At 71.3% G+C, this 115,343-nt stretch carries 95 protein-coding genes and 1 tRNA gene (2 of these 96 only partly in view); 45 read left to right on the top strand and 51 right to left on the bottom strand.

Translation table 11 applies throughout. The features are described 5' to 3' along the window. A protein-coding gene (locus AHOG_RS14970) for a restriction system modified-DNA reader domain-containing protein (protein ID WP_093941910.1) crosses the window boundary here: on the top strand, positions 1-308 show its 3' portion. 1,084 nt of this gene lie to the left of the window's left edge; 308 of the gene's 1,392 nt are visible here — the last part of the coding sequence; its start codon lies off the left edge, out of view; it ends in the stop codon at positions 306-308. Between the two features lie 354 nt (positions 309-662). On the opposite strand, the gene AHOG_RS14965 is transcribed toward AHOG_RS14970, so the two are convergent. Both AHOG_RS14965 and AHOG_RS14960 read right to left on the bottom strand, forming a co-directional pair. Continuing rightward, positions 663-2,222, bottom strand: a complete 1,560-nt coding sequence (locus AHOG_RS14965; RefSeq protein ID WP_093941909.1) for an MFS transporter — start codon at positions 2,220-2,222, stop codon at positions 663-665. Then, complete coding sequence (locus tag AHOG_RS14960) at positions 2,219-2,776, bottom strand: TetR/AcrR family transcriptional regulator (RefSeq protein WP_093941908.1); 558 nt, start codon at positions 2,774-2,776, stop codon at positions 2,219-2,221. The genes AHOG_RS14965 and AHOG_RS14960 overlap by 4 nt, the downstream gene beginning before the upstream one ends. 514 nt (positions 2,777-3,290) lie before the next feature. On the opposite strand from AHOG_RS14960, the gene AHOG_RS14950 reads away from it, so the two are divergent. Next, a complete protein-coding gene (locus AHOG_RS14950; RefSeq protein WP_093941906.1) occupies positions 3,291-4,094 on the top strand; it encodes a phosphotransferase enzyme family protein in 804 nt (267 codons plus the stop codon). Between the two features lie 659 nt (positions 4,095-4,753). Here AHOG_RS14950 and AHOG_RS14940 read toward each other — a convergent pair. Beyond that, positions 4,754-5,569: a hypothetical protein gene (locus AHOG_RS14940; protein WP_093941905.1), complete on the bottom strand. Its 816-nt coding sequence runs from the start codon at positions 5,567-5,569 to the stop codon at positions 4,754-4,756. Beyond that, positions 5,566-5,955 (bottom strand): hypothetical protein, encoded by a 390-nt coding sequence (locus tag AHOG_RS14935; protein WP_093941904.1) that lies wholly within the window; start codon positions 5,953-5,955, stop codon positions 5,566-5,568. The genes AHOG_RS14940 and AHOG_RS14935 overlap by 4 nt, the downstream gene beginning before the upstream one ends. A 225-nt stretch (positions 5,956-6,180) precedes the next feature. Here AHOG_RS14935 and AHOG_RS14930 point away from each other — a divergent pair, with 225 nt between their 5' ends. The 4 genes from AHOG_RS14930 to AHOG_RS14910 all read left to right on the top strand — a co-directional run bounded on the left by AHOG_RS14930 (position 6,181) and on the right by AHOG_RS14910 (position 15,851). Further along, positions 6,181-11,739, top strand: a complete 5,559-nt coding sequence (locus tag AHOG_RS14930; RefSeq protein ID WP_157736829.1) for a CHAT domain-containing protein — start codon at positions 6,181-6,183, stop codon at positions 11,737-11,739. A 139-nt stretch (positions 11,740-11,878) separates the two neighbouring features. Continuing rightward, entirely contained in the window at positions 11,879-12,187 is a 309-nt protein-coding gene (locus tag AHOG_RS14925; RefSeq protein ID WP_093941902.1) for a hypothetical protein, read from the top strand. A 1,208-nt stretch (positions 12,188-13,395) separates the two neighbouring features. Next, positions 13,396-14,796: a hemolysin family protein gene (locus AHOG_RS14915; RefSeq protein WP_093941900.1), complete on the top strand. Its 1,401-nt coding sequence runs from the start codon at positions 13,396-13,398 to the stop codon at positions 14,794-14,796. Further along, positions 14,793-15,851, top strand: a complete 1,059-nt coding sequence (locus AHOG_RS14910; RefSeq protein WP_093941899.1) for a CNNM domain-containing protein — start codon at positions 14,793-14,795, stop codon at positions 15,849-15,851. The genes AHOG_RS14915 and AHOG_RS14910 overlap by 4 nt, the downstream gene beginning before the upstream one ends. Positions 15,852-16,450: 599 nt before the next feature. Here the strand turns inward: AHOG_RS14910 and AHOG_RS14905 are convergent. Next, positions 16,451-17,392, bottom strand: a complete 942-nt coding sequence (locus AHOG_RS14905; protein WP_245856246.1) for an SDR family NAD(P)-dependent oxidoreductase — start codon at positions 17,390-17,392, stop codon at positions 16,451-16,453. 818 nt (positions 17,393-18,210) lie between these two features. Between AHOG_RS14905 and AHOG_RS14895 the strand changes: the two genes are divergently transcribed. The 3 genes from AHOG_RS14895 (at position 18,211) to ykgO (ending at position 20,349) form a co-directional block, all read left to right on the top strand. Beyond that, complete coding sequence (locus AHOG_RS14895; RefSeq protein WP_157736828.1) at positions 18,211-18,633, top strand: DUF5980 family protein; 423 nt, start codon at positions 18,211-18,213, stop codon at positions 18,631-18,633. A gap of 391 nt (positions 18,634-19,024) precedes the next feature. Then, on the top strand, positions 19,025-20,230 hold the full coding sequence (locus tag AHOG_RS14890) for a GTP-binding protein (protein WP_157736827.1): 1,206 nt from the start codon (positions 19,025-19,027) through the stop codon (positions 20,228-20,230). Beyond that, on the top strand, positions 20,227-20,349 hold the full coding sequence (ykgO, locus tag AHOG_RS14885; RefSeq protein ID WP_093941894.1) for a type B 50S ribosomal protein L36: 123 nt from the start codon (positions 20,227-20,229) through the stop codon (positions 20,347-20,349). Before AHOG_RS14890 ends, ykgO begins: the two co-directional genes overlap by 4 nt. Before the next feature lie 560 nt (positions 20,350-20,909). On the opposite strand, the gene AHOG_RS14880 is transcribed toward ykgO, so the two are convergent. The 7 genes from AHOG_RS14880 to AHOG_RS14850 form a co-directional block, all read right to left on the bottom strand. Next, a complete protein-coding gene (locus AHOG_RS14880) occupies positions 20,910-21,905 on the bottom strand; it encodes an ABC transporter substrate-binding protein (RefSeq protein WP_093941893.1) in 996 nt (331 codons plus the stop codon). Then, positions 21,902-22,738 (bottom strand): heme ABC transporter ATP-binding protein, encoded by an 837-nt coding sequence (locus AHOG_RS14875; RefSeq protein ID WP_245856245.1) that lies wholly within the window; start codon positions 22,736-22,738, stop codon positions 21,902-21,904. Before AHOG_RS14875 ends, AHOG_RS14880 begins: the two co-directional genes overlap by 4 nt. Continuing rightward, positions 22,735-23,799, bottom strand: coding sequence for a FecCD family ABC transporter permease (locus AHOG_RS14870; RefSeq protein WP_211290655.1), 1,065 nt, complete (start codon positions 23,797-23,799; stop codon positions 22,735-22,737). The genes AHOG_RS14875 and AHOG_RS14870 overlap by 4 nt, the downstream gene beginning before the upstream one ends. Positions 23,800-24,068: 269 nt before the next feature. Further along, positions 24,069-25,484, bottom strand: coding sequence for an ABC transporter ATP-binding protein (locus AHOG_RS14865; protein WP_169725862.1), 1,416 nt, complete (start codon positions 25,482-25,484; stop codon positions 24,069-24,071). A gap of 5 nt (positions 25,485-25,489) precedes the next feature. After that, positions 25,490-26,302: an ABC transporter permease gene (locus AHOG_RS14860; protein ID WP_093941891.1), complete on the bottom strand. Its 813-nt coding sequence runs from the start codon at positions 26,300-26,302 to the stop codon at positions 25,490-25,492. Next, a complete protein-coding gene (locus AHOG_RS14855) occupies positions 26,299-27,270 on the bottom strand; it encodes an ABC transporter permease (RefSeq protein WP_093941890.1) in 972 nt (323 codons plus the stop codon). Before AHOG_RS14855 ends, AHOG_RS14860 begins: the two co-directional genes overlap by 4 nt. Then, a complete protein-coding gene (locus AHOG_RS14850; protein WP_093941889.1) occupies positions 27,267-28,778 on the bottom strand; it encodes an ABC transporter substrate-binding protein in 1,512 nt (503 codons plus the stop codon). Before AHOG_RS14850 ends, AHOG_RS14855 begins: the two co-directional genes overlap by 4 nt. Positions 28,779-28,899: 121 nt before the next feature. On the opposite strand from AHOG_RS14850, the gene AHOG_RS14845 reads away from it, so the two are divergent. The 4 genes from AHOG_RS14845 (at position 28,900) to AHOG_RS14830 (ending at position 35,162) form a co-directional block, all read left to right on the top strand. Continuing rightward, on the top strand, positions 28,900-29,589 hold the full coding sequence (locus AHOG_RS14845) for a TetR/AcrR family transcriptional regulator (protein WP_093941888.1): 690 nt from the start codon (positions 28,900-28,902) through the stop codon (positions 29,587-29,589). Between the two features lie 95 nt (positions 29,590-29,684). After that, positions 29,685-30,704 carry a ferric reductase-like transmembrane domain-containing protein gene (locus AHOG_RS14840; protein WP_093941887.1) on the top strand — a complete coding sequence of 340 codons (1,020 nt, stop codon included), beginning with the start codon at positions 29,685-29,687 and terminating at the stop codon, positions 30,702-30,704. A 964-nt stretch (positions 30,705-31,668) separates the two neighbouring features. Further along, a complete protein-coding gene (locus tag AHOG_RS14835; protein WP_093941886.1) occupies positions 31,669-33,435 on the top strand; it encodes an ABC transporter ATP-binding protein in 1,767 nt (588 codons plus the stop codon). Then, positions 33,432-35,162: an ABC transporter ATP-binding protein gene (locus tag AHOG_RS14830; RefSeq protein ID WP_093941885.1), complete on the top strand. Its 1,731-nt coding sequence runs from the start codon at positions 33,432-33,434 to the stop codon at positions 35,160-35,162. The genes AHOG_RS14835 and AHOG_RS14830 overlap by 4 nt, the downstream gene beginning before the upstream one ends. Before the next feature lie 119 nt (positions 35,163-35,281). On the opposite strand, the gene AHOG_RS14825 is transcribed toward AHOG_RS14830, so the two are convergent. From AHOG_RS14825 to AHOG_RS14800, 6 genes are all read right to left on the bottom strand, one after another. Next, positions 35,282-36,916: an amino acid ABC transporter ATP-binding/permease protein gene (locus tag AHOG_RS14825; RefSeq protein WP_093941884.1), complete on the bottom strand. Its 1,635-nt coding sequence runs from the start codon at positions 36,914-36,916 to the stop codon at positions 35,282-35,284. Then, entirely contained in the window at positions 36,913-38,586 is a 1,674-nt protein-coding gene (locus AHOG_RS14820) for an ABC transporter ATP-binding protein/permease (protein ID WP_169725861.1), read from the bottom strand. The genes AHOG_RS14825 and AHOG_RS14820 overlap by 4 nt, the downstream gene beginning before the upstream one ends. Positions 38,587-38,590: 4 nt before the next feature. Continuing rightward, positions 38,591-39,607 carry an ABC transporter substrate-binding protein gene (locus AHOG_RS14815; RefSeq protein ID WP_093941882.1) on the bottom strand — a complete coding sequence of 339 codons (1,017 nt, stop codon included), beginning with the start codon at positions 39,605-39,607 and terminating at the stop codon, positions 38,591-38,593. Further along, entirely contained in the window at positions 39,604-40,428 is an 825-nt protein-coding gene (locus tag AHOG_RS14810; protein WP_093941881.1) for an ABC transporter ATP-binding protein, read from the bottom strand. The genes AHOG_RS14815 and AHOG_RS14810 overlap by 4 nt, the downstream gene beginning before the upstream one ends. Then, entirely contained in the window at positions 40,425-41,543 is a 1,119-nt protein-coding gene (locus tag AHOG_RS14805) for a FecCD family ABC transporter permease (protein ID WP_245856244.1), read from the bottom strand. Before AHOG_RS14805 ends, AHOG_RS14810 begins: the two co-directional genes overlap by 4 nt. A 403-nt stretch (positions 41,544-41,946) precedes the next feature. Next, positions 41,947-43,104 carry an AraC family transcriptional regulator gene (locus AHOG_RS14800; RefSeq protein ID WP_093941879.1) on the bottom strand — a complete coding sequence of 386 codons (1,158 nt, stop codon included), beginning with the start codon at positions 43,102-43,104 and terminating at the stop codon, positions 41,947-41,949. Positions 43,105-43,215: 111 nt separating this feature from the next. Between AHOG_RS14800 and AHOG_RS14795 the strand changes: the two genes are divergently transcribed. Both AHOG_RS14795 and AHOG_RS14790 read left to right on the top strand, forming a co-directional pair. After that, the gene (locus tag AHOG_RS14795) at positions 43,216-44,562 is read left to right on the top strand and encodes a flavin-containing monooxygenase (protein ID WP_093941878.1); all 1,347 of its coding nucleotides are present in this window, start codon (positions 43,216-43,218) and stop codon (positions 44,560-44,562) included. Next, positions 44,559-45,347, top strand: coding sequence for an SDR family NAD(P)-dependent oxidoreductase (locus AHOG_RS14790; protein ID WP_093941877.1), 789 nt, complete (start codon positions 44,559-44,561; stop codon positions 45,345-45,347). Before AHOG_RS14795 ends, AHOG_RS14790 begins: the two co-directional genes overlap by 4 nt. Here the strand turns inward: AHOG_RS14790 and AHOG_RS14785 are convergent. The 4 genes from AHOG_RS14785 to AHOG_RS14765 form a co-directional block, all read right to left on the bottom strand. Then, positions 45,241-48,312, bottom strand: a complete 3,072-nt coding sequence (locus AHOG_RS14785; protein ID WP_093941876.1) for a M48 family metalloprotease — start codon at positions 48,310-48,312, stop codon at positions 45,241-45,243. The genes AHOG_RS14790 and AHOG_RS14785 overlap by 107 nt on opposite strands. Further along, positions 48,309-48,797: a hypothetical protein gene (locus AHOG_RS14780; protein ID WP_211290400.1), complete on the bottom strand. Its 489-nt coding sequence runs from the start codon at positions 48,795-48,797 to the stop codon at positions 48,309-48,311. Before AHOG_RS14780 ends, AHOG_RS14785 begins: the two co-directional genes overlap by 4 nt. Before the next feature lie 138 nt (positions 48,798-48,935). After that, positions 48,936-49,430: a peptidylprolyl isomerase gene (locus AHOG_RS14775; RefSeq protein ID WP_093941875.1), complete on the bottom strand. Its 495-nt coding sequence runs from the start codon at positions 49,428-49,430 to the stop codon at positions 48,936-48,938. Positions 49,431-51,102: 1,672 nt separating this feature from the next. Next, on the bottom strand, positions 51,103-51,558 hold the full coding sequence (locus AHOG_RS14765; RefSeq protein WP_093941873.1) for a winged helix-turn-helix transcriptional regulator: 456 nt from the start codon (positions 51,556-51,558) through the stop codon (positions 51,103-51,105). A gap of 79 nt (positions 51,559-51,637) precedes the next feature. On the opposite strand from AHOG_RS14765, the gene AHOG_RS14760 reads away from it, so the two are divergent. Then, positions 51,638-52,858 (top strand): MFS transporter, encoded by a 1,221-nt coding sequence (locus AHOG_RS14760; protein WP_211290654.1) that lies wholly within the window; start codon positions 51,638-51,640, stop codon positions 52,856-52,858. A 404-nt stretch (positions 52,859-53,262) separates the two neighbouring features. Here AHOG_RS14760 and AHOG_RS28515 read toward each other — a convergent pair whose 3' ends face one another. Further along, a complete protein-coding gene (locus AHOG_RS28515; RefSeq protein WP_157736826.1) occupies positions 53,263-53,484 on the bottom strand; it encodes a hypothetical protein in 222 nt (73 codons plus the stop codon). 1,713 nt (positions 53,485-55,197) lie between these two features. Between AHOG_RS28515 and AHOG_RS14750 the strand changes: the two genes are divergently transcribed. From AHOG_RS14750 to AHOG_RS14730, 6 genes are all read left to right on the top strand, one after another. Then, complete coding sequence (locus AHOG_RS14750) at positions 55,198-56,388, top strand: sensor histidine kinase (RefSeq protein WP_093941871.1); 1,191 nt, start codon at positions 55,198-55,200, stop codon at positions 56,386-56,388. Further along, positions 56,381-57,046: a response regulator gene (locus AHOG_RS14745; RefSeq protein ID WP_093941870.1), complete on the top strand. Its 666-nt coding sequence runs from the start codon at positions 56,381-56,383 to the stop codon at positions 57,044-57,046. Before AHOG_RS14750 ends, AHOG_RS14745 begins: the two co-directional genes overlap by 8 nt. A 169-nt stretch (positions 57,047-57,215) precedes the next feature. Then, positions 57,216-58,508: a serine hydrolase domain-containing protein gene (locus tag AHOG_RS14740; protein WP_093941869.1), complete on the top strand. Its 1,293-nt coding sequence runs from the start codon at positions 57,216-57,218 to the stop codon at positions 58,506-58,508. Between the two features lie 205 nt (positions 58,509-58,713). Next, positions 58,714-60,306: a recombinase family protein gene (locus AHOG_RS14735; RefSeq protein WP_093941868.1), complete on the top strand. Its 1,593-nt coding sequence runs from the start codon at positions 58,714-58,716 to the stop codon at positions 60,304-60,306. 91 nt (positions 60,307-60,397) lie between these two features. Beyond that, on the top strand, positions 60,398-61,117 hold the full coding sequence (locus AHOG_RS28510; RefSeq protein WP_157736825.1) for a hypothetical protein: 720 nt from the start codon (positions 60,398-60,400) through the stop codon (positions 61,115-61,117). A gap of 562 nt (positions 61,118-61,679) precedes the next feature. Further along, complete coding sequence (locus tag AHOG_RS14730; RefSeq protein WP_245856243.1) at positions 61,680-63,314, top strand: transcriptional regulator; 1,635 nt, start codon at positions 61,680-61,682, stop codon at positions 63,312-63,314. A gap of 3 nt (positions 63,315-63,317) precedes the next feature. Here AHOG_RS14730 and AHOG_RS14725 read toward each other — a convergent pair whose 3' ends face one another. The 3 genes from AHOG_RS14725 to AHOG_RS14715 form a co-directional block, all read right to left on the bottom strand. Continuing rightward, positions 63,318-63,671, bottom strand: coding sequence for a signal peptidase I (locus AHOG_RS14725; protein WP_093941867.1), 354 nt, complete (start codon positions 63,669-63,671; stop codon positions 63,318-63,320). Next, complete coding sequence (locus AHOG_RS14720) at positions 63,668-65,269, bottom strand: transcriptional regulator (protein ID WP_093941866.1); 1,602 nt, start codon at positions 65,267-65,269, stop codon at positions 63,668-63,670. The genes AHOG_RS14725 and AHOG_RS14720 overlap by 4 nt, the downstream gene beginning before the upstream one ends. 146 nt (positions 65,270-65,415) lie before the next feature. Next, a complete protein-coding gene (locus tag AHOG_RS14715) occupies positions 65,416-65,802 on the bottom strand; it encodes a transcriptional regulator (protein ID WP_093941865.1) in 387 nt (128 codons plus the stop codon). A gap of 382 nt (positions 65,803-66,184) precedes the next feature. On the opposite strand from AHOG_RS14715, the gene AHOG_RS14705 reads away from it, so the two are divergent. The 4 genes from AHOG_RS14705 to AHOG_RS14690 all read left to right on the top strand — a co-directional run bounded on the left by AHOG_RS14705 (position 66,185) and on the right by AHOG_RS14690 (position 70,920). Next, positions 66,185-66,544, top strand: a complete 360-nt coding sequence (locus AHOG_RS14705; protein WP_093941863.1) for a WhiB family transcriptional regulator — start codon at positions 66,185-66,187, stop codon at positions 66,542-66,544. Next, a complete protein-coding gene (locus AHOG_RS14700; RefSeq protein WP_093941862.1) occupies positions 66,541-66,873 on the top strand; it encodes a hypothetical protein in 333 nt (110 codons plus the stop codon). Before AHOG_RS14705 ends, AHOG_RS14700 begins: the two co-directional genes overlap by 4 nt. Next, positions 66,870-69,005, top strand: a complete 2,136-nt coding sequence (locus AHOG_RS14695) for an FtsK/SpoIIIE domain-containing protein (protein ID WP_093941861.1) — start codon at positions 66,870-66,872, stop codon at positions 69,003-69,005. The genes AHOG_RS14700 and AHOG_RS14695 overlap by 4 nt, the downstream gene beginning before the upstream one ends. A gap of 160 nt (positions 69,006-69,165) precedes the next feature. After that, entirely contained in the window at positions 69,166-70,920 is a 1,755-nt protein-coding gene (locus tag AHOG_RS14690) for a recombinase family protein (RefSeq protein WP_093941860.1), read from the top strand. On the opposite strand, the gene AHOG_RS14685 is transcribed toward AHOG_RS14690, so the two are convergent. Next, positions 70,902-70,985, bottom strand: a tRNA-Leu gene (locus AHOG_RS14685). The genes AHOG_RS14690 and AHOG_RS14685 overlap by 19 nt on opposite strands. 113 nt (positions 70,986-71,098) lie before the next feature. On the opposite strand from AHOG_RS14685, the gene AHOG_RS14680 reads away from it, so the two are divergent. Next, complete coding sequence (locus AHOG_RS14680) at positions 71,099-72,436, top strand: M20/M25/M40 family metallo-hydrolase (protein WP_245856242.1); 1,338 nt, start codon at positions 71,099-71,101, stop codon at positions 72,434-72,436. A gap of 473 nt (positions 72,437-72,909) precedes the next feature. Further along, entirely contained in the window at positions 72,910-73,179 is a 270-nt protein-coding gene (locus tag AHOG_RS14675; RefSeq protein ID WP_093941859.1) for a hypothetical protein, read from the top strand. Positions 73,180-73,394: 215 nt separating this feature from the next. Here AHOG_RS14675 and AHOG_RS14670 read toward each other — a convergent pair whose 3' ends face one another. From AHOG_RS14670 to AHOG_RS14660, 3 genes are all read right to left on the bottom strand, one after another. After that, positions 73,395-73,610 (bottom strand): DUF5703 family protein, encoded by a 216-nt coding sequence (locus AHOG_RS14670; protein WP_093941858.1) that lies wholly within the window; start codon positions 73,608-73,610, stop codon positions 73,395-73,397. Continuing rightward, positions 73,607-74,665, bottom strand: a complete 1,059-nt coding sequence (locus tag AHOG_RS14665; RefSeq protein ID WP_093941857.1) for a YncE family protein — start codon at positions 74,663-74,665, stop codon at positions 73,607-73,609. Before AHOG_RS14665 ends, AHOG_RS14670 begins: the two co-directional genes overlap by 4 nt. Before the next feature lie 105 nt (positions 74,666-74,770). Further along, positions 74,771-75,496, bottom strand: coding sequence for a carbonic anhydrase (locus AHOG_RS14660; RefSeq protein WP_184451111.1), 726 nt, complete (start codon positions 75,494-75,496; stop codon positions 74,771-74,773). Positions 75,497-75,782: 286 nt separating this feature from the next. Between AHOG_RS14660 and AHOG_RS14655 the strand changes: the two genes are divergently transcribed. The 4 genes from AHOG_RS14655 (at position 75,783) to AHOG_RS14640 (ending at position 80,577) form a co-directional block, all read left to right on the top strand. Further along, entirely contained in the window at positions 75,783-76,829 is a 1,047-nt protein-coding gene (locus tag AHOG_RS14655; RefSeq protein WP_093941855.1) for an LLM class F420-dependent oxidoreductase, read from the top strand. Further along, positions 76,829-77,662 carry an undecaprenyl-diphosphate phosphatase gene (locus AHOG_RS14650; protein ID WP_093941854.1) on the top strand — a complete coding sequence of 278 codons (834 nt, stop codon included), beginning with the start codon at positions 76,829-76,831 and terminating at the stop codon, positions 77,660-77,662. Before AHOG_RS14655 ends, AHOG_RS14650 begins: the two co-directional genes overlap by 1 nt. Positions 77,663-77,983: 321 nt before the next feature. Then, on the top strand, positions 77,984-78,682 hold the full coding sequence (locus tag AHOG_RS14645; RefSeq protein WP_093941853.1) for a histidine phosphatase family protein: 699 nt from the start codon (positions 77,984-77,986) through the stop codon (positions 78,680-78,682). 875 nt (positions 78,683-79,557) lie between these two features. Continuing rightward, positions 79,558-80,577, top strand: a complete 1,020-nt coding sequence (locus AHOG_RS14640) for an aldo/keto reductase (protein ID WP_093941852.1) — start codon at positions 79,558-79,560, stop codon at positions 80,575-80,577. Between the two features lie 577 nt (positions 80,578-81,154). On the opposite strand, the gene AHOG_RS14630 is transcribed toward AHOG_RS14640, so the two are convergent. Continuing rightward, a complete protein-coding gene (locus AHOG_RS14630) occupies positions 81,155-82,102 on the bottom strand; it encodes an HAAS signaling domain-containing protein (RefSeq protein WP_093941850.1) in 948 nt (315 codons plus the stop codon). A 3-nt stretch (positions 82,103-82,105) separates the two neighbouring features. Then, positions 82,106-82,438, bottom strand: coding sequence for a PadR family transcriptional regulator (locus AHOG_RS14625; protein ID WP_093941849.1), 333 nt, complete (start codon positions 82,436-82,438; stop codon positions 82,106-82,108). A gap of 520 nt (positions 82,439-82,958) precedes the next feature. Between AHOG_RS14625 and AHOG_RS14615 the strand changes: the two genes are divergently transcribed. Further along, on the top strand, positions 82,959-83,396 hold the full coding sequence (locus tag AHOG_RS14615; RefSeq protein ID WP_093941847.1) for a VOC family protein: 438 nt from the start codon (positions 82,959-82,961) through the stop codon (positions 83,394-83,396). A gap of 482 nt (positions 83,397-83,878) precedes the next feature. Here the strand turns inward: AHOG_RS14615 and AHOG_RS14610 are convergent, their stop codons facing one another. Further along, positions 83,879-84,649 carry an NAD(P)H-dependent oxidoreductase gene (locus tag AHOG_RS14610; RefSeq protein ID WP_093941846.1) on the bottom strand — a complete coding sequence of 257 codons (771 nt, stop codon included), beginning with the start codon at positions 84,647-84,649 and terminating at the stop codon, positions 83,879-83,881. A gap of 142 nt (positions 84,650-84,791) precedes the next feature. Between AHOG_RS14610 and AHOG_RS14605 the strand changes: the two genes are divergently transcribed. Then, on the top strand, positions 84,792-85,793 hold the full coding sequence (locus AHOG_RS14605; protein ID WP_093941845.1) for a GlxA family transcriptional regulator: 1,002 nt from the start codon (positions 84,792-84,794) through the stop codon (positions 85,791-85,793). 220 nt (positions 85,794-86,013) lie between these two features. Here AHOG_RS14605 and AHOG_RS14600 read toward each other — a convergent pair whose 3' ends face one another. Continuing rightward, the gene (locus tag AHOG_RS14600; protein ID WP_245856241.1) at positions 86,014-87,237 is read right to left on the bottom strand and encodes a site-specific integrase; all 1,224 of its coding nucleotides are present in this window, start codon (positions 87,235-87,237) and stop codon (positions 86,014-86,016) included. A gap of 426 nt (positions 87,238-87,663) precedes the next feature. Here AHOG_RS14600 and AHOG_RS14595 point away from each other — a divergent pair, with 426 nt between their 5' ends. From AHOG_RS14595 to AHOG_RS14580, 4 genes are read left to right on the top strand one after another with little or no spacing between them, the layout of a single operon-like run. Beyond that, positions 87,664-87,861 carry a hypothetical protein gene (locus AHOG_RS14595; protein ID WP_093941844.1) on the top strand — a complete coding sequence of 66 codons (198 nt, stop codon included), beginning with the start codon at positions 87,664-87,666 and terminating at the stop codon, positions 87,859-87,861. Between the two features lie 30 nt (positions 87,862-87,891). Further along, complete coding sequence (locus AHOG_RS29365; protein WP_157736824.1) at positions 87,892-88,608, top strand: hypothetical protein; 717 nt, start codon at positions 87,892-87,894, stop codon at positions 88,606-88,608. Then, a complete protein-coding gene (locus AHOG_RS14585) occupies positions 88,605-89,543 on the top strand; it encodes a DUF6895 family protein (protein ID WP_157736823.1) in 939 nt (312 codons plus the stop codon). Before AHOG_RS29365 ends, AHOG_RS14585 begins: the two co-directional genes overlap by 4 nt. Beyond that, the gene (locus tag AHOG_RS14580) at positions 89,540-90,691 is read left to right on the top strand and encodes a serine hydrolase domain-containing protein (protein WP_093941841.1); all 1,152 of its coding nucleotides are present in this window, start codon (positions 89,540-89,542) and stop codon (positions 90,689-90,691) included. Before AHOG_RS14585 ends, AHOG_RS14580 begins: the two co-directional genes overlap by 4 nt. A gap of 341 nt (positions 90,692-91,032) precedes the next feature. On the opposite strand, the gene AHOG_RS14570 is transcribed toward AHOG_RS14580, so the two are convergent. Then, positions 91,033-91,653, bottom strand: coding sequence for a TetR/AcrR family transcriptional regulator (locus AHOG_RS14570; RefSeq protein WP_093941839.1), 621 nt, complete (start codon positions 91,651-91,653; stop codon positions 91,033-91,035). Between the two features lie 148 nt (positions 91,654-91,801). Between AHOG_RS14570 and AHOG_RS14565 the strand changes: the two genes are divergently transcribed. Further along, positions 91,802-92,593 (top strand): SDR family NAD(P)-dependent oxidoreductase, encoded by a 792-nt coding sequence (locus AHOG_RS14565; RefSeq protein WP_093941838.1) that lies wholly within the window; start codon positions 91,802-91,804, stop codon positions 92,591-92,593. 169 nt (positions 92,594-92,762) lie between these two features. On the opposite strand, the gene AHOG_RS14560 is transcribed toward AHOG_RS14565, so the two are convergent. After that, positions 92,763-93,599, bottom strand: a complete 837-nt coding sequence (locus AHOG_RS14560; RefSeq protein WP_093941837.1) for an NAD(P)-dependent oxidoreductase — start codon at positions 93,597-93,599, stop codon at positions 92,763-92,765. A 52-nt stretch (positions 93,600-93,651) separates the two neighbouring features. Here AHOG_RS14560 and AHOG_RS14555 point away from each other — a divergent pair, with 52 nt between their 5' ends. Continuing rightward, on the top strand, positions 93,652-94,008 hold the full coding sequence (locus tag AHOG_RS14555; protein WP_093944469.1) for a MerR family transcriptional regulator: 357 nt from the start codon (positions 93,652-93,654) through the stop codon (positions 94,006-94,008). A gap of 269 nt (positions 94,009-94,277) precedes the next feature. Here the strand turns inward: AHOG_RS14555 and AHOG_RS14550 are convergent, their stop codons facing one another. Both AHOG_RS14550 and AHOG_RS14545 read right to left on the bottom strand, forming a co-directional pair. Continuing rightward, a complete protein-coding gene (locus AHOG_RS14550) occupies positions 94,278-94,829 on the bottom strand; it encodes a GNAT family N-acetyltransferase (protein WP_093941836.1) in 552 nt (183 codons plus the stop codon). A 20-nt stretch (positions 94,830-94,849) separates the two neighbouring features. Beyond that, positions 94,850-95,737 carry a putative protein N(5)-glutamine methyltransferase gene (locus AHOG_RS14545; RefSeq protein WP_093941835.1) on the bottom strand — a complete coding sequence of 296 codons (888 nt, stop codon included), beginning with the start codon at positions 95,735-95,737 and terminating at the stop codon, positions 94,850-94,852. Positions 95,738-96,108: 371 nt separating this feature from the next. Here AHOG_RS14545 and AHOG_RS14540 point away from each other — a divergent pair, with 371 nt between their 5' ends. Then, positions 96,109-96,681 (top strand): dihydrofolate reductase family protein, encoded by a 573-nt coding sequence (locus tag AHOG_RS14540; protein WP_093941834.1) that lies wholly within the window; start codon positions 96,109-96,111, stop codon positions 96,679-96,681. A gap of 128 nt (positions 96,682-96,809) precedes the next feature. Here AHOG_RS14540 and AHOG_RS14535 read toward each other — a convergent pair whose 3' ends face one another. From AHOG_RS14535 to AHOG_RS14520, 4 genes are all read right to left on the bottom strand, one after another. Further along, the gene (locus tag AHOG_RS14535; RefSeq protein ID WP_157736822.1) at positions 96,810-98,114 is read right to left on the bottom strand and encodes an SWIM zinc finger family protein; all 1,305 of its coding nucleotides are present in this window, start codon (positions 98,112-98,114) and stop codon (positions 96,810-96,812) included. Next, the gene (locus AHOG_RS14530) at positions 98,111-100,993 is read right to left on the bottom strand and encodes a DEAD/DEAH box helicase (protein WP_245856803.1); all 2,883 of its coding nucleotides are present in this window, start codon (positions 100,991-100,993) and stop codon (positions 98,111-98,113) included. The genes AHOG_RS14535 and AHOG_RS14530 overlap by 4 nt, the downstream gene beginning before the upstream one ends. Positions 100,994-101,085: 92 nt before the next feature. Further along, positions 101,086-101,928 carry an ABC transporter permease gene (locus tag AHOG_RS14525; protein ID WP_093941831.1) on the bottom strand — a complete coding sequence of 281 codons (843 nt, stop codon included), beginning with the start codon at positions 101,926-101,928 and terminating at the stop codon, positions 101,086-101,088. Further along, entirely contained in the window at positions 101,925-102,929 is a 1,005-nt protein-coding gene (locus AHOG_RS14520) for an ATP-binding cassette domain-containing protein (protein ID WP_093941830.1), read from the bottom strand. The genes AHOG_RS14525 and AHOG_RS14520 overlap by 4 nt, the downstream gene beginning before the upstream one ends. A 664-nt stretch (positions 102,930-103,593) precedes the next feature. Between AHOG_RS14520 and AHOG_RS14510 the strand changes: the two genes are divergently transcribed. Then, entirely contained in the window at positions 103,594-104,322 is a 729-nt protein-coding gene (locus AHOG_RS14510) for a FadR/GntR family transcriptional regulator (protein ID WP_157736821.1), read from the top strand. 55 nt (positions 104,323-104,377) lie between these two features. Here AHOG_RS14510 and AHOG_RS14505 read toward each other — a convergent pair whose 3' ends face one another. After that, on the bottom strand, positions 104,378-104,653 hold the full coding sequence (locus AHOG_RS14505) for a Rossmann-fold NAD(P)-binding domain-containing protein (RefSeq protein WP_093941827.1): 276 nt from the start codon (positions 104,651-104,653) through the stop codon (positions 104,378-104,380). After that, the gene (locus tag AHOG_RS14500; protein ID WP_093941826.1) at positions 104,650-105,840 is read right to left on the bottom strand and encodes a fumarylacetoacetate hydrolase family protein; all 1,191 of its coding nucleotides are present in this window, start codon (positions 105,838-105,840) and stop codon (positions 104,650-104,652) included. The genes AHOG_RS14505 and AHOG_RS14500 overlap by 4 nt, the downstream gene beginning before the upstream one ends. Before the next feature lie 533 nt (positions 105,841-106,373). Between AHOG_RS14500 and AHOG_RS14495 the strand changes: the two genes are divergently transcribed. Continuing rightward, positions 106,374-107,324: an aminoglycoside phosphotransferase family protein gene (locus AHOG_RS14495; protein ID WP_093941825.1), complete on the top strand. Its 951-nt coding sequence runs from the start codon at positions 106,374-106,376 to the stop codon at positions 107,322-107,324. A gap of 380 nt (positions 107,325-107,704) precedes the next feature. Here AHOG_RS14495 and AHOG_RS14490 read toward each other — a convergent pair whose 3' ends face one another. The 4 genes from AHOG_RS14490 to AHOG_RS14475 form a co-directional block, all read right to left on the bottom strand. Next, positions 107,705-108,466 (bottom strand): tyrosine-protein phosphatase, encoded by a 762-nt coding sequence (locus AHOG_RS14490; RefSeq protein ID WP_093944468.1) that lies wholly within the window; start codon positions 108,464-108,466, stop codon positions 107,705-107,707. Between the two features lie 378 nt (positions 108,467-108,844). Continuing rightward, positions 108,845-109,453 (bottom strand): SRPBCC domain-containing protein, encoded by a 609-nt coding sequence (locus tag AHOG_RS14485; RefSeq protein ID WP_157736820.1) that lies wholly within the window; start codon positions 109,451-109,453, stop codon positions 108,845-108,847. Positions 109,454-109,635: 182 nt separating this feature from the next. Then, on the bottom strand, positions 109,636-110,460 hold the full coding sequence (locus AHOG_RS14480) for an alpha/beta fold hydrolase (RefSeq protein WP_093941823.1): 825 nt from the start codon (positions 110,458-110,460) through the stop codon (positions 109,636-109,638). Further along, complete coding sequence (locus AHOG_RS14475; protein ID WP_093941822.1) at positions 110,457-112,046, bottom strand: MFS transporter; 1,590 nt, start codon at positions 112,044-112,046, stop codon at positions 110,457-110,459. The genes AHOG_RS14480 and AHOG_RS14475 overlap by 4 nt, the downstream gene beginning before the upstream one ends. 140 nt (positions 112,047-112,186) lie before the next feature. Here AHOG_RS14475 and AHOG_RS14470 point away from each other — a divergent pair, with 140 nt between their 5' ends. Beyond that, a complete protein-coding gene (locus AHOG_RS14470; RefSeq protein ID WP_093941821.1) occupies positions 112,187-112,804 on the top strand; it encodes a TetR/AcrR family transcriptional regulator in 618 nt (205 codons plus the stop codon). 27 nt (positions 112,805-112,831) lie between these two features. Here AHOG_RS14470 and AHOG_RS30520 read toward each other — a convergent pair whose 3' ends face one another. From AHOG_RS30520 to AHOG_RS14455, 3 genes are all read right to left on the bottom strand, one after another. Then, the gene (locus tag AHOG_RS30520; RefSeq protein WP_376700101.1) at positions 112,832-113,002 is read right to left on the bottom strand and encodes a hypothetical protein; all 171 of its coding nucleotides are present in this window, start codon (positions 113,000-113,002) and stop codon (positions 112,832-112,834) included. Positions 113,003-113,053: 51 nt separating this feature from the next. Continuing rightward, the gene (locus AHOG_RS30515) at positions 113,054-113,368 is read right to left on the bottom strand and encodes an FAD-dependent monooxygenase (RefSeq protein ID WP_376700100.1); all 315 of its coding nucleotides are present in this window, start codon (positions 113,366-113,368) and stop codon (positions 113,054-113,056) included. 407 nt (positions 113,369-113,775) lie between these two features. Then, positions 113,776-114,744: an alpha/beta hydrolase family protein gene (locus tag AHOG_RS14455; protein ID WP_093941819.1), complete on the bottom strand. Its 969-nt coding sequence runs from the start codon at positions 114,742-114,744 to the stop codon at positions 113,776-113,778. Between the two features lie 187 nt (positions 114,745-114,931). Between AHOG_RS14455 and AHOG_RS14450 the strand changes: the two genes are divergently transcribed. Beyond that, on the top strand, positions 114,932-115,343 hold the 5' portion of the coding sequence (locus tag AHOG_RS14450) for a TetR/AcrR family transcriptional regulator (protein WP_093944467.1). The gene runs 185 nt beyond the window's last position; only the first 412 of its 597 coding nucleotides appear in the window; it begins with the start codon at positions 114,932-114,934; its stop codon lies beyond the right edge, outside the window.

The following is a 115,343-nucleotide window of genomic DNA, read 5'->3' as shown; positions in this document are numbered from 1 at the left end:
ATCAGACGCTGCGCTGGGTCCTGAGTCGCGTCTTCGACATCGAGGAGGTCGGATCGGTGTGCGGCAGGCAGCTCACCGGCTTCGACCGACTCACCATCGGGGACTATCAGCGCATCCTGGAGAACAGGGAGATGTGGCAGCGATTGGGCTGGCCGTTGGACCGCTCCGCGTTCATCGCCCGCCTGGACGAGATCCGGGTCCTGCGCAACAAGATCATGCACTTCCACTCCGACCCGGTGCCCGAGGACGCCGTGGCGAAGCTGCAGAAGTTCAACCTCCTGCTGCGAAACTATCGCGACCGGGCGTGATCTCGTCCCGCCTCGCCGCGATCGGAGTCGGACGTCGTGCGACGTCGGGTCTCGGGGGCGGGCGGCCTTGTCGATCAGGGCCGGAGTGATCCGGCCCTGATCGACCAAGCTTCCGCCGGGCACGCCGCGAACCGGGCGAGTCCTTGCTCGGGGCCGGCTGCCTCGCTCGCGGCCGGGGCGCGCCCCGGCGGAGAGGGACACGGCCCTCTGACCGCCCCCCGGAGACGGGCTCGCGACGCGGTGCGTGGCATGCGGGCGGCTGGTGGCGTCGCCGTGCCTCGGGCACGGCCCGCGCCGTCGGCGGAGACCACCCGCCGACGCTCGAGGACACGGCACGGGCCCGCCGCCAGCGGCTCAGTGGCCCTTGGTCACGTCCAATCCCCGTGGTGTCAGGGCGAACACCACGATCACCGAGACGAGCATGATCGCGGCGCCCATGGCACCCACCAGTGTGAGGCCGTGGGTGAAGGCATCCCTGGCCTGGTCGGCGGCCGACGCCCCTGCCGGTCCCAGCCCAGCCAGGACGTGCAGCGCGCCGCCGAGCGACTCCTGAGCCGTCCCCACCGTCTCCGGTGCCAGCCCGGCGGCGAGAAGGTCCTCGGCAGGCAGCGCGTTTCGGTAGAGCGCGGCGGATGCACTGCCCAACACGGCGACGCCGAGTACCGCGCCCAGTTCGTACGAGGTCTCCTCGATCGCGGCGGCACTGCCCGCGTGCTCGACGGGCGTGCCCGACATGATGATGGCCGAGGCGATCGCCAGGGAGCCCATCCCGGCGCCCGCGAGGATCAACGCGACGGTCACCGGCGCGGAGGTCAACGGGGTGGGAGCCAGCGCCAGAACGGCGAAGCCGAGCCCCGACGCCGCCAGCCCGCCTATCAGGACGGTGCGGGCGCCGATCCGTTGAGCCAGCCACGGAGCCAACGGCGAGACCACCGCCGAGGCGACGGCCATCGGCAGCAGCCCGATGCCCGCCTGGAGCGGAGACGCCCCCTCCACGAGCTGGAACCACTGCGCGATCAGCAGCAGCGCCGATCCCATGGCCAGCATGGTGAACAGGGCCGCCACCGTTCCCGCGGTGAACGAGGGGACGGCGAACAGGCGGACCCGCAGCAGCGGGGAGTCGCTGCGCAGGCAGCGCACCACGAACCAGCCGAGCAGGGCCAGGCCCGCCGCCAGGGCGGCCACGGCCAGGACGTCGGCGGGCCCCTCCTTGGCGACGCGCTTGATGCCCCAGATCAGGGCGACCATGCCCGCGATCGAGAGCACGGTCGCCCCCGCGTCCCAACGTCCCGGAGCCGGATCGCGTGCCTCGGGCAGCAGGAACAGGCTCACGATGATCGCGGCGGCCATCCACGGCACGTTCACCAGGAACGCCGCGCGCCAGGAGAAGTGCTCGAGCAGCAGGCCGCCCACGATCGGCCCGATCGCGGCGCCCAACGAGGCCACGGCCGCCCAGACACCCAGTGCCCTGGCCCGCTCGCCGGGGTCGGTGAACAGACTGCGGATCATCGACAGCGTCGCCGGCATGATCATCGCTCCGCCCACGCCCAGCAGCGCGCGCACGGCGATCACCAGGGGCGCCGTCTCGGCCGCCATGATGAGCAGTGAGCCCGCGCCGAAGACGGCGAACCCGGTCAGGAGCATCCGCTTGCGGCCCCAGCGATCACCCAGCGTGCTCATGGTGACCAGCAGGCCGGCCAGGACCAGCGAATAGACGTCGACGATCCACAGCTGCTGCGCGGCGGTCGGGGACAGCGTGGCGGCGATCTCGGGCAGGGCGACGTTGAGGATGGTCATGTCCATGACCACGGCCAGCAGGCTCGCGGCCAGGACGGCCAGGGCGGCCCAGCGTCGTCCGGTGGAGAGGTGTCCCGCCGTGGAGCCCGGGGCGTCCGGAGTGCGGGGCGTGGTCACGACTGCTCCTTCGGTGCGGCGTTCATCAGGGCGGTGACGGCCAGGCGGAGCGGCGCCGCCTCGACGGGGCGGTCGTCGAGCAGCGCGTGCAGGAAGACGCCGTCCAGGTAGACGGCGACGGCCTTGGCCGCCTCACTCGAGGTATAGGCCGAGAGGATCTCGGTGAGGCCGGCCACCCACTGCCGAGCCATCGGGCGGAAACCCGGGTCGTACACGCCTGCGAAGTAGAGCAGGCTCTCGGCCTGGAGCCGGTCGCGATCGCGCAGATAGTCGGCGAACAGCTCGGCGATGCCCGCCGGACTCCCGCCGCAGCCGTGGACGGCCTCGGCGAGCTCTCGCAGTTCCTCCTCGGCCTGTTCGGCGATGGTCCGCAGCGCGGCGGTGCGCAGATCGTCCAGGGAGTCGAAGTAGTAGGTGGTGGCGCCCAGCGGCACCCCGGCGGCCTCGGCCACCCGGCGGTGTGTCAGGGCGGAGGAGCCGTTGGCGAGCATCTCCTGCACGGCGGCGTCGATGATGGCCTGCCGCCGTGCCTCCGGGTTCCTGCGGGCGGTCATGAGCGTGCTGCTCCCACGGGCTGCTCGGCGGCCGGGCTCTGCATGTCGTCACTCCCAGAACTGGTACTGATGTACTAGTACAAAAGTACAAGAACGGCGGCGATCGGCCCGGTGATCCGCATCACCGAGGCCGGGCGGCGTTCCGCGCGGGTCGATCGGTCAGGCCGCCGGGATTCGGTACCGGGCCGGCGGGCTCCGCGTGAGCCGACGTCCGATCGACAGTCCCGGCGAGGACTTTCCACCGGCCACGTCGCTCGGGCGGTCCGCCCGCCCTGCCCCGTCCCGTTCTGTCTCGCGGACGGTCGTCGTCGGCCACGCGGCGCGAGACGCCGCCGATCGCGCGTCCGGCGGTGCGGGTGTCGAGTCGATGTCCGCGGCCTGACGTCGCCTGCCGCCGCGATCCCATGACATGCGGCGTTCGTGCGCCCTGCGCATCGCCGCCCTTCGGTTCGGGCGCCGTGCGGCGGTCGGCTGCCGGCCGAGGCGGTCGGCTCGACGTCGATAGGGTTCGGGGATGGAGGAGATCGTCCTTCCGGGTGGGAACATGACCGACGTCGTCAGGATCGGCGACACGGTGCATCGCTCCGCGGGCCCGTGGACGCCCGCGGTGCACGCGCTGCTCCGCCACCTCGCGAACCGAGGATTCCCCGGCGCGCCCCGGCCGCTGGGGTTCGACGACCGAGGCCGGGAGGTGATCAGCCTGCTGCCCGGCTCGGCGGCGCACTACCCGCTGCCGGACCACGCCTGGACCGACGAGACGTTGAGCACGGCCGCTCGGATGCTGCGGGCGTATCACGACGCCACCGTGGACTTCGTCCCGCCGGTCGACGCCCGCTGGCAACTGCCCGCGCACGAGCCGGCCGAGGTGCTGTGTCACAACGACTTCGCCCCGTACAACCTCATGTTCGAGGACGGCGTCCCGACCGGAGTCGTCGATTTCGACACCGTCTCTCCCGGTCCGAGGACGTGGGACCTGGCATACACCGCGTACCGCTTCGTGCCGTTGACCGATGCCGCGAACCCGGACGCGCCGTATCCGGGCGCAGCGGAGCAGCGTCGCCGACTGGAGCTGTTCGTCGAGTCCTACGGGGACGACGGGATCACGGCGGCCGATGTCCTCGCGATGGCCGTCCCGAGACTGCGCGAACTCGTGGAGTTCATCGTGGAGCGGGCACGTGCGGGCGATCCGGCTCAGCGGCGGGTGCTCGACCGAGGCGACGTCGCGGTCTATGAACAGGACATCGCATATCTGACCGGGCACCGTCTCCTGGCACCCGCGCGGCGTGCGCACGACGGCCCTCCCGCGCGGAACCGGTGACCCGCGCCCCCGGCCACGTCGCGGGCAGCCGCCACGGCAGGGGACCGGGAGACCGGGATCAACCTTCTCGGCGACCTTCGACTCGCCGCCGTTCACCGGGGTGCTCGGCGCGGGCGACCGGCTCGGCAGCCACAGCAGGGTCGCGACGACGACCACCTGGACTCCCATGATCACGGCCAGGGCGACGGGGGCCTGGACGTGGAGCAGCACCATCGTCAGGTTGACCGCGAAGTGCACCGCCACCGACGCGACGACGCCCGCGCGCTCGTATCGAGCGTGGACAGCTCGGGATCGACCGGCCCGGTCGCCGGAGCCCGGCCCTGGTCACGGCCGCCGCGCGTCGCGCGCACGCCGGCCGGAAGCACGCCGATGTCGACGTCGGCCCGGCGCGTCAGGCCGGCGCCGCGACGCGCCGCCCCACGGTGGTCCCCGCGTTCTGTGTGAAGGGGCTCGCCGAGGCGAGGCCGATGCGCGGACCCGCCCCCGGATCGGCGGCGTGGTGTGGGACTCCTCGGCTGCGGGGCCGCCGTCGGGGCGCGGGTGGCGACGAGCACGGGCGCGAGGTGATGACCCCGCGGCGACGTGAATCGCCGCCGAGACGGCGTCCGTCGGGCTCCGCGTGACTCGTGCCAGCGGCGACGACAGGAGATTCCCGTCCCTCAGTCGCCCTTCGCCAGCCGGTCGTTGATCAGCCCGGCGAGTTCCGCGGTGACACCGGTGGCGGGCACGGAACGGCCGAACGCCTCACCGACCAGGCCGAGGTGGGTGTCCACCGTGGCCTCGATCCACATCGTGAGCGCGACGGCGGCCGACCGGGTCCGTGCCCAGCCGAGCACGACGGCCCCCAGACCCAGGACCGCCGCCGGATACCACCAGACGCCGACACCGAGATAGAGCACGCCCCAGCCGACGAGCGTGCGCGCCGCCACGAGCCGCGCCTCGGCCGCCTGCACCGGCAGCCGCACGGTCTCCGGTATCACCAGCCAGAGACGCGGCCACAGCGGACCGAGTCGCAGACCGTGGTACTGCGCGGCGATGCGCGCGTCGAGCAGCCGGAACCGCTCCCCGATCCACGTGGGATGCCGAGGCCGGTAGGCGGCGACCGGGTCCACCCCGGCCCGTGTCGCCGCCCGGTCGAACCGCCATGCGCGCAAGGCCACCAACGGTCGCGCCAGCAGCCCCGCCGGACCGCGCCACGGCCGGGTCCAGACCGCCTCGACCACCCCGCCGAGCGACCGAGCGGCCGTCGCGGCCGCCGCCGCGCCCAGCAGCACGGCGGCGGCCGCGAGCGCCGCAGGGACCCGGTCCGCCGCCTGGACGAGCCACTCGGCCGCCGACACGACGTCGAGCGCGTCCCGGTGTCCGAGTCGGACGGCGCACGCCACCGCCGCCAGGAACAACGCCCCGGGCAGCACCAGGGTCGTCACCCATCGCTCCGCCAGCTTGCCACCGAGGGAGGAGAGGAACTGGTTCACGGCGTGACGCCTGTCGGCAGCATCGGCTCATCATCGAAGAGGGCGCACACCGGCGGATGTCCCGCGTCGTTCCGGCGATCACGGCGCGCGCACCGCCCCCGTGGGCAGCGGTACTCGCCTCGGCCGGTTCTGGGTGGCAGCGGGGTGCGTGGCGTGGGATAGACGGCGGCACCCAGCCCGTCCGTGCTCCGCGTCGGCTCCGCCCTATCGGCGGCGTCGAGGAGATCGAACTGTCGGCAGGCGTCCAATGCCGTGCCGCCGTCGCGCACCCGCGCCGCCGCGCGTTCCAGCCGATCGGTCCAACGACCCGCCGCCGCCGCGCGACGCAGATCCGGCAGCAGTGCACACCATAAGACGAGTGCGTCGCCCTCGTCGAATTCCGTCATCGCATCGTCTCCCTCGTGCCATGCTGATTCTCCACGCGAAACCGTAGTCCGCGGTGTCCTTCGGAGGAACGAGCGATCCGAGGCGGGAGGAGATTCGTCATCTCACTCTTCGATCGAATCCGTGCGGCGGAGCACGGTGACTTCACGGGAATCCTCGCCGAGGATGCGCTGGTCGAGGCGGCCCGCCTGATGCTGCCCGCCATCGACGGCGCACCGACCCCTCACGTGCTTCGGGAGGTCGCCTGCCTGCACTGGTGGCGCTATCACGCACTCGGCGTAGACGACGGTCCGGATCTCGAGATCTGTCTGGAGTTGTTCGCGCCGCTCGCGGCCGCCTTTCCCGACGCGCTGCCCCCGCCGGTACTGGCATGGTTTCGGGAGAACCCGCCCGTGCAGAGCCCTCCTGCCGGGAGCGGCTCCTTCTACGCGACCGTGGTGTCGAATGTCGCATCGATGACGTCGAATCCGATCCTGCTGGGATTGGCGATCGACTCCTGCCGCGCCGCGATCAGCGTGAACATGCCGGGTGACCGGTTCGCGCACCGGTTCAATCTCCTGATCCTCTCCTGCCGACGATTCGAGATGACGGGCGTGGAGTTCGATCTGGACGCGGGGATCGCCGCGGGCATGGCGGCATTGGACGCCGTGGGGGAGACCGGGACCGCCCCCGAGGCCTCGGCGGCGGTCCGCCTGCACCTCGGGGCCGCTTTGATCACCCGGTTCGGCCTCCGCGGCCGCAGGCGGAACCTGTCCGACGGGACGGCGCTGCTGCGGGAGGCGGTGCGACTGATTCCGCCGGATCATCCGGAGCACGCGGGCTGCCTCGGGCAGCTGGCCGTCGCGCTGCAGATCTGCTGTGAACTCGGCGGTTCCGCCGAGCTCGTCGCGGAGTACGTCAGCGTGACCGGGGATCTCCTCACGATCGACGGACTCGACGAGTCGGCGCGCGCGGAGGCGCTCGCGTTGCGCAGCGACGCGCTGCGTGCCCGCTTCGTCCGAGGAGGCGACCGCGCCGACGTCGAGGAGAGCGTCCGGTGCGCCCGCGCCGCCGTGGAGCGGCTCCCCGACGGCCACGAGTCCGTCGTGTCCGCGCGGCTCACTCTCACTCGCGCGCTCGCCGCCCGGTTCGCCCTCGCCAGGACACACGGTCTGGCAGGCGGCGCGGACCCGGCGGACCACGCGGAGGCACTGGCGCTCGCTCGGCGGCTGGACACGGACGTCCCGAGAGACCATCCGAGGCGGTCGGCGGTCGACGCCTTGTCCGCAGCCGTGCTGTCCATGTCGGACGCCGATCCCGACGGCGCCGTCCAGGCGGCGCGGACGGTGCTCGCGGACCTGCCCCCGGACTCGCCGTATCGGGGCTCGGCATTGTTCTCCCTCGGCAACGCGCTGCGCGCCGCGCACCAGCGCACCGGCGAGGAGGCACTGCTGTGGGAGGCGGTGGAGCTGCTGCGCGCGGCGGCGAACACCGACACGGGCGGGGAGGGGCCCCTCGGCCGAACGCCCACGCTGACCGCCCTGTCGATGACGCTGTACACCGCGCTGCGGCGGCTCGACGTCGGCGACGCCGCCGCACCGCTGCTCGACGAGGCCGTCGAGACGACGCGCGCCGTCGTCGAGGACCTGCCGGTCGAGGCGATCCGCGGCGGGCAGCTCTGGCAGTTGGCGGAACTGCTGGCGATGCGCTTCGCCCGCACGGGGCGGGGCGAGGACCTGGACGAGCGGATCGTGGTCCTGCGTACGGCCGCACCCTTGGCACCGGACGAGGCCACGTCGTACGAGTGCCTGTCCACGCTGGCCGATGCGCTGCGCCTGCGATACAGCCGGGCGTGGGCACCGGCCGATCTCGACGAGTACGTGGCGATCCGCTGTCGCCTCGCGGAGCTGCCTCCCGAGGACCACCCGGCGTTACCCGGATTCCAGGCCGACGCGGCGCTGGCCCTGCTGCACGAGTTCGAGGCCCGGGGCGGCCGGGACTGTCTGGAGCGGGCGACGGCACTGGCCCGGCGCGCGATCACCGCCGGACCCGCGCACGAGCACTGGCACGGGATGCTGAGCATCCTCGCCGTGGTCCTCGCCGCCGTCGCCGTGCCCGCACGCGACGTCGCCGCGTTGGACGAGCTCGTCGACGTATGTCGGGCCGCGACGCCCGAGGGACGCCCCGTCCCTGGCATCGTCGCCGTCACCCTGGGTCGCGCGCTGGCGGTCCGCGCCGAGGTCACGGGGGACACCGCGGATCTCGCGGGGGCGCTGGCCGCGCTGCGCCTCGCCGCCGCCGACCCGGCCGAGCCGAGTCGATTCGGGGCCGCGACCAGCCTCATCCTGGCGCTGCGGAGTCGCTTCGGGCGCGGCGGGGACGTCCGGGATCTGACCGAGGCGATCGAGTCGGGTGTGTCCGTCCTCGCAAGCACGGTGGCGGGTTCGCTGGAGACGGCGATGCTGGCGGCGCACGTCGCGGCGGCTCGCAGCGATCGGTACGAGGCGACCAGGGACCCGGCCGACATCACCGAGGCGATCGACACGTTGCGATCCGTCCTCCGGGCCGCGGCGGACGCGCCTGCCTCCTGGACGTTCCGTCTCTATCTCGGCAGTGCCCTGCTGGCCCGTTTCCGAGGTACGGCGCGGGTCGCCGACCTGGAGGAGTCGATCGAGGTGTTGCGGGCCTGTCTCGTCGAGGCGGAGCGGTTCGGCGAGACCACGCCCGGTCGGCTGATGCTGGCGGACGCGCTGCTGTCGTGGGGACGCTGGTCCGACGATCAGGACGCCCTCGTCGAGGCCCGCGAACTGGCACAGGCCGTGGCCGACGGGTCGCAGGCGGCGGATTCGCTGCGGGCGACGGCCGAGATCATCGCCGCGAACGCCCTGCATCTGCGCTACCTGGACTCCGGCGATCCCGCGCTGCTCACCGAGGCGACTCGGATCGCCCGGGAGGTCCTCGACGTCGTTCCGTCCGGCGACCGCGACCACACCCACGCGCTGATCCTGCTGGGCGGCCTGTTGAAGCAGTCGTTCGAACGGACCGGCGACGGCGGCACCATCACCGAGGCGGTCGAGGTGCTCCAGCGCGCCGCGGCCGCCGCGTGGACGCGCACGACGGAGGCGTCCGCCTTGGCCGAACTGGCCAACGCCCTACGTGCTCGACAGGACGTCCTGCCCGAGATCGGCGACCCGGACGAGGCGATCGCCGTCGCCGAACGGGGAGTCGCCCTGGCCGCGTCCGGGCCCGGCGAGCACGCCGCGCACCGCACGGCGCTCGCCTCCGCCCTGTACGCCAGGTTCCTGCGCACCGGCGACCTCGACGCCCTGAACTCGGCCGTCGACCACTGCCGCGTCGCCGTCGGAACGCCTGACGCGCGTGTCAGCGCGGTGCTCACCCTGGCCACCCTCGGCGCCGCGCTCTCGGGCCGGTATGACCGGGTCGGGAACACCACCGACCTCCACGAGGCCATCGAGGTGCTGCGCACGGCGGCGCGGACCGCGCATGCCGGCCACACCATGCGGCCCGTGCTGCTGACGAATCTCTCCAACGCCCTGCGGACTCGAGCGGGGCTCCTCGGTTCCGCCGCGGACCTCGACGCCGCCGTCGAGACAGGGCGGGCCGCCGTCGACGCCGTGTCGGACGGACATCCGTCGGCGGCGCTGTGTCTGATGAACCTCGGAACCGCCCTCGCCGTGCGCGCCCAGGAGAACCGCGACTCCGGGGATCACGAGGCGGCCGTGGTCGCCATGTCGCGGGCCCTGGAACGCAGTGGTCCGGAACCGTCCGGGCGGGCGCGCATCCTGATCAACCTGGCAGGCCTGCTGCGCGGCCGTCGTCGTCGGACGTCGGATTCGGACGACCTCGACCGGGCGCTCGTGCTGCTCCGCGAGACGCTCACCATCATCGATGCCGAGCACCCGCTCGTCCCGCAGGCCGAGTTCCTCCTGGCGATGACCTTCCGGGAACGCCACGTGCGCGACCACCGACCCGAAGACCTGATCGCGGCCGTCCAGTCGGTGCGACGGGCGATCGGCGGGCTCGACGACGGCGACCCCCGGTGCGCCGTCACCCGGTGGATACTCGGGTCGCTCCATGAACAGGGCGACGACCCCGAGTCCGCCGCCCGTGCCTACCGCGCGGCGGTCGAGTCTCCCGCGGCCCCGCCGCTGATCCGAGCCGTGGCCGCGCGGTCCTGGGCGGAGACGGCCGTGCGGCTGCGGAACTGGTCGGACGCGATGGAGGCGTTCACCGCCACCGTCGCGCAACTGCCGCAGGTGGCCTGGCACGGCATCGAACGCGGCGCGCGGGAACGCAGGCTGCGGATCTGGGAAGGCCTGGCCACCGAGGCCGCCGCCGCGGCGCTGTCGGCGGGCGACGCCGATCGCGCGGTCGAGCTTCTCGAGCAGGGACGCTCGGTGCTGTGGTCCCAGACGTTGCAGACCAGGGACGACTTCTCCGTGCTTCAGGAGCGCGATCCCGTGTTGCATGATCGGCTGCGCGCCGCGGCCACGAGGCTCACGGCCGCGGCGGACGTCGACATGCCCGACGGCGGCGGCGCGCCCGAGCCGTGGGGCGATCGCGGCCACCAGGAACGCTTCGACCGCATTCGGCTCGCTCAGGACTGGGATCGGCTGCTCGCGGAGGCCCGTGCGCTGCCCGGACTGGAGTATCTGCTGCGTGTCCCCCCGACGGCGACGCTGCGGGCCGGACTGCCCTCCGACGGCCCGGTCGTCCTGGTCAACGTCGACCGCGCCCGCTGCGACGCGCTGATCGTGTACCGGGATCGCGACGTCGAGCACGTTCCGCTGCCCGCGCTGTCCCAGGCGGAGGTGGCGGGCCGGGCTCGCGCCTACTGGCGGGCACTGCGATCGTGGGAGCGTTCCGGCGGCTCCGGCGGGCTGACGGCCATCGGCGCCCGCCAGACGCTGCACGCCACGTTGGAATGGCTGTGGGACGCGATCGCCGAACCGGTGCTCGACAGACTGGAACCGGGCGACGCCGACGGCTCGCCGCCGCGACTCTGGTGGTGCCCCACCGGCCTGCTGACCCTGCTGCCCCTGCACGCCGCGGGCTACCACGATCCGGCTGACGGTCTCGCGGGGTGCACGGTGCTCGATCGCGTCGTCTCGTCGTACACGCCGACCCTGCGCGCCCTCGCCCGGGCCGCCGCGGCCGGTGCCGCCCGCGAGGCCGATCGCCGCATCCTCGTCGTCAGCCTGCCGGAGACCCCGCCGCGGCCGGACAGGCGGCCTCTCGGCGAGCTGCCGGGCGCCAGGGCGGAGGCGGATCTCCTGCGCGCCGCCTTCCCCGAGAGCCACACGCTGCGCACCGCGCACGCCGCGACCCGCGCCGCGATCACCGCGGATCTGCGGACGCATGCCTACGTCCACTTCGCCTGCCACGGCGGTCACGACCCCCGCGATCCGTCGACCGGCGCGCTGCACCTGTGGGACGAGCCGCTGACGGTCCTCGACGTCGCCGAACTACGGCTCGAACACGCCGAGTTCGCCTTCTTGTCGGCCTGCAGCACCGCGACCGGCGGTACGACGCTGCCGGACGAGGCGATCCACCTGGCGGCGGCGCTGCAACTCGCGGGGTACCGCCAGGTGATCGCGACACTGTGGAACATCCCCGACCGCACCGCACCCGAGGTGGCCGCGACGCTGTACGCCGCACTGCGCGAGCAGGCAGGCCTGCGTCTGGATGACACCGCCCGAGTCCTGCACGGCGTGGTGCGCGCCCTGCGGGACTCCGCTCCCCGTGACCCGACGATCTGGGCCGCCTACATCCACTCCGGGCCGTGAGCGACGCCCGCGTCGCCGTCGCGTCCGACCGCCGTCGCGGCGTCGACGCGCCGCGCGACGGCCTGCCTGCGATCGGGTGCCAGGGGCTTCAGACCCCCAGTAGTGTCGGGAGAGCGACACTCGATGGAGGAGGCAGTTGATGAGCGGGCCCCAGCACAACGACCCGAACGTGGTGGACGCCGAGATCGTCGGGGGACCCGAGACGGCCGCGCCGGTGCCGCCCGTCGCGGTGCCCCCGTCGGACTACACGGCTCAGGGCGTTCCGAGCTTCGACTACGTGCGAGACAAGATCGAGAATCGGTCGAACACGGCCGTCGGCTCGATCGAGCTCGCCGGGATCGGCGGCGCGGGACCCGATGTGAAGTCGCTCGACGAGCAGTGGGCGAAGCGCGAGGAGGCCGGCCGGGCGAAGCTCGACGAGATCCGCCGCTCGCTGGGCCGAGACTGAGCGAGACGGCGATCGGCGTCCCGGCGATCGTGCCCGCCCGGTCGGGGCGGGTCGCGTGCCGGGCGGTGGGCATCGGGTGGGCCGGGCCGCATCGGCTCCGCAGGCGGGCGACGGCGGGAACCGCCGGTCGGGACGGTGGGGGGACGCGGTCCGCTCGGCGTCCGGACCGCGGTGCCCGAGGCGCTCCGAGGGAACCGTGCGATGCGCACCTGCCGGCGTGAGACGGTGGCGCGGCCGGGCCTGCAGCGACGTCGTGTCTCGTGTCGTCATCGAGGTCGGTTCGTGCGGCGTGCGGCGTGCGGCGTGACAGTCTGCCGACGCCCTGGCCCGCCGACGCTCCGGCTTGCGGAGGGCGAACCGCCTCGTCGGCGGACGCGGGCAGCCGGGACGAGGCACTCACCTTCCGACGTGGTCCGCGGCGGACGGGAGGGCGAGGCGATCCCTCCATGCGCCGATGCGCCGATGCGGTGATCCGTCGGCCCGTGGAGACGATGGTCCTGTTCTGGCATGGGCGCTCGTCTCCCGTGACGCCTCGATCTCCCACCAGACTCCCGTCGTCGTCGCGCTCGGCGTAGTCGTCGGGGGGATCGCCCGATCGGCGAAACGGCGGTATCCGAGACCCGGCCCGTCGGCGAGGCCCGGCGCCCACCGCGGTTCAGCTGTCGACCGCCGTCTTGTGGACGTCGAGGAGTCGGCGCTGACGATCCGCCACGCGCCCTCGAACCCCCGCGCCAGGCCAGATCCGCCGTGCGATGCGACGTCTGCCCCGGATCGTCCGTGGCATCACGTCCCGCCGGGGACCGCGACGCGGGGGCCCGCCCGGCGCGGCGTGCGGTCCGACGTCGGGGGAGGACCGGCATCCGGCCTTCCCCATACCGAGCGCGGCGTACCGCGCAGGCGCCGCCGCCCGACTCGTGGCGGTCACGACCTCGACGCCCGATTCGCGCAAGTACATGTCGAGCGTCATGCGGTGGTGGTCGTCGAGCGGCCTCGCAGGTCACGACATCGCGGCGCCCGTATCATCACCAGCGGTCGAACCCTCGGTCACCAGGCCGCTCCGCGCGGCCCTGTCATCACTGGAGAGTGAACCCTTCTATGGACTCGTCCGCGAGCCCAGGGTCGTCTGCCGACGACCCCAGTCATAGTCCCCTGCCCCGTCGTCTGACGGGCGCCCGCGTCTGTCACGATCCCCGCGTCGAGGTGATGTCATGATCACCGCCGCGTTGACGCTCTTGCTCGGGATCGTCGTCATCCTCGTCATCATCGCCGCGAACGGCTATTTCGTCGCCCAGGAATTCGCCTACATGTCCGTCGACCGCGCAAGGCTGCGCGCCCGGGCGAACGAGGGCGACGCGGCGGCGCGCCGTGCGCTGCGGGTCACCCGGCGCACCTCGTTCATGCTCTCGGGCGCACAGCTGGGCATCACGGTGACCGGCCTGCTGATCGGTTACGTCGCCGAGCCGTTGATCGGCGATTCGGTGGCCGTGCTGCTCGGCGACACGGGCATGTCTCCCGTGGTGGCCGTCTCCATCGGCACCGTCGGTGCGCTCGTGGTGGCGTCGCTGGTACAGATGATCTTCGGGGAGCTGTACCCGAAGAACCTCGCGATCGCCGCCCCCGAACGGCTGGCGCGGGGCCTGTCGCGGTCCACGCTGGTCTATCTGGCGGTGTTCGGGTGGCTGATCACGCTCTTCGATCACGCCGCGAACCTGCTGCTGCGCATCGTCCGCGTGGAGCCGGTGCACGACGTCGACATCACGATGAATGCCGAGGACCTCAAGCGTGCCGTCGCCGACTCGCGAGCCAGCGGCGATCTGCCGCCGGAGCTGTCGATGCTGATCGATCGAGTGCTGGACTTCCCCGACCAGGACGTGGAGCACGCGATGGTGCCACGTTCGCAGGTCGGGGTGGTGACCGCCTCCACGACCATCGGCGAACTGCGGCGTCTGATGGCGGGTGCCCACACCCGCTATCCCGTGCTGGACGACGAGGAGCAGCCCGTCGGAACCGTGCAACTCGTCGATCTGCTGCGCAGCGACGCCCCCGACGGCGCGTCGGTGACGACGATCATGCACGCACCGGTGATCGTCTCCACCCTCATGCCGCTGCCGAACGCGCTGGAGCAGCTCACGCGGGCGCGGCGTCAGATGGCGTGCGCGATCGACGAGTACGGCGGGTTCGCGGGCATCCTCACCGTCGAAGACCTCGCGGAGGAGCTGGTCGGAGAGATCACCGACGAGCACGACACGGCCGTCGAGCCCGGCGTGGTCGCCGAGACACCCGACGCCTGGCGAGTCGGCGGCGAGGTGCACATCGACGAGGTCGAGCGCGCCATCGGACACGAACTGCCGCAGGGCGACTACGAGACCTTCGCGGGTCTGTTCATCGCCTACCACGGCGCGCTCCCCGCGGTGGGCGAGGCGATCGAGGTGGCATTGCCCGAGGAGCCGAGCGACCTGGTGGACGACGAGCCGGTGCGCAGGATGCTCCACATCGAGGTCGTCGAGCTGTCCGGGCATGTGCCCGGCGAGCTGCGCGCGCGCCTCGTCGAGGAGCGCGGAGACCAGGTCACGCGAGAAGACGGCGACGAAGAGGGGAACGGACGATGAGCGACGCACTCTCCGTCACCGTGATCACGGTCTTGCTCATCGTCCTGAGCGCGTTCTTCGTGGTCATCGAATTCGCGCTGCTCGGTGCCCGCAGGCACCGGCTGGAGGCCGAGGCCACGACGAGCCGGTCCGCCCGTGCGGCCCTGCGCGGCGCTCACGAGCTCACCATCATGCTGGCCGTGGCCCAGCTGGGGATCACAGCGTGCACCTTCGCCCTCGGCGCCGTCACCAAGCCCGCCGTCGACTACGCGCTGTCCCCGCTGTTCTTCTCCTGGGGACTGCCCGCCTGGTTCGCCGACGGCGGCGCGTTCGCACTGTCGTTGATCTTCGTCACGTTCCTGCATCTCGTGGTGGGTGAGATGGCTCCGAAGTCGTGGGCGATCGCCCATCCCGAGACGGCGGCGAAGATCATCGGCGTGCCCTCGCGGGCGTTCGCCTGGCTGTTCCGGCCCCTGCTGCTGTGGGTCAACGCCGTGGCGAATCGGCTCGTCGCCGCGAGCGGGATCACTCCCGTGGATCGGGCGGCGGTCGGCGGGCAGGACATCGACACCATTCGCGCGCTGGTCGAGCACTCGTCGTCGGTGGGAACGCTGGAAGCCCCCTTCCGCAGGCAGCTGTCGGACGTGCTCGATCTGGAGCGCTTCACCGTCGGCGATCTGGTCAAGGGACAGGGTCTGCTCGCCTGTGTCGCCCCGGACGCCTCGGTGGACGACGTCCGGCACGTGGCCGCGAAGTCGGGTCACCTGCGCATCCTCGTGACCGACGAGCAGGGCACGCCGTCCAGGCTGGTCCATGTCCGCGACTGCCTGCTGGAGCCGCCGGATCGGCCTGTCGACGGCATCGCCCGGCCGGTTCTGACGCTCGATGCCGCCACCGCCGTCTACGAGGCGCTCGCGCAGATGCGTGCTCGCAGCGAGCAGCTCGCGCTCGTCGCACGGGATGGCGAGGTGATCGGAGTGATCACCGTCACGGACATCCTGCGTCGCATCATGCCGCGCGAGGCGTCCCGACCGGTCGAGGGCGCGGGCGCGCCGGGACCGGCGGCCGCGGGGTGATCTGAGATCGGCTCGGTGTCCTCTCGACGGGGTGGCGGCCCGTACCAGGTCCGCCACCCCGGACACGGGGGCACCGAGCCCGGTTCCCGACCTGCTGCGCGCGGTCTTCGGTGGGATGACGTCGGCGTAGTCCATGGCGAGCCCCGCCTCGGCCTGCCTCGGCGTCGTCGCACCGCGGCCTCCCGCGTCGCGGCGGGACGCCTGGCGGACCGTCCACGCCGACAGGCCACCGCGGATCGGTGAACCGCGGGGACGGGACTGGTCCCTCCGCCGACATGATCATCGGTCGCGACAGCCAGGCCGGCGCCTCGCCTGGACGATCCGAGCGCAGGCTCATGCCGCCGATCGCGGTCCCTGCCCGCCGCGGTGTCGCCGTCCGGCCTCGGTGACGTCGACGGGCCCGCCGTCGGCCGACGAGCCTGCGGCAGGCCGTCGCTCGGCGTTCGTCAGAGCCCCACCGATACGCCGAGGCCGGCGGGAGGCGTTCGCTCAGCCGTCGGCCTCCCCGTGCTCGCCCGGGTGCGGCCTGTCGCCGGAGGCGATCACGGACCGGACCGCCGCGGAGCGCCCGTCCGGCCTCCGCTGCCCCACGCGGATGGTCAGCCCGGGTCGGGGGTGACGCCGGTGAGGGCGGCCGTGGACTCCCACAACCCGTCCGCGAGCACCGAGTCCCGTGCGGCCGCCGAGCGTCGGGCAAGGCCGGCCGGGCCCCGCGTCTCGAACAGCCTGGTGGGCCCCACGTAATCGCCGCCGCGCACCCGTCCGACCGCCGCGAGGAGCTGGGGTCGGATTCCGACGGCGACCGGCTGGGAGAGCAGCCGGTCCGGGATCACGTACAGGCGGGCTCGCAGGCCGCCGCCGCGAGCCAGCCCGTTGTTCAGCAGCTCCGACGTCGTCAGCCCGGGGTGAGCGGCGACCGAGAGCACCGGGTCCCCGGCCCGCCGTGATCGTCGGTCGAGTTCGGCGGCGAACAACAGATTCGCGAGCTTCGACGCCCCGTAGGCGAGGGTGGGCGAGTAGCGCCGACGTTCCCAGTGCAGGTCGGCGAGGTCGAGCCGACCGGTGCGGTGTCCGAGGCTCGAGGTCGTCACGACCCGAGCGGGCGACTCGGCGCGACCTGCCGCCCGTAGCGCGGGCATCAGCAGCCAGGTCAGCGCCGCCGGGCCGAGGTGGTTGGTCCCGATCTGCAACTCGAAGCCGTCGCGGGTCTGCTCCCGAGGACCCAACGACACGGCGGCGTTGTTGATCAGCACGTCGACCCGGTCCTCCGTGCGTTCCCGGACGTCGTCGGCGGCGGTGCGGACCGAGGCGAGATCGGCCAGATCGAGCAGGACGGCCTCGGCCGAACCGCGGCCGTCGAGCCCGGCCCGCACCCGTGCGACGGCCGCCGCGCCGCGGTCGGCGTCGCGAACGGTCATCAGCACGCGGGCGCCCGCCCCGGCCAGCGCGGCGGAGAGCGCGAGACCCAGGCCGGACGTCGTACCGGTGATGACGATGGTGCGGTCGGTGAGATCGGGCAGGAAGTCGTGCGCCGGTGCCACGAGAGTCGATACCTCCGGGTGCGGGTTGGTCCGTCCAGTAAGTCTGGCCGGTGTCGCGGAGCGGACCGACGCCGCGCAGGCACAGCCGCCCTCGGAGCAGGCCGGGCGGGCCTGCGGCATCGCGGTGAGCCGCCGAGACTCCCGCCCTGGCCCCCTCGGCCGAGTGTCGTCGAGAGCCGAGGCGCCCCGGTGGGCACCGGTGTACGCGGCCTCCGCGTCGACGGGCCGATCGGGGTGGCTGCGGCGGCCCTCGCGATGCGCGGTCGTAGGGCGGCTTCGGTCCTGGAGCCGCGTCGGCTGCGGCCCGGCGGGACGCCGTCGACCTCGGCACGGTTCACGACGCGCCGCGCAGGGGCCTGCCACCCCCGCCGATCGGCCTTGCGGTGTCGGAGGTCCCGCCGAGCCGTTCGGCGGACGACGTCGGCCGCGGTCCTCCGACGTCGGCGGCCCCGGTCGAGTCGGCCGGGGTGGCGGATGCCGAGGAGGACCGCACGAGCGATCGCTCGCCGAGCGGTTCGGGAGCGAACCGGCATCGGGCGAGAGGGCCGCCGCAGCCCGCCGCCTGCGGGCAGGCGAACGCCGTCGCCCCGCGGGTCCGCTCCTCGGCATCCGCACTCCGGCTGTGCGGCGGGCGGGACTCGCCGGGGCGCCTCGACGGTCGCCGTGCGACGCGCGATCGCGGCGGTTGTCAGATCGTCGGCGAGCGACAAGCCGTCAACGCGCCGAGAAGGTGAACCAGGCTCGTGCGGGGCTGACACCGGTTTCGCCGATTCGTAGCGTCGTCCGCGGCGACGCCGTTCGAGCCTGGGAGATGCGCGATGAGGGCACGACTCAAGATCACGGGTATGGCGGTCGCCCTGGTCGGGATGTTCGTCGCGGGGACGCCCGCCGCCGCGACCCCCGGTGGTGCGGAGGCGGCGACGTGGTACATGCAGGACGGCGAACAGCGGTTGTGCGTCCAGGCCGACCGAGGATGGCGTGACACCTACGTCTGGGCGCCGATCTTCGGCGAGTGGTCCACGCCGATCGCCATCGGGGTGCGGAACATGCCTGCCGGTTCGGTCAGTCCCGAGGGGACCATCGCGCCGGGTTCGCACCACGGACCGGGAATCCGGTACTTCGCCGAGCTCTCGCTCGCACCCGCCCCCGTGGGCGTCTACCACGCCGAGGTGTGGGCCGACGACGGCACGGTGACCCAGACCGGCCCGGTGAAGCTCCGGTACCAGGAGCGCTGCCCCTGACATCGGGTGCTGGACTGGCCACGAGGGCTGTGAGAGCGCGGGCCTCCGTCGGCGGCGCGGCGTGCGGGGGCTCGCTCCGTAGTGCGAGCGCCGATTCTCGGTCACCGTCGCGGCGGACCCGACACGGTCGCCCCGGGCCCCGCCGAACGCGGTCCGTCGTCTTCGTCGCCGTTGCGCGTGTCAGGCCGAGATCCGCTCGGGACCAGCCGGCAGGCCCGCGCCGGTGGCGCGAGCGGGGTCGGGTCGGGTTGGGTCGGGTCGGGTCGGGTCGGGTCGGGTCGGGTCGGGTCGGGTCGGGTCGGGTCGGGTCGGGTCGGGTCGGGTCGGGTCGGGTCGGCCGAGGACGAGCCACGCATTGATAATGATAACCGTTTTCATCTAGGCTGTGTTGGTGTCCTCCCGACTGACCATCGTCTCCGCCCTCGAGTCCGAGTGTCGCCGCGTCGCCTGCCGTCGTCTCCTGAACGCGGACGGCGTCGTGCTGCTGGAGTACACCCGACTCGGCCCGCGTCGTCTCGCGCGCCGGATCAGTACGTCCTCGGGTGTCCGCGGTGCCCGCGAGCTGTGCATGGGGCGGGGCGAGGCGGCGTACGCGGTCACGGCTGACCTGGACGCGGCCCTGCGGGAGATCCTCGCCGAGGTCGGTCCCGTCGGTGATCTGGTGCTCGGACTGCCCGAAGGCGTGGACGCGAGCATCGCCGTCGACGTCGTGACCGCGCTCGACCACCCGCTCACCATCGACTCCGTGATGACCGCCGTGGACCCCGTGACGATCGAGGACCTCCTCTGGTCGTCGACGACACTCGAGGAGTCCGACATCTCGGCGATGCCGGACGACCATCGTGTCCTCGGCGAGTTCGTCGTCGGCGAGCTCTCCTGTGCCGACAGCTGTGTGCTCGTCCCCTCGGCGGGCAACGCCACGCGGGGCGAACTGCTGATCGGTCACCTCTGTCCGCAGGCGTGGCTGACCCGCGTCCCGGGCGGATCGCCGGTCCCGGCGGGCAGGCTCCTGCCGCCGCCCACGCTGCGTTCCGCGCGGTTCGATCCGCGTGAGGCGCGAAGCAGACTGGTTCCGGGAGCCGTCGTGACACCGGTGGTCGCGGAGACGGACGGCATCTCCACCGTGATCTGTCGGGCGCGGCGACCGTTGCACCCTCGACGGCTGGCCGAGCGGATGCATGCGATCGCGCAGGGCTGCGTGTGGTCACGAGGTCGATCGTGGATCGCGTCCGTTCCGCGCTGCCGCGTGATCTGGCATGGCGTCGGCCCGCAGGTCGGGCTGGAGGACGGCGGGCTCTGGACCGCGGACCGGCCTGCGGCCACACCGGACGACCTGTTCGTGAACTCGTCGCTGGAGTGGGACAGGGAGTACGGGGATCGCGGGACGGTCCTGGCGTTCACCGGGGAGGAGATCTCTCGGTACGAGATCCAGGAACTTCTCGACGAGTGCGTGCTGACCGATCGGGAGCTCACGATCGGGCCGGTCGCCTGGCAGCGGTGGGAGGACCCGTTGGCACTCCGGACGTCGTTCACCGAGCACGTCCTGGAGTGGATGCACGCCGAGTCGCCTAGTCACCACACGGAAGGAAGCCCATGAAGGTACGCAGCTCGCTTCGCTCGATGAAGACCAAACCCGGCTCGCAGGTCGTCCGACGCCGGGGCAAGATCTTCGTGATCAACAAGAGGAACCCCCGGTTCAAGTCACGTCAGGCATGAGCGGCTGAGCCGTCCGGGCCGGTCCCATGTCGACCGGCCCGGCGGACACCCGATGAGCGGGCCCGCCGGCTGTCCGTCTCGCGTCTCCGCGGACCTGAGGCCGAGGGAACCCGGCCGCACCGGCCGGACGCCGAGCCCCGCGCCTCCCACGATCCGGCCCGCCTCCCACCCGACGCCGGCGCGTCGTGCGGCCGCCGCCGAGCCCCAGGCAGGTCGCCGTCGCCGGTCGCCACGAGTCGGCGCCGCACGGAAATCCGCGGCCGTGTCGTGGGAGCGGGTCGCAGTCGTCATCGCGGGGCCGCCGCACGCGCTGACCCGATCCGGGGCGAGCCGCCCGGCTTCACGACTGCACCACGGAGTCGGCAGCGAGAGACCCGGCGGACGGCCGATCGGGAACCGTGGCCGCCCACAGCGGCGAGCACGCCGTATGGCGGCAGGGCCGCGACCGTGGGGAGTTCACCGGATGACCCCGCGCCGACACGGTGATCGAGGAATCGACCACCGTGTCGGCCGAGCGGCGGAGTCTGTCCGGCGAGACCCCTCGTCGCTGCGCGTACCCCTCAGCCGTGGTCGACCGCTTCGGGATGCAGCCAGCCTGCCAGTGCCTCAAGACCGTCGAGAGTATGGGTGACGCCCGTCGGGAACGCGGACGCGGCAGGCAGGAGCAGCACGCGGTCCTCGGCCGCCGCCGGGAGGTCGGCGACGGCGGGGTTGGACAGCACGGAGTCGAAGGAGCCCCGACCGCCGCCCGTGACGTCGACGAGCAGGATCGCGTCGGGGTCGGCGGCGACGATCGTCTCCGGGTCGGCGGGCCCGGTGGCGCGTACCCCGGCGGTCTCGGCCGCGGCGTCGCCGCCCGCGAGTTCGATCAGCCCGGAGGTGAAGGCGTCGGGGCCGATGACGAACGGGGTGCCCGCCTGATTGCTGAGACCCAGCACCGAGGGGCGGTCCCGGCCGGCGACCGCGTCGGCGACGGCCTCACGTCGCTCCGCCATCTCCGCGACGAGACTCGCGGCCCGGTCCTCGGCGTCGAGCACCTCTCCCAGCAGCAGCAGATTGGCGGCGATGTCGTCGAGGCCGTCCCACTGTTCCAACGCCAACACCGGGACGCCGGTTTCGCCGAGCACGGCCAGCGCGTCCTGCTCGCCCCCATGGCGGGGCGTGACCAGGATGAGGTCCGGTTCGAGGGACAGCACATGGTCGGGGTCGGGCTCGTTTCCGGGCGGCAGCTGCTCTGGTACGGCGGCGGCGTCCTCGACGTGGTTGCCCAGGCTCGGCGAGGTGAGGTTTCGGGGCACGGCCACGAGCCGGTCCGGGCCGACGAGTTCCAGCGTCGCCTCGGCCGCGTCCGGGGACAACGCGGCGATGCGCCGGGGCTCGGACTCGATGGTGACGGCTTCGGCCCCGTCCCTCTCGACGAGCCGCGGATAGCCGGCCTGAGCCGCGCCGCCGTCCGATTCCGGTGCAGGCTCGGCGGGGACGCCGCAGGCCGCGGGCAGCAGTACCGCCAGCAGTGCCGCGCCCGCCAGTACCGCGGGCCGTCGGAGGATGGTCATGCCTGGTCTCCTGATCTCGTGTCGATGACGTCCAGCGGGACGACCCGCGGGCAGCGGGTGTCGGGATCTCGCCGGACGACGCTGCGCACCCGGTATGCGAGCGCGATGTTCTGTTCGGTCAGCACCTCGTCCGCTGTGCCGTCGGCGAGCACCCGACCTTCGTGGAGCAGCGCCACTCGATCGCAGAAGCGCGCCGCCTGATCGAGGTCGTGCAGGACGACGACCAGCGCCGTCCCCGTCGCCGCGAGGCGCCGTAACAGCTGGAGGACGAGGAGCTGGTGGCGCAGATCCAGTGCGGCGACCGGTTCGTCGAGCAGCAGCACCTCGGGCTGCTGCGCGAGTGCCTTGGCGATGTGCACGAGCTGCCGTTCGCCGCCGGAGAGGGTGGTGACCTCCTGGTCTGCCCACCTCAGCACCCCGGCGGTGCGGAGCGCTTCGTCGGCGATCCGCTCGTCCTCGGCCCGAAGCGGGGCGAACCGGCCCAGATGCGGGTGCCTGCCCATCAGGACCACCTGCCGAGCGGTGAAGTCGAAGTCGAGCCTCGTGTCCTGCGGAACATGGGCGATGCGGCCTGCCACGGCGCGCGGCCGCAGGCTGCGCAGCGGCGTCCCGTTCAGTCGCACCGCTCCACGGTCGGGTCGACGCAGCCCCGCCAGCGTCGACAACAGGGTGCTCTTGCCCGCGCCGTTGGCGCCCACCAAGGCCAGCACCTCGCCGGGGCACACCGCCAGATCGACGTCGTCGAGGACCGGGCGCCCGTCGAGGAGCACGCCGACGCTCTCGGCGACGAGCCGGGGTCGCATGTCGACTCGGACACTGTCGCGATCGGTCACGGCGTCGCCCTCCGTCCGCGTCGGAGCACCAGCAGCAGGAACACCGGGGCGCCGATCAGCGCGGTGACCGTGCCCGTCTGGAGGATCACCGGGCTGAACAGCATTCGGGCCCCGAGATCGGCCAGGACGAGGAAGGAGCCGCCGAGCAGGGCAGAGGCGGGCAGCAGCAACCGGTGGTCCGGGCCGATCACCAGCCGGACCAGATGCGGCACGACCAGACCCACGAAGCCGATGGCGCCCGCCACGGCCACGGAGGCCCCCGTGATCAGCGCGGCGAGAGCCAGCAGGACGCGCCGGGTGCGGACCACGTCCACCCCGCCGGCCTGCGCCGCCTGCTCGCCGAGCAGCAGCATGTTGAGGTCACGCGTGAAGAACAGGGCCGCCGCCACCCCGAGGAGCACCGGAAGCACCGCCGTCCCGACGTGCTCCCAGGTGCGTGCGACGAGGTCGCCGTTGAGCCAGAAGACGATGCCGCGCACGTCTCGGTCGTCGGGCACGTTCGCGATCACCGCGCTGATCACGGCGCCGAGCAGCGCGTTCAGGGCGATGCCGATCAGCAGCAGCGTCGCCGCGGACCGATCCCGGCGTATCGCGGCGATCAGATGGACCAGGATCAGCGCGGCGAGCGCCCCCGCGAACGCGGCGGCGGGCAGGACCCAGCGGCCCGCGACGGTGACGCCGCTCGCCAGCACCAGCACGGACCCCGCCGCGGCGCCGCTGGAGACGCCCGTGACCCCCGGATCGGCGAGCGGGTTGCGGAACAGGGCCTGCATGATCGTGCCCGCCACGGCCAACGCCATCCCGACGAGCAGGGCGACCAGGACGCGCGGCAGCCGGATCGTCTCCACGACGAGTGCGTGTCGACCGCCGCCTGCGGACCCGGGAGTGAGCTGGTCGAGCAGGACGACGACGGTGTCGAGGAATGGAATCCGAACCGGTCCGGACGACACGGCCACGATCACGACGCTGATCAGGAGCAGTGTCAGGGAGCCGAGGACGACGAAGGAGCGCGACGCACGCCTGGGCGGCGGCACGGGAGGGGAGGGCAGCGGAGTGTTCACCAACGGGCTCACCTGGCGGGCCGGAACGCGCCCGCACTTGCTTGTAGTGATAATCGTTATCCTTTAATGGAGTCAAGCCCGTGGTGGCGAGGTCGGTCAACGGGTTCGTGAGCTGTACCGCATTCCCGGCCCGGGCGGCGACGTCGATGCACACGGATGGTGATCGGCCTGCTGCTCGTCGCGAGGCCGCAGTCAGGCCGGACCACACGGCGAGGGAGCTCCGACACGCATCGCCACACCGGCCGGGGCGTCCGCCGCGAGGCGTCACCTCACCGCAGCCGGCTCTCGGCGAGGAGCAGCGAACGGGACGCCCGGGCGGCGACGCGGTCGTTGTGGGTGATGAGTACGACGGCCAGGCCGAGACGGGCGCGTAGCTCGTCGAGAACGTCCAGCACTCGCGCTTCGGAGTCCTCGTCGAGGGAGGCCGTCACCTCGTCGCAGATCAGCACCTCCGGTCGGCACGTGAGAGCCCGGATCAGGTTGACGCGCTGTCGCTGTCCCCCGCTGAGTTGTCGTGGTGTGCGTTCGACGATGCTCGGCGACAGACCCGCGGCGGCCAGGAGCGTCGACTCGTCCAGGGGTGACAGGCCGTGACGGCGCGCGGCTGCCCGTGCCCGATGCAGGGTTCGCGCGACCGTCTCCCACGGCGCGAGCGCGGCCTGTGAATCCTGCTCGACGTAGGCCACGCCGATTCGAGCGGTTCCCCGCCGCGCTCCGGCGGACCAGGGCACGGGACTTCCCTCGAGAGTCAGCGAACCGGCACGAGGCGACTGGAGACCGGCGAGACACCGGGCGAGACTGCTCTTCCCCGCTCCCGACTCGCCGCGAACGGCGACGCACTCGCCGCGGTACACGGTGAGATCGCCGTCGAGGAGGACATCGTGCGGACCGTACGAGATGGTGACGCCGGTGGCGGCGAGCACCGGGCGGGAATCGCGGCGTTCCGGCGGGGGAGCCTGCGGCCGACGGTCCTGACGGGGCGTCGGCACGATGCGGCCGTCAGCGACGTGGTGAACCCGGTGCGCGAGACCGGCGAGGAGGTCCCGGTCGTGGCTGACCATGACGATCGACATCGGCCCGGCCGCCTGACCGATCTCAGACGCCTGACCGAGTACGGCTGCCTGACCGAGTACGGCTGCCAACTCGCGTGCGGTCGCCGCGCTGACATTACTGGTGGGCTCGTCGAGCAGCAGCAGCCTCGGTCGGGGCAGCAGCGCCGCGGCGAGGGCGACCCGCTGCGCCTGACCACCGGAGAGTTCCGTCGGGTAGGAGCGCAGCAGCCCTGGCGACAACCGTACCGTGTCGAGGATCTCGGCGATCTCCGCCGCGCGCTGTGCCCGTGACAGTGCCGGGCGCGTGCGGCGCAGCATCTGGTCCAGGTGCCAGTGCACTCGCCGGGCCGGATTGAGCGCGCCCGCCGCATCCTGCGGGAGGAAGGTGACCTGAGTCCCGCGCAGTCTCCGTCGGCCTTCGGGGCACGACGGGTCCTCGCCGCAGACGCGGATGTCACCGGCGGTCTGTCGCAGCCCGGCGCCCAGCCTGCCGATCATGGTGTGCAGCAGCGTCGTCTTCCCCGCCCCTGATCGCCCGCCCAGCCCGACGATCTCTCCCGGGGTGACGTGGAGGGAGACGGAGTCCACGATGGGCCGATCGCCCGCGTGAACACTGAGTTCGTCGATCGTCACGGTGTTCACACGACCGCCGCCCCGCTGATGTCGGCGCCCGTACGCGCGGAGAGACGATCGGTGAGCAGGGTGAAGCCGAGTGCCAGCGCGATGATCAGAATCGAGGGCACCAGGACGGGCAGCGGGTTGATCGTCGCTCCCACGAGGTTCTCTCGGACCATCCGGCCCCAGTTCGCCGTCGGTGCGCCCGCGGTGAGCCCGAGGAAGCCCGCTGTCGCCGCGAGCTGGACGGCCGCGACGAAGCGGACGCCCGCGTCGGCCCAGACCGCCTCGGCGATCCCGGGGAGCACGTCGTGGCGGAGGCGATGCAGGACGCCGTCGCCCCTGGCCCAGGCCGTCCTGGCGAACGCGGTGTCGCGGATCTGGTGCGTCGCCTCGCGGATGACCCGGACGGAGAAGGGCGTGGTGACGGTCGCGATCGCGGCCACCACCAGGAGATCGTCGCCGGGAGAGCCCGAGGCCAGCAGCACGAGGACGAACAGCGGAGGCAGCGCCGAGAGGCCGTCGAGGACTCGCAGCGGCACGGCTGCCCGACGTCCGGCGGCCATACCCGTCGCCGCGCCCAGCAGGATGCCGACGACGCTCACGGCGGCGGTGGCGGCGAGCGCCTGCAGGATCAACGTCTGCCCGCCCGCGGCCACCCGAGCCAGCGTGTCACGGCCGAGGAAGTCGGTTCCCAGCGGATGCGCGACGGACGCCGAGGCGAAGGGCGCTCCCTGGACCGCCGTCGTGGAACCCAGGGGGAGGAACGGCCCGAGGAGACCGAACAGCAGCACCGCGAACAGGACGACGCCGACGATGTGGCGGACGGCCCTCACTCGCCGTCTCCCCGACGTGCGCGTCCACCGAGCAGGCGGGCGGTCAGGTCTCCCAGCAGCAGGATCACCAGTGTGCAGGCACTCAACGCCAGACTCAGACCCGCCACGACCGGCACGTCGCGAGTCGCCACCGCCTGGGTGAGTTCGAAGCCGATGCCGGGGTAGTTGAACAGCGTCTCGACGACGATCCCGCCGCCGAGCAGCCCGGCCGCCATGATCGCGAGCGCCTGCACCCCCGGCCCGAGGGCGTTGGGCAGGACGTGCGCCAGCGCCAGGTGCAGGCCGCGGGCGCCGTTCAGCCGGGCGTTCTCGATGTAGGGACTGCGCACGACGCTGATCACGCTGGATCGGACGAGTCGCGTGGTGCCGCCGAGGCCGCCGAGCACCAATGCCGCGGTGGGCAGGACGAGGAGTTCGACATGCTGCCAGGCGAAGTCGCCCAGCGGGACGAGCGACACGGCGGGGAGCACGCCCAGCATCGTGGCGAAGACGGTGAGCAGCAGGGTCGCGAGCAGGAAGTCGGGCGTCGCGATCAGCCCCATCGTGGCCGAACTGAGCACGCGGTCGAGCGCGCGGTTCGCCCGCATGCCTGCGAGCAGCCCGATCGTCACCGACACCACGGCGATCAGCACCACCGCTGTGCCCACGAGCACGAGCGTGTTGACGAGCCTGGGGAGCAGGATCTCGTCCACCGGTCGGCCGGAGACCATGGAGACGCCGAGGTCGCCGCGCAGCGCGCCGCCGATCCAGTCCAGGTAACGCTCGGGAGCCGGCCGGTCGAGGCCGAGCGCATCGCGCACGGCGGCGCGCTCGGCCTCGGTCGCGTCACTGCCCGAGAGGACGCCGACGGCATCGCCGGGCAGGACCTCGGTGGCCCAGAACACGACGACCGAGAGCACCCCCAGCGTGACGACCGCGACGAGGAGGCGGGACACGACGAACGCGAGCACGCCGTCGGTGGTCCTCATGCCGTCAGGCGTGCGATCGTCAAGTCGGGGAACTGCTGGTCTCGTACGCCGCTCACCGCGTCGACGGCGGCGTCGATGCCCGGGACGAACACCGGTCCGATCTGGTTCCCGTCCGCCCACAGCAGCTGTTGTGCCTGGTGCGAGGCCGTCAGCCGTTCCTCCGCCGTCGCTCCGCCACGCGCGGTGATCACCAGGGCGTCGACCTCGGGCAGCACTCCCGGCGTGTGATTCGGCTCGAAGAGCGCGGCCGGGTTGTACCCCGCGGCGAAGGGCAGCGCCGTATAGGCCTCGTAGTCGGCGAACAGCTGTCCCGCGGGCAGCTCGACGAGAACGGCGTCGACCCCGATGGATCTGAGGTTCTCGACGATCAGCGTCGCGGTCTCGACCATTCCGGGTAGTTCGGGGCCGACGGTCAGCTCGACGCTCATGCCGCTGTGACCGGCCTGTTCCACCAGGTCCCGTGCCGCGTCCGGGTCGTAGGCCCGTTGTTCGAGCGCCGAGTGGTAGGTGGGGAATCCCAGGGCGGGGACGTCGTTTCCGACGTACGCCCGGCCGTAGTAGACGTTGTCCACGATGGCCTGCCGGTCGACGGCGAGTTTGAAGGCCTGCCGGACCCGGACGTCAGCGAACGGCTCGAAGTTCGGGTTCATCGTGAATCGCAGGTAGGAGGCGTAGGGCAGTTCGCCGGTCGTCACGTGCACACCCTCGGTGCCGTCGAGGTTGCGCGCCAGCGCGGGAGTGATGCCGCTGATGAAGTCGGCCTGCCCTCCGGTGAGCGCCGCGGCCCTGGCGTCGTCGTCGGCGATCGAGAGGAGCTGGATCTCGTCGAGTGTCGGTTCGTCGCCGATGACCGCTCCGAAGTAGTCGGGGTTGCGGGTCAGCAGGGTCTCCTGTCCTGCCTGGAAGGCCGAGATCACGAACGGTCCGCACGAGGGGGTGTCGATCGTGAACTCCGTGGTGCCCGCCTTGATCGCCAACATGCTCTGACACAGCAGCAGCCTGCCGTCCGCGACGGGGTGCCGGGTGGGAAGGATCAGCGTGTGGTCGTCTTCGATCGCGGCGGCGTCGAGGTCGAAGTCGCGCCCGACGATCTGGGTGAACGGCAGCCCTTGGAGCAGCGCCGGGGCGCGCAGCGAGTAGAGGATGTCGTCGGAGGTCAGGGGTGAGCCGTCGGTGAAGGTGATGTTCGGACGCACGCGCAGCGTGTACGTCATCAGGTCGTCGCTGATGTCGATGGACTCCAGCGCACCGTACCGCACCCCGTCCGCCTCGGTGACGTCGATCATCCCGAGGGCGGCGTGGACCAGCCGGGCGCGGACGAAGTCCAGCGCCGTGGGCCCGACCAGATAGTTCAGTGTCTCGCCCGCGCCTCCGCCGGGGAACGCCGCGCGTAGCCGGCCAGTGGTCGGTGCGGGTGCGGCCGTGCCGCATCCGGCGAGCCCGGATGCGAGGACGGCGGCCGTGAAGGCGCCCAGCCCGAGAAAGCGACGACGATCGAGTTCAACCACGAGAGGTGCCCTTACCTGTCCGGCGCGCGGCACGACGGGCTCGGGAGGAGCCGGACCGCGCGTACTATACGCCGTAGACTAGGCACTGACGAAAATGATTGTCAATTGAGGGGTGAGCCACATGCCTGCTGCCGGCCTGGACCGGGCCGCCGTCGTCCGGGCGGCGCTGGACATCGCGGCCGAGGGGGGCTTCGCCTCGATGTCCATGCGGGTGCTCGCCGAGCGGCTCGCGGTGACGCCGATGGCGATCTACCGCTATGTCGAGAACCGGGAGGCGCTCAATCGGCTCGTGGCCGACGAGGCGGGGAAGCTCATCCGACCGCGTCTCGACCCGGCCGCTCCCTGGCATCGCAATGCGCGCGCCTGGGCCCACGCGCAGCGGAGCGGCCTCCGCCGGTTCCCCGGGTTGGCGGCGTGGTTGACGGCGAACGGCCCTGCTGGTGAACAGGCCTACCGACTGCTCGACGACCTCGCGGAAGGCATGGTGCGAGCCCGGTTCGACGACGAGACGGCTGCCCGGACCTGCGCCCTGATCATGAGCTGGGTCTTCTCCCGCGTCAGCGTCGAGGACGCGGCGGATGCCCGTGCGCGGCAGGCCATGCCGGACCGGGCGCGCGCATTCGTGTCCGGACTGTCCACCGTCGACCCCGCTCGATATCCGGCCGCCGCCCGCGTCGGCGACCGCTTCTTCACGCTCGGCATGGACACCGTCTTCGAGAGCGGTCTGGACGCACTGCTCGACGGCTGTCGGCATCGTGCGGGCGAGTCGATCGAGTCGGAGGCCGGGTCGCCCCCGGCGGGTGCCGGATGAACTCCTTCCGCTCTCGGTTCCACCCCTGCTTCTGGCGAAGGTCATCAGCGACGTGATGCACCGCAGCGGGGAGCGCTGATCTCAAAGGAGAGACGATGCCGACCAGACCCGAACCGAGGAGAAGACCGAACGAGACGACCACTGATCCGAGCGTGTCCACAGGCGAGGGGCGCGGGCGCTCCGGCCGTGCGCCGTCCGGATTCGCCGCCGACCTGCGAGGCTCCGCCCTCGACCTCGGCATCGCCCTGCTCATCACCGCGTCGGTGTTCGTGTTCCTCTACCTTCGCGTACGCGCGGGCCACTCGGACACCGTGTCCGTGATCCCCTACATGGCCGACGCCGACCGGTACTGGGTCTACTTCCTCAGTCAGGCCTTCGGCTGGTCCGCGCTGCTCTGGGCCTATCTCGCCGTCGTCCTGGGACTCCTGGTCTCAGGTCCCCGGCCGGGGTGGCTGCGCTGGCAGCCCGCCAGGATCGAACGCCTGCATCGCACCACCAGCCTCAGCGTGCTCAGCCTGACGGCGGCCCATGCGTTGCTGTACGCCGTGCAGGTGGTCCGCGACAGGGCGCCCGCCGCGTGGGGTGAACGCATCCTCGCCGCCTTCGTCCGAGCCTTCGTGCCTGGTGGACATGACGGCAGCACCGGCTGGATCGCGATGCCGATCGGGCAGGCCGCGTTCTACCTCGCGATCCCGCTCGGCCTGGCGTACTACTTCCGCAGGCGGATCGGGGCCAGGGCCTGGCGGGTCCTGCACCGGTTCATCATCGTCGTCTACGCCCTCAGCGTGTGGCACACACTGCTCTACAGCACCAATGTCTGGTACGAGGGCTGGCCGCGCACGGTGCTCTGGCTGCTCCAGGTCCCGATCGCTCTGCTCCTGCTCTGGCGGCTGATCAGACCTGCCCGGCGCGGGGAGCGGCTCGACATGGCGGCGGAGCGGCAGGGTCTGCTGCCCGCCTGGTCGCGGCTGGCCGGGCGAATACTGGTGGCCGTCATCGCCGTGCTGCTGATCGTGGTGGCCGTGACCGGGTTGGACGGCGGTCGGCTGCGACCCGAGCACGGGGGTGAGGTGCACGATCACGCCGATCCGCACGAGCACGAGGACTCCGGCTGAGGCACGACGGCGCCGGACACGGTGGATGACCTGCCGGTCGGGCGCTCCGGGGGACGATGACGCCGCCCGCCCGTCGATCCTGCCGTGCCCGGGCGTGCGCCGCGGGGCGGGCACGGTTCGGATGGCCGGACGGCCCTGCGGCGGGGTGTGCCGGGTGCGGTTGCGGCAGTCTCGAGGATTCCGCTGCTCGGTCGGGCATGCCCGTCGAGATGGACACGACAGGTCGCTCACCAGATCGCCGGCGCCCGGTTCGGTCACCTCTCGGCATGGCCCCGTGCCTGGCGTTCCGCGTGCTGCATGGCGACGGTGTCTGCTGCCCACCGGTTCGGCGGCGCGGATCGGCAGGGTCTGGCCGCGCGGGCGGCGCACGGCTCGGTATGAGACCTCACGGGGTGGATTCGATCGGGAGGCCTCGCGGTCCGCCTCCGTCGGCGACCTGTCGCGTCGGTTCGCCGGAGTACCGGACGCCGACCCCTCGCGTCGTCGACGGAAGCGGAGATGCGACCATCTTAGTGAAGATGATTATCATGACCGCTTGATGTCTGGTCGGAGGATGTCGACGTCCTGGTCCGGCGGCGGGCGGCGCGCCTGCACCGGACGACCGGGACTCGGTCGCGGGGCGCCCGTTGTCCGGCCGTTCGAAGTCGAATCGCGACGGACGCGGGCGCGATGCTCGGCGACCCGTGGTAGCCAGCTCGGTCGGCCCCGCCGGTCACCGGCCCGGGCGGCCCGACTCCGCTCGACGTCCGGGCCGGAAGACGATCACGAGATCTGGTGAAGGGATGCGGATGGCAGGGCCCGAGGCGATGACGAGGCCGGAGCGGGGTGGGAGGCGTCCGGATCGGACGGCCGCCGGCGATCCGGCATGGATCGATGACGGAGGACTCACAGGCGGCGCGGCCGGCCCACGCGGGAGCGGTCGTCGTCGCGACCGCGTCGGACGCGGGAATGCGGAGACGAACCGATGACGCTGCTGAGACCGGTGCGCGGCACGCTCGCCGTCGCGGTGGTGCTGCAGGCACTGGCCGCCGCGCTCACGGTGATTCCGCTCATCATGGTGTCCGAGATCGGCATGGTGCTGCTCGACCGGAGCTCCGACACGACCGTGTGGCCGTCGGTGGCCGTCGGCGTGGCGGCGACGATCGCGGCCCTGCTCCTGTCCGCCGCCGCCAACCTCATGAGTCACCTCGCGGACAACAGACTCCAACACCACCTCCGCGGCGGGATGGCCGAGCGATTGAGTCGGGTGCCGCTCGGACGTCTGCTGGCCGACGGGCCCACGCGGTTCGGCAAGGTCCTGCACGATGACGTGCACAGCCTGCACCACCTGGTCGCACACGCACTGCTCGACATCGTGTCCCTGGTGGTCACGCCGCTGACCGCCCTGGTCTATCTCCTCCTGATCGACTGGCGGCTGGCGCTGATCAGCATGATCCCGCTGCTTCTCGGCGTCGTCCTCTTCGCGCGGGCGATGAGCGGATCCGCGGACCAGTTCGCCGACTACGCCCGTGCGCAGCAGGAGATCAACGCGGGGGTGTCGGAGTTCGTCGACGGCATCGCCGTGGTGAAGACCTTCGGCGCGCACCGCCGCGCGCACCGACGCTTCCTCGCCGCCGCCGATGCCTTCCACGACTTCTTCAGCACGTGGGCGGGACGGACCACGACGATCACGGCCGCGTCGCAGTCGGTGGTCTCCGCGCCCGCGGTGCTCATCCTCGTGATGTGCGCCGGAGCCGTGATGATCATCGCCGGCTGGATGCCCGCCGCCGCGATCGTGCCCTTCGCCTTGCTGGCGCCGCCTCTGGCGGCCCCGATGGCGACGATCGGAACGCGACTGCAGAACCTGCGGGGCGGAATGTCGGCGGCACGGGCCGTGACCGAGCTCCTGAACGAGCCCGTTCTCCCGGCCCCCTCGGGGCCGGGGCGGATCGAGGGAACGGAGGTCCGGGTCAAGGAGGTGAGCTTCGCCTACCGAGCGGACGCCGACGACGTGCTGCGCGGCGTGAGCCTGGACCTGCGCCCCGGCACGGTCACCGCGCTCGTCGGCCCCTCCGGGGCGGGCAAGTCGACGCTGGCGATGCTGGTGGCGCGCTTCCACGACGTCACCGCGGGCTCGATCACCCTGGGCGGCACCGACGTCCGAGATCTCGACACCACGACGCTGTACCGCAACATCGGCTTCGTCTTCCAGGACGTGGCGCTGCTGCGCACCTCGGTGCTGGAGAACATCCGACTGGGCCGACCAGAGGCGACCGAGGCCGAGGTGCGTGCGGCGGCGGAGGCGGCGCGGATCCACGAGCGGATCCTCGCCGCGCCTCGCGGATACGACTCCGTGATCGGCACCGAGCTGCGCCTCTCCGGTGGCGAGGCACAGCGCCTCTCCATCGCCCGCGCACTGCTCGCGGACACGCCGCTGCTCATCCTGGACGAGGCCACCGCACTGGCGGACCCGCATGCGGAGGCTCAGATCCAGGACGCGCTGTCCGCGCTCACCGCGCATCGGACGCTGCTCGTGATCGCGCATCGGCTCTCCACGATCACCCGGGCGGATCAGATCCTCGTGCTCGACGAGGGCCGTGTCGTCGAGCGAGGCCGCCACGACGATCTGCTCGCCGCGCGCGGCCGGTACGCGCGGATGTGGCAGGCACAGCAGCGCCCGGCCTCGGTGCCGGACCCGATTCGGGTGGCGGCCCCGGGCTCGGCGCAGGCAGATGAGGAGCTCTCGACGTGATTCGTCAACTGTTCGCGGTGCTGGGACCCGCCCACACCCCGGCGCTGCGCAGGCTGTCGGCGCTGCTGATCGCCGCCGCGCTGTCACAGGGCATCGCCTTCGCGACGCTGGTCCCGCTGGTACGCGCCCTGCTGAGCCCGGACCCCGCATCGGCCTGGGCACCGCTCGGAGGCATGGTCGTGGCGGCGTCGGTCGCCGTGGTCGCTCAGTTCATCGCACAGCGCCAGGGATTCCGCGTCGGCTCGGCTGTCGCCCGACGCCTGCACCACCGCCTGGGCGACGCCATCGCGCGACTGCCACTGGGATGGTTCAACCCCGCGCGGGTCGGCGAACTCGCCCGGACGAGCAATCAGCGGGTGATGGCCGTGATGACCGTGCCCGCGCATCTGCTGCGTCCACTGTGCAACGGAGTCGTCAGCCCGGCCGCGGCGATCGCCGCGATGTATCTCTTCGACTGGCGGCTCGCTCTGGTGATGACGCTCTTCGCGCCGGTCCTGGCCCTCGTCGCGAAGCGGGCCTCGGATATCGTCCAGCGGTCTGACTCGGCCCGGGACGAGGCGATGGTCGAGTCGGCGAACCGCGTGGTGGAGTTCACCAGGAATCAGCCCGTCCTGCGTGCGTTCGGACAGGAAGGGCGCGGTCGCAGGCTGCTCGACGAGGCGTTGCGCACTCGACGCGACGTCGATCGCTCGATGATCTGGCGGAGCCTTCCCGGCCTCACCGGCTTCGGCTTCATGGTGCGGGTCGGCTTCGCCGTCATGCTCGTGCTCGGGGTGGCGTTCGTCATGGACGACACACTCGACGTGCCGACCATGCTCGCCGTGACCGTGCTCGTCGCGCGGTTCCTCGAGCCGATGACGGTGGCCGCCGACCTCTCCGCGGCGCTACGGCTCTCGTCCAACGCCCTGAACGAGGTGAACCGGGTGATCCAGGAGCCGACCCTCCCCGAACCGGTGACACCGAGGCTGCCGGCGAGCACCGAGGTCGAGTTCGACGGCGTCGGATTCGGCTACGGCGAAGCCGCGGTGCTGCGCGACGTGTCCTTCCGCATGCCCGCCCGAGGGCTCACCGCGCTGGTCGGCCCGTCCGGCTCGGGGAAGACGACGATCGCGAGGCTCCTCGCACGCTTCTGGGACGTCGACGCGGGCGCGGTTCGGATCGGCGGGATCCCGGTGACCGACATCGGCACGGAAGGGCTGACCCCGCTCGTCTCCACCGTGTTCCAGGACGTGTATCTCTTCGACGGAACCGTCCGGGACAACGTCCTGCTCGGACGGCCGGACGCGAGCGAGGACGAGCTGCGTGCCGCCGCCACGCTCGCCGGCCTCGACGAGGTGGTCGCCGAGCTTCCCGAGGGCTGGGAGACCACGGTGGGGGAGGGCGGCACCAGGCTCTCCGGGGGACAGCGACAACGGGTCTCGATCGCCCGCGCCCTGGTGAAGGACTCACCGATCGTGGTGCTCGACGAGGCGACCGCGTCGTTGGATCCGGAGAACGACGCGATCATCCAGGCGGCGATCTCGACGTTGGCGAAGGACAAGGCGCTTCTCGTCATCGCACACCGACTGAACACGGTGACCAGCGCGGACCGGATACTGGTGCTCGACGAGGGTCGGATCGTCCAGCAGGGCGGCCATCATGAACTCGTCGACGTGCCGGGGCCCTACCAGGAGTTCTGGCGAAGCAGAAGCAGGGCGAAGGGGTGGCGGCTCTCCTCGGCACGATGAGGCCCCCGAGAGTCGTGGCCACGGCGGGCGGCTCGCCGTCGGGAGGCGATCCGGCGTGTGGAGGCGCGCGTCGGCAGCCGGCGGTCACGTCTCATGGCGGGACGTCGACCCGCACCACGTCACCGCAGGCCGACCCGACGGTCGGCGGTGGCGATCGTGGCGGGTCGGTGCGCGATCAGCAGCACGGCGCGATCCGCCGACTGATTGAGCAGTTCCATGACGGCGGCGTCGGCGTCGGGATCGAGCGACGCGGTGGGCTCGTCGAGGATCAGGACACGCGGCTCCCGCAGGAGGGCACGGGCGATCGCGACGCGGGCGCGCTGTCCACCGGACAGGCCGGTGCCGTACTCCCCGACGGGGGTGTCCAGCCCGCCCGGGAGCCCGGCCTCCGGGGCGAGGAGTCCGGCCGCCCGCGCGGCGTCGGCGATGCGCGCCTCGGTGGCGTCCGGGTCGCCGAGGACGATGTTGCCGCGAATGGTGCCGCGCAGCAGCGGGGAGCTCTGGGGGACGACGGCGACGAGACCGCGCAGCTCGTCGTCGGACAGGTCTCGCAGGTCGACGCCGTCGACGCGAACGGCTCCCGCGTCCGGGTCCCACATGCGCAGGGCGAGCCGAGCGGCGGTGGTCTTGCCGGTCCCGGACGGGCCGACCAGCGCCACCGTCTCGCCGGGGCGGACGTGCAGGCTGACGTCGTCGAGAACGCGTCCGCCCTGGCCGTAGCCGAAGGTGACGTGGTCGAAGACGAGACCCCGCTCTCCTGGGACCCGCGCCGGGGCGCCCGGTATGCGGCGCCCGGTGCGGTCGGGGACGGCGGGCGGCATGGCGAGCACGTCGGTGATGCGGCGCGCGGACGCCCGCAGGGTTCCCGCGTTGCGCAGCAGGTCGGCGATCTGAGCGGCCGGACCGAGCCCGGCTACGGCCACCGTGACCGCGGGCGGGATGTCGGCGGGCGCGATCGCGTCGCCGCTGATCAGGACGATCCCGATGGCGCCGAGGGCGGCCAGGGCGAGGGTGATGTCGGCGATGCCGCGTTCGAACCCCAGCCGGGCGGCTTCGCGACTCTGGATGCGTGCGAGCGCGCGGGTGTCGTCGGTGATGCGGTCCAGCTGCGTATGAAGGGCGTGGGCCCCGGTGAGCTCCCGGAGACCTCGGACGGTGTCGATCAGCTCGGATCGCACCGTCGCGGCCCCTGCGGCGAGGGCGTCGCCGTCGCGTCGCGCTCGACGGGCGGTGGCCAGGGGCACGGCGATGCCGATCAGCAGGAGCGGCACCCAGACGAGCAGCAGCAGCGGGGCGATGGACAGGGACACGGCGGTGCTGATCGAGAGGATGAGCAGGGCGCTCAGGGTCTGCGCGGCGGTGTGGGCGTAGAGCCATTCGAGGGTCTCGATGTCGGAGACGACCGTGGTGAGGAGGTCGCCGGTCCGTCGGTGACGGGTGCGGGCGGGCAGCGCGCGGTGAAGCGCGTCGAAGACCCGGCCGCGCAGGAGTCCGATGATCCGATAGGCCAGATCGTGAGACACCCAGGACTCGCGCCACGCCGCCGACGCGGCGGCGATCGCCACCGCGCACAGGAGGAGAGCCGGGACATGCGACGCCGGTGCCTCGCCCGCGGCGACGCGCCCGACGACGAGTGCCGATCCGAGGGCGATCGCGAACACGGACGTCTGGAGGACGACGCTCCACAGAACCGTCTCGGCGAAACGGCCGCGGTGGGCGGCGATCAGCGGCAGCAGCCGCAGCACGACCCTCATCGGGCGCGCTCGGCGGTGGCGCGTGGTGCGGGCGGGCCCTCGCCTGCCGCGGTGATGCGTCCGTTCCGCAGCTCGATCCACCGGCTCGCGTGGGAGCAGGCACTCTCGCGGTGGGCGATGACGATCGTCGTGCGCGCGGGCGCGGCGGCGATCGCGTCCATGACACGCCGTTCGGTCTCGGCGTCGAGGGCGGAGGTGATCTCGTCCAGGACCAGCACGGGGGCGGGCGACAGGAGTGCCCTGGCGATGGCCAGTCGTTGTCGTTGTCCGCCGGAGAGCTGTTCGCCGTTCTCGGCCAGCACGGTGTCGTATCCGGCGGACAGCGCGCACACCACCTCGTGGACGTCGGCGACACGGGCCGCCTGCTCGATCTCGGCGTCGGTGGCATCGGGCCGGTACAGACGCAGGTTCTCGCGCACGGTCCAGGCGAACAGCGCGGGGTCCTGTGCGACGACCACCACGCTGCGGCCGCGTGCCCGAGGCGTGTACTCGCGCAGGTCGACGTCGTCGATGCGCACCCGTCCGCCGTCGGGGTCGATCTCACGTTCCAGCAGGCGCGCGAGGGTGCTCTTGCCCGACCCGGAGGGTCCGACTACGGCCACCGTCTCACCGGGTGCGATCCGGAGTCTCAGGCCGGCGACCCCGGTGTCGGTGCCGGGGTACCGGTAGGTGAGGTCGACGATCTCCACCAGACCTTCGACCGCCGGGTCGGCGTGGACTCCGGTCTCCCGGATCGACGGCGGAGTGGACAGCAGTCGATCCAATCCGTCCACCGCGGTCAGCCCGAGGTATCCGGCGTGCCAGTGGGTGCCGAGGTCCTGTACCGGGCGGAAGCACTCGCGGGCCAACAGCAGCACGGTCACCGCGGCCGTCGCCCCGGTGCTGCCCGAGATCACGGCGGTGACGGCGGCGACCACGGCCAGGACCGTGCCCAGGTGCAGGGCCAGTGAGCTGACGAAGGTCTCGGCGACCGAGACCCGCAGCTGGGCCATGGTCGATCGACGCAGGTCCTCGGCCCTGGTGCTCAGCTGGGCGGAGACCCGTCCGGAGGCGCCGAACGACCGCAGCAGGGGCGTCTGCTGCAGTGCCTCGACGTAGTCCGACGACAGTCGGGTGAAGCGGCCCCAGCGGTCGCGTCCGTTGCGCAGCAGTCGAGCGTCCCAGGCCCGCGGGGCGATCACCGCGACCGCGGCGGCCACCGCGAGGACGGCCCCGGCACCGCTCGAGTGCGTCGCCGCGAGCAGCACGGTCGCCGCGGGCACGAGGATCACGACGATCAGCTGCGGCAGATAGCGCGTGTAGTAGGCGTCCAGCCCGTCCACGCCATCGATGACCGTCGCCGCGGCGGTCCCGGAGTCGCGTTCGGCGGTGGGGATCGCGGCCAGCCGCGTCAACAGTCGCCTGCGCAGTCGGATGCGCACCGACGCGCCCACGCGGGCCGCCATCGGTTCCCGTGCCCAGATCACCAGACCCCGGACGACGGTGATCGCGGCCAGCACGGTCACCGAGTCGACCAGGTCGTGATCGCCGCGCACGAGCGCCGCGATCACCGAACCGGCGGCGATGGCGAACACGATGTTCAGGGCGGACAGCGCCAGCCCGACACCGGCCAGGGCGAGGATCGCACCTGGCACGGCGCCGGCGAGCTGAAGGAGCCTGCGATGGATCACCGAATCAGAAGACGTCGGGATAGAGGCGTTCGGCGATGTCGCGGACGACCGAGATGTTGCCGAGCGTGCCGGGGAAGACATCGGCGCTGGACACGGCGATCAGTCTGTCCTCACGCACCGCGGGCAGGTCGGGGAACGTGGTCGTCAGGTACTCCCGCGTCGCGGCCTTGTGATCCTCATCGTACGCCGAGAACACCAGCGCGTCGGGCTGCTCCGCGGCCAGGGACTCCGGTGTGATCGTCGCGGCGAAGAACTCCGAGAACGCCTCCTGCTCGGGACCGTAGACGTTGTCCGCCCCGGCCAGCCGAAGGATGTCGTACTCGATGCCGGCCCCGATGGCCTGCAACGTGGTGCCCTCGACATACACCTGGGCGACCCGAAGCGGCTCGACGTCGGCGATCGCCGCGGCGACCTCGTCGAGCTCCGTCCGGCTCCGTGCGATGAGGTCGGCGGCCTCATCGGGGACATCGAAGATCCTGCCGAGGTTCTCCAGGTCCGCGAACAGGTCGGTGACCTCGCCGGTCATGCGTCGCTCGAAGCACCCGCCGGTGGCGACGTACACGGCCGCGCCGCCCTGCTGGAGTTGATCGATGCTCGCGAAACCCTGCTCCGCGGTGAACTCGTAGGTGGTGGGCGAGTAGACGAAGTCCGGTCGCACCGCCAGCAGGTCCTCCCGGCTGGGCGGCTCGATCCCGCCGATCACCGGGACGGCCTCGGCCGAGGCGGCGACGTCCTCGGGCAGCGCCTGCGCGGCGGCCTGCGCCTGACCCGCGAGCCGGTCTGCCAGGCCTAAGCGCAGCAGCAGCTCGGTCTGCGCCGGATGCATCCCCACCGCTGCCTCGGGGACGCCGTCGACGACCACCTCGCGATCGCAGTTCTCCAGGATCGTCGCATCGGCCGCGTCGTCTGGACTCTGCTGCGCGGTCACCGACGATCCGCAGGCGGTGAGCAGCAGGGTGCCGACGGCGACCGACGCGACGACGCCGGTGACACGTCTGTGGGCGGGAAGGAGGATCTTCATGACGGGGTGCTGCTTTCTGCTCGGTCGTCGGTGGACGAGGGCACGGGAGACGGGTCGGCGGTGTCGAGCCTTCGGAAGGCGAACACGGGATCGTGGGCGTCGCCCAGCACGCGAACGTCGACTCGGAACGTCGCGCGGATCAGCTCCGGCGTGAACACCTGCCGCGGTGGTCCGGCGGCGATGACGCACCCGGCCTGGAGCACGACGACGTGATCGCAGTACCGCGCGGCGAGGTTCAGATCGTGCAGCGCGGCGATCGTCGTGCGTCCGAGGCCGCGCACGGTGCTCAACAGTTCATGCTGGTGACTGATGTCGAGGTGGTTGCTCGGCTCGTCCAGCACCATCACCGGGCTCTGCTGGGCCAGCGCGCGCGCGAGCATCACCCGCTGCCGTTGCCCGCCGGAGAGGGTCGCCACCATTCGATCCGCCAGTTCGGTGATCCCGGCGCGACGCATCGCGTCCGCCACGACGTCCTCGTCCGCCGCGGTGTCCCGTCCGAACGAGGCATGGTGGGGGACTCGACCGAGCATGACCGTCTCCTCCACGCTCAGGTCGAAGTCCGTCGACGGGTCCTGCAGCATCACCGCCACCGCCCGCGCCGCCTGTCGCCCGCTCAACCGCTGGACGTCCTGCCCGTCGACGTACACGGCCCCGCGTCGCGGTCGGACCGCTCGATAGAGCGTGCGCAGCAGGGAGGACTTGCCGCTGCCGTTCGGACCGACCAGGCCCACGACGGTGCCGGGCTCGACGACCAGGGACGCCTCACGCACCACGTCCCGTCCCCCGAGAGCGACCGTGACGTCCTCGAATCGCACTCTCATCGACCGAACCCCGCACGTTCCGCGCCGCCGCGGCGCATCAGCCATAGGAAGAACGGCGCCCCGACGAAGGCGGTGAGGATCCCCAACGGAATCTCCGTAGGCGTCGCCACCGTCCGCGCCAGCAGGTCGGCCCCCATCAGGAACACCGCCCCGCCCAGCATCGTGATCGGCAGCATCCGCCGATGGTCGGCGCCGACCAGGATGCGCGCGATGTGCGGGATGACCAGCCCGACGAATCCGATCCCGCCCGCGACCGCCACGACCGTGCCGGTCACCAGCGACGCCGTCACCAACAGCAGTCCCCGCAGGCGAGTGGCGTCGACCCCCAGCGACATCGCCGACTCGTCCCCGGTCATCAGCGCGTTCAGCGATCGAGCCAGTGTCAGCGCCACCACGGCGCCCACCACGAGCGCGATCGCGGGCCCGAGCAGGCTGGACATGGTGGCCGCCGACACGCTGCCCAGCAGGAAGAACAGCACGCTCACCACGTTCTGCGCGCTCGTGGAGATCGTCAGGTAACTCGTGATCGCGCTGAACAGCGTGCCTAACGCCACCCCGGCCAGGATCATCCGCGTCGGGGAGATCGTCCCGTCTTTGCGGGCGAGCGCGGCGACGCACAGGCAGGCCGCCGAGGCGCCGACGAACGCCGCCACGTTCAGGGACAACCCGCCCAGCGCGGCGGAGCCGAACACGATCACCAGCACCGCGCCGACGCTCGCCCCGGACGACACCCCGAGGATGTACGGCTCCGCGAGTGGATTGCGGACCGTGACCTGCATCAACGCCCCCGCGAGTGCGAGACCCGCTCCGGCGATGCCTGCCAGCAGGGTTCTCGGCAGCCGGAACTGCCAGACGGCCTGGTCCTGCAGGGGCGTCAAGGACCCGTCCGACATCCACGGCATGCCCGGCAGCAGGTGTCCGACGACGATCTTCGCGGCCTGCACCGTGCTGACCGGAACCGAGCCGGTGGCGCCGGAGACGACGACCAGCGCGCACACGGCGAACGCGAGACCGACGCCGAGCAGCCAGGTGCGCGCCGCTCGTCGACGCCGGGCGATGTGGACCGCGGAGCGTTCCGAGCCTGCCGACGAGGTCGCAGGGGGAGCTGATGGCACGCGGTGGCACATTACTGACAATGATTCTCATGCGCAAGTGTGTGTCCGCGGTGGACGCCGGCCGCGCACCGGGGGAGCGACGACCGAAGGCGACGGATCGGCGGCCCGTGAGACCGCGGGAGCACCGCGGGAGTCCGAGGCTCACGCCCCGATGTCGCCTGCCCCGCACCGCCTGCCCGGGTTCGTCGGACGAGTACGAGCGTCTCCGCGCCGCGCCGCCTGAAGCGTGGTGCGCTCACCGACGAGACGCGGTGCCGCCGACCCGGCACCGCGCGCGTCTGATCGGCTCCGCAGGCGGTGCGGACCGGCCGAGCCCGCCCGGGCGTCTCGACACACGGCTGGGCGGCCTGCGGTGACGACGCCCATCTGCCGACCCCACCGCGACCGAGGCCGGGTCCCGCCTTCAGGAACCGCTCTCGCGTCCTCTCGCGAGGATTGCCGTGGTGCTGGAACTCTCGCCCGCCGGAGTACGCGGTTCCGACACCGGCGCCGCCCCCTCGTGGCGCGGCTCGTCGAACTCGACGCCACGGCGGTCCGGTCGGCGGCGGATCATGCTGGGCGGTTCTCCGGTCCAGCGCAGGTAGGCGCGACGGAATTCGCGGGCGTCGCTGAAACCGATCCGATGTGCGACGGCCTCGATCGTGAGCATCGGATCACGGAGCAGGGCGACCGCCCGCCGCCTGCGCACGCGGTCGCGGATGGCGCTGTACCGCTCGCCCGCGGCGGTGAGTCGACGACGCAGGGTCCGCTCGGTGATCCGCAGCCGCCGCGCGGTCTCGGCCATGGTGATGCGGGCCCGGAGATCGCGGCCGATCATGGTCTCCACCGAGGCGACGAGGTCGGGGCGGCCCTCGTCGGCGTCGAGCAGCCTGCGACAGGTCTCCACGGCGACCGCCCTGGTCGGCTCGTGGTGGGTGGGAAGCGGGCGTGTCAACACCGCGGTGGGGAAGACCAGTCTGTTGGCCCCGGCGTCGAACCGCAGCGGGCAGCGGAAGAGGCGGTGATACTCCTGGACGTATCGCGGGGCCGGATAGGCGAGTTCGACTCGGACGGGCGACCAGGCCGCACCGAGCATCGCGCGAATGAACATCAGGGTGCTGCTCAGCGCCTCCTCGCAGAGGAACACGATCAGCTCCGAGTCGGGCCGTAGCTCATGCAGTCGCAGTGCCGTCTCGCCGCCGAACGTCTCGACGTCCAGGTCCAGCAGGCTGCCCGCGGCCTGATGCAGTTCCCGGGCGACCGCCAGAGCGTCGGCGGCGGTGGCACATGATCTCATCGCGACGCCGAGCATGCCGAACGACAACAGCGTGTCCCGACAGCCGACCCGAAGGCCGAGCGGTCCATCCGGCATCATGCGCACCGCGCGGCGCAGCACGACGGCGGCCTGGCGGTAGGACACCCGCATCGAGCCCGAGGTGGCGAGGTCGGTCGGATCCAGTCCGGTGCCGGAGAACCAGTGACCGACAGGATGACCCTCGCGCCTGCCGACCGCGACGGCGCCCGACAACACCGACGGCGGGATGACGGCTTCCGTCAGTCTCGGAACGCCTCGTTCGGCCACCCCGCACCTCCCGGTCCGGTCTGCCCCCCATGCTAGCCGACCTCACCCTGTCGACATGGTCACCGAGACCGCTTCACTGAAGTGGCGGCACGTCGAACGACGGGAGGGATCATGACGGCAGGTCGTGAGCGGGTGTGCGTCATCGGCGCCGGGCCCGCCGGATTGTCGGCGGCGAGAGCTTTTCGGCGACTCGGTATTCCCTACGACCAGTATGAACGGCATTCCGACGTCGGGGGCATCTGGGATCTGGACAATCCGGGAACGCCGATGTACGAGTCCGCGCACTTCATCTCCTCCCGGAAGACCTCCGGCTTCTTCGACTTTCCGATGCCCGACTCCTTTCCCGACTACCCGAGCAACCGGCTGATCCTCCGCTACACGCGGGACTTCGCGACCGCCTATCGTCTACGCGAGTCGATCCGATTCCGCACGGCCGTCGACGGAGTCGAGCGCGTCGACGACGGCTGGGTGGTGACCCTCGATGACGGCACCCGCCACGAGTATGGGGCGGTGGTGTGCGCGACGGGCACCACGTGGGCGCCGCGCATGCCGGCCCTGTCGGGCGACTTCGCAGGCGAGATCCGGCATTCCTCGACGTATCGCTCGCCACTGGAGTTCCGGGGCAGGCGCGTCCTGGTGGTCGGCCTGGGCAACTCCGGCGCCGACATCGCCTGCGATGCGGCGGCTCACGCCGACACCGCCCTGGTGAGCGTCCGGCGGGGATACCACGTGATCCCGAAGCATGTCTTCGGCATCCCCAGCGACGAGTTCAGCGAACGCGGACCGACGCTGCCGTCCCGCCTCGAACAGCCGCTGTTCCGGGCGCTGCTGCGACTGCTGCAAGGCGATCTCACCAGGTATGGGCTGCCCACACCGGATCACAGACTGTTCGAGACGCATCCGCTGCTCAACAGTCAGCTCGTCCACCACCTGCAACACGGCGACGTCGCGATCCGTCCCGACGTCGCCCGCCTGGCGGACTCCCATGTCCGGTTCGTCGACGGCAGCACCGAGGAGGTCGACCTCGTGCTGTGTGCCACCGGCTACGACTGGAGCATCCCGTACGCGGAGAAGTACTTCGACTGGCGGGACGGCAGGCCGGACCTCTACCTGACGGCGTTCAACCGGCGACACCACAACCTGTTCGGACTCGGCTACATCGAGATCAACTCCAGTGCCTACGCCGTCTTCGATCATGTCAGCAACCTCATCGCGCAGTATCTGCACGACCAGGTCCACTCGCCCGACGGCGCCGCGCGGTTCGACAGGATGATCGCCTCCGACCGCCCCGATCTCAGCGGCGGAATCCGTTTCGTGAACTCGCCACGACATCGCTCCTATGTGGACGCGCACGCCTACCGCCGACAGCTGGCCCGGGTGCGCGACCGCGTCGGCTGGACGGACCTGACTCCGGGCATGTTCGCCCGCCCGACGGCGCCGCGGGGGGTGCGGGCATGAAGACGGCGGTCGTCACCGGAGCGGCAGGCGCCATCGGCACCGCCGTCTGCACGAGACTGAACCTTCGCGGCTTCCACGTCATCGCCGTGGACCTCGATCACGAAGGCCTGGACCGACTTCCGGAGCCGGTGACCAGGCTGCCGATCGACCTCACGGCACCTGACTTCCCGCTGGTCGTCGTCGCCGAGGTCGAGGCACGGGGCGCACGGTGCGACCTGCTCGTCAACAACGCGGGACTCGTGGTCACCAGACCGTTCGAGGAGGTCACCGTCGCGGAGAGCCGTCGCGAGCAGTCGGTGAACCTCCAGGCGCCCATGCAGCTCAGCCGCGCGTTGTACCCCGCGTTACGTGCCGCGCGAGGTCACCTCGTGTCCGTCGTGTCGATGGGCGCGCTGCTGCCGCTGGCGGAGAGCGCGGGTTACAGCGCCTCGAAGGCCGGGCTGCGAGCCTTCATGCTCGCCCTGGCGATGCTCGAACGCGAGACCGGGGTGCGCGTCGGCATGGTGCATCCCGCCTCGGTGGACACCCCCATGCTGCGTCACGAGGTCACCGACGGCGGGTCCGCGCTCAACTTCCTCGGAGACCCGATGAGCGCGGACACCGTCGCCGCCGCCGTCGTGGCCAACCTCGACCGGCCCCGGTTGGAGACCTTCCTGCCCCGCTACGACGGGTGGCTGCTCAAGACCGTCGGTCTGACCCCGGGCCTGCTGCCGCGCCTCCGCCCCCTGCTCGAACGCCTGGCGCAGCCGGGACTGCGGAGATACCGGCGCAGACACGGGCTGTGACGGGCACCCCGGCAAGGAGGCCGACCGAGTTCGGGTTCCGGGGCGGGTCGGTGGACGGCACCGGGGTCGAGACGGGCTTCGGCGGTGTGCCAGCCGCTGTGGTGGCTCGTCGCTTCCGACCGACGCGGACGAGCCGGTGCCGGTCGCGGCCTCTCGTCGAGGCGCGAAGCACCCGGTCACCGGTGTTCTGGGCGGTGACGAGGTCCTGCATGGCGGCGTCGAAGTCCTCGGCCTGGTCGGCGTCCAAGGCGATCTCGCACTCCCGGCCCGCCTGCCAGGCGAGCACGAGGAACGACTCCCACAGTTCGTTCGCCGAGGGATCGGGAACGCGGAAGTATCGGACGCCCTCCTCCGCGAAGGCGACGATCTCCGTGCAGTGGGGGCGGACGTGGTGGAGTTCCGCGATGGTCGCACCGGCCTCGACTCCCGCGGTGACGGCCGCGAACAGATCGCGTCGGTGGACGGAGAAGTCGTCCAGCAGATCGTCGCCGCCGTAGCCGAACCAGGCCTCGACCTGCATCGCTCGCGTGGACGCGGGCACCGGCCCGTCCGGCGGGGCGTCCATCGCCTGACGGGAGGCCTGCTGCACCTCCGCCGGGGTGGGCACCCGGCCCGCCACCGGGGCGCGCTGAACGAACGCGACGGTCGACACGGCCAGCGCGCCGACCAGGAGCACGAGCACACCGGCGCGGGCCGGCCCGATCGTCCGAGGTCGAACCGCCCGCCGTGCGCTCACGGATCGGGGCGCGCCCACCAGTCCCGCCGTCAACAGGACGAACGGCAGGGCGGGCAGCAGGATCAGGTCGAACAGCCGCCGGGCCACACCGGTCTCCGACGAACAGGCGCCGTCGGCGAGGGCGAACGGCGGGATACAGCCGTCGGAGACACGCGACAGGAGCAACGCCCCGAAGCACAGCAGTGTGGCGGTGCCCGCGGCGATGAGGGCGGCCGCCAACCGGTGCTCGGGTACGGTCCGGCGGGCAACGGCGGCGGCCGCCGCAGCGGCGACCAGGAAGGCGAGCTGCATTCCGAACAGTTCGGCCGTCACGAAGGCGGTCGGCGACGCATCGACGTCCACACCGAACCAGGTCCCGACGGGGGCGACGACGATCGCCGCGCCGAGGACGCCCCCGCAGACGCCGGGCAGCAGCACTCGGCGGAAGGCGGGCAGCGGCGGTCCGGGTCTGATCCGGTCACCGGCGAGCGCGGCGAGCGCCCACCGGGGCGGGTCGATACCGGGCCGCGACCACCATGCGAGCATCGGAACGACCCACAGTCCGATGAGCGCGGCGATCGCGAACGGCAGGGCGAGCACGTTGGTCGTCGTGTTCATGATCGTGACGAACGCGGTGTCGACCCACGTCACCGGCGCGTCGTCCGGCGCCGTGCCGAGCAGGTAGGTCACCAGGTCGTCGCGGACGCCCGCGACGTCGAACCACCATCCCGCGCCTGCCGCGACGCCCTGGGTCTGCCACCAGACGAACCACACCGACAACGCCGAGGACGCGGCGGCCACGCTCAGCAGCATGACGCCGCGCAGCGAACGGCCACGCCACGCGACCACCCACAGGCGTGCGCAGTGCGTCGACCACGAGGTGAACGCCACCGCGATCACGGGGAGCAGCAGGAACACCCACGGCCGGGCGGGCAGCCACTCGTTGATCGTGCCCTGTCCCGCGGCGAGCCCGCCGAGCATCATGCCCAGGCCGAGCCACAGGCCCGCCCGGATGCTCGACGGCCCGGGAACGCCGATGAGGGCGCTGAACACCACGGCACGCCAGAGGGCGACCCCGACCACTCCCGCCACCAGTGCCGCCGCCGCCAGGGCGGCCCCGTGCTGTGCCCAGGAACTGAGCTGTGCGTACTGCGTGAGCGCGAACATGGTGTGGGAGTGCGTGATCGTGGCGGCCGCACCGGTCAGGAACAGCGGAAGCGCGTACACCCCGAACAACACGGCCGGGTCGGTCAACGCCCTGCGCCGCACCTCCCAGCGCGGATGCGTCCGCCACAGCTCCAGGAACGCGCGCAGCAGGCGACGTCGGGTGCCGACGTCGTCGGCGTCGAGCCTCGACCAGCCCGTAGGGTCGGCACCCCGGCGCACCGCCGTGAGGTCGGCGTACACCTCGCGGCTGCGCAGCACGTCGGCGCGGGCGAGGTAGACCAGCATCGTCAACAGGGCGGTCAGCAGCAGGCCTCGGGTGACGATCGGCGCCTCGCTGCTCCACACCGGCGAGTTCGGCGCCCGCTGGAACATCAGCACGCACCACAGCAGGAACGGGGGCAGGGCCACCCCGAGGTAGACCCGCCATAACGCCACGGTCAGGTAGGTGATGGTGACGTCGCCGTTGGCGATGTGGGCGAACTCGTGCGACAGCACGGCCCGGAACCGGAGCGGGTCCACGGCGCGCAGGGCCAACAGGCCACCGTGCAGACGCACCGTGGCGCGGCCGGTTCGACCGAAGACCACCGCGCCCGCCGAGGACGCGCTCACGTCGATCACCACGCGCGGCGGTCGGCGAAGTCCGGCGGCCTCGGCGAGCTCGGCGACCACCCGTGCGACGGCGCCGTCATGGTCGACCGCCGCCAGCGGCACGGCACGACCGCGGCGGGCCTTCCACCGGGACAGCGCCCAGAACACCAGCGCGGTGAGCAGCGCCAGCACCGCCCACCAGCCGGGCAACACCCACCACGGCGGCGGGGGCGCGTAGCGGATGCTGCACGCGCGATAGGCCTCCCATTGCAGTCCACGCCGGGCGATCACGTCCGCCGCCGAGTCGATCCCCGGGGCGACACCGGCGGCCAGCGAGCAGCCGAAACCGTCATACGCCGACAACGCGAGGGCGACGTGGAGCACCATCAGACTGCTGCTCATCACCAACAGGGCGACCAGCAGGACGAACCGTACGGTCGTGCCGGCGCTCAGCGCTCGTTCGTCCACCCGGGACGGCGAGCCGTGCGTGTTCACCGCACCGCGCGTGCGGCGTCGGCCCCCGGTGTCGGGTCGTCGCCGGTGTGCGACACCAGGCTCCGCGCCACGGCGTCGGCGACTTTGACGGCCGTGGCCGGGTCGATCTCCTTGCGTGTGAGGAGGGCGAGCACCTCTTGGCGGACCTCGTCGCGCTGCTCCGCGGTCAACACGGGAAGGGCGGTATGCCGTCGACGGCCACGTCGGAACCTGCGCAACAGGCGCTTCACACCCGTGGTCGCGCCGTCGACGGTGGCGCCGGCGAATCGTTGCGCCACCTCATCGAGCAGCAGCCAGACCACCGGGGTGACCAGCGCGACGACCTCGCCCCAGCCGAAACCGAGCGGCTCCCGCCGGGGTCCCGAGCGACGGAGCCTGCGGACCACGGTGTCGTCGTCGTAGACGGCCATGCCGTCCACCAGGGGAAGCTCCTCGGGCGCGGCCTCGGCCACGACCTTCCGTACGACGTCTCGCACCGCTGCCATGTCGACCACGCCCTCGCCTCGCCGGTGCCGCCGAGTATGGCGCAGATCACGTGTGCACGGGGTGGGTTCTGCGGACGAGCGCCCGCCCGCGGCGTGGTCGGCGGCACCGACCACGCCGCGGGGACGGGGCGATTCGACTCAGCCCTCGACGACGCCGGACGAGGCGATCTGGATCTTCGCCTTGGTGGTGCCCGACGACGAGCCGAAGGACTCGATCTTGTCGACGATCTCCTTGCCCTCGACGACCTCGCCGAAGACGACGTGCTTGCCGTTGAGCCAGGAGGTGACGACGGTGGTGATGAAGAACTGCGATCCGTTGGTGTCGCGGCCCGCGTTGGCCATCGACAGCAGATACGGGCGGTCGTGCTGCAAAGTGAAGTTCTCGTCGGCGAACTTCTCGCCGTAGATGCTCTTGCCGCCGGTGCCGTTGTGGTTGGTGAAGTCCCCGCCCTGCAGCATGAACTGCGGGATGACGCGGTGGAAGCCGGAGCCTGCGTAGCCGAAGCCGTTCTGGCCGGTGGCCAGCTCCCGGAAGTTACGGGCGGTCTTCGGGACGGTCTCGTCGAAGAGGGCGAAGACGATGCGGCCCGCGGGCGCACCGTCGATGGTGATGTCGAAGTAGACGTTGTTCACGGGTCAAGCTTGTCAGCCCCGACGCGCCGCCCGTATCGGGGCGTCGACGAGTCGCAGAGCGCACGCGTCGTCACGCGGTGTGCGCCGTCGCGGCATCCATGAGTGATGCGTCGCCCGCCTTCTCTGTTCACCCGTCCACCGCCGCGGCGACGGCACCGGGTCGGCGGGCGGTGCGAACCCTGTGAGACGGCATCATGCGGGCCGTCAGGGAGCGCCCGCCACGCGCCGCTTGCGCGACCTTCGGCCCTGGAACCCGGCACGAGACGTCGATCGACCCCGCAGCCGTCGTCGCCGGGCACGTCGCGCGGTGTCGTCGAGTCCGGCCGGAACCGCTCGTGCGCTCTTGTCCGCCGACGTGTCCGGCCGTCGGACCGGTGGCGACGGTCGCCGACGGCGCCCTTCTGCGTCGGCGGGCGCGGAGCCGACGGGTCGGCTCGGCGGAAGTCGGAGCGCGGTCGTGAGGCCCGCGCGGGGGTCGTCCGCGACACGGCCGGGAGGTCCTCACTCCACCACGGGAGACGGGCGCCGGGTGGGTCTCGGCGGCGGAGCGGGTCGGCCGTCACGCGTGCGTGGCGAGGTGTCGTCCGAGCTCCTTCGGGTCCCACGACGGTGAACTCGAGATCGGTGAGGACCAGGACGAGGGCGAGCTGTTCGTAGGAGTCGACAGCAGCGGTGTGACGGCAGCGACCGTCCGCGGGGTTCGAGCACGCCCTCGCCGCGATGCAGGCGCGAGGAGGCCTACCCGGGCACTCGCATGGAGAACGAGCGCGGCGGTGTGCGTCGAAGCCCCGCGAAAGCGCTCGTGCGGGTATCCCGGCAGCTCGTCGGTGGTGCGCCGCATCGTGGCGGCAGGAGGCGGCGGCTTCTCCCCGGCTCGCCGCGTCTGACCGCCGCCTGGCACGGTCCCCGGTCCCGGCTCGGCAGCATGGGAAGACACACCGCACGGTCGACTCCGTGAGGGCGAGTGCTCGGAACCGACCTGGACGGTGGGATCGGCGAATCGTTCGCGAGCGACGCAATCTTGGTCGCAGCCGGGCGGTGCCGGTCCGTCCCAGGGTCAAGGTGCCGTCTCCGCCTGCCGAGACGCCGTGACGCAGCGTCTCGCGGAGGCGACGGCGAGGCTTCGCCGGTTTCAGGACGCGGTCGGTGTGGGGATCGACCCGGCCGCGCTGGTCGAGCCGATCAACCAGGCACACGCCGAACTCACCGACGTCCCCGCGACGACCGCGAGCGCCGATGCCGAGATCCATGCCGTGATCGACTCGCTCGTCGGGCCCTGTCCGAGGCGAACCCGGACCGGATCGCCGCGCTGGACCGGGCGCTGCGACTCGAACCGCGGTACGAGAACGGAGAAGAGACCGCCTCCGTGACGATCTCCCCACGGGTGACCAGTGATCGTGTCCGAAGGGGACTCGAATCTCCTGCGCGTCCGCGTGCTGACCGCTGACCTGCTGAATGCGCCCAGGGGGCACCTCTCGAAGGTCGAACTCCTCCTGCCGGTTCGCTGAGCTTCCCGGGTTCCCGTGACCGCTGTTCCCCGCGTCGGGCACGGCATCCTGTCCTTCTCCAGCGGCGACTCGACATCAGCCCACGGGCGCAAGGCTTCGTCGCGGGACGGAAGGTCGTCGGCGTCCGGCCCGGCACGGGTCGGCGCAGGGGGCCGAGCAGGTGTTCAGTCGTCTCGTAGGACGGTGGTCGAGTCGATGTCGACATGGTCACCGTGGGAGTCGGTAGGGCTCAGGCGGGCGAGCGGCCGGCCGCTCTCTCCCACGAGCACGGAGCGCGCCTCACCGTCGGCGAACGTGTTCCGCTCGCCCCACTGACGCAGGGCGACGATGACGGTGAACAGGTCGCGGCCCGCGTCGGTGAGGACATAGACCTGCCGACGTCCGGATATCGCTGTCTCTCGCTTGAGGAGTCCGCGCTCGACCAGTCGACGCAGCCGGTCGGTGAGGATGTTGCGCGCGACCCCGGTGCGCTGCTGGAAGTCGGTGAATGATCGCGCGCCGTCCATCGCGTCGCGAACGATGAGCAGGCTCCATCGGTCTCCGACGAGGTCGAGCGTGCGCGCGACCGGACACGTGGGGTCCGTCCAGGTCACACCGTCGACGCGTGCCACGGGGTTCATCGCGCCTCCCGATGAGTTGCGGATTAAAACTATTCTGCCATACTTCCAATGGTTGCACTTTGCTACTGATTGGGGAGACGTGGGCATCACGTATGGCCGAAGGATGCTGCTCGCGATGGTCTGCTCGCTCGCCGTCGCGACGATCTACGTCGCGCAGCCTGTGCTCGCGCAGATCGGGCAGGACCTGGGAGTGCCCGAGTCCGACCTGGGATGGATCTCGGCAGCCGGACAGATCGGCTACCTGGTCGGCTTGGCCGTCCTCGTTCCCTTGGGGGACATGCTGGACCGGCGCAAGCTCATCGGGGTCCAGCTGCTCCTCGCCGCCGTCGGCATGCTGATGGCGGCGGTCTCTCCCACTCTCTGGCTGTTACTCATCGGCCTCGCCGTCACCGGTCTGTTCGCCGTCGTCGTACAGACCACCGTCGCGTTCGCCGCCGACCTGTCGACGCCTACGGAGCGTGGTCGCACCCTCGGAATCGTCACGTCCGGTGTCATCATCGGAATCCTGGGGGCGCGGGTGCTGGCAGGGATCCTCGCAGGCCTGTGGGGATGGCGAAGTGTCTACGTCACGCTCACGCTGCTGCTCGTCACGCTGTGCATCGTCGTTCTGAAGCGGCTGCCGGCAGACCGGCGGTCGAATCGCAGGACCTACGGCGATGTGCTGACCTCGTTCGGACGTCTCTTCCACGAGCCGCTGTTCATCTCGCGCGGGCTGATCGCATTCTTCCTCTTCGCCTCCTTCGGCACGCTCTGGAGTGGACTCGCGCTACCACTCGCTGCCGAACCGTGGCAGCTGAGCACGGCGCAGATCGGCATGTTCGGAATCGCCGGTCTCGCTGGTGCACTGGCGGCCGCGCGATCGGGCCGCTGGGCGGACGCAGGCAGGGCCAACCCCGTGACCGGTGTCGCCCTCGTACTGCTGGCAGTGTCCTGGATCGCATCCGGGCAGGCGACCTGGTCACTCGGGTTGGTGGTCGTCGGTGTCGTCGTTCTGGATTTCGCGGTCCAGGCCGCGCACGTCAGCAACCAGACCCTGCTCGCGACCGCGCACTCCGACCAGACCAGCAGCGCCATCGGCGGCTACATGATCTTCTACTCGCTCGGCTCCGCCCTCGGCGCGGCCGCCACCACCGCCGTGTACTCCACGTCGGGGTGGGCAGGATCCGCTCTTCTCGGTGCCGGCTGCGCGCTCTGCGGGCTGCTCACCTGGGCGCTGAGCCTGCGCACGATCGCGAGACCGCGACGTGGCATTGCCGATCACAGACCACTTCGTACCAGCACAACGCAGACGGAAGGCTGAGCATGTCTCATCCGAACGCGCCGCTGTCCGTCGAAGGCCGACGACGATCGATCAAAGGTTCACGACCAGACCGATCACACACGTCCGCGGCCGAGACGGGTTGCGCGCAGGCGGATGCGGCCCTCTCCGCTGATCAGCGACCGCTGTGCGTCCTGCTGCCCGTTCCGGGCCCGCACGTGGCACTCGCGGTCGCCGACCGGGTTCGGGCACCCGTGCCCGTGCTGCTCAGCGTCGAAGGCTGGAACCCTGGGCGCCGGCAACTGAGCGATCCGCCGGCCGGCCGGCTCGCCGCAGACCACCGTCTCCCACGGTCGAACGTCTACGGACGGGACGCCGCCGTCCGATCGGCACAGGACAGGCGAATCGCCCTCTTCCTCGGCGGCTTCGACGAGGTGGCGCTCCGGTCACGCACCGCCGTCCTCCGACAGACCGACCAGCACGCCGACCACCGGGTGGTGATCTTCTCCCGCACCGAGCACTACGCGGAGACGGTACGTGCCGCCGGCTCCCTGAACGGGGCCGCCGTCCTGGAACTGCTGCCGGTCAGCGGGAAGGACGCGGCCGCGTTCCTGGCACACTGCCAGGTCGACCCGGCCCCCGACCCCTGGCAGCGGCTGATCGTTCACCGGGGCACGGAGCCGGCCGGGCAGCTCGCGGACGCCCTGGACTCACCGCTCGCCCCGACGCTCGTCCGCGACGGCTTCCGGCAGGATCCCGCAGGTGTTCGAGAACTACTCGAACCAGGCCGGTTCGCGACCCACGAGGAGATCGTCGACCGTCTCCTCGGCCGGCTGGTGGACATCACCTATCGCGATGTCTCGGGGGAGACGCCGAGTAGCGGCCGGCCGGAGCCGGCCCGGCGGTGGCTCGGCCATCCGGCCGCCAGGCTCGTCGAGCGCGACTCCTGCGCCCGCCCCGGCCTGGCGGCTCCTGCGTCAATGGGCGCCTCGGCCACCCCGCGTCGCCGCCTCCGGTGCCCTCGGCATGTTCGCCGCCCTCCGCGACGTGGCGCTCGTCAACCCCGAGGTCCACTACACGGCGCATGGCCGCAACGGTCCGACCTTCCGCGTCCCCTACCTCGGCATACTGTTCGGCCTCGCAGCCGGAGCCGTCAACGGGTTCCGCGCCTCCGATGCGCGACACGGACGGCTCACGCTCCGGCGAGCGGTCGTCCTCGCAGCGGATCCCGCTTCCTGTCCCGGTCCGGCCTGGGTTTCGGCGGTGATCCGGACGGCCTGCGCCTTCCGGCGGTCGTCCTCGGCATCGCCTGCTGATCGGCCTTGTCCGCATGGTCGCGATCTCCGACAGTCATCGAAGGACCCCGGCCTTCTTTCAGCTGAGCCGCCGTGGCTGTTCCCGGCCCGCGGCATGCGCTTCCGGACGGAGGCCTACGACCGCCGCTTCTCCGGACGGACGGGCCCGGCTACCAGCTCCGTCATGCCCTGTCGCGGGACAAGCCGGCCCAGGAGTGGCGCGAATCCCTGCGACTGGTCCCACGCCACTGAGGAGCCGGGTGAACGCAGCGGCGTGCCATCCGGATCGAGAACGACTCCCCGGCGTGCGTGGGGGTGGTGGAGCCGGAACGAGATTCAACGCTCTCGACGTCCGCGACGGGTCGTCAAGGCCGCCTGGCTCGGATGATGGCCGCGCGTCATCGAAAGACCTGGTCCTGTCGTGTCTGTCACGGGACATCCACCACCCCGAGTCGACCTCACGCCTTCCGCTGGTCGAGCGGACCCTGGGTTGAACCGTCCCGACGGTCCGTGGCGACTCCGGCACCAGCAAGATCGGCCACGCTCACGCACGCGGGAGAGAACCCCGTCGAGATCGTGACAGGCGCCCGCCACCATGACCCCGGGGGCACCGTGCAGGCCTACGGCCGGTGCCGGGCCGAATCGCTGCGCCGTGGCCCTCACCTGCTCGTCGTCCGTCTCCGGGCCCGGACCGAGCCGGCTGCGCGGACCGAGCGGCACTGGCCGGCCCACGCCGGACGTCCGAGCACCGGGGAACGAGTCGGGACGGCCCGCGAGGCGTTGGCACGGCACGGCGGAGGGCTGCTCGGCTCGGCGTGGCGGCCCTGGTGTGGTGCCGCGACCCGGCGCCGCGGAACGCCGGCCGATCAGGAGCCCCGCGCCTGCTTGTCGGCAGCGACTCGTGGACCGGGATGATCACCGCGCTTGGAGATCGGCGGAATGAGCTACGAGCGCAGGGCGTGAGGCCCCGGGGTCCTGCCGGTGAGAGAGACAGCCCGGCTTCGCTGCGTTGCCCGGAGGTGACGGATCACCCGGGTAGTCCCTAAGAGTGACGATCGGCGGCACGCTCGGCCATAGGGTTGGACGGTGACGGGAGATTCTGGCCGGCGGCGTTGGTGGGAAGCGGATGCCGGGATCATCGTGCTGACCCTGGTGGCGCCGCCGCTGTTACAGCCGAGCACGGACGAGTCCTCCACCGCGTGGTCGCTGCTGATCGGCTTCGAACTGGTGGCCCTGGTCGCCTTGTCGGCTCGGCGTCGAGTGCCGGTCACAGCCTTCCTGCTGATCTTCGGCACGCTGGTGGCGGCGGTCGTGGGCGGTGCGGCCGGGGGAGTCAGGCTGTCTCCATTGGTCTTCCTGCCGCTCGCGGTGGTCCTCTACAACCTGGGAAACCACGGTGTCCACCTGGCTCGGACCGGATTGGCCGCGCTGGCGGGCGGCGTGATCGTCGCAGCAGGCCTCTGGATCAACTGGAGGACGGCCAGCGCCGCGGACTTCCGAGGCGGCCTCGACGTCTTCGCCATGCTGGCTCCGATGCCGTTGGCCTGGGCGATGGGCTTCGCCGCCCGCACTCGCCGCGCGCTGCTCGCCGCTGCCGAGGAGCGGGCGGCGGACGCGTCCCGCGAGCAACAGCTGCGCGCCGAACAGGCCGCCCAACGGGAACGGGTGCGCATCGCCCGTGAGATGCACGACCTGGTCGCGCATTCGCTGACCCTGCTCGTCGTGCACGCGGAGACCCTTCGTGCCCGAGGTGCCGACCTGCCCGACTGGGCCCGTACCCAGGCCGACGGGCTTGCCTTGGCGGGCAGGCAGCTCGGCGGGGAGCTGCGGGATCTGCTGCGGGTGCTGCATGATCCGGCAGAGGCAGCCCCACTGCGTCCGACTCCGGGGCTCGGCGAGCTGCCCGCGCTGCTGGCGGCGCACCGGGCCGACGGAGGAACCGTCGACGTGCGACTCGACCACGAGCTGGAGGCGTTGCCGCGGCCGGTGCAACTGGCCGGATATCGCATCGTGCAGGAATCGCTGACCAACGCCCGCCGCCATGCTCCCGGAGCGGCGGTCGCCCTCACTCTCGATGTCGACGACGGGCGACTGCGGGTCGAAGTGGTGAACAGACCCGCTGTTCGGCCTGGTGCGCAACAGGCGGGGGCGGGTCTCGGGTTGATCAGCATGCGTGAACGGGTCGAGGCGTCGGGCGGCGAACTGACCGCAGGCCCGACCGGTGACGGCGGGTTCCGCGTAATGGCCACGATGCCGCTGGAGTTCGCCGATGTCTGAGCAGATCACCGTGGTGGTGGTGGACGACGAGGAGATCATCCGTGTCGGCCTCACCACGATCCTGGAGGGCCGGCCCGGCCTCACCGTCGTGGGCACCGCCGCACACGGTGAGGACGCCGTCGACGTCTGCGCGCGGCTCCGGCCCGACGTATTGCTGCTGGACATCCGAATGCCCCGCCGAGACGGATTGTGGGCGCTGACCGAACTGGGCAGACGCGGGCTGCTCGGTCCCGGCCGCACTCAGGTGCTCATGCTCACCACGTTCGATATCGACGAGTACGTGGACGACGCACTCGCCGCGGGCGCGGCGGGATTCCTGCTCAAGAACAGTTCCTACGAGGAGCTGACCGCCGCGGTTCGAGCCTCGGCGGCCGGACACAGCGCGCTGAGCCCGGCGGTGACCCGGCGGATCATCGACGGACACCTGACTGCCCGGCACCGGCCGGACGCCCGTGACCTCGCCAGGCTGACGAACCTCACCGCGCGAGAACGCCTCGTGTTGAACCTGGTCGGGGACGGACTGAGCAACGCCGAGATCGCCGAGCGCCTCGTGGTCAGCCTCCACACGGTGAAAACCCATGTCAGCCGAGTGCTCGCCAAAACCGGCTGCCAGAGCCGTGCCCAGGCAGCGGTGCTGGCGAGAAATACTCGATCCTGACCGTCCACGGGTGACGGCGTACATCCCCCGGTCGTTTCCTGTCATTCCTTCGAGTGAGCCGAGGGCGGGGAAAGGCACTACAACGTGGGACGTTTCGACGAGGTGTCCCTGGCTGAATGGTTCCAGCGCGGCAAGCCGGCCGCGGACCGTCCCGCCACAGGAGATGACCATGAGCATTCGGTTTCCCGCGTCCCGGGGTTCCGCTCGACGGGTGACGCCGACCGTCGCCGCCGGCCTGGCCGTGCTGGCCACGGTCGCCGCCTGCGCCACGCCCGCCGACTCCGCCGTTCCGCCCGCCGCCGGGGAGACCACCACGTTGGCCTCCCCGGCCCCGGGCACCGCGCTGGCCACCCTCTTGGACGATGCCGTCGCCGCAGGCGTGCCAGGTGTCGTGGTCCGGGTCGACGACGGCGTCGGGGAGCCGATCGAACTCGCGCGCCAGGCCGACTGGACCACTGCCGATCACCGCCTGACGGCTCGAGACCAGTTCCGGATGGGATCGAACACGAAGACCATGATCGGCGTCTTAGTGCTGCAGCTGGTCGCCGAGGAACGGCTCTCCCTGGAGGACCCCGTCGAGGAATGGCTGCCCGGCGCGGTGCCGAACGGGCATGAGATCACGCTCAGAATGCTGCTGAATCACACGAGCGGCCTCGCCGACTACATCTATGCCCCCGAGGTCATGGCTCTGATCACCGGCCAGAGCACCACGCCGCTGCCGCCCGCTCGGCTGCTCGAGATGGGGACGACCCTGCCCGCACTATCGCCGCCCGGAACCAGCCACGCCTACAGCAACACCAACTACGTCGCCCTCGGCATGGTGTTGGAGGACGTCAGCGGTGAGACGATGGAAACGTTGTTCCAGCAGCGGATCCTCGAGCCCCTGGAGTTGCCCGACACCTACCTGGCCGTCGACGGCGAGTCCCGTGACGGTGACCTGCTGGCCGACGGATATGAACCGGACGCCGAACACCTCGCGCCCCTACTGCCGCCCGGCACGCCCGAAGGTGTCGCCTTCGCGGGCGAGGCTCGAGACAACCATGTCACGGTGACGTCGATCGACCCGTCCTGGTCCTGGGCCGCGGGTGCGGTGGTGTCCACTCCGCAGGACTGGCAACGATTCCTGCGTGCGCTGATGTCCGGCGAGGTGCTGCCGCCCGCGCAGCTGGCCGAGATGAAGGACACCGTCGTGGAACTCCCCGACGACCCGGCGAGCGCGCGGTACGGGCTCGGCCTTGAGCAGTACCAGAGCCCGTGCGGACCGGTCTGGGGCCACACCGGCGGAATCCCTGGCTACTCCAGCGCGAACTACGTCGACGAGACGGGCACACGATCGGTCACCGTGGTCACCACGACGCAGTTCGGCCTGTTCGAGCCGGAGCTCGGAACCGCCGAGCAGGGAGTGATCGACGGCGCGGTCTGCACGATGCTGGGCGAGACGTCGCCCGTCGCCGCGAACTGACGTACTGCCGGTGTCTTCCTGGCCTCGGTCTCCGATGAGTGCGTTCGTCGGTGACCGAGGCGAGGCGCGCGAGAAGACGCCATCTGAGACGCGCTCAACGGATGGATCGGCGAGCTGCTCGCCCCGGTCGACATCGGTCGGACGATTCGAGCGTTGATCGACTCACAACGGTACGGCGCGGAAGTTCGTCGAGCCGTTGGGCGGGATGGTGGCGGCCGAGTTCTTCGATGTCGGGCAGTCTCGGTCGGTCCCGTGGGAGCGGCGGACCGACGCCGCTCGCCTGCTGGCTGAGCTGAAGAACCCGGGCCGTGGTGGGTCGGCGGTGGTGGTGGGGGAGGGGACGCGGTGTTGGTTCGGTAACCAGTTCTCGTTGATCGCGCCGAAGTTCGCCGCCTACGGGGTCGACCTCTGGGTTCCCGAACTGGGCGGGAGGTTCGATCCGCGCAACCCGTCACACAAGATGCTCATGAGCGTGTTGGGCGGGATGAGCGAGTCGGAGCGGCAGCATGTTCAGGCCCGTGTTCGGGCGGCGATGGACGCGCAGGTGCTCAACGAGGGTCGGCATCAGGGTGGCCGAACGCCGTTCGGCTACACGGTCGTGGACGCCGGTCCGCATCCGAACCCGCGCAAGGCGGCCGAGGGGTACCGCCTGCGGGTGCTGAAGATCGATGAGGACGCGGCCGAGGTCGTCCGTCGGATCTTCGCCGAGTATCTGGACGGGAAAGGCGATCGGGCGATCGCGAACGGTCTCAATCGTGCGGGCATTGCCTGTCCTTCGGCGCGACGACCGGAGCAGAATCGGCACCGACTCGCAGACGGTTGGCAGGGAAGCACGGTCCGCGCGATTCTCGACAATCCCAAGTACACCGGTTATGCCGTGTTCGGCCGGTGGACTCGGCACGAGACGCTCATTGATCCCGAGGACATCGCGGCCGGGCACGTCACGCGGTTCCGACGCGCCAAGCCCGATCAGGTCGTGCGGTCTCGCAGCATGGCGCACCCGCCGATCGTCACCGTGGAGGAGTTCACAGAAGCCCAGGTGAAGCGCCGGGCCAAGTCCGTCGGCGGGCTGCGCACCGCCCGCAAGACCGAACGATCCGGCCGGGCGACGACACGGACCTACCTGTTCCGGGGGCACATCCGGTGTGGGATCTGCTCTCGGAAGATGGAGGGGAGTCCCCGCAGACACGGTATGTACTACCGGTGCCCGGCGCGCACGCTGGCGCCCGGCTCGCCGGCTCTCGCCGAGCATCCGCCCACGATCTACGTGCGAGAAGACGCTATTCGAGACGCGGTCAACGGGTGGATCGGCGAGCTGTTCGCCCCGGCCAACATCGGCCGGACGGTCCGAGCGCTGGTCGACTCGCAAGGCGACCGCCGACAGCGAAGTGATCATGAACACGTTCGACGCCGTCTCGCCGAGGCTGAGGCGAAGCTCCGTCGGTTTCAGGACGCCATCGGCGCCGGGATCGACCCGGCCGCGCTGGTCGAGCCGATCAACCAGGCACAAGCCGAACGAGCAGCGGCGCACGCGGAGCTGACGGACTCCCCGGCACCGACCACGATCACCGATGCCGAGATCCACGCCATGATCGACTCACTCGGCGATGTGGGAGCGGCCCTGTCCGAGGCGAACCCGGACCGGCTCGCCGAGCTGTACCGGGAGCTGCGACTCGAACTTCGGTATGAAAACGAGAAAGAGGCCGTCTATGCGACGGCCTCTCCACGGGTGAATAGTGATTGTGTCCGAGGGGGGAGTTGCGCACTAACCACACGGCTCGATATCCGCAGCGTCTAGCGTGAGAGACTGAGGGCTGTGCCGGTACGCTGCGACTCTCGCGGGACCTGCTTGGGTGGGGGGGAGTGCCGGCGCAGCTAGAATCAACATCATGCCGAACGACGCGGTGCCGCAAGATGAGCAGTCCGATGAAGAAACGACGTTGGGCAATGAGTATGACTCCAGAGGCCCTACTGGTGGAGTGAATTTGGCGGACATGTTCGGTCCGGGTGGTGCTCTTCATGGGATCGACGTGAGTCTTGCTGGGTCTATTAGTAAGGACCTTCGTAAGACGATGGTGGGCTTGGGGCCTGCGATTCAGGCTGCGTCGGAGGCTGCGCGCCCGCTGAGGTTGGCGGACATGTTCGGTCCGGGTGGTGCTCTTCATGGGATCGACGTGAGTCTTGCTGGGGGAAAGAACCCCAGTGTCTTCCATCGGAACCTTGATGTCGAGAATTTTTTTGACATCAAGACCATGAAGAGGATTTCGGAAAGTTTCCAAGTCGCGCCCGATGCTGGCGCAGAAAAGAAGCTATTGGAACAGGTTCCCACGAATAATATCGCCTTTGATCAATTGGTTAATAAAGTCGATGCCTTGATTGAAGGGGGTCTTGCTTCGGAGGTTTCGTCGACCGAAAAGAAACTAGCGTCGAAGGGTATTTCGTTGCCCCAGGCCTCAAGTATGATTGGCACCGCGTTGTTGCTGCAGGTTTCGATAGTGCTTTATGTTGGCGCTAGGGATTGGTTTGAAGCGGTCTCCCAGATATTCGGATTTCCTGCGAACTTGATTGGCGCGCTAGCGTTGATTCTGGCTTTTCGGGGTAGCCGTTGATTTTGCTTGAGGGGAGTGAGTGCACTGTTTCGATCTCTGCGGGACGGTGGCGAGCTACCTGTCCTGGACGTCCTGCAACCTCCGTAGCAGTAGCGGCGCGTTAGATGGAATGGCGGGACACTTCAGAGCTTACTTGCTACACGTCATGCGGCAGACGAGGAAATGCCTCCGCCACCGGCACGCAGTCGCACTCCACACCTCCCCGGCAGCGGCTGGTCAACCAGGCTACGCAGCGTGTTCGCCGTGTGGTGAGATCGTCCGGCGGGAGCAGTGGTGCCCACGGGTCGGAGGGGCGATCGTCCGGGGTCTTCGCCATAGCCTGCGGCCTCCCACTCGGTCGGGAGAACGCGGCCGGGGTGGGGTGTCGCCACGGCTGCCCCGGCCGCGTTCCGGCTCCCGACGGTTCGAGGCGGGCGCTGATGCCCTCCGTCGATCACCTGCCTGACCAGCTCCTTTGTGGCTGTGTCAGACTGAAATCATCATCACGTCAGCTCATGGTCAGCTGAATGACCTGAGTCGGACCTGATGACGACATCTACGGACCTACGGGGTGGGGTGGCTCGTGAGCGTGTACCGGACGGTGCTGGAGCAGAAGATCAAGGAACGGCGGCAGTCCGTGGAGGAGTTCGCGGAGTTCGTCGAGACCTTCGCGCGTGAACACGGCGAGCCGGGCACGCTGAGTACACGGAACCTACAACGGCTGCTCTCCGGGCACCGCGCCGACGGGGCACCGCTCGGTCCGGTTCGGACGGTCACCGCGCGTCTGCTCGAACGCATCTTCGGCCTCGACATCGATGTCCTGCTGTCCCCGCCACGGGACGCCCTCGGGACGGCCGACATCGCGGGCGGGACGGCCTCGCCGAGGACTGTTCACGTTCCCGAGACTGTGATGACTCGCCCCGCCCCCGGTAATTTCGGGGCCGTCGCGGCGGATCTGTCCGCCGCGTTCGACTGGCTCGATACTCAAGCCCGTTGGACTCCACAGACCACACAGATCCGGGTCACCGAGCGGCTGGCCGAACTGGGCGTGCGAACCGCGATCGCGGGGCGACTTCCCGCGCGGGTGGGACGCGGCGCACTGGCGGAGGCGATGGCGGCCTACTACGACCGGTCTGTTCCGGGGCACGGCTTCTATCGGACTCGGATTGACGGTCATGGAATCGACACAACCGTGTTCACCCGTCCGTCCTGGCTCGATCTGCGATGCCCGCTCACACCGTCCACGGACCTGCTTCGACTGGATGCCGTGATGCCGGGGGCGGCTCGCGAACACGACGCGCCGTACTACGCCGTCGACCGGTTGGCCGAGGCCGTCACGGCGGGAGTCCGTGTCTCTGACCGCCCGGTGTATCGGCTGTTGTCCGCCGACGTCGAGCCTGCCCGCATCGGCGGCTCGGTGGGGCTGGCCTCGTTCGTCGAATACGCCCTCACCTTGGACCTGTTGGAATCCGAGCTGTCCGACGCCGTCAGCCGCAGCGTGACGCCCTGCCATGGCAGCCAGCCGTTGCGGGACCGCTACCTTCCTTCGCTCGCGGCTGTGCTCGATCTCGATTCGCGGCTCTGCGTCGGCGGAGCCCTGGCCTTGTGTGCGATCGCGCGGCCGGCCGATCCGTTTCGGGGACCCGCCGATTACGCACTTCTGGTCCAGGAACGCTCGACACAGGTCGTGAATGCCGCGCGACGGCTGGCCGTCATCCCGAAGGGATTTCACCAGCCCCTACGGGACTACCGGGCTGACACCCGTATCGGGGCGACCCTGCGTCGTGAACTGGAGGAGGAACTGTTCGGGCACTCCGAGGTGGACAGTACCGAGGACGGCAATCGAGTGGCGGACCCGATGCACCCGAACCGGCTGTCCGCGCCGATGCACTGGCTGTCCGAGGAACCGGGACGGCTTCGGATGGAATGCACGGGATTCGGTCTGAACACCATCAGTGGGAACTATGAGTTCGCCAGCCTGCTCATGATCGACGATGAGCGGTTCTGGACGCGCTTCGGTGGTGACATCGAGGCCAACTGGGAATCACGCAGCCTGCGGCAGTATTCCAGCCTGGATCGTGACCTCGTGACCGTTCTGGCCGCCGATGAATCCTGGAGCAACGAAGGGCTCTTCGCCTTCGCCCAAGGGTTGCGACGGCTGCGGGAGATCGGCGGTGAGCGCGTCGATCTCCCGCAGATTGATGTCCTACCGGTGTGAAGATCAGGTGGGCAGCGACGGCCAGCGCACCGTGATGACCACGGAATCGGCGAGTGCTTCCCACGAGTGGTCGATACCCGGCCCCCACAGCACGTAGTCACCGGGCTTGGCCAGGGTGACGCTGTCCTCGGTGAGGTCCAGCCGGAATTCGCCGTGCACCATCAACAACAGCGTGGTGCGTTGGTCATCGGTGGTCCACTCGGCGCGCTTGTCGCCCGCCGGGTGGTTCGCCCATTTCACCTCGACGTCGGTCGTCGAGCGAATGTCCTCGGTGGGATTGATGAAGTGGCCGAGCAGCCAACCACGAGTCTCCTGCGTGTCATCGTTGGCGTTTCCGTGTTGCCAGCGGGCCGTCACTCCCGCACCTCCCAGTTCATCGCGGGCAGGTTCACGCGGTCCCCGCCGATCTCACTCAACCTCCGAAGGCCTTGCAGCAGTGCGAACAAGCCTTCGTTGCTCCACGCTACCTCACCGATCAGCTCCGAGATCAATCCACTGTCCAGGCTCGAATACTGCCGAAGACCATGCGATTCCCAGTTGGCCTCGATCTCGCCGCCGAAGCGCGTCCAGAAATCCTCGTCATCGACGACGATCAATCCGGCGAACTCGAAATTGCCGCTGACGAGATTCAGCCCGAACCCCGTGCACTCCATCCGGAGCCGCCCGAACTCCTCCGACAGCCAGCGCATCGGGGCCGACAGCCGGCTTGGGTGCATCGGATCGGCACGCCGTTGATCGGACACCGTGTTGTCGATGTCCTCCCGGCCGAACAGCTCCTCTTCCATCTCCCGCCGCAGCGTGGCGCCCAGCCGGGCATCGGCCCGCACGTCGGTCATGGGCTGGTGGAAGCCTTTCGGGATGACGGCGAGCCGCCGAGCGGCGTTGACGACGTGGCCGGAGCGTTCCTGCACCAGCAAGACGTAGTCGGCCGGTCCGCGAAACGGGTCGGCTGGTCGCGCGATCGCGCACAGCGCCAGCGTGCCGCCCGCGCAGAGACGGCCGGCGAGATCGAGTACCGAGGTGAGATCCGGCAGGAGTCGATCCCGCAGCGGCAGGCTGCCGGGTTCCACCGGTGCGCCGGTGGCGAGCGCGTCGACCAGCTCGCCTTCCAGAAGGTCCATCGTGAAGGCGTACTCGACGAAACGGGACAGGGCGAGCGTTCCGCCGATGCCGTCACGGTCGACGGCGGTCCCGGTCAGCCGGTACAACGGCATGTCGGTGAGCCGGATGTCGAGCGCCAGTGTCTCCGCGAGTCGGCGCACCCCGTGGTCGGCGGCCTCGGCATCCAGGCGAAGTGCGGTAGCCGGGGTGCCGTCTACGGCGAGGCGGTCCCCTCCGGTAGTCAGGGAGCAGTTCAGGTCCAGCCAACCCGGCCGGGTCAGGATGCTCGTCTCGGTCTCCGCGCCGCCGTCGTGCCGGACGGTGTAGCGGCCGTGATCCGTGACGCTGTCGTGGTAGTAAGCGGCCAGCGCATGGGCGATGCGGCGCTGGTCGACCCTGCCGCGTCGACTGCCTCGGTCCCGCAGCTCGCGGACGTCGAGCGCCGCCAGCCGCTCGGCGACCGCGCGGCGAGCCGTGCCGGACTCCCAGCCCGCGTGATCGTCGAGCCAGGCGAGCGCATCGTTGATGTTCGGGTCCGAGTCCAGCCGCCGGACTGCCTCGGCGGTGACCGGTTCAGCCTGCCGGGCGGCCTCGGCGGGGGAGACTGGCGCGGGGGACTGCGGCGGGGCGCTGAGCGCGGCGAAGCGCTCCCGTGCGGCCTGGTCTGCTTGTTCCAACGTCGTGTCGAGAAGCTGTTGCATCTCCGGGCGCGGGCGAGTCGTCGACTTCTGATGCCAACCCGCGACCGTGCGGACGGCGATTCCCAACCGTGCGGCGAAAGACTCGTTGCTCAGTCGCAGCGCGGCTTGTAAAGCGCACGCGCTCGCTCCTGTCCAGTCGGTCGTCCGCGCCATCAGCTCATCCCCCGAAATCGCCGTCTCGCCCTGTTGTCGCACTGGTCCTGCATCGGAGTTGCACTGTCATTGCATGGTCCCGCGGCCGCATTCCGAGTGGAATCGACGGCATGAGAGAAACCCGATTCCACCGCTCGAATTCACGGTCATTCCTTCGAATCGCGGACATGCCGGATGACCGTCGACAGATCGGTGTGCAGTTCGTCGAGTCGTTCGGCGATCTCGGCAAGCCGGGTCTCGATGCCCTCCAGACGCGACCAGACCGTGTCGCCCGGATCGGTCACGGGTTCGTCCACTTCGGACGGCGTCCGGCCGTGAACGACGGCGTCCAGGTGCTGCGGGTGCCAGCCGAGCGTCACCGACAGGGATTCGAGGGTGCGTGGGCTGCGTCTGCGCTCGACGGTGTGGTGCTGAAGCTCGCGGACGATCGCCTGCGAGACATGCGAGCGCTCCGCGAGTTCCCGCTGTCGCCAACCCAGTTCGTGCACACGCTCGTCAATCGCCTTGGCGACTGCCGCCCAGTCCTCCGACACCTATTCCTCCGCGCTCCGCCTCAGCGCCGAGATTAGCCGCTCCGCAGTGATTCGCGAGACGACAGGGCGTTGTTCACGGCGCCCGTGGCTCAGCGCTGCCTATTTAGCGCTGAAATCAGCACTATGTTGCTGAAATCAATACTCGGACTTCGTCGAGAGGTTTTCTCGTGGCTATCCGCCTGCCCGAATCCGGGCGAGGAACGCACTACTCCGTCCGTCAGACCGCCTGGATTCTCAACCTCCCTCCCGCTCAGGTGTCGCGGGCCGTCCGCCTCGGCGTCCTGCACGCCCGGTGGCGCGACGGACGCCCCCGCATCCCCGCGACCGAAATCGTTCGCCTGCTCGTCGAGCGCGACCGCCATCCGGGCGGGGGTGACGCCTGATGACCCGCGACCAGTGGGACGACGTCCTCCACCGCCTGGCCGGACTCGATCAGGTGCCCTCCGACGTCCTTCGCGACGCCGTCGAGCGCGACGGCCTCTGCCACACGACGCACCGCGAGGGAGAACCGCCGGAACCCGACACCGCCGAGGAGCCCGATTCCGCGTTGGCCGCCCACTTCTGCGCGGGTTGCGCGGCTCAAGACGAATGCCTCGCCCTTGAACTTCGCACCGCCGGGGCCGAGACCCACGGCATCTGGGGCGGACTCGCCGAGCACGACCGGCGCGCGCTGCATCGCGTCTGGGCTCACCGCCCTTCCGACTCCGAGACGTCCGACCACGAAGGGGGATCACTGTCATGACCGCTCTCACGCTTACGCCGATCGAGGTCATGGCCGGACTCGGCGTGCTGATCGCCTTCGCCTCGGTATGGCGGGCGGGGGCTCGACGTGCCCGCGCTGCGGCGGAGAAGGCCCAGACCGGTGGACGTCTGTTGTCCCTCACGGGCCGGGTGCTGTTCAACGCGGGGCTGATCGTGGCCGTGCAATGGGTCGTGATGTCCAGCCGGGCACACGACGGCGTGGTGCTCGTGGTCCTGGCCGCCCCCGCCTTGTTCGCGGCCCACTGCCTGACTCGCGCGTTGACGGTGACGACGAAGGACCTGCCCCGCCGCCGGGGTGATCGCCGATGAACGGCGAGCAGGCGAGGAAGCCGGGTGCTGCGCTCGACAGACCCTCGGCCGCCGTCCCGCCGGTTCCGTTGCGCGCTCGCGGCCGTCTGCTGGTCTCGCGGCTCGTCGACCGCATTCGCACTTCCCGACTGTTCCGGAGAATCCTCCCCACTCGCCGGGCGGGGAAGCAGGCGATCAAGGACGCCGTGGCCTGGCTGCTTCGGTCCCCGCTGCGGCTCACCGGGGCGATCGGCCGAGGACTGCTGGCCGCGCTGCGGGCGTGGCGCCGCTGGGTACGGGTGCAGGACTACCGGGACGCCGTCGAGCAGGCCGAGAAGCTGGCAGAGAAGTTCGTCGAGATCCGCGCGCTGACGCTCTACCGCTGGCGCGTCACCGGGATCGCGGCGCTGGCCGTTCTCGGCGGCCTGGTGGTCGTCGACCTCGTGGCGGGGCCGTCGGCGTTGTGGAGCACGGTCGGAGCGGGCCTGCTCGGCCTGGCCGTGGCCGGTCGTCGGAAGGACGGCGCATCGGGCCGCACGGCGGCGCTCGGCGGGCCGCGCACGCTCGCCTGGACGATGGACCCACAGGTGTTGGTCGACGCGTTCAGGGACGCGAAGCTGATCGGCCGAGACGAGTCGCTGCGGCTGGTCGAGCGCGCCACCCACAGCGGCGGCGGGTGGTCGATCACGGTCGACCTGCCCGCCACTCGCAAGGCGGCCGACGTGCTCAAACATCGGGACGCGCTCGCCTCGGCGCTGGCGGTGGACGAGGTGCAGCTCGTGGCCGAGCGAGTGCGCGGCCGAGGTGGTCACGCCGGGCGGGTGTTCCTCTGGGTCGCCGACGTCGACCCCTACGGCGGCCCGCCGTTCTCCTCCCCGTTGGTGCGGGCGGAGACCTGGGACGCCTGGCGGCCGGTGCCCTTCGGGCGCGACGCACGACGGCGCAAGGTCGACCTCTCGTTGGTGTGGACGTCGCTGCTGGTCGGTGCGATTCCTCGGCAGGGCAAGACCATGGCGGTCCGGCTGGCCGCAGCGGGGTTCATCCTGGACGCCTTCGCCCGGCTGTACGTCTTCGACGGCAAGGGCGGGAAGGACTGGCGGGCCGCCGAGGCCGTCGCCCATCGGTTCGTGTGCGGCGACGATCAGGCACAGGCCGAGGCCGTGCGAGACGGCCTGGTCGAACTCGTGGCGGAGGTGCAGTCCCGCTACGCGCGCATGGCCGAACTCGACGACGAGACCTGTCCAGAATCGAAGATCACGCCGCAGCTCTCCCGCGATCCCGCGCACCGGATGCCGATCACCGCCGTGATCCTCGACGAAGTACAGGTGTTCCTCGACAACCCCACGAAGCTGACGGTGGGGGAGCGGGGGACGACGCTCGGCGAGTACATCGCGGACCTGCTCGCCTACCTTGCTCGGAAAGGGCCTGCCGCCGGGATCATCGTCGTACTCGCCACGCAGCGACCCGACTCCCAGACCATCCCGTCTCGACTCCGATCGGTGCTCGGCACCCGGTTCGCCCTGCGGGTGATGGACTGGCGGGACTCCAACATCGTGCTCGGCGACCAGATGAACACCCGTGGCTATGACGCCTCCACGCTGCTGCCGAGCCACAAGGGAGTCGGCATCCTGCGGCCGGACGGCGAGACCGACGCGGGTGCGGACGCCGTCGCGGTGACGGTGCGGACCTTCTACCTGACGAACGCCGAGTGGCGGGCCGTCTGCACGCGCGGTCGGCTGCTGCGGGAGATCGCGGGCACCCTGTCCGGTCACGCGGTGGGAGAGCACGCGGCCCGGGCGATCGACTCGGCGGCGGTGACGGACGCGCTCAGCGCGGGGCCGGTGAGTTGGAACGCCGAGCGGCTGCCCGAACCGTTGCGGGGTGTCGTCGAGTTCCTCGGCGAGGAACTTCGCCCCGGCGGCCGACGCTTCGTGCCGACCGCCGAACTCACCGATGCACTCGACGTGGAGCCGAGCGGGTTCGCCCGGCAGATGGGCGAACTGGGCTGCCGACCCACCCGGCAGTACGTCCCGGAGGGGGACGGCGTGCGGCGGGTGCGCGGGTATCTGACGGCGGAGATCCGGGACGCGGTCGACCGGGTACGAGCTGGTGAAATCAGCCCGTCCGAGGATGATGCGGACGGTGCGGCATGACCAGGTCGACGTCAGACAGCGAGTCCGGATCTCCGCTCACGGTTCGGCTTCCCGCCGATCTACCAGTGTTGACACCGCCCGTGAGTCGCGTCCTGCTTGCCATACTGGTCGAGTTGACCACGATTCCGGTCCTCGAAGGCCGAACCGATGAGGTGATCAGATGACTGATGAAATCAGCAATCCATGGGCGGTGCTGGACGATCTGTTGGGCGTGGACGTCGTCGAGCCGGTGGACGCCGGGATCGGGCCGGTGGCCTTCTACGGCCGGTGCTCGACGGAGGACAATCAGGACCCGGAGACGTCGCACGGCTGGCAGGTCGGTACCGCGCGGAAGTTCGTCGAGCCGTTGGGCGGGATGGTGGCGGCGGAGTTCTTCGATGTCGGGCAGTCGCGCTCGGTCCCGTGGGAGCGGCGGCGTGATGCGGCCCGGCTGCTGGCCGAGCTGAAGAACCCGAACCGGGGTTGGTCGGCGGTGGTGGTGGGGGAGGGGACGCGGTGTTGGTTCGGTAACCAGTTCTCGTTGATCGCGCCGAAGTTCGCCGCCTACGGGGTCGACCTCTGGGTTCCCGAACTGGGCGGGAGGTTCGATCCGCGCAACCCGTCACACAAGATGCTCATGAGCGTGCTCGGTGGGATGAGCGAGTCCGAGCGGCAGCATGTTCAGGCGCGGGTTCGGGCGGCGATGGACGCACAGGTGCTCAACGAAGGTCGGCATCAGGGCGGCCGAACCCCGTTCGGCTACACGGTCGTGGACGCCGGTCCGCATCCGAACCCGCGCAAGGCGGCCGAGGGGTACCGCCTGCGGGTGCTGGAGATCGATGAGGACGCGGCGGAGGTCGTGCGGCGGATCTTCGCCGAGTACTTGGACGGGAAGGGGGATCGGGCGATCGCGAACGGGTTGAACAGAGACGGGGTTCCCTGTCCTTCGAAACGGCGACCGGATCAGAATCGGCATCGGTTGGCGGACGGCTGGCAGGGCAGCACCGTGCGGTCGATCATGGAGAACCCTCGATACACCGGGTATGCGGTCTTCGGGCGCTGGACTCGGCATGAGACGTTGATCGACCCTGACGACGTCGCCGCCGGACACGTCACGCGGTTTCGTCGAGCGCGGCCCGATCAGATCGTGCGTTCCCGTCTGCCGGCACACCCGGCCGTCGTGTCCGTCGAGATGTTCACCGACGTCGCACTTCTGCGTCGGAGGCGTGCGGCAGGTGGGTTGCCCGCTCGACGGAAGCTGGAGCGCGGACCCAAAGCGACCAAACGGCCTTATCCGCTACGCGGCCGGGTTCGTTGTGTGCATTGTGCGCGTCGGATGGAAGGCACCCCGCGTGCTGAGCGCACGTACTACCGCTGTGCGGCACGCACTCTCGTACCGGGTTCTCCCGCGTTGAAAGAGCATCCGAAGAACGTCTACCTTCCCGAAGCCGCCGTGCTCGGGCCACTCAACGAGTGGATAGGCGAACTGTTCGCCCCGGAGAATCGTGATCGCACCGTCACCGCGCTCGTGGCCTCGCAAGGCTCCACGCCGCAGGCGATCGACAGGGGCGATGCCAAGCGACGACTTGCTGAGGCGGAGGAGAAGTTGACTCGGCTGCGGGCTGCGATCGAAGCAGGCGTAGACCCGGCCGCGCTGGTCGAAGCAGTCAACGAAGCACAGAATCGACGTACCACCGCACAAGCGGAGCTGAAAGGAGGCCGTACACCCGGCTCGCTGACCGACGCGGAGGTACACGCGATGATCGATCACCTGGGGAACCTGAAGAGTGTCCTCAGCCGGGCGAACCCGGCGAGGCTACAAGAACTCTACGAACATCTACGGTTGGAGATGGTCTACGACCCAGAAGGAAAGGTTCTGGATGTGACCATCATGCCAACCCGTAGGGTTAGTGATTGTGTCCGAGGGGGGACTTGAACCCCCACCTCCTTATCGGAGACTAGCACCTCAAGCTAGCGCGTCTGCCATTCCGCCACTCGGACCAACTCCGGCTTCCGCCGTGCTGATGGACATAGGTTAGCTGATCGTCCCCCGAGATCCCAAATCGGCCCCCTCAAACTGCCGCGGAGGCACGGGTCGATGGTAGAAAGTGCTGGTGAGCACCCATGGAGACATCACCAGCGGGCTCGGCGTCGTCGAGGACGATGCGGTCCGGCTGACGAGCGAGCTGATCCGGATCGACACCACCAACACGGGCGATCCCGACACGGTGGTGGGGGAGCGGGCCGCGGCCGAGTACGTCGCCGAGCAGCTCGGCGACGTGGGGTACGAACCGACCTACGTCGAGTCCGGGGATCGGCCGGGGCGGGGCAACGTGTTCGTGCGGCTTCCGGGTGCCGATCCGAGTCGCGGGGCTCTGCTGGTTCACGGCCATCTCGACGTCGTGCCCGCCGACGCCTCGGAGTGGTCGGTGCACCCGTTCTCCGGCGCCGTGCAGGACGGCTACGTCTGGGGCCGCGGCGCGGTGGACATGAAGGACATGCTGGGCATGTCGCTCGCGGTCGCCCGCCGGTTCAAGCGGGAGAACATCGTGCCGCCGAGGGACATCATCTTCGCGTTCCTCGCCGACGAGGAGGCGGGCGGACTTCAGGGCTCGCAGTGGCTGGTGGCGAATCGTCCAGATCTGTTCGAGGGCGCCACCGAGGCGATCAGCGAGGTCGGCGGCTTCTCGGTCACGTTCAAGGACGGGGTGCGCAGCTACCTGGTGGAGACGGCGGAGAAGGGCATCGCCTGGCTCAAGCTGAAGGTGCGGGCCCGCGCGGGCCACGGCTCGATGGTCCACGAGGACAACGCGGTCACGAAGCTCGCCGCCGCCGTCGCCCGGCTCGGCACCCATCGCTTCCCCATCGTGATGACCGACTCGGTGCGGGAGTTCCTCGCGGGCGTCACGGAGATCACCGGCTGGGAGTTCCCCGAGGACGACCTCGACGGCGCGATCGGCAAGCTGGGGGCGATCTCGCGGATCGTGGGAGCGACCCTGCGTGACACCGCGAATCCGACGATGCTCACCGCGGGCTACAAGGCGAACGTGATCCCCTCGGTGGCCGAGGCGACCGTGGACTGCCGGGTCCTCCCGGGCAGGCAGGAGGCCTTCGAGCGTGAGCTCGCGGAGATCCTCGGACCCGACGTCGAGCGCGAGTGGATCAGCCTGCCGCCGGTCGAGACCTCCTTCGACGGCGCCCTGGTCGACGCGATGACCTCGTCGATCACGGCGGAGGACCCCGGCGCGCACGTGCTGCCCTACATGCTCTCCGGCGGCACCGACGCGAAGGCCTTCCAGAAGCTCGACATCCGGTGCTTCGGATTCGCCCCGCTTCAGCTTCCCGCCGACCTCGACTTCGCGTCGCTCTTCCACGGTGTGGACGAGCGGGTGCCCGTCGACGCGCTGAAGTTCGGCACCCGGGTGCTCAACCGCTTCCTGCTCTCCAGCTGAGTCCGTCGGCGGCCCTGCTCCGCCGACAGGCGGGCACGGCGGTCGCCGCGCTGGGTGATCCACCGAGGGCGGACGTCATCGCGTCGAGTCGTCCGCGGTCGGGCCGGTCGGCGCGGCGGTTCATCGCGTGGGCCTCTGCCCCGGCGGTACGAGTTCGTAGGGCGAGGCGGTCGGGCATAGCGGCTCTGCCGGCTGCGGAGCGGCGGCCGCTGCTCGTTCTCGGGGCTGCTCAGGGGGACCGGCTCGCCTGCCGCTTCGGTGTTCTCGGCTGGCGACCGCTCCGTGGGAGCGGCAGCCGAGGCTCCCAGGTTGAGGCGGCCGACAGGCGTCGACGGCGGGTCCGGGTCGCCGCGGACGGTGTCGGCTGCGGCCTCGGAACAGCGGATCGGGCCGCGTGGCGGCGGGGCCGACGCGCCCTCCGGGGGTGTGGCGCCTCGGCCGCCGGGCGGGCCTCGGCATCAGGAGAACCGGCGATGGCGAAGAACGGCGCCCCGGTCGGGGCAGGGCTCGACCTCATCAGGCATCCGGTGGAGGGCAGGGAGGCCGTGATCGCGGGTCGCTCGCCTGAGTGGAGCATGCCCGCCGAGACCGGTCCGGGTGGTCGACGGTTCGCGCGGCCTGCCCAGGCGGCTGTCGCCGCGCGGAGCACCGGTGCCCACGACGCGCCTGCGGGCTCCGACCGCGCCGCCGGCCTGACGTCTCTCCGCGCCGTCGTCGCGGTGCCTGCCCGGACGCCGTCCTGACGTGGGGCTGCCGTGGTGCGGGGGTCGCCATGGAGAGTGACGCGGGTCGCCGTCGCGGTTCAGACGCCGTCATCGCCGAGACGCCCCGTCCAGGCGTCATCGTCATCCGGAGGCCCGGACGGCACCCGTGGGCCCGATCGGTACGCGCGCCCCCAGCGTCCCGGCCCGCGGGCAGCGGCGGGGACGCCCCGCGTCGGGAGTACGAGTCTGCCGTCTCAGGTGAAGAGGCCGGGGATGCCCACCGCGCTGCGCCGCCGCCGCAGCCAGACCTTGCGGGTGCCGTCGCCGAACAGCAGCACGCGGGCCAGTTCCCAACCCGCGAACTCGGCATGGATGGCGAGCTGCACGGCCGCGGTGCGCCGGGAGACCCCTGGCGGCAGCCGCAGCGGCTGATACTCCCAGTCTCCTTCGATGACGGCCTCGTCGTTCACGGATGCACCACCTGTATCCCTTCTCCGGTGGCGGAGCCCACCACCACCGCGCCGGTGTCCTGATCCACGGTGACCGAGTTCGGTTGACGGACGCTGGGGAAGCGGTGACTCTCGACCGGCTCCCCGCCCGCGACGTCGTAGCCGACCAGCTCGTTGGTCTCGGTCAGCGTCACCCACGCCAGGTCACGCTGCTCGTCGTAGGCCACGGCGTAGGGGCCGCCGGGCACGGGGTAGCGCTGCCGGAGCAGGAAGGGCTCGGTGGAGAACACCAGCAGCTCACCGGATCGGGTCTCCGTGACGATGATCCGGTCGAAGCGGTCGGCCACGGCGTTGGTGGCGCCCTCGCCCGCGCGCAGCGCCAGCCCTCTGCGAGTCTCCGGCAGGTTCACCTGAACCAGGGAGCTCTCCACTCGGTCGAGGGCGAAGACGGTCTCCTCGACGGTCAGCACGTCGGTGACGCCCGTGAAGCCGGGCACGTCGCGGTGGTCGCCCGCCTCGTCCCGCAGCCCTACCGTGCCCCCCGCATGGGCAAGGACCGTGGTGTCGGCCGATTCGGCGATCGAGACCGCCGCGACGCCCAGGTCGATCTCCTCGGCCGTCGCCGTCTCGAGATCGACCTCGACGAGCAGGTCCGCGTCGGGGACCGGGACTCGCACTCCGCCGCCGGTCGGTTCGAGGCTGCCTGCGGGGCCGGGCAGCGGCACCTCGCGCGGCGGGTCCTGCGGGTCGGAGAGGTCGGCCAGCACCAGGTGCGGCGGCTCGGCCAGCGCGGCGACGAGGGTCCGGCTCGCCGCGTCGACGTGCACCGCGGTGACGCCGCCCCGGCCGAGTGGAAGCACCTCGCCCGCCGGGGCGTCGGCCTGCTCGGGGGAGTCGGCCGGGCCCGCCGCCGCCGAGACAGGCAGCGGGTCCTCGCCGACGATCTCGTCCGCCATGCCGAAGGAGCAGCCGGTCAGCAGGGCTGTTCCGGCGGTCAGGACCGCGACGAGCCGCAGCGGGGCGGTGGCGGTTCCGGTCGATCGGGCGAGGCTGGTCGAGGTCGGAGCTGGTCGCATCTGTCCAGCATCCCTCATCGACTCCGGCGCCTGAGGCCCGAGGGGCGGCCCCGCTCGGGTGGTGCCCCGGCGTGCCGGGCAGCGCATCGGGGCGGGTCCGCGACCTCAGGGGAGTCGCTCGACCCGACCGGTCGTCAGCTCGTAGACGGCCGTGACGATCCGCACACCGTGGTGCTGGACGGCGTCACGGACGATCTCGGAGCGCTCCAGGAGCATCGCGGCCACCCGGCGGGCCTGCGTCCGGACGCAGGCCGCGAGGAAGGCGTCGGCGTCGGCGTCGGGCGGAGTCGCGCGGACGGCGGCCTCCACGTCGCGCACCAGCGAGCTGATGTCGCCCTCGAGGTGTCCTTCGCCGTCGACGGTGTCGATCGCGGCGGCCACCGCGCCGCATCGGGCATGGCCGAGGATCACCACGAGCGGGGTCCCCGCGTGCTCGACGCCATACTCGATGCTGCCCACCACGGCGTCGTCGAGCACCTCGCCCGCCGAACGGACGGTGAAGAGATCGCCGAATCCCCGGTCGAAGAGAATCTCCGGCGGAACTCGGGAATCCGCGCAGCCCAGTACCGTCGCAAAGGGGTTCTGTCCTGCTGCGAGAGAATCGCGCCAGGCCTCGTCCTGGTGAGAGTATCGCGGATTCCCCCGGACGAATCGGGCATTCCCCTCGGAAAGGAGCCGCCAGGCTGCCGCGGCGTCGGTCGGGCGGCCTGTTCGCGGCGTCGGCGCAGGTGATGGCGTCTGTCCCGCGACCGGTGATGCGGCGGCGAGCGAGGTCAGGGCGAGGCCGGCGATGGCCGCCGCGCCTAATCCGAAGAGGCGTCGACGAGTCATTCTCGGTCTGGTATCGGACGGTTTCACTCCCCCAGAGGTGTCAGCCATGCGGGAATGGTAATCAGTTCGACGGTCAGTCCAGGAGGGCGGGAAATTGGACAGTGTGGACGATGATCGACAAAGGATCCGGAAACGGATCATGATGCGCGTCACTCGATCGGCGGCGGGTCGAACGATCGTCGTAGGGGCCGGGTCCGTCCGGCGGAGCCGTCGCGGATGTCGGTCGGGGCGGTCTCCTGCGTGTGTGGGCTGTTCCACTCGGTTACTCGTCGGTAGGGTTCGGCGGGTGCGACTTGGGCTGAATCTCGGGTACTGGGGAATGGGCAACGACCACCACAACCTGGAGCTGGCCGTGGAGGCGGACCGGCTCGGCTACGACGTGGTCTGGGTGGCGGAGGCCTACGGGTCCGACGCGCCGAGCGTGTTGTCGTGGATCGGCGCGCGGACCACGCGGATCGGATTGGGCAGTGCCGTCATGCAGATCCCGGCACGGACGCCTGCCGCCACCGCGATGACCGCCGCGACGCTGGACACGCTGTCGCAGGGCCGCTTCCGTCTCGGCCTCGGCGTGTCCGGGCCGCAGGTCTCCGAAGGCTGGCACGGCGTCCGATTCGCCAAGCCGCTGGGGCGCACCAGGGAGTACGTCGAGATCGTCCGGGCCGCGTTGAGCCGTGGGCGGCTGCGCTACGAGGGGGAGCACTATCGACTTCCGCTGCCGGACGGTCCGGGAGCGGCGTTGAAGCTGACGGTGCATCCGGTGCGCGAGGACATCCCGGTGTACCTGGCGAGCATCGGCCCCAGGAACACCGAACTGGCCGGCGAGATCGCCGACGGGTGGCTCGCGGTCTTCCTCTCGCCGGAGCACGCGACGGAGCAGCTGGGGCATCTGCGGACCGGTCGAGCACGTGCGGGACGCGAGCCTGCCGGCTTCGACGTGGTGCCCACCGTCCCGATCTGTCCCGGGGAGGACTGGCGCGCCTGCGCCGATGCGGTCCGCGGCTACGCGGCGCTGTACGTCGGCGGCATGGGCAGCCGGAAGCAGAACTTCTACAAGGACCTGGCCACACGCATGGGGTTCGGCGAGGCGGCGGCGGAGATACAGCGGCTCTACCTGGAGCGGGACTACACGGGCGCCATGGCCGCGGTGCCGGTGGAGTTCCTGGACGCCATCGCTCTGCTGGGGCCTGTCGAGCGGATAGCAGACCGGATGCAGGCCTTCGCCCAGGTGGGGGTCACCACCTTGTCCGTCACTCCGATGCTGCAAGATCCGTCGCGGGGAGTCGAAACCCTTCGTCTTGCCGTCGAGGCTCTTGACCTTGCAGGAGTGAGTTAGTGACGTGGTTGGAAGCCCTGGTCCTCGGAATGGTCCAGGGTCTCACGGAGTTTCTTCCGGTCTCCTCCTCCGGGCATCTTCGGATCGTCTCGGAGCTCTTCTTCAGAGAGGACGCAGGCGCCTCTTTCACCGCCGTCACCCAGCTGGGCACCGAGGCGGCGGTGTTGATCTACTTCGCCAAGGACATCGGACGCCTGTTCATGGTGTGGTTGCGGGGCTTCCGTGACAGCAGCGTGCGACAGACGCCCGACTACAAGCTGGCGTGGTACGTGGTGATCGGCACCATTCCGATCGGCGTGCTGGGACTGCTCTTCGCCGATCAGATTCGCACCACCGCACGAAACCTGTGGCTCATCGCCACCACGCTCATCGTGTTCGGCATCCTCCTCGGACTCGCCGAGTACCTGGGCAGACAGCGCAGGCCGATGACTCAGCTGACGCTCAAGGACGGAATCATCATGGGCTTCGCCCAGTCGATGGCACTGATCCCCGGAGTGTCTCGGTCGGGCGGGACCATCACGGCAGGCCTGTTCCTCGGGCTGGACCGGCCCACCGCGGTGCGGTTCTCCTTCCTGCTGGCCATTCCGGCGGTCGTCGCCTCCGGACTGTCCGAGCTGCCGGAGGTGTTCGAGACGGGCGGGCCGGGTCTCCAGCCGACCTGGGCTCAGATGCTGGTCGCCACGCTGGTGGCGGGCGCGGTGGGCTACGCGATCATCGCGTGGCTGATGAGGTACGTGGAGCGGCACAGCGTGTACCTGTTCGTCTGGTACCGGATCGCCCTCGGCGTGCTGGTTCTCGTGCTGCTCTCCACCGGGGTGATCAGCGCGGGCTGACGGCGCGTCGCGAACGGGGGTCGGCACCTGGTGTCGGCCCCCGTTCGTGTGTGAGGGGCCGGTGGGCTTCTTGGTGGCGTCGTGGCGTGCCGCGATCCCGGTGATGCGGAAGAGCCCGTTCCCCCTGCGGCCCGATGCCCGGGCGCGGCCGAGTGAGGAGCGTGGTCCCTGACTCGCCCCGAGGCCGGCGCCGTGGGTGCGCGGGCCGCGCGTTGCTCCGGCGGGCGCTCCGACATCCTCCTGTCGGGGCCCTTGAAGGCCGCTTCCGGCGGGCGTGCCCGTCGTGAGGAACGAGCGGTGCGGCGTCAGTAGGCTGGTGACATGGCCACTGTGATCCTGCTTCGGCACGCCCGGTCCACCGCGAACGGGGCGGGTGTGCTCGCGGGCCGGACACCGGGAGTGCGACTGCACGAGGTCGGCGTGGCCCAGGCCACCGAGCTGGTGGCCAGGCTGGCGGACGTCCCTCTCGTCGACGTGGTCACGTCGCCGTTGGAGCGCTGTCAGGACACGCTGCGGCCGTTGCTCGGCGACCGGGACGTCGAGCCGACCGTCGACCCCCGCCTGGCCGAGGTCGACTATGGAGCCTGGACCGGACGATCCCTGCACGACCTCGCCAAGGAGGAGCTGTGGTCGGTCGTGCAGCAGCATCCCTCGGCGGCGGTGTTCCCGGAGGGGGAGGGGCTCGCGCAGGTGCAGACCAGGGCCGTCGAGGCGATCCGGGAGCATGACCGGCGGATCACCGAGACCCACGGCGCCGACGCGGTGTGGCTGGCGTGCAGCCACGGTGACGTGATCAAGGCGATCCTCGCCGACGCCCTGTGTACTCACCTGGACGGGTTCCAGCGTCTCGTCGTCGATCCCGCCTCGCTGAGCGTGGTGCGCTACACGTCGCTGCGGCCCTTCGTGATCCGAGTGAACGACAACAACGGTGACCTCTCCGCGCTGCTGCCCGCCGAGAACGCGGACAAGAAGGTCGTCGGCGAGACCGACGCCGTGGTCGGCGGCTCGACCGGGCCCTGATCGGTGTCCATCCCCGTCCGATGCGGGCCGACCGGCCGACTCTGATTCCGATTACCTCCATCGCTTCAGTGGTGAACAAAACTAACGTTCGACCCGCCCGCCGACCACCCGCCCGGACCACGCCTCCGACACCGACCGAAGGTCCGCGTGCTTCGCTCGGGGAGTGGCGGTCGCGGGGTGTTCTCCGCGGGGCCCGTTGGTCGGTCGCCGACCACCTCGGCCGGGATGCGAGCGTGGCCGGCGATGACCTTGTGATGTCGCCGGTCGCCGAAGGCGGCGGTGGCGGCGAGGTTCCGGGCGCGCACTGGCGGAGGGCGGTGCGGGAAGTGACGTGCCGGGCTCGGGTGGGGTCGTCGGTATGCGGTGCGGCCGTGAGCCCGTGTTCGGTGGCTGGGAAGGCGGTGAAGGGGTCGACCCGTCGTTCGAAGGGTGATGGCGATGTCGGCCTGGTTGCGGGCCGGGTCGGCCTCGGTGCAGGTGTCGAACTGGTGGCGGTGCACGGCAATGCTGAGATCGGCCCGGCCGGGAGGCGGCGACAGGCCGTGGCCGTGCCCGACCCGACGCCGGCCGGCCTCGGCCGCGATGTCGTGTACCGACGCTTCTGTGTGCGACGTGAGGAAGGCCGCGGTGGCGGCGTCGAGCGGAGTCCTCCTTGTTCCGCCGGGCGTCCGCCCGACGGGCCGGAGCCCCGTGCCGGATGTCTCGGTCGCCGTCATTCACCGCCCCGTTCCCCTCGCTGTCACGCTTGCTAAACGGAATCGGGTTCCGTTATGTTCAAGTGGAACAAGGTTCCGCTTGATGGTGATGTCAGAGCAGGACCGAGGGCGAGGCCACGACGGACGCCACGCTTCATCCGCGATGGAGGAACACGACTCATGCGATACCGCACCTTGGGCCGCACCGGTGTGCAGGTCAGCTCGCTCGCGCTCGGCGCGATGAACTTCGGCAGGATCGGCCGCACCACCCAGGACGAAGCCATCGCCATGGTCGATGCCGCTCTCGAAGCCGGCATCAACGTCATCGACACCGCCGACGCGTACAGCGGCGGCGAGTCGGAGGAGATGGTCGGCAAGGCCATCGTCGGCCGCCGTGAGGACATCGTGCTGGCCACGAAGGCGAGCCTGCCGATGAGCGACGAACGTAACCACCAGGGTAGTTCGCGCCGCTGGCTGGTCACCGAGCTGGACGACAGCCTGCGCCGCCTCGGCGTCGACCACGTTGATCTCTACCAGATTCACCGATGGGACCCGAGCGCCGGCGACGAGGAGACCCTGTCGGCATTGACCGACCTGCGGCGCGCGGGAAAGATCCGTTACTTCGGCTCCTCGACGTTCCCCGCTTACCGCATCGTGCAGGCCCAGTGGGCCGCCCGCGAGCATCACCTGGGCCGATACGTCACCGAACAGCCCGGCTACTCGATCCTGCAGCGCGGGATCGAAACCCACGTGCTGCCCGTGACCGAGCAGTACGGGCTCGGTGTGCTGGCGTGGAGTCCGTTGGCCTCAGGCTGGCTGTCGGGTGCGATCCGCGAGGGCCGGGACATCACCACCAGCCGCTCCACGTTCATGCCGCATCGCTTCGACACCGCCGTCCCCGCGAACCGGGCCAAGCTCGACGCCGTCGAGCGACTGGCCGCACTCGCCGACGAGGCCGGCCTGACCATGATCCAGCTCGCGCTCGGATTCGTGACCGCGCATCCCGCCGTGACCAGCGCGCTCATCGGTCCGCGCACACTGGACCACCTGCACTCGCATCTCGCCGCCGCCGACACCATGCTCTCCGCCGACCTGCTCGACGCGATCGACGCGATCGTCGCCCCCGGCACCGATCTGGCCGCGCACGAGAAGAACGACACCCCGCCCGCGTTGCTCAACCCGGCACTGCGCCGCCGCTGACTGCCGGCGTCACCGTGCCGACCACGGCAAAGGAGCTGAGCGGCCGGTCGTGTCGTCGTCGCAGTCGGTCTCGACCATGACCGGCGCGGCATAGCGGACCCGGCGGGTGACGGCCGTCAGGGACTCTTTTCTCGAGGTGCCGCGCCACCGTGTCGGCGCGGTCCGGTGGCGGCCGGTGCCGCGGCTGGGGCGATGGCGCCGAGGAACACCGCGCCGGGCGCGAGGTCCAGCGTGGTGGCCGGCACCGCCGTCCGCGGCGGGCAGGGCGGGCACCCGGTCGTCGAATCTGCGGAAGGGGTGGGTGATGTGGGGGAGATCGTGGCCCGGTTCGTCGGTGTCGATCAGGTGCCCGTCGACGGCGGTGCCGTCGCGGGCGTCGGAGTGCCGGCCGCCGATCGGGGACGGGGGCACGGCAGGTGGCGTTGGAGTCGTCACGATTCAGCCCGCCCGTCTCATCATCGACCTCGTAGTCACCGGTGTGGATACGCGACCCATGTCCGTTCGTTCGGTCGACGAGGGTGCGTGGCGTGACGCACGGCACTTGCTCTGTGGGCTGAGGATCTCCGCCGGACCGGTGTCAGCCGCGTGCCTGCCGGAAGCGGCTGTACACCGCGTTCGCGCTGATCAGCAGCACTCCCAGGGCCGTGACGGTGTAGAAGGCGTCCGGGGTCTCCCATCTTCCGTTGATGTCGGTGAGGAAGACCTCGTTGAAGAGGCGCTGATCGTGCAGCACCCAGATCAACGGCAGTGCGAACACGGTCTCGGCGGCGGCGTAGCCGAGGGCCAGGCGCATCGTCCAGCCGCGTGCGGCGATGCGGGCCAGTTCAAGCACCGCGACGGCCGCCAGCCCGGTGAGGATGGGCCAGATCCAGCCCGACCACAGCGCGGGGTCGAGCACGGCGACTCGCTCGATCCGGCCCGTGGGGTCGTCGGCGCGATACGGCCGGGCGACGTGCTGCCAGACGATGAGCCCGATCAGCAGAATGGACCAGACCGCGGACGCCCACGATCCGGTGGCACGCTCGTCCCGCTTTCGGAAATCGGGGAGGTCGTCCGGTGTCCAGTGCCGAGTGATCCTCGAGGCATCGTGTCGGAACCGCTGGTACAGAGCGAAGACCACGGTGGTCCAGCCGAAGAGCTGGATGCCGATCATGAACGTCGCGCCGAGCCCGGTGGCGACGGCTGAGCCGAGGTCGCCGCCGTCGACGACGTCGAGCGCGACCAGCACGGCGACGGCCGCGGGTAAGGCGGTGGAGAGCAGTACCGCCAGCAGCCGCAGATAGGTCGGATAGAGCTCACCGCCGATCAGCGCCACCGGCCGGTCCGCGTAACGCGCGGCCAGTCGTATCGGGTCGCCCATCTCGGCCAGCACGGCACGCTCGCCGTCCTCGGTGCGGGGGTAGCGGGCCTCGACGGTGTCGGCGATCGTGGCGCGGAGTTCCGCGGCGACGTCGGAACGCTGGCCGGTCGGGAGCCGCCGGACGACTTCGTGCACGTAGCGGTCGGTCAACGCGGTGGTGCTCATGAATTACTCCTTGATCAGTCGTGACATCGAGGCGACCAGGTCCTGCCACTCGCGGACCAGCACCGCGCGGGCCTCGGCACCGGCGCCGCTCACTCGGTAGAACTTTCGCGGCCGGGACTCGTCGGTGTTCCACTCGCTGGTGAGCAGTCCCTGCTTCTCCAGCCTGCGCAGCAACGGGTAGAGGGTGTTGCCGTCGACGGGGATGCCTGCCTCGGCGAGTGTCTCCAAGAGGGCGTAGCCGTACTGCGGCTCGTCGAGCAGCGCCAGACAGGCCAGGACGACGGTGCCCCGTCGGAGTTCCTGCGCCTGCCCGGAAATCGGTTCTCCTGAGCTCACGCTCGACACAATACAGTGTGATACACACTATCGTGTGAGTGCGGGTCGGGGAGGTCGCCTTTCGTGATGGTCCCGGTGTGCTCGGCGCACCGGCGGATCGACTCGCGCGTGGACGGCGACCGCCGGGAGACCGGCGTGGCGCCGTGTTCCGGCTCCTGGTGCGATCGACTCGGCGGTTCGCGGGCGCGCGGTCGAGGTGTGGGGCGGCCGGTGGGCGTCGAAGGACTGCTCCTCGCCGCGGCGACCTCCATCTCGCGGGGGGAGGAGGAGGCGATGCGGCGAGGTCGAACGGCCCGTGTCGGGTGCCATCGGGCGGGAAGGTCTTCGCTCGACGGCTGACCCTCGCGTGGGCGTCGAGGGAATGAGAGCGCATTCGGTGACGGGGCGTCCCGGACGGGGGAGACACCGGTGCGGCCGCCGCCTGCCTGGTCGTTCTCCGGCGACGATGGCGGGGCGGTGCTGCGTCCACGTTCCTCGCGTGGGCGGACACCGGACACCGGACAGACGGAGGAGGATCAGCATGACGATCCAGCGCATGGATCACGTCGGGATCGTGGTCGAGGATCTTGCGGCGGCCGTCGCGTTCTTCGTCGAACTCGGCCTCGTCATGGAAGGCGAAACTCAGGTCGAGGGCCGATGGGTCGACCGTGTGGTGGGACTGCCGGGGGTGCGGGCGGATCTGGCGATGCTGCGTACCCCGGATGGTCATGGGCGGGTGGAGCTGTCGCGGTTCCGGGCGCCGGCGAGTCCGGCGGGCGCTCGGCACGCACCGCCGAATGCTCCGGGCCTCCGGCATCTCACCTTCGTGGTGGGCGGTATCGAGGAGCTTCTGGGACGACTGCGATCACATGGGGTCGAACTCGTCGGCGCGGTGGAGCAGTACGAGGACGGCTACCGGCTCTGCTATGTCCGCGGCCCCGAGGGGATCATCGTCGAGTTGGCCGAACAGCCCGAGTGACGCTCGCGGGGTAGCGGGCAGGACATCCGACCGGTCATCGACCGACCACAGTCATCGGTTCCCCCGTCCGTGCTCCGGACGGGGCGCTCGTCATGAGAGGACGCCACGCCGACGACCATCGCTCGTCGGCGTGGCTCGTGGATCTCTGTGCACCGTGTCGCCTCGCGTCGTTGTCGACGAGAGCGCGGCGGCGGACGGCCCTCGACCGCCCTCCGGAGGCGTCACCTCGGATCCCGGGGCCGATGAGATCGGCGTACCCGGTCCGTCGACACGGCTGGGACGGGCACCGCGGCCTGCTCGCCCGGGTCGAGCAGGCCGCTGATTCTCGGCCGCTGTCCCGCCATATCTCCATCTAATATGCCTATCGCTTCAGTGTCGGATAAATTCAATACCGAACCACGCGAGAACCAACAGCATCAACGACGGCAAGAGGGTCCCGGCGACTGCGATGGGTCCGCTCGCTTGATCGCGGTCGATCGGGGTCAGTTCGTCTGGTGGATCCTCAGTCCGCTGCGGCCCGGGGCGAGCTCGGGGCGAAGCACCAGGTCCTCGTAGTCGCCGTGGTTCTGCCTGCGGAAGGGAATCGGCGCGGCAGTGGGCAGGGTGCGGAGGCGTTCCCGCAAGTCGGTCCTGGCGTTGTCGTACGCCGTCTCCGAGAAGCGGTCGGCGCCGTAGACCACCAGGGGCGGCAGCACCGAGAGGCCCGCGTACCAGAGTGTGCCGTGCTGGATCGGGAACAGCAGTTCCCCGATGTCGCCGTTGACGCCTCGTGGGCCGAGCGCCGGTTCGCCGGAGCCCGCGCTGGTGATGAGCATCGCCCGCTTGCCCGCCAGCCTGCCCTCGCCGTATCGGAGGGTGCGGCGATCGGGTCCGGGTGAGCTGACGCCGTAGCCGAAGCCCTTGACGAAGACCCGGTCGAACCAGCCCTTGAGGATGGCGGGCATGCCGTACCACCAGAGCGGGAAGTGGACGATGACGGCGTCCGCCCAGTCGATCTTCTCCTGTTCGAGGCGGATGTCGGGGCTCAGGGTCTGGTTCTCGAGGGCTTGCCGGGACGCGGAGCCGACGACGAGCCGGTCGGCGGGCTCGTGGGCGAAGTCGGCGCCGGTCACCACGGGGTTCCAGTTCATGGCGTAGAGGTCGGACTGGCGGTGGTCATGGCCGAGTTCGGTGAGCGTGCGGATTCCCTCATCGCGGAGGGCGCCGTTGAGGGAGCGGGGCTCGGGGTGGGCGAAGATCCACAGAACCTTCATGGGTTCGTCTCCTGTCGTCGAGTGGTGTCGCGTTCGGTGTACGGGCCTGGGTGATGGCCGAAGGGGCGACTTCCGGTGACTCTGCCGCCGTCGGGCTGTCGAGACGAGTGGCCTGATAGCCATCATGTGAAAGGATCGGGCCATGGAGACATCGGTTCGCCCCCGCAGGCATCTGGTCGCCGTACTGGTGCGTCCCGGGTTGTTGACGATGGAGCTGGGGATCGTCCACCGTCTGTTCGGGCAGGCGGTCTCGGCCGAGGGGGAGCGGCTGTACGACGTCGTGACCTGCGCTGTCACGCCGGGGGAGCTGCGGACCGACGCCGACTTCACCATCGCCGTCCCGCAGGACTCGTCGGTGCTGGCGGAGGCGGACACGGTGATCGTGCCCGCCTCGGACGAGGATTACGGGCCCGACGAGGCGGGTCGGATCGGCGCTCCGCTCGCCGCGGCGTTGGCGAGCATCCGGCCGGGGACGCGCATCGCCTCGATCTGTACGGGGTCGTTCGTCCTGGCGGCGGCGGGTCTGCTGGACGGGCGGCGGGCGACGACGCACTGGCGATCGTGTGATCTGTTCCGGGAGATGTTTCCGGCGGTGGAGCTGGATCCGAACGTGCTGTACACCGATGACGACGGTGTGTTGACGGCGGCGGGGGTGGCGTCGGGGATCGATCTGTGTCTGCACATGATCCGGTGTGATCATGGTGCGGGGGTGGCCAACGAGGTCGCCAGGGCGACGGTGGTGTCGCCGCATCGGGAGGGCGGACAGGCTCAGTTCATCCGCAGGCCGGTGCCTCGGTCGCAGTCCTCGTCGACGGGGCCCGCTCGGGTGTGGGCGTTGGAACGGCTGGATTCGCCGTTGACGTTGCGGGAGTTGGCGGAGCAAGGGTCGATGAGCGTGCGGACCTTCACTCGGCGGTTTCGGGAGGAGGTGGGGATCTCGCCGTTGCAGTGGTTGACGCGGCAGCGGGTGGAGTCGGCGCGGCGGCTGTTGGAGGAGACGGATCTGCCGGTGGATCAGGTGGCCTCGGCGTCGGGGTTCGGGACGGCGACGTCGTTGCGGCAGCATCTACAGGCTGCGGTGGGGGTCTCGCCGACGGCGTATCGGGCGACGTTTCGCGGTGTGGCGGTGCAGGGTGCGGGGTGAGGCGGGCGGCAGGCCGTGGTGGGTCGTCCCGTGTGCTGTCGGGTCGGCGGACTCGTGAGCTCACTGCTGACGGAGCGGGGTGGATCGGCGTTCGGCCTGGACCCGGTGTGCGGGTCGTGCCGTTCGACGACGGCCGCGTCGGGGTCGGTGTGGTGCTTGCGAGTGTCGTGACGTTCGTGTTCGGTCGGGTGGCCTGGGGCCGGGTTTCTGGCGGGTGGGGTCAGAGGCCGAGGCGGGTGACGGCGTTGTCGTCGAGGGGGTTGGCGACGCGGATGTAGCGGTGGACGGTGCGTGGGTTGGACCAGCGTCCCTGGCGCATGATCTCGCGGTCGCCTGCGCCGCCGAGTGCGGCCTGGGTGGCGAAGCCCGCGCGGAGTGAGTGTCCGCCGAAGAGGTCGGGGTCCAGTCCCGCGCGGAGTGCGTAGCGTTTGACGATCTCGGCGACGGCGCGGCCGGACAGGGGGCGGTCGGCGATTCCGCCATGGCGGTTGACGGCGGGCAGCAGCGGGGTGGCGAGTTCGGTGAGGGCGGTGGCGGGGGTGAAGCGGTGGCAGCGGTGGACGCGGTCGTCGGGGCCGGGGTCGTCGAGAAGGGTGCGGACGGCGTCCTGGCCGCCGCGTCGTCGGGTCTCGACGAGTTCGGTCCAGTCGGCGTAGGCGCAGACGGGGCAGGTGTGGGGGCGGGCTCCTCGGGGGAGGACGACCTGTTGGTGCGCGGTGGCGGAGGTGTCGGTCTTGGTGACGCCGAGGTGGGCGATGAGGAGGGGTTCGCCGGTGGCGGGGTCGGTCTCGGTGGTGATGTCGGCGAAGGTGAGGGCGGCGAGTTCGCTGCGGCGGAGGGCGCCTGCGAAGCCGACGAGGAGCAGGAGGGTGTCGCGGCGGCGGGTGATGCCGCCGGGCCAGGTGGCGGGTGGTCGTTCGGCGAGGAGGGCTTCGAGGGTGTGCAGGAGTACGGGGCGTTTGCGGGCGGGTCTGGCGCGGCGGGTGCGGCGGATGCCGCGGAGGGTGAGTCGGACGACGTCGGCGCGGGTGGGGGAGGGCAGGCCGTTGGCGGCGTGGACGGCGGCGATGGCGGCTGCCTTGCGGTCCAGGGTGGCGGGGCTGTAGGCCCAGCGGGGCGGGTCGCCGTCGCGGCGGGTGTCGGCGGCGAGGGCGAGGTAGACGGCGAGGTCGACGGGGTCGGCGGGGAGTGCCTGTCGGTTCTCGCGGGTGCACCAGGCGGCCCAGGCGACCCAGTCGGTGCGGTAGGCGCGGAGGGTGTTGGGGGATTGGGAGGCTTCGAGGTAGCGGGTGAGGGAGTCGGCCTGTTCGGTGTCGAAGCGGGCTCGGACGGTGGCGAGTGCGCGGTGGTCGACCAGGACGCTGCGGTCGGTGCGGTGTCGGAGGGCGGCCTGGACGGTGGCGGGGAGGCGGTCGTCGGGCAGCGTGGCGGGGCGGTCGGTCACGGTGTCATGATCCAGCACCGGGGTCGTCGGCGACCGTGTGCGTCTTGCTGCCGGCGTAATCTCATTCTTTCGGGTGGTATGGCGATTGCTTTGCGGGCAATCTGACCACGGGGAGTCGTATTCGCCGGTCGGCGGCTCTCAGCGTTCTCGATCAGTGGAATGCGCGGTGTGAATCTTCGGCGTCTGGTAGGCGTCGACGGTCGTCCGAGGTCTTGTTCCGTGTGACCAGCGGATTTGCCGGAAGGTGCTCGACACATGGCGATCTCGACCGCGTTCGCAGCCTCTGACCTGGGGTGATGATTGCGCTAGATGACATTCATCAATTCCGTGCACCTCGTTCTCCGGCGCTTTCTTTGATCTCAGTCGGATGTCTACCGTGGCGTCATCCACAAAACCTGTGGGTCGGGGAATTCTTGAGGAGGAACGATGCGGACGTTCGACACCACCAGGACACCGGTCGCCCCCAGTGCCGAAGAGATTCGGGCGGTGACGGAGCTGATGGAGGAGCCGGAGCTGCCGGTTGCCGATCCCCCGCTTTTCGAGCCGAAGGCAGGCGGCGCGCTGCTGCTGGGGCTTCTCCTGTCGCATGGGGAGCCGAAGGAGCCGCCCGCGCCGCGCGGGTGAGCGCGGGCTGGGCGAGGAGAGGAAGCCACGGTGTCTCAGCTTGGGATGGAGCCGTCACCCCGGATGCGACTGGCGGCGTTGACGGACGCGCTGGCTGAGAGCGTCGTCCGTGCCCTTCGGGGCACGGACGACGTGTTCGCGCTCAGCGAGGTGGTCGATTCGCCGGACGACAGTGGCGGGTTGGCGGCGATCCGGGTGCTGGGGATGGACGCGATGGCGCCGCATCTGCTGGGCGGGCGGCGGCCGAGCCGTGCGGATGTGGAGTTGGTGCTGGCCAGTGTCCGGATGTTCCCGGTGTTGAGCCTGGACCGTGAGCTGCCTGCGATCCCGAAGGTGCGGGACTGGCTGACGGCCAGGGCGTTGACCTCGTTGGGGGTGGCCGGGGTGGAGACGGTCTGGCCGGTGGAGGTGGGGGCCGGGTTCGGGCGGCAGCCCGGGTGGGTGTCGTGGTGTGCGGTGATGGCGCGACTGTCGACGTTGGCGTTGCCGGGGGTGTACTGCCCGCTGCACGCGGACGCGCGTCGGTTCTCGGCGGATCTGGAGCGGGGTGTGACGCGGGCGATGCTGCGCCGTGATCATCGGACGGCGGCTCGGTTGGCGCGGTGGTTGGCCGCGGGTGACGGAGTGCGATCGGAGTTGTCGCTGGCCGCGTTGCTGCGTCATCTGGAGTTGGTGGCGGCGGGTGATCCTCGGGTGGCGCTGGACGTGGTGGTGGCGGGTCGAATGCTGGAGGGGTGCCGGAGATGAACACGGAGTTGGTGGCGCTGGGTCATCGGGTCGCCGGTGCCGCCTTCGGCTGGTTGAGCGAGGCCTGTCCGTATTTTCGGATGCCGCCGGGTCCGGTCGCCGACATCGATGTGGGCGAGTCGGTGAAGCCGCTGTGTGAGTTGGCGTTGGCGGGGTCGTTGGCGGTGCGGGAGTCGGTGACGGGCAGTCGGGAGGCGCAGATCGCGCCGGAGCTGGTCGACTTCGCGTGGCGTGAGTTCGGGTGTGGTCGGGTGTTGTTGGAGTTGCAGCGTCGCAGTGTCGCCGAGACGTATCCGATGGAGACGTACGCGCCGTTCGTGTGGGCGGGTCTGCGTCATCCGGAGTTGGACGAGTTGTCGGCTCATCTGGCGGGGCTGCGGTCGACGCAGGTGATCGAGCAGTTGCCGAATCGGTTGTTGGCGGTGGCGGCGGCGCAGCGGGTGATCGGTCTGCCGGAGACGTTGGATCGGCGGGAGTTGACGGCTCGGACGTGGTTGGGGGGCCGGTCGGAGCCGTGGACGGTGGACTTCTTGACGGCGTATGCGGTGACGCACACGGTGTTTCATCTGACGGACTGGGGTGCGCGTCCGGAGGAGCTGCCGAGTCCGTTGCAGAACTACCTGCATCGGTGGCTGCCCGCGTGGATAGAGGTGTATCGGGAGGCCGAGCAGTGGGATCTGGTCGGTGAGCTGTTGATGGTGGATCTGTGTCTGGAGGCGCCGAGTCATCCGGTGGGGGCGTGGGTGGCGTTGGCGGGGGCGCAGCGTGCGGACGGGTTGCTTCCGTATGGTCCGGTGCCTGCGCCGAGGCGGACGTCGGAGGCGTTTCGGAACTTCTATCACCCGACGGTGGTGGCGGCGATCGCCGGGACGTTGTTGGTGTCGCGGGGGATGGCGGAGTTGACGGCGGTCTCGGCGCGGGCGGGTGTGCGATGACTCCTCGTCCTGCGGAGCGGTTGGCGGCGGGTCTGCCGGGGTTGCGGCGGTCGTTTCGGGGTGGGGCGCTGGTGGTGGGCGCGGTGGTCCGGGGGCGGCGGTCGGTGGTGTGTCATGGGGTGTTGGATCGGGACGGTCGTCCGCCGGTGGACGCGCGGACGCTGTTCGAGGTGGGTTCGGTGACCAAGACGTTCACCGGGCTGTTGTTCGCCGACATGGTGGAGCGCGGCGAGGTGGGCTTCGACGACCCGATCAGTGCTTATCTGCCCGATGCGGGTCGACTGCGGCCTGCGACGGCGGCGATCACGCTGGGCCAGCTGGCGTCGCACACCTCGGGGCTGCCTCGGTTGCCGAGGAACCTGTATAGGCGGGCGGCGTCGGCGTGGAACAGCAATCCGTATGCGGGGTACGGGTTGGCGGATCTGCATGCCGCGTTGTGTCGGATGTCGCCGCGCGGTACGCCGGGGGTGACCTGTCGATATTCGAATCTGGGGGTGGGTCTGCTCGGCGTGTTGCTGGGGCGGGCGGTGCGGCAGGACTATCGACGGCTGGTGGTCGAGCGGGTGTGTCTGCCGTTGGGGTTGGAGCAGACGTGTGTCGATGAGCGGGATCGGCCGGAGCTGCTCAGCGCGGTGGGGCATCGGCGGGGCGGGCGGGTGCCGCCGTGGCGGATGGGGGTGTTGGCGGCGGCGGGGGTGTTGCGGGCCACGCCGGGGGATCTGCTGCGGTATCTCGACGCGCATCTGCGGCCCCATCGCACGGCGTTGGAGGCGGCGTTGTGGCGGACGCATGAGGCGTGGGGGCGGCGGCGTGGGGGTGACGAGTTCTGTCTGGACTGGACGCGGCGGGTGACGGCGTCGGGGGACACGGTGTTCCTGCACAGTGGCGCCACTCGCGGGTGCACGGCGTTCGTGGCGTTCTGTCCTCGGTGGGGTACCGGGTTGGCGTTGGTCGGGGATTCGACGCCGGGGGTGGGTGCGCGGGCGATCGCCCAGGCGTATCGGTTGTTCTCGCAGATCACCGCTGACGAGGCGGCGCGTCGGGCGGCGGCTCAGGTGCGGGTGTGGGCGGCGGCGCCCGCGTATGCGGGTCCGGTGGAGATGCCGGTGCAGCGGGGGGTGCTGTTGCCGGGGGACGTGTCGCGCTGAGCCGACCACGGGCGACGGGCCTGGGTGGTCGGTTCGTCGCGGTGGCTCGGATGGTGATCTTCCGGCGGCCGCGGCCGCGGGTCGGTGAAGCGGTGAGGCGGTGAGGCCGTCGGCGGTGGAGGTGTCGGGGGGCGAGGTTCGACCGTGGGATTCGGTCCGCGGGGTGTCTCCGGCGGTGGCGGTGTCGGGGTCCCGTGTCTGACGGGCGGCGCCGTTCCGGGCTCCTTCCTCGGGGTGGGCGGGCACACGGTCTCGGACGTCTCTGGAGGCGACGGGTGAGGCGCTGACGCTTGCGTCGGCGGTACGCCGGTCTCCAGCGCCCCTCGGGCGGGGCGGACGTCTCAGCGCCCGGGGGGCGATCCGCCGAGTGCCCCCAGCAGTGTCGTGAGTGTGAGTCCGACCCGGGCGTCGAGGGTCGAGGCGTCGGCGGTGACTGCCGTGCGCAGTGTGGGGGCGTCGGCGGGCAGGTCGTACACCTCGGCGAAGAGCGCGAGGTAGACCTTGCGGCACCAGGTGGGGTCGTCCGCCGTGATGTCGCCGGAGGCGTGCAGGCGAGCGAACAGGGTGTCCAGTTTCTCCTGGATACGCGGGTCGGAGGCCGGGGAGCCGGGACTCCGCGTCGTCGGGGTCAGCGTGATGGTGAACGGGTGGCTCGTCTTGAGTTCGAAGGCCGCCTCCGTCAGTCGGTAGAGCGCGATCAGGGGCGGCGTGCTCTCCACCCGTGCCTGTTCGAACGCGTCGAGGTATCGGGTGTTCAGGTCGCGCACGAGGGCGTCTAGCAGGGTCTGGCGAGAGGGGAAGTGGCGGTGCACGGTCGCCCTGGTGACACCGGCCTGGTTCGCGACCTCCGTGAGCGAGGCGCTCGGGTCGACGCTGAAGACCTGCTGCGCGGCGGTCAGGATGCGTTCGATGCTCAGTCGTGCGTCGGCGCGCACTCGCCGCGCCGCGTTGTTCGCCGTCATGCTCCCCCTTCCGCGCTGAGTGTATCTGACACGTCGACGACAACAAATTCACTTCAACTGTCGCATCGTTGTATCAGTTATTCTGACAACTGAGACGTAGATGCTGCCATCGGGTGGACGAACCCACCGAGGAACGGAGCGCGACGATATGGATCTTCAGCTATCCGGCAGGCGTGTCCTGGTGACCGGCGCGAGCCGAGGCATCGGCCTGGCCGCGGTCCAGGCGTTCCTCGCGGAAGGGGCCGCGGTGACCGCCGTGTCGCGCAACGGCTCGCCCGAACTCGACGCCACCGGCGCCACGTTCCTCGCTGCGGACCTCGCCACACCGGAGGGCCCCCGACGCATGATCGAAGAGGCGCTGGCCGCGGACCCCCGGCTGGACGTCCTGGTCAACAACGCAGGCGGAGGCGAGCTCCCCGCCGAAGCGGTCCTGGACCCCTTCGGCGGGGAGGACGAGGTCTGGTCCCGATTGCTGGACCTGAACCTCTACGCCCCAGTGCGTGCCATTCGCGCCGCCATGCCGGCCCTGACCGAATCACGGGGCGCGGTCGTGAACGTCGGATCGGAGTCGTCGTTGCGACCCCACAGCGCCCCGCTGTCCTATTCGGCGGCCAAGGCCGCGCTCAACGCCTTCTCCCGCGGCCTGGCGGAGAAGGTCGCCGCCGCCGGGATACGCGTCAACGTCGTCACACCCGGTGGGACCCGCACGCGCCTGCTGACCGGTGAGGACGGCGTCGCCGGGAAGGTCGCCGCCGCCCTCGGCGCCGACCGCGCCACCATCGTGGAGAACCTCGTCCGAGAGAACGGGATGATCACCGGGAGCCTCATCGAGCCCGCCGAGATCGCCCGTGTCATCGTGATGCTGGCCTCGCCGACCCTGCCCAACGCCGTCGGCTCCAACTGGACGGTGCACGCCGGGTCCCTCAAACAGCCGGCCTGACCGCGACAACCGGAGACGGTCCAGTGGATCGACGGCCCTGTCGGCCCGCGACGGCGATCCGGCGGAACTCCTGCCCGTCGACGACCGCGGCGCACACCGTCATCCTCCCCCCGTCGGCCCGGTCGGATGTGCTGTCGGTCGCGGTCGCGGACGCGGCAGGCGCGCGGGTCTAGCGGGCGGCGAGTCGGGCGTAGCCCGCCGTGCCGTGGCCGGCGTCGACGGCGCGTCGTACGTCGGCGCGGGCGGCGCTGAGCACGCCGTTGTCCAGGTCGTGGAAGCGGACGGTGTCGAGGATGTGGTCCATGACCGCCCCGACGGAGTCCATCGTGGTGTCGTCGCCGGGGAAGTGACCGGTGTCGAGCTGTTCGGCGATCTGGTCGATCATGTCGGGGAGGATCCCGATCAGGTTCTTGGCGCGGGCGGCGAACTCGTCGGGGGCGATGTCCTCGGCGGCGGCCAGGGTGAAGGCGTGGACGACGCCGCTGAGGGCCGTCCAGAGGAGGTCTTGCAGCGAGGTGTCCAGCGCGGCGGCGCGGCCGGGGTCGGTGCCGACGTGGTCGGCGTTCTCGCCGAGGGCGGCGAGGACGGGCCGGTGGGCCTGGTAGGCGTGGTGCGGGCCGCTGTAGTAGAGGGTGGCCGCGGGGGTGCCGATGATGTCGGGGGTCGCGATGATCACGCCGTCGAGGCAGGTGACGTCGTGGTCGCGGGCCCAGGAGGCGAGGGCTCGGGCCTGGCGCGGCGAGTTGCCGGTGAAGTTGACCAGGGTGCGACCTCGGAGTGCGTCGGCGTCCAGGATCGCCTCGGCGGCCGACTGGTCTCGCACGCAGACCAGGACCAGGGGGCTGGCCGCGCTCGCCTCGGCGGCGGTGTCGGCGACGGTGACGGCCAGGCCCGTCGCCTTGCCTGGGGTGCGGTTCCACACGGTGGTGTCGTGGCCCGCGGTGGTGAGGGCGGTGGCCAGGGCGCGTCCCATGGGGCCGAGTCCGAGGACTGTCACGGAGGTCATGCCGGCTAAGCTAAACGTTCACGTCGACGTGAGAGTCAAGCCTGGAGTGTCGGTGAGGATCGGGGAGTTCGCGCGGCGCGCCGGGGTCAGTGTGCGGGCGCTGCGGTATTACGAGGAGCAGGGTCTGCTGGCGCCGCGGCGGCGGCCGAGCGGATATCGGGTGTACCGCGAGGAGGACCTCCCGGTGGTGCGGCGGATTCGGGTGCTGTTGGCGGCCGGGCTGAGTTCGTCTCAGATCGCGGAGGTGCTGCCGTGCATCGTGGACGAGGACGGGTGGCTGACACCGGACTGTCCGGAGCTGGTCGACGGGCTGGTGGCCCAGCGGGATCGGATCGACGAGGCGATCGGCGATCTGACGACGACACGAGAGAACCTGAACAGGATCATCGACGGCAGGCGCGCCGGCTGATCCTCGGGCGTGGGCTGCCGGTCGCCGTGGTGGAGGTCGGCGCACGATCCGGCCGGTCGAGTCGCTGCCGGTGAAGTGAGCGGGTCCCGGCGGTGCCGTGGTCTCCGGTCGACCGGCGGCGCGCGGCGGCGAGTCGGAGTTCCGCGCCACGGGTCGGGGTGTCGGTGGACCACTGGGTCGCGATCAGCGATCATTCCCGGCTTCGGATGCCGTATGCGAGGTGAACACCGCGACGCCGTCACACCGTCGGGCCGGTGTGTCCGCGGGGGTCAGTCGTCGTCGAGGGCCGCGAAGAGCAGGGAGTCGCGCCAGGTGTCTCGGACGTAGCGGTTGCTGCGGAGTCGGCCTTCGCGCCGCAGTCCCGCCTTCTCCAGCACGCGCGCCGAGGCGAGGTTGTCGGGGTGGCAGGTGGCCGAGATGCGCCGCAGTGCCAGTCGGGTGAAACCGAAGGACAGGAGCAGGGTGGCGGCCTCGGTGGCCAGGCCCCTGCCCCAGTGGTCGCGGTGGAACACGTAGCCGAGTTCCCCTTGGCGGTGGGCGGGGTCGGTGACGCCCACGGCGACCGAGCCGACGAGCACGCCGGTGGCGGCGTCGACGGCGGCCAGGTGGAACTCGGCGCGGGGCGTCTCGCGGGCCTGGGCCACGGCGTCGGCGATGAAGGTCACGCTGTCCTGCATGGTGTTGGGGCCCCAGTCGGTGAACCGGGTGACCTCCGGGTCTCCCGCGATGGCGTGGACGGCGTCGACGTCGGTGTCCTGGAAGTCCCGCAGGATGAGGTTTCGACCGGTGAGGAGGACGCCTGCGGGTCGGGGTCTGGTCATGGTCGTGTCCTCCGGTCGGGTCAGGTGTGCCGCGGTTCGTCCCGGCGGGGGTTCGTCGGGGGCCGGGTGGTTCCGGCGGTGCGGAGGGGGGTTCGGGCGGGCCTGCCGATGACGACCGTCGCGTGGCCGTCGTCGGAGGTGGCGACCTCGGGGACCAAGCCGTGGTCGGTGAACGCGGTGACCGCTCGCGGCAGCTGTCGTCCGCTCGTCTCGATGAGCAGCGCGCCGCGCGCGGCGAGCCAGTGCGGGGCGGCGGCGGCGACCTGGCGGAGGACGTCGAGTCCGTCGGCACCGCCGTCCAGCGCGGTCCTGGGCTCGTGCAGGCGTGCCTCCGGGGGGAGGAGGTCGATCTCCTCGGTGGGGACGTAGGGGACGTTGGCGACCAGGATGTCGACGCGGCCGAGCAATGTCGAGGGCAGCGGGGTGTACAGGTCGCCGTGATGGACGTGGCCGCCCGCCTCGGTCAGGTTTCGGCGGGCGCAGGCCACGGCGGCGGGTTCCACGTCGACGGCGTGCAGTTCGGCCTGGTCGAGGACGGCCAGGAGTGCGGCGCCGACGGCGCCGGATCCGCAGCACAGGTCCACGATCACGGGCACCGGCGGCGGTGTGACGTGTCGCCGGTTGTCGTGGGCCAGGCGGAGGGCCTGGTCGACGAGGAACTCGGTGCGGCGGCGGGGGACGAACACGCCGGGGTCCACGGCGATGCGTCGTCCGTGGAACTCGGCCCAGCCCAGGATGTGTTCCAGGGGCAGTCCGGCGGCGCGACGTTCCACCATGGCCGTGAGGTCGGCGGAGGTGACGGCCGCGGAGACGAGCAGGTGTGCCTCGTCCTCGGCGTAGACGCAGCCTGCGGCGCGGAGGCGGGTGGTGATCGAGGCGTGGGTGGCGGATGTGGAGGAAGCCGACATGGGAGCCTTTCGCCGAGGACGGCGGGTGTCGCTCACCTCGGCTACGCCGGGTGGATCACGCGGCGATGAGGCGGGCGTACCCGGCCTGACATGGTGCTGATGACCCGCACCTCCTTCGTCGCCCGTGTCCGTGATCTACGGCGGCGACACTACCGGAGGGCGGTCCGTTCCGGCCGGCACGGTGTGGTCGGCGGCGACGGTGAGGTCTCGGCCGTCGGCGCGTGCGGAGGGCAGGCCGCCGGGCGATGCTTCGGGGCGACGTGGCGGGCGACACGTCTTCGCGGCGGCGAGTTCGCGGCGGTGCGCCGGTCTGTTCCGACAAGGGCGCGGCGAGTGGCCGGTGATGCCCGCGAACGAAGGAGGATCGAGAGATGCGTGACGTCGTCTACTCGTTGTCGGTCTCGCTGGACGGGTTCATGCGGTCCGTCGACGGTGACATCTCGTGGAGTGAACCCGATGCGGAGCTGCTCGAGTTCCACAACGAGCTGGCTCGTGCGGTCGGCACGTCGTTGTACGGGCGTCGTCTGTACGAGGACATGGCCGCCTATTGGCCGTCGGTGGCCGACGATCCGGCGGCGAACCCGCAGGAGGCGGATTTCGCCCGGATCTGGCTGGACATGCCGAAGGTGGTGTTCTCCCGGACGTTGGCGAGGGTCGAGCACAACAGCAGGCTCGTGGCCGACGATCTCGCCGGGGAGGTGGCGCGGCTGAAGGCGCTGCCGGGTGGCGATCTGGAGTTGGGCGGGGCGGGCATCGCGGCGAGTTTCCTGCGGGAGGGTCTGATCGACGAGTTCCGGCTGTTCGTCCATCCCGTCGTCCTGGGTGGGGGCACCCCGTACTTCCCGGCGTCGTCGGCGCCGGTGCCGCTGCGGCTGGCGGGCACCCGTGTCTTCGACTCGTCGGGTGTGGTGTTCCTGCGGTATCGGCGGGCCGGACGGGAGTGAGCGGGGGACCGGCGGCCTGGATGTGCGGGGCGTGGTGGGCACGGGTGTGGTCGGCACGGGGCGCGTGCCGACCTGCCGCGGTGGTCTCGCTTCGGCGGCGACGGGCGGCCGGTGTCGCTCGTGGCGCACTACGGGGCAGCGGCACCGGCGGCGGGTTCGCGGCCCGATTCGGCTCCGTCAGGGGCGGCGGGCGGTCGCCCGCGGTCCGTCAGTTCCGTGAGGACGGCCGTCGGGTCGTCGCCCGGCGGGCCCGCCGGATGCCAGGAGTCGCCGTCGCGGCGGAAGGGATACCAGCGTCCGTCGCGGCCCAGACGCAGTTGGACGCCTCGGTCGTCGGCGGTCCACCGGTTGCGCCAGACCCGCAGCTCGGGTATCCGGTCCGTGCCTTCCTGCTCGCGGTAGGCGGTGAGGGCGTCGTGGGCCCGTGCGGTCTGTTCGGCGGTCGGGTGCCAGACGGTCTCCAACGCCTCCAGGCCGGGGCGGCCGCCGAGCTCCCAGGCGCGGACGGCACGGGGGAACGCGGCGGGGTCGGCCGCGGCGGCGGCCAGTCGTCCGCGCGTCGACGGGTCGTCGTGGGTGGCGGCGATGCGGACGCCGTCGGTGTGTCGGTTCAGCGGCGGCGGGGGAGCGTCGAGGATGAGCAGGTCGGCCGCGCGGCGGGCGGCGTCGGTGACGAGGAACGCCAGGGCCGTCGGGTCGACGCCGGGGCCCGGGTCGAATACCGCGGCGGGCGGGTGGTCGGTGACCGGCGGTGGGGGCGGCGGCAGGGGAGCGACGTGTCGGGTGTAGGCCTGGGCGGCGGGGACTCCCGGGGATTCCGGCGGTGGGGTGTCGCTCTCGTCGTGGGCGGTGGGGGCGGCGGCGGTGTGGGCCTGGAGTTCGTCCAGGAGCGTGTCGCGGTCGCGGCCGCGCAGCAGGAGCAGGACGAAGGGGTCGTCGTCGACGAGCCATCCTGCCTGGCAGCACAGTGCGGCGGCGTGGCGGCACGGGTGCTCGAAGCCCGCGCAGTCGCAGTCCGGGTCGAGGTCGCCGAGGCCGGGGAACAGGCGGATGCCCGCGTCGGCGGCGATCTCGGCGAGTTCCGGAGGCATGTCGTGGTCGGCGAGGGCGGCGACGTGTCCGGCGGTGCGGGTGATCTGGTCGAGGAGGCGGTCCCAGTCGTGATCGGCGAGTGGTTCCAGCCGGACGACGCTGTGGTGGGTGCTGCCGTCGGCGTCGTGGACGCGGGCGGCCAGCCGGCCGGGGCTGACGGTGATGGACTCGACGTGGCCGGCGGCGGCGTGGCGGCGGCCACGGCGTAGCTGGTCGTCATCCAGGGAGGTGTCTCGCACTGCTCGGGTCCAGGCGGCGCCCCACCACGTTCGGGGTCGTCGGGCGCGGCCGGGTGGGAACGGGGGGAAGCCGAGTGCGGGTTCGGCGGGTGCACGGTTCACGGGTTCCTCAACTCGATCAGCGCGGCCAGGTCGGCGTCGGAGAGTTCGGTGAATGCCTGCTCGCCTCGAGTCAGCACGGCGTCGGCGAGGTCGCGTTTGGCCGCGAGCATGGCGGCGATGCGGTCTTCGAGGGTGCCTTCGGCGATGAGGCGGTGTACCTGGACGGGGCGTATCTGGCCGATGCGGTGGGCGCGGTCGGTGGCCTGGTCCTCCACGGCGGGGTTCCACCACCGGTCGTAGTGCACGACGTGGTCGGCGCGGGTGAGGTTGAGGCCGGTGCCTGCGGCCTTCAACGACAGCAGGAACACCGGCACCTCGCCGTCCTGGAAGCGGCGGATGTGCTCTTCTCGCCGGTCCACGGGGGTGCCGCCGTGCAGGAGCCGCGTCGTGACTCCTCGGCGGGTGAGGTGATCGCGTAGGAGTCGCGCCATGGCGACGTACTGGGTGAAGACGAGGACGGCCCCGTCACCGGCGGTGGCGGTGTCGATGATCTCGTCGAGGACGGCGAGCTTCCCGGATCGGCCGCGGAGCCGGGGTCGGGTCTCGCGGAGGTAGTGGGCGGGGTGGTTGCAGATCTGTTTGAGGGAGGTGAGCAGGGTGAGGATCAGGCCTCGGCGGTGGTGTGCGTCGGCGTCGGCGATGCGGTGCAGGGTCTCGCGGATGACGGCCTCGTACAGGCCCGCCTGTTCGGTGGTGAGGGCCGCCGGGTGGTCGGTCTCGGTCTTGGGGGGCAGTTCGGGGGCGATGTCGGGGTCGGATTTGTGGCGGCGCAGCAGGAAGGGCCGCACCAGTCGTGTGAGGCGGCGGGCCTGGTCACGGCCGTCGGCCGCGGGGTCGGGCTGGGTGGTGTTCGAGGACTCGGGCGGTTCGGTGCCGGATGCCGCGGAGGGCGGGGTGCGGTGCAGTGCGGCGGTGGCGCGGCGGAACGCGGCCTGGGTGCCGAGCAGGCCGGGGGTGGTCCAGTCGAGGATCGCCCACAGTTCGGTCAGGGAGTTCTCCACCGGGGTGCCGGTGAGGGCCACGCGGGCGCGGGCCGGGATGCGGCGCAGTGCCGTCGCGGTGTGAGAGCGGTGGTTCTTGACGTGTTGCGCCTCGTCGGCGACGAGCAGCCCCCAGGGGCGGCCGGTGAGGGCCGCGGTGTGCAGCCGCATGGTGGCGTAGGTGGTCAGGACGATGCCGTCGGTGACGTCGTCGACGGTGCGGGTGCCGCCGTGGAGGCGGCGCACCGGGGTGCCGGGGGCGAAGCGGGTGATCTCGCGTTCCCAGTTGCCCAGCAGCGAGGCCGGACATACGACGAGGGTCGGCCCGTTCTCGGGGTGGCGGCTTCGCCGGTGCAGGTGCAGGGCGATCACGGTGATCGTCTTGCCCAGGCCCATGTCGTCGGCCAGGCAGCAGCCCAGGCCCAGGGAGGTCATCCGGTTCAGCCAGCGCAGCCCGGTGAGCTGGTAGTCGCGCAGGGTTCCGGCGAGTGCGGCGGGCGCGTCGATCGGGTCGGCGTCGACGCGGGGGTCGGCGATCCGGGTGCGGAGGGTCTCCAGGGCGTCGGCGGCGACGACCTCGACGTCGGTGGCGTCCACGACGGTGTGTCCGGTCAGGGCCAGACGGAGGGCGTCGGCGGCGGGCAGGTCGGGTGCCCGGGGTCGGCGGGCCCGGTCGATCACGTCGGGGTCGACGAGAACCCACTGGTCGCGGAGGCGGACCACGGGGCGGTGCGCGTCGGCGAGCAGGTCGCGTTCGGTGTCGGTGAGCGGGTTGCCGCCCAGGGCGACCTGCCAGTCCAGCCGGAGCGGGCGGGTGCCGTCGAAGTAGGCGGCGGTGTCGTCGGGGAGCGTCGATCCGCCGCCCGCGACCAGTCGGGTGGTCAGGTCGCGGCCGAGGGCGCGGGGCAGGTGGACGTCCACTCCGGCGGCGGCCAGTCTGCGGGCGGCCGAGTCGAGCAGGTCGAACACCTCGTCGTCGGTGACGTCGGTCTCGGCGGGCACCGTCTGGGTGAGGAGCCTGCCCAGCGGGGCCCAGTGCGGGGCGGCTCGGCGGATCGCCAGGACCGTGTCGACGCGGGTGCGGCCGCCGAACCCGGCGGGAGGCGGGCCGGTCGGCGCCCAGCAGGCCGCGGCGTCGACGACGCGGGTCGCGTCGGCCAGGCTGTGGAGCTGCACGACGATCCGGAACGAGCCGGGGCCGACGGCGGCCCAGTCGGTGGCGGGGCGGTCGGTGTCCAGACGGAGGGAGATCCGCACCCCGGTGTCGGCGCCCGCGGCGACCTGGCGGGCCCAGTCGCGTAGTTCGGGTGCCCGCCGGGGTTCGGCGGCGGCGAAGAGGCGGGTGCCCGCGGCGTCGGCGGCGGCCGGGCCGCGGGGCATCGTGTCGGCCACGGCGTCGAGGAAGTCCCGGAGCAGTCGGCGAGGCTCGGCGAGGACGGTGTCGTCGCCGCCCGTGGTGAGGGGCACGGCGTGGGCGTCGGGGGGCATGGCCTCGGCGAGTGCGGTGAGGTGTTCGATGTCGGCGGCGTCCCACGGTCCGATGCGCCAGGCGTCGACGTCGGTGGGTGACAGGCCGGGGAGCAGTCTGCCTCGGGCGACGAGGTGCAGGGCCAGTCGGCGGGCGGCGCGCCAGAACACCGCCGTCGGATGGGTGAGGAGGGCGGGGTCGGCCAGGAGTGTGAGGGCGTCGCCGACCGGGATCGAGTCGGCGAGGACGGGCCGGACGTGGACGCCGCCGTCGGCGTCGAGCCGGACCCACGGGATCTCGTCAGGTGTGGTGTGGGGGGTGGGCGTGGTGTCGCGGCGGACGACGAGTCGGCCCGCGCGGGGCGGGTCGGCGGCGACGAAGGCCACCGGATGCGGTGAGGGTGTCGGTGTCGTCGGCGCGGCGGCGGGCACGGGATCACGCTCCTGACGGGGACGGGCGGCGGGGTGGGACGTCGTGCGGCGGGCGGGCGCCGGGAGCGTCGGAGGGGCCGAGGCGGCGGTGTTCATCGGCTCAGCCGGCGGTAGCGGCGCAGCGCCAGGGGGATGAACACCGCCGACAGCAGCAGCGGCCAGGCGACGGCCATGGTCACGGCATGCTGCGCCGCGAAGGACTGGCCCTCCCATCCCGGATTGTCGAACAGGGCGCGCGCGGCGGTGACGGTGGCCGACATCGGGTTCCATTCGGCGGCCGCGGCCAGCGGGGCGGGCATGGTCTCGGGGGCGACGAAGGCGTTGGAGAGGAATCCGGCGGGCCACACGAGGATCTGCACCGCGGCGGCCGAGGCGGGGGTGCGCAGCAGCAGTCCCAGATACACGCCGACCCAGATGAAGGCCAGGCGCAGCAGCAGGAGCAGAGCCACCGCCGCGGCGGCCGCGGCGAGGCCGCCGTGCCATCGCCAGCCGACGGCCAGGCCGCAGAGCATGACCACGGCGAGTCGGGCCGTCGAGTCGATCAGGTCGGCGACGGCGCGCCCCCCGAGGACCGCGGATCCTGCGATCGGCAGGGAGCGGAACCGGTCGGTGACGCCGCGGGCGGCGTCGGTGGTGACGGCCAGCACCGTGGACTCCAGGCCGAAGAGCATCGTCATGGCGAACATGCCCGGCAGGAGGAATTCGCGGTAGTCCCCGCCGCCGGGCACGGTCATCGCGCCGCCGAAGAGATAGCCGAACATCAACACGAGCATGATCGGGAACAGCAGGTTGACGATGACGGGCGTGGGGTCTGCCGCCCAGTGCAGCAGGTCACGGCGGGTGACGGCGGCGATGTCGGTGACGGCGTGGCGGAGCCGACTCACCGGTCCGGCGGCGGGTGCGATCCGGTGGTCGACGGTGTGGGGGGTGGTCATGCGGCGGTGTCCTCCCCGACGCGGCGAACGGTGTCGGCGTCGGTGTCGTGTGGTCGAGCGGGGCGGCCGGTGAGGCTGAGGAACACCTCGTCCAGGGTGGCGCGGCGGCGGGCGACGTCGTGGACGGTCAGGTTCTCGGCGTCCAGGGCACGTAGGACGGCGATGGTGGCGGCGGCCGTGGCCGGGGTGCGGGCGGTGGCGCGGCGGGAGTCGGCGTCGACGGTGACGGGGCTGTCGGTGACGCGGCCGAGGATCTCGGCGGCGCGGGACAGGTCGGTCGGGTGGCCGACGACGACGTCGAGTCGGTCGACGCCCAGGGAGGCCTTCAGCTCCTCGGGGGTGCCCGCGGCGACGGCGCGGCCGTGGTCCAGGACGGTGATCTGGTCGGCCAGCCGGTCGGCCTCGTCCAGGTACTGGGTGGTGAGCAGGATCGTGGTCCCCTCGGCGGCAAGGCCCCGCACCTCCTGCCAGAGCTCTTCGCGGCTGCGCGGGTCCAGGCCGGTGGTGGGTTCATCGAGGAACAGCACGGCCGGTGTCTGGATCAGTCCGACGGCGAGGTCGAGTCGGCGGCGCATCCCGCCGGAGTAGCGGGCGACCCGGCGGTCGGCGACGTGGGCGAGGCCGAAGCGGTCGAGCAGGTCGTCGGCTCGGCGGCGGGCCGCGGGGGCGTCGAGGTGGTGCAGTCCGCCGAAGAGCCGGAGGTTCTGGCGTGCGGTGAGGGCATCGTCGACGGCGGTGTGCTGGCCGACCAGGCCGATGCGGCGTCGGACGCCCGCGGGGTCGGCGGCGACGTCGACGCCGTCGACGGCGGCTCGGCCGCCGTGGGCGCGCAGCAGGGTCGCGAGGATGCGGACGGTGGTGGTCTTGCCCGCGCCGTTGGGGCCGAGGAGCGCGCAGACGCGGCCTGCGGGGACGGTCAGGTCGAGCCCGGTGAGGACGTCGACGTCGCGGTATCGCCGGTGCAGCTGGTGCACGTCGAGGGCGGGTGGGTGACTGCTCACACGAGACCTCTACTTCGTACAGTGTACGGATTGCTGGGGTCATCGTACCGTACGATGTACGGGGAAGTCTCGTCGGAGTCCGGGGCGATGCGGCAGTGCTCGACGAACCGCCCGACCGGGACGTCGGCCTCGTCGTCCCTGCCAGGCCGATGCGGACGAGGGCACCCGGCCGGGACGGCACGGTTGGCGGTTCCCCGTGCGCCGTGTCCGACCCGAGGTCGCGAAACAGTGACGCGATCACGCCGAGAATCCGGGCGAGACGATCGTCGGGGTCGCCGACCGACCGGCCGAACCCGCCCGGGAGACGCCGAGCAGCCGTCCAGAGGAACGCCGTCGGCGCCCGGAAGTCGACTGCGATCGGTGGACGGCGTGGGCGCGACCATGAGGATCGGCACGCCCGCCACGGCGGCGCGCGCCGCGACGGCCGGGCGGGGACGTTCGGACGTCGACTCGTCCAGTCGACGGTCGGAGACGTCCGACAGCGCGGTCCCTCCGACGCGGCCCACACGGGTGCGGTGGGATCGACCGGGTCGGCACGGTGAGAACGGCCGCCGAGAATGACCGGGACTATGATCCGATCATCGGACGATCACCCGCCGAGGTCCCTGCCGATCCTGCGCAGCCGGGCTGTCTGATAATCGGACGGAGCTACTCCGAGGGAGTCATGACCATGCCGGCCATCAGCCCTGTGCCGCGGTCTCGCCCGCCCCGGCTGTCGGCGGTGGTGGCCGACCGGATCGTCGAGGATCTGTTCGCGCGAGGGCTGCGACCGGGGGACCGGCTGCCGACGGAGGCCGAGCTGGCCCGGCGACACGAGGTGAGCCGGACCGTCGTCCGGGAGGCGGGCCGAATCCTGGACCAGCGCGGAATCGTGGACATCCGGCCCGGCCGCGGCATGGTGGTCGCGGTCCCGGACGCCACCGTCGTGACGTCGCATTACGAGCTGATGCTGCGGATGAACACCGCGACGTTCGGACAGCTGATGCAGGCCCGCCTGCTCATCGAGGTGGAGGTCGCGGCGCTCGCCGCGCGGAACCGGACCGAGGACGACCTCGTCGAACTGGGCGCCACGATCGACGCGAGCCGGGCGGGTCCGCACGACTACGACACCAGCCTGGACGCCGACCTGCGCTTCCACCGGCTGATCTCCCGGGCGTCGCGGAACCCGTTCGTCGCGATGTTGATGGATCCGGTCAACGAATGCCTGCGCCTGGCCTGCGGAGACACCCGTGGCCATCTCGCCGGCCAGACCGACACGCTCGACGAGCACGCGGCGATCCTGGCCGCGGTGCGGGACCGCGACGCCGACGCGGCCCGGCAGGCGACGCGCGCGCACCTGGACCGGGTGGCCGGCGCGGCGGACTCGCTGGTGGTACGGGACACCGGACGCTGAGGCACCCGCCGCGGGTCGCTCCTCGACGACGGCGGCCGTCGGACCGGCCCGCTGTTCAGGGCCTCGACCGCCGACGACAGGCAGGCGACCCCGACCGTGCCGCGTCACTGCCGTGATCCGGCACGGTGGCCACCGCGATCCCGCGGACCCCGGCGGCCTCGACGTCGTCGTACCCGATGCCGTATCGGATCACGGTCGCCCGCGGCGCGAGCACCGTCTCCGGCTCGGTCCGGCAGGAGCGGACGCTGAACTCGACCCGAACCGCGTCGCGACCGCGGGTCTCGTCCGTGACGTCGAGGAACGCGTGGTCGGTGACGACGACCTTCGTCATCCGGTCACCATCGTGGCGGAGCCGAGCAGCCCGCGTTCGGCGAGGTTGGCCATGAGCGAACGGATGCCGAACGTCCAGTCGGGGGCCTGCTCGGCGGAGGTGACCTCGTTCACCAGCGTTCCGAGCCGAGGCGAGGAGATCGAGACCACGTCACCGTCCCGATGGGTGAAGCCTGCACCGGGCCGCCCGCGGTCCTCGGTCGGCGCGAACATGGTGCCGGTGAACAGCACGAACCCGTCGGGATAGCTGTGGTGTGGCCCGTGCGCGTGGGCGATCAGCTCGACCGGGTCCCGACTGATCTCGGACACCGGGTTGATCCCGCGCAGGGTGAAGCCGTCCTCGCCGGTCACCTCGAGGGTGATCTCGACCGCACGCGCGTCGTCCAGGCCGAACTCGTCGTCGAACAGCCGCAGGAACGGGCCGATCGCGCAGGAGGCGTTGTTGTCCTTCGCCTCGGTCAGCAGCAACGCGCTGCGTCCCTCGAAGTCCCGCAGATTGACGTCGTTGCCGAGCGTCGCGGCGACCGGCCGGCCGGTGGACGTGACGGCCAGTACCAGCTCGGGCTCGGGATTGTTCCACTCGGAACGGGCCAGAACGCCGATCTGGTCGCCGGTCCCGACCGCCGACAGCACGGGTGCCTTCGTGAAGATCTCCGGGTCCGGGCCGATGCCGACCTCGAGGTACTGCGACCACAGACCCTCCGCGACCAGCACCTCCTTGACGGCAGCGGCCTCCGGGGAGCCGGGCCGCAGCTGGGAGATCCGCCCGCGCACGGCATCCCCGATGCGCACGCGGACGTCCTCGGCTCTCCCGGCGTCGCCCTTCGCCCGTTCCTCGATCACGCGCTCGACCATGCTGCGCACGAACGTGACCCCGGCCGCCTTGAGGACCTGCAGATCGACCGGCGCGAGGAGGCGGGCAGCCGAGCGGTCGCGCCGCAGGGTCGCGTCGATCAGGTCTCCCAGGTCCCAGCCGGGCCCCTCGTGCTCGCCGACGACAGCGTGGACGTCGGACCGTTCCAGCAGGTCGGACACGGTCGGCGCGACGGGCGTCAGGTCGACGGCACGGCCGTCCCGGACCGCCGCGACGCACGGGCCGCCCACCGCGGGATCGAACACCCGCGCCACCAGGAGAGCCCGGTCGGCGTCCTCGGGCAGGAGCCGCTCCGCCTGAGCTCGTAGATCCACGACGATCTCCCTCCGGCGGCGCCCCTCGCCATATGAGTCGTATCATCATACAAAGGCGGCAGGCAACCAGTTCTGGGAGACGAAGCCGTCCTGACCGCGAAGCGCCGGCCCGGCCGCACGGTCTCGCCGGTGAGCACGCGCGAACGAGCCCTGAAGAGGATCTCGTGCCGAGACCCGTGCAGCCGGTGCGAACGGCCCGGTGACATGGGCGTTCTCGACACGGTCCCGAATCACCGTTTCGCCCGGGCTGAGGAGGCCCACGCCGCGACGAGGCACGGCCACGCGCGGGTGTCGACCCGCGGCAGCGCACCCGAGCGGCCCCTTCCCGGCGTATTCGGGCGGCATCCCGACCGGGCACGCCGGACCGCCGTCGTGGCTGCCACGCACGCCCCGGCGACGCCGCCGCGGGCGCAGCACGGACGCCTGACCCGCATGACTCGCCCCCCGCGACGCTGCCCGGGAAATCGATCGTCGCCCGCCGGCCGACCTCGCTAGAGTGCGTCCCCAGCCGACCCGGACAGAAGGTGCCGTCGATGCCCGCAGCAGCTCGTCGTGTCGAGGTTCCCGCCGCCCTGGCCGCCTCCCACGCCCGCCACGGCGGCGACGCGGGCCGCGCCTGGATCGCCGCTCTGCCCGCCCTCGTCGAGGAGATGCTCGACCGCTGGGAACTACGACCGGACGGGCGCGGCCGCCACGGCGTCGTCGCCCTGGTGATCCCCGTCCTGCGTGCCGACGGGACACCGGCCGCGGTGAAGTTCCAGCCGGTCGACGAGGAGAACAGCGCCGAACCCGTCGGACTGCGGCACTGGCGAGGCGACGGCATCGTCCGACTCCTCCAGGACGACCCCGCCACCGGCACCCTGCTGCTGGAACGCCTGGACGGCGACCGCTGCCTCACCGAGATCCCCGATGACCTGACCGCGCTGCGCGTCCTCGCCGAACTCGATGCCCGACTCACCGCCGTCACCGCCCCGGCCGGCCTGCGCAGGCTCGCCGACATCGCCGCCGCGATGCTCGCCGACGTCCCCGTCGCCGAACGGCACCTGACCGACCCCGCCGACCAGACCCTGCTGCGCACCTGCGCGGCGGCGGTGGCCGAGGTCATCGGCGAACCCGGCGACCGCCTGCTGCACTGGGACCTGCACTACGAGAACGTGCTGGCCGCACCACCCGGCAGCGACCGGGAACCCTGGATCGCCATCGACCCCAAACCGCTGGCGGGCGACCCCGGCTTCGAGGTGCTGCCCGCGCTCGACAACCGATGGCCCGACATCGTGGCCACCGGCGACGCACCCCGCGCCGTGCTGCGCCGCTTCGACCTGATGACCGAGATCATGGACCTGGACCGCGACCGGGCCGCCCACTGGACCCTCGGCCGCGTCCTGCAGAACGCACTGTGGGACATCGAGGACGGCGAGACCGCGATCCACCCCGAACAGACCCTCATCGCCCGCGCCGTCCTGCGCCGCCTCCACCCCGCCTGACACACCCACCGACCGACCAGACGGTGGCCGCGCGCGGCCACCTCCACGGCACGCGCCGACCTGTCGAGCCTCACGACGCGGTGTGAGACGGCCGGGACGCCGGGGACCCCGATCACTCGCCCCTACCCGCCCCTCCCGACGCGGCCGCGTCCCGACTGCTCACCCCACCCGGCCCGCCGATGACCCGCCGGCCCCGCTCACGGCCTCGTGGTCTCCCGACGCCGCGGCCGACGCCGTCGCGGTGACGAGACGGCCGCCACGGGAGAGGACGTGCGGCGCGAACCGTCGCGCGGGCCGCGGACGGTCACCCCGATCGGCGCCATGTCCTCCTGCGGCACCCGGCCGACCCGCCTCGGCTTGGAACCGGAGATCGGCGGCGATCAGGCCGATCGCCGATCCGGGGCGATCGGCTCCGGTTCGAGGAACCGGTCGCGCAGGGCCGCGGCCACCGCCGCGTCGTCCAGCCCCGTCCCGCGCACGTACTCGGCCGCCGAGCCATGGGCGGCGGCGAGCTCGGTCAGCATCAGCCGCATCGCCTCCCTCGGCGCTCGCCCGTAGCCGGGCCACCGCAACGGCGGCTTGCGCGGGTCGGCCTTCCAGTCGGCGACGAACCGCTGCGTCGCGAGTTCCGTCAGGGCGTAGTCGTCGACGATGTCCTCCTCGGACACCCCCAGCAACGCCAGCAGCAACGCCGCCAGGACACCGGTCCGATCCTTGCCCGTCCGGCAGTGGAACAGCACCGGGGCGTCGGCTTCGAAGGCGATGACCTCCAGCGCGCGGCGCAGCTCCGCCGTCCCGTCGGCGAGCAGTTCGGCATAGCGGTCGGCGAAGTATCGGGCCGGTTCGATCGCGGGATCCAACGCCGCCTGCTCATAGGGGCGGTGCTCGACACTCAGGTTGTGATACACCAGCCCGTCATACTGCGGCACCCGGCCGTTGGCCTCGATCTCGTAGGGATACCGCAGGTCGATCACCGTGCCGATCCCCAGCTCACGAAACCGCGGCCACTCCTCGGCGCGCAGACTCGACACCGCGTCGGCCCGGAACAGCCTGCCCCACCGCACCCGGTGGCCGTCCGCGGTCCGATAGCCGCCCAGGTCACGGAAGTTGTGCAGGCCGACGAACTCCACATGGCGATTCACCGGGTCATGGTAGGAGATCCGACTGCCTCCGAGGTCCCGTGCCGCCGGGCGGACGGCCGTCCTTCGATCGGCGGCGGCACCGGCCGATCTCGCCGCCGCATGCCATGCGGCCGCGAGCTCCGCGCGAACAGGCCCGGTCGGGCGCCGTGCTCCGCGACTCCTGGCGCCGTGCTCCCGGCCGACCGTGGAGACCGATGAGCGGCTGACGGACACCACGGCCGGCTGATCGCCATCGAGGCCGACTCGGCGGCCGTCGCGCCGATCACGGCCGCGCGGGGCGGCGGCGAACGAGCATCCGGCACCGCGAACCCGTCCCGGCGAACCGACCTCGTCGGCGGCCGTCGCCGGGAGCCGACCTCGGCAGGACTGCCGCGGCGATCAGCGGCCCGCGTCGTCGGCCCCCGTCGCGTCGACGCCTGCGGCGGCCAAGGTCGCCGACCAGGCACGGCTGACGCGGCCTGCCAGCCCCGCGGTCGCGAACACCGACGTCACGCCCGTCGAGTCCGCTTCGGCGTCTCCGTCCAGACACGCCGCCAGGGCGATCAGGCTCAGCTCCCACTCGGTCCCGATGCCCCGGGCACCGGACTCCGGGTCGTCGGGAACCCGCTCCAGCAGGCCGTCCGGTGCCGAATGCCGCAGTTCCAGCAGCGTGCCGCCGTCCTCGTCCGGGGCCAGCCGCAGCTCCACCCGCTCACCGCCGGGCTCCCCGTAGACCCAGCTGACCACGAGCAGCCACGGCGGCGCACACCGCAGCACCTCGCCGTGGCCGCTGCCGGGGAAGGCGAACCGACCACCCACCCGAAGATCTCCCTCGGGCCGCTGGAAGAAGCACGCCAGCCGATCGGGGTCGGTGCACGCGTCCCAGACGTCCGAGACGTGTGCCGCGTACCGCCGACGCAGCGTCAGCGCCTCACCCGTCGCCTCGTCGGGGGCGCTGACCTCACGGCGAGTACCGGCGAGGGCGTCGACGTCCGTCGATGAGGCCATCTTCCGTGAGTACCCGCCACCGACCGAGGCGGCAACTCCGCCGCAGACAGGGTCGCGGCGAGGCGGCCCGCACGGACCTCGACGCCGCGGGCCAGGACGGCGATCGACGGGGGAGGGGCCATGCTCGCGGCTCCCCGGGTCGGCTCGGCGGCGGGCGGCGTCCCGCTCGGAGGCCTGGGACCTCAGCGGCGGCCCGTCGCGTGGGTCGCACCGAGGAAGTCGCGCACCGTCTCGGCGAAGCCCGCCGGGTCGTCGTCGTGGACCCAGTGGCCGCATCCGGGGAACGTCCGGAGCACGGTGTGGGGACGTCGCCGCGCCATGTCCTCGGCCATGTCGGTGGGCAGCACGGTGCTGTCTCGGCCGTGGACGAGCAGCGCCGGGCAGTCCGAACCGAGCCAGTCCGGCCGCCAGTCGCCGATCAACTCCTCCTGCGAGGACGTCACGTCGTCGTGGTCGAACAGGAAACCCCAGCCGTCGGCGTACTCGTGGGCGCTCTCCAGGAAGTAGGTCGCGTCGGGGATCCCGCGGCTCTCCACCTCCCGGCGCAGGGCCGCCAACGTCGGAGCACGACGAACCCAGCCCCGCACGTCCAACACCGGGTCGGCGATCTCGGGCCGCCGGTTGAGGGCGCCGCCCTCCTCGACGACCAACGCGCTGACCAGGTCCGGACGGCGCGCGGCCACCCGGAAGGCGATCACGCCGCCCATCGAGTGACCGAGCACCGGCATCGGCCCCGAGGAACGAGCGAGGTCGTCGAGGAACTCGGTGACGTCGGCGGTGTAGGCGTCCGGGGTCACGTCGCCGTCGCGGCCGCTGTGGCCGTGGCCCCGCAGGTCCAGGGCGATCACGCGGTGGTCCGGTGCGAGATCGGCGGCCAGGCGGGCGAACTGTCGGCCCCGACCGAAGTGCCCGTGCAGCACGAGGAGCGGGGTTCCGGCGCCGCCGAAGTCCAGGTAGGCCAGTCGCAGGCCGCGCACCGTCGCGTGGTGTTCTGTCGGTGTCCTCATCGTGCTCCTCGGCGGGACGGATCGGGTGTGTGCAGGGTCGCCGCCGTCAGCACCGCCGCCGCCAGTGCGAGACAGGCGGCGAGGACGGCGGCATGGGTCAGGCCCGTGACGAACGCCTGTCGGGCCGCGGCCGCGAGTCGATCGCCCTCGGGGCCGCCGAGCAACGCGGCGGCCCGCAGAGCGCCGCTGATCGACTCGACCGGGACGGCCTGCTCCGACGGGGGCGGGGGCGCGGTGCGTGCGGCGAGGCGCTCGGCGGGGATCCCGCCCAGCACGGCCACGCCGAGGCTGCCGCCCAGTTTGAAGGCGGTCTCGTTGACGGCGGCGATCGAACCCGCCTGCGGTGCGCCGGCCGAGCCCAGCATGGCGGTGCTCGCGGCGGTCACCGCGGCGCCGTTGCCCGCGGCGAGCAGGAGCAGGCCGGCCGACAGCACTTCGTGGTGAGCGGTGTGCGCGCCCAGGGGGATCAGCGTCAATCCCAGGGCCAGCACGCCCAGGCCGCAGGCGACGGTCCATCGCAGGCCGATTCGTCCGATCAGACGGGGCGTGATCGGGGCCATGCCCAACTGGCCTGCCGCGATCGGGAGCAGCAGCAGCGCGGTCTCGGATGGGGAGCGGCCCGACACCTCCTGGAAGTACTGGGTGAGGAGGAACAGCATGCCCATCAGCGCGAAGAATCCCGCGGCCGCGGCCACCGCGGCAGGCCAGAAGGCACGGTCGGTCACCAGGCGCGGGTCGAGCATCGGAGGCCGTGTCCGGCGTTGGCGGGCGGCGAATCCGCCGAGCAGCACGATGGCCGCCCCGATCGTGAGCAGCGTCCCGGCGTCGAACAGACCACGCCGGGGTGCCTCGATGAGCGCGTGGACCGACGCGACCAGACCGCCGGACACCAGTGCCATGCCGAGCAGGTCGGGTCGCGCGGTGCGGTCGGGCGCCGTCGGCGGGACGGCGAGGACGACGGCGAGGGCCACGGCGGGCAGGACGCCTACCATGGCCGCGAACACCGCCCGCCAGCCCAGCTGCTCGACGAGCAGCCCGCCGGTCATCGGCCCCAGCACGACGCCCAGCCCGGCGACTCCGGCCCACACCGCCACCGCGCGGGCGAGTTCCGCGCGGGGGAACACGCTGCGGATGATCGCCAGAGTCGCGGGCATGACCATCGCGTTGCCGACGCCGAGCAGCGCCCTGGCGGCGATCAGCTCGCCGGGGCCGGCGGCGACGGCGGCCCACACCGCGGCGACGACCAGCACGGCGAGTCCGCCCAGCAGCACCCGACGACGTCCGTAACGGTCGCCGACCGCCCCCATCGTGATCAGTAGCGAGGCCAGGGCCAGCACGGTCGCCTCGGTGATCCATTGAAGCTGGCCGGTGGTGGCGCGCAGGTCGCGGGCGATGTCGGGGAGTGCGACGGTCACCGCCATCACGGTGGTGCTCATGGTGAGCAGGGCGGCGGCCAGCGCCCAGAGGATCACTCGGCGACGCGGATGGCCGGTCTCCTCGGCCGCCGGGCGCGGTCCGACCGCGGCCGACGCAGGTGCGTCGTCGTCGCCGAGTGGTGCTCGCGGCGTCGGATCGGGTCCTGTCACGCGCTGCTCCTCCTACGGACACGGCGGATCGAGGAGTGAGCATAACGAACGTTATTCCGATTGGCATCACAGGTGTCATGTCCACCTGCCGAATACCCTGAACACGACAGACCCGACCCCGAGACCAACGGAGTGCCGCCGTGGCCAGGCCCCGCGACCCGCGCCGCCGCGTCGAACTGCTCGACGCGATCCTGGACTACCTGGTCGAGCACGGGATCGCCCAGCTCTCCCTGCGTCCCCTGGCGGAGGCCCTCGGACACAGCACCTTCGTGCTCACCCACCACTTCACCAACAAGGACGAGCTCATCGCCGCCGTCCTGGCACACCTCGACGAACGGCAGCGCGGCAGGCTGCGCGCCCTGCCCGGCTGGGACGAGGGGCGCAGCCTCGGCGCCGTCGTCCGCGCATCCTGGGACTGGCACCTCGCCCCGGACTCGCTGCCGCTCGTCCGGCTGCTGCACGAGATCGAGGGTCTCGCGGCGGCGGGCAGACTCCGAGGCTCCTACGTCCCCACGATGCTGGGCGACCGCGCCGAGTTCGTCGCCGAGGCCCTCCAGACCCACGGCGTCCCCGCCGACGTCGCACGCCGCAACGCCACCCTGCTCAACGCCGCCTACGCGGGCCTGCAACTGGACTACCTGACCACCGGCGACCGTGATCGCGTGGAGGAGGCCGTCGAGGAGCTGATCCGACTGGCCGACCAGTGGACCGAGGCAGGCGACGCCCCCGCCACCGGATGTACCGCCCACGGGCGGTGACCTCGCGGCCGCCGCCCGCCGCCCGGCCTAGGCGACACCGGACGACGAGAGGCGCGGGCGAGACGCCGGTGCCATCCTGCCCGCCGGGGCACCGGCCACGCCGAAGTCGGTGCCCGCCAACTCCCGCAGCCGCCCGCTCAGCTCCGCCAGCGTCGGCGGCGTCCTCGAGTCCTCGGCGACCCCGGCGGCGGACGCCATGATGCGGAACATCCCGTCCCCGATCGGCGCGGCGCCGAACCGCTGCCAGGTCTAGCCGACCTCGGCCGTCACCTCGGCCACCTCCCGCGGTGACGCCGTCGGCGTCCTGGCTCGCCGCTGCTCGGTCAGCAGCCGGTCGGTGACCGGTTGCGGGATGCCCAGGACGTAGGGATACGCGGTGTCGACCGACGGAGACGGCTTGTCGATGCCCGCGAAGAACCCGCCGACCGGACACTTCGTGCCGTGGTCGAGAAAGCGCTCCAGCAGACCGCGCTGATCCCTCAGCTCGATGCTGCGCGCGTGCAGGCCGAGCGAGCGGACGACCTGGGTGGGTTCCGCGTCCCGCTCCAGGACGACGACGTGCACCCCCGTGCAACCGCAGCTCGGCGGCCGACATCACTCCGGTGGGCCCGCCGCCCGACGATCACGTCGATCACGAGATTCCCCCGATCCGCTCAGGTCGCTTCCGGCCCGCCTGCCGGACGGGTCCGGCGGCACGGATGCCCGCGTCCCGTGCGTCGGGTACTCCGCGCACCACGCCGCGAGTCCCCGGCACACCGACACCGCGCACCCGGCTGCCGCCGCCGTCTTCGCTGGTGACGGCGGCGGCCCGGTGGGGGTCGCGCGCGGTGATCAGCGCGTGCACGACCGCCGCGGCCGGCCTCGGGCGATCTCTCGGCCGAGGCCGGCCGCGGTGAAAGCGATCAGCGCCGTGGTGGTGGGGCTCCGGTGGTGGCGGACGGGGCGGGCACGCGACGGTGCTCGGACGCGGCTCACGACTTGGACTCGACCTTCCCGAGCGGCCGCGGGGCGGCGGCCAGCGCGTCGCAGGCGGTCTGCCACGCGGGGTCGCCGGGGTAGAGCCGCGAGCGGAGGTAGGCGGTGGTGAGCCGTTGGACCACGGCCACCCGTTCGGGATCGTCATCGGTGGTCTCGGCGACGTCGTATCCGGACACCCCGCCCAGGGAGTGCTCCCCGCCGTACAGGGTGAGCAGGGCCTTCGGGCCGGGCGCCAGGAAGTACGGGTCGGTGCTCCAGGTGGGGCCCAGAACCGTGAGGTGGGCGGAGTCGTCTCGGTCGCCCGCGACGACGAGCGCGGGCGTCGTCATCGTGGACAGGTCCGTGGTCAGGAGGAACGGATAGTTCTCGGCCGTGAGATCGCGCAGGGCCGCCCGGTCGCCTCGGCCGGGCGCGGCCAGCAGCACGCCCGCGGTGATGCGCGGCTCGGTCAGGTCGACCTCGGTGGCGTCGTCGGGATCGGCGAGTCGAGAGCCCAGCAGCAGGCTCGCGGTGTGTCCGCCCATCGAGTGGCCGACCACGGCGACCCTGTCCCGGTCCAGACGGCCGCCGAGTCCGGGGACGGCGTCCTCGATCGCGTCGAGCCGATCGAGGACGCGGGTCATGTCCTGCGCTCGTGATCGCCAGTACAGCGGCGCCTCGGGATCGTTCGGGTCCAGGCGCAGCGTGCGGGAGTCCAGGTGGGTGGGCTGGATGACGGCGAAGCCGTGCGCGGCGTAGAAGTCGGCGAGCGGCCCGTATCCCAACCGTGAGGACAGGTGTCGAGAGGGGCCGTGGCCGTGGGAGAGCAGGATGATCGGCAGCCGAGCGCCGCCGGTCGCCGGGATGGAGACGCGGGCCTGGAGGTCGACGGCGCGGCCGGGAACGGGCAGCACGACGGGGTTGACGGAGAGGACGGGCGTCGGCGCGTCGACTCGCTCGGTCGCGAAGGCGGGTTCGCTCATGATGGGGTGGTCTCCTTCTCAATGGTGGCCGTCGTCGGGGTGCCGTCGAGCCGATGACGGGAGGCGGCAGGCGAGGATCACGGGGCGGCGGCTCCTGCCGCGGCAGCCACCCCCATAAACGGAACACTGTTCCGGAAACATACGGAACACTGTTCCGTCTTGTCAACGCCCGAGAGAAGGAGTGAAGGTGTCCGAGACCGATCCGTCCCAGAAGACGCCCGCCCGGGGGCGCCGGGCCGATGCCGTGCGCAACCAGCAGGCCCTGCTGGCCGCCGCCGCCCAGGTGTTCGTCGCCTCTGGCGTCGACGCGCCCATCCGGGAGATCGCCTCGGCGGCAGGCGTGGGAGTCGCCACGATCTACCGGCACTTCCCGACCCGCGCCGACCTCGTCGTCGCCGTCTACCGCCACCAGGTGGAGGCCTGCGCCGCAGCGGGACCACGACTGGCCGCCGCCGCCGACTCGCCCTTCGACGCGCTGAGGCGGTGGACCGACCTCTACATCGACTTCGTCGTCACCAAACACGGCCTCGCGGGCGCGATGCAGCCGGGCAACGAGAACTTCGCCACACTGCACGCCTACTTCCTCGACCGACTCGTCC

The organism is Actinoalloteichus hoggarensis, assembly GCF_002234535.1.
Lineage (GTDB): Bacteria > Actinomycetota > Actinomycetes > Mycobacteriales > Pseudonocardiaceae > Actinoalloteichus_A > Actinoalloteichus_A hoggarensis.
This window is presented reverse-complemented; position numbering and strand designations above follow the sequence as displayed.

Excerpts from the sequence above, each read along its gene's own strand:
- AHOG_RS14665 (WP_093941857.1), bottom strand. The coding sequence starts at position 74,665 with ATGCGACCAGCTCCGACCTCGACCAGCCTCGCCCGATCGACCGGAACC.
- AHOG_RS14550 (WP_093941836.1), bottom strand. The coding sequence starts at position 94,829 with ATGACCAGACCCCGACCCGCAGGCGTCCTCCTCACCGGTCGAAACCTC.
- AHOG_RS30520 (WP_376700101.1), bottom strand. The coding sequence starts at position 113,002 with ATGGCGTCCGCCGCCGGGGTCGCCGAGGACTCGAGGACGCCGCCGACG.
- AHOG_RS14745 (WP_093941870.1), top strand. The coding sequence starts at position 56,381 with ATGTCTGAGCAGATCACCGTGGTGGTGGTGGACGACGAGGAGATCATC.
- AHOG_RS14495 (WP_093941825.1), top strand. The coding sequence starts at position 106,374 with ATGCCCGCAGCAGCTCGTCGTGTCGAGGTTCCCGCCGCCCTGGCCGCC.
- AHOG_RS14795 (WP_093941878.1), top strand. The coding sequence starts at position 43,216 with ATGACGGCAGGTCGTGAGCGGGTGTGCGTCATCGGCGCCGGGCCCGCC.
- AHOG_RS14915 (WP_093941900.1), top strand. The coding sequence starts at position 13,396 with ATGATCACCGCCGCGTTGACGCTCTTGCTCGGGATCGTCGTCATCCTC.
- AHOG_RS14695 (WP_093941861.1), top strand. The coding sequence starts at position 66,870 with ATGAACGGCGAGCAGGCGAGGAAGCCGGGTGCTGCGCTCGACAGACCC.
- AHOG_RS14455 (WP_093941819.1), bottom strand. The coding sequence starts at position 114,744 with ATGAGCGAACCCGCCTTCGCGACCGAGCGAGTCGACGCGCCGACGCCC.
- AHOG_RS14525 (WP_093941831.1), bottom strand. The coding sequence starts at position 101,928 with ATGACCACCCCCCACACCGTCGACCACCGGATCGCACCCGCCGCCGGA.
- AHOG_RS14825 (WP_093941884.1), bottom strand. The coding sequence starts at position 36,916 with ATGAGGGTCGTGCTGCGGCTGCTGCCGCTGATCGCCGCCCACCGCGGC.
- AHOG_RS14645 (WP_093941853.1), top strand. The coding sequence starts at position 77,984 with ATGGCCACTGTGATCCTGCTTCGGCACGCCCGGTCCACCGCGAACGGG.
- AHOG_RS14740 (WP_093941869.1), top strand. The coding sequence starts at position 57,216 with ATGAGCATTCGGTTTCCCGCGTCCCGGGGTTCCGCTCGACGGGTGACG.
- AHOG_RS14505 (WP_093941827.1), bottom strand. The coding sequence starts at position 104,653 with ATGACGAAGGTCGTCGTCACCGACCACGCGTTCCTCGACGTCACGGAC.
- AHOG_RS14560 (WP_093941837.1), bottom strand. The coding sequence starts at position 93,599 with ATGACCTCCGTGACAGTCCTCGGACTCGGCCCCATGGGACGCGCCCTG.
- AHOG_RS14700 (WP_093941862.1), top strand. The coding sequence starts at position 66,541 with ATGACCGCTCTCACGCTTACGCCGATCGAGGTCATGGCCGGACTCGGC.
- AHOG_RS14605 (WP_093941845.1), top strand. The coding sequence starts at position 84,792 with ATGGAGACATCGGTTCGCCCCCGCAGGCATCTGGTCGCCGTACTGGTG.
- AHOG_RS14545 (WP_093941835.1), bottom strand. The coding sequence starts at position 95,737 with ATGTCGGCTTCCTCCACATCCGCCACCCACGCCTCGATCACCACCCGC.
- AHOG_RS14570 (WP_093941839.1), bottom strand. The coding sequence starts at position 91,653 with ATGACGGCGAACAACGCGGCGCGGCGAGTGCGCGCCGACGCACGACTG.
- AHOG_RS14720 (WP_093941866.1), bottom strand. The coding sequence starts at position 65,269 with ATGGCGCGGACGACCGACTGGACAGGAGCGAGCGCGTGCGCTTTACAA.
- AHOG_RS14610 (WP_093941846.1), bottom strand. The coding sequence starts at position 84,649 with ATGAAGGTTCTGTGGATCTTCGCCCACCCCGAGCCCCGCTCCCTCAAC.
- AHOG_RS14705 (WP_093941863.1), top strand. The coding sequence starts at position 66,185 with ATGACCCGCGACCAGTGGGACGACGTCCTCCACCGCCTGGCCGGACTC.
- AHOG_RS14855 (WP_093941890.1), bottom strand. The coding sequence starts at position 27,270 with ATGAGGACCACCGACGGCGTGCTCGCGTTCGTCGTGTCCCGCCTCCTC.
- AHOG_RS14485 (WP_157736820.1), bottom strand. The coding sequence starts at position 109,453 with ATGGCCTCATCGACGGACGTCGACGCCCTCGCCGGTACTCGCCGTGAG.
- AHOG_RS14765 (WP_093941873.1), bottom strand. The coding sequence starts at position 51,558 with ATGAACCCCGTGGCACGCGTCGACGGTGTGACCTGGACGGACCCCACG.
- AHOG_RS14880 (WP_093941893.1), bottom strand. The coding sequence starts at position 21,905 with ATGACCATCCTCCGACGGCCCGCGGTACTGGCGGGCGCGGCACTGCTG.
- AHOG_RS14835 (WP_093941886.1), top strand. The coding sequence starts at position 31,669 with ATGACGCTGCTGAGACCGGTGCGCGGCACGCTCGCCGTCGCGGTGGTG.
- AHOG_RS28510 (WP_157736825.1), top strand. The coding sequence starts at position 60,398 with ATGCCGAACGACGCGGTGCCGCAAGATGAGCAGTCCGATGAAGAAACG.
- AHOG_RS14580 (WP_093941841.1), top strand. The coding sequence starts at position 89,540 with ATGACTCCTCGTCCTGCGGAGCGGTTGGCGGCGGGTCTGCCGGGGTTG.
- ykgO (WP_093941894.1), top strand. The coding sequence starts at position 20,227 with ATGAAGGTACGCAGCTCGCTTCGCTCGATGAAGACCAAACCCGGCTCG.
- AHOG_RS14790 (WP_093941877.1), top strand. The coding sequence starts at position 44,559 with ATGAAGACGGCGGTCGTCACCGGAGCGGCAGGCGCCATCGGCACCGCC.
- AHOG_RS14735 (WP_093941868.1), top strand. The coding sequence starts at position 58,714 with ATGGTGGCGGCCGAGTTCTTCGATGTCGGGCAGTCTCGGTCGGTCCCG.
- AHOG_RS14660 (WP_184451111.1), bottom strand. The coding sequence starts at position 75,496 with ATGACTCGTCGACGCCTCTTCGGATTAGGCGCGGCGGCCATCGCCGGC.
- AHOG_RS14935 (WP_093941904.1), bottom strand. The coding sequence starts at position 5,955 with ATGACGGAATTCGACGAGGGCGACGCACTCGTCTTATGGTGTGCACTG.
- AHOG_RS14585 (WP_157736823.1), top strand. The coding sequence starts at position 88,605 with ATGAACACGGAGTTGGTGGCGCTGGGTCATCGGGTCGCCGGTGCCGCC.
- AHOG_RS14615 (WP_093941847.1), top strand. The coding sequence starts at position 82,959 with ATGACGATCCAGCGCATGGATCACGTCGGGATCGTGGTCGAGGATCTT.
- AHOG_RS14675 (WP_093941859.1), top strand. The coding sequence starts at position 72,910 with ATGGCGAAGAACGGCGCCCCGGTCGGGGCAGGGCTCGACCTCATCAGG.
- AHOG_RS14780 (WP_211290400.1), bottom strand. The coding sequence starts at position 48,797 with ATGGCAGCGGTGCGAGACGTCGTACGGAAGGTCGTGGCCGAGGCCGCG.
- AHOG_RS14950 (WP_093941906.1), top strand. The coding sequence starts at position 3,291 with ATGGAGGAGATCGTCCTTCCGGGTGGGAACATGACCGACGTCGTCAGG.
- AHOG_RS14925 (WP_093941902.1), top strand. The coding sequence starts at position 11,879 with ATGAGCGGGCCCCAGCACAACGACCCGAACGTGGTGGACGCCGAGATC.
- AHOG_RS14480 (WP_093941823.1), bottom strand. The coding sequence starts at position 110,460 with ATGAGGACACCGACAGAACACCACGCGACGGTGCGCGGCCTGCGACTG.
- AHOG_RS14815 (WP_093941882.1), bottom strand. The coding sequence starts at position 39,607 with ATGAAGATCCTCCTTCCCGCCCACAGACGTGTCACCGGCGTCGTCGCG.
- AHOG_RS14960 (WP_093941908.1), bottom strand. The coding sequence starts at position 2,776 with ATGACCGCCCGCAGGAACCCGGAGGCACGGCGGCAGGCCATCATCGAC.
- AHOG_RS14895 (WP_157736828.1), top strand. The coding sequence starts at position 18,211 with ATGAGGGCACGACTCAAGATCACGGGTATGGCGGTCGCCCTGGTCGGG.
- AHOG_RS14595 (WP_093941844.1), top strand. The coding sequence starts at position 87,664 with ATGCGGACGTTCGACACCACCAGGACACCGGTCGCCCCCAGTGCCGAA.
- AHOG_RS14690 (WP_093941860.1), top strand. The coding sequence starts at position 69,166 with ATGACTGATGAAATCAGCAATCCATGGGCGGTGCTGGACGATCTGTTG.
- AHOG_RS14845 (WP_093941888.1), top strand. The coding sequence starts at position 28,900 with ATGCCTGCTGCCGGCCTGGACCGGGCCGCCGTCGTCCGGGCGGCGCTG.
- AHOG_RS14640 (WP_093941852.1), top strand. The coding sequence starts at position 79,558 with ATGCGATACCGCACCTTGGGCCGCACCGGTGTGCAGGTCAGCTCGCTC.
- AHOG_RS14540 (WP_093941834.1), top strand. The coding sequence starts at position 96,109 with ATGCGTGACGTCGTCTACTCGTTGTCGGTCTCGCTGGACGGGTTCATG.
- AHOG_RS14910 (WP_093941899.1), top strand. The coding sequence starts at position 14,793 with ATGAGCGACGCACTCTCCGTCACCGTGATCACGGTCTTGCTCATCGTC.
- AHOG_RS14565 (WP_093941838.1), top strand. The coding sequence starts at position 91,802 with ATGGATCTTCAGCTATCCGGCAGGCGTGTCCTGGTGACCGGCGCGAGC.
- AHOG_RS14630 (WP_093941850.1), bottom strand. The coding sequence starts at position 82,102 with ATGAGCACCACCGCGTTGACCGACCGCTACGTGCACGAAGTCGTCCGG.
- AHOG_RS14840 (WP_093941887.1), top strand. The coding sequence starts at position 29,685 with ATGCCGACCAGACCCGAACCGAGGAGAAGACCGAACGAGACGACCACT.
- AHOG_RS14810 (WP_093941881.1), bottom strand. The coding sequence starts at position 40,428 with ATGAGAGTGCGATTCGAGGACGTCACGGTCGCTCTCGGGGGACGGGAC.
- AHOG_RS14510 (WP_157736821.1), top strand. The coding sequence starts at position 103,594 with ATGACCATGCCGGCCATCAGCCCTGTGCCGCGGTCTCGCCCGCCCCGG.